The 115,048-nt window shown below is 64.2% G+C and carries 96 protein-coding genes and 2 pseudogenes (1 of these 98 cut by a window edge); 47 read left to right on the top strand and 51 right to left on the bottom strand.

Features of this window, described 5'->3' with window-relative positions; all coding sequences use genetic code 11:
- Together CK224_RS27535 and CK224_RS27540 are read right to left on the bottom strand one after the other, a co-directional pair.
- A pseudogene (locus CK224_RS27535) lies at positions 1–2,147 on the bottom strand (translocation/assembly module TamB); the annotation flags it as partial.
- The gene (locus CK224_RS27540; RefSeq protein ID WP_095783970.1) at positions 2,147–4,075 is read right to left on the bottom strand and encodes an autotransporter assembly complex family protein; all 1,929 of its coding nucleotides are present in this window, start codon (positions 4,073–4,075) and stop codon (positions 2,147–2,149) included. The gene CK224_RS27540 and the pseudogene CK224_RS27535, both read right to left, overlap by 1 nt.
- A 278-nt stretch (positions 4,076–4,353) precedes the next feature.
- Here CK224_RS27540 and CK224_RS27545 point away from each other — a divergent pair, with 278 nt between their 5' ends.
- The 10 genes from CK224_RS27545 to CK224_RS27590 all read left to right on the top strand — a co-directional run bounded on the left by CK224_RS27545 (position 4,354) and on the right by CK224_RS27590 (position 20,155).
- Entirely contained in the window at positions 4,354–9,834 is a 5,481-nt protein-coding gene (locus tag CK224_RS27545; protein ID WP_095783971.1) for an alpha-2-macroglobulin family protein, read from the top strand.
- 163 nt (positions 9,835–9,997) lie between these two features.
- On the top strand, positions 9,998–12,088 hold the full coding sequence (gene pbpC, locus CK224_RS27550) for a penicillin-binding protein 1C (protein ID WP_095783972.1): 2,091 nt from the start codon (positions 9,998–10,000) through the stop codon (positions 12,086–12,088).
- Positions 12,089–12,743: 655 nt separating this feature from the next.
- Entirely contained in the window at positions 12,744–12,887 is a 144-nt protein-coding gene (locus tag CK224_RS32145; RefSeq protein WP_245426276.1) for a M15 family metallopeptidase, read from the top strand.
- Between the two features lie 165 nt (positions 12,888–13,052).
- On the top strand, positions 13,053–14,081 hold the full coding sequence (locus CK224_RS27560) for a sulfate ABC transporter substrate-binding protein (RefSeq protein WP_095783973.1): 1,029 nt from the start codon (positions 13,053–13,055) through the stop codon (positions 14,079–14,081).
- Between the two features lie 109 nt (positions 14,082–14,190).
- Positions 14,191–15,042, top strand: coding sequence for a sulfate ABC transporter permease subunit CysT (cysT, locus tag CK224_RS27565; RefSeq protein WP_066990552.1), 852 nt, complete (start codon positions 14,191–14,193; stop codon positions 15,040–15,042).
- Positions 15,035–15,919 carry a sulfate ABC transporter permease subunit CysW gene (gene cysW / locus CK224_RS27570; RefSeq protein ID WP_067328919.1) on the top strand — a complete coding sequence of 295 codons (885 nt, stop codon included), beginning with the start codon at positions 15,035–15,037 and terminating at the stop codon, positions 15,917–15,919. Before cysT ends, cysW begins: the two co-directional genes overlap by 8 nt.
- A 52-nt stretch (positions 15,920–15,971) precedes the next feature.
- Positions 15,972–17,012, top strand: a complete 1,041-nt coding sequence (locus CK224_RS27575; RefSeq protein WP_066990546.1) for a sulfate/molybdate ABC transporter ATP-binding protein — start codon at positions 15,972–15,974, stop codon at positions 17,010–17,012.
- Between the two features lie 199 nt (positions 17,013–17,211).
- Positions 17,212–18,201, top strand: a complete 990-nt coding sequence (locus CK224_RS27580; RefSeq protein WP_066990543.1) for a sulfate ABC transporter substrate-binding protein — start codon at positions 17,212–17,214, stop codon at positions 18,199–18,201.
- Positions 18,202–18,458: 257 nt separating this feature from the next.
- Positions 18,459–18,908 (top strand): Rrf2 family transcriptional regulator, encoded by a 450-nt coding sequence (locus tag CK224_RS27585; protein ID WP_013530871.1) that lies wholly within the window; start codon positions 18,459–18,461, stop codon positions 18,906–18,908.
- A gap of 95 nt (positions 18,909–19,003) precedes the next feature.
- Positions 19,004–20,155, top strand: a complete 1,152-nt coding sequence (locus CK224_RS27590) for a hypothetical protein (protein WP_095783974.1) — start codon at positions 19,004–19,006, stop codon at positions 20,153–20,155.
- A gap of 83 nt (positions 20,156–20,238) precedes the next feature.
- On the opposite strand, the gene CK224_RS27595 is transcribed toward CK224_RS27590, so the two are convergent.
- The 10 genes from CK224_RS27595 to CK224_RS27640 form a co-directional block, all read right to left on the bottom strand.
- Complete coding sequence (locus tag CK224_RS27595; protein WP_095784039.1) at positions 20,239–20,721, bottom strand: gluconokinase; 483 nt, start codon at positions 20,719–20,721, stop codon at positions 20,239–20,241.
- An 80-nt stretch (positions 20,722–20,801) separates the two neighbouring features.
- Complete coding sequence (locus CK224_RS27600) at positions 20,802–21,788, bottom strand: ABC transporter permease (protein WP_095779398.1); 987 nt, start codon at positions 21,786–21,788, stop codon at positions 20,802–20,804.
- Positions 21,785–22,765 (bottom strand): ABC transporter permease, encoded by a 981-nt coding sequence (locus tag CK224_RS27605; protein WP_066990536.1) that lies wholly within the window; start codon positions 22,763–22,765, stop codon positions 21,785–21,787. Before CK224_RS27605 ends, CK224_RS27600 begins: the two co-directional genes overlap by 4 nt.
- A complete protein-coding gene (locus tag CK224_RS27610; RefSeq protein ID WP_095783975.1) occupies positions 22,762–24,309 on the bottom strand; it encodes a sugar ABC transporter ATP-binding protein in 1,548 nt (515 codons plus the stop codon). The genes CK224_RS27605 and CK224_RS27610 overlap by 4 nt, the downstream gene beginning before the upstream one ends.
- 75 nt (positions 24,310–24,384) lie before the next feature.
- The gene (locus CK224_RS27615) at positions 24,385–25,509 is read right to left on the bottom strand and encodes a sugar ABC transporter substrate-binding protein (protein WP_066990529.1); all 1,125 of its coding nucleotides are present in this window, start codon (positions 25,507–25,509) and stop codon (positions 24,385–24,387) included.
- Positions 25,510–25,805: 296 nt separating this feature from the next.
- Positions 25,806–26,834: a LacI family DNA-binding transcriptional regulator gene (locus CK224_RS27620; RefSeq protein ID WP_067328901.1), complete on the bottom strand. Its 1,029-nt coding sequence runs from the start codon at positions 26,832–26,834 to the stop codon at positions 25,806–25,808.
- Between the two features lie 192 nt (positions 26,835–27,026).
- Positions 27,027–27,809 (bottom strand): ATP-binding cassette domain-containing protein, encoded by a 783-nt coding sequence (locus CK224_RS27625; RefSeq protein WP_066990523.1) that lies wholly within the window; start codon positions 27,807–27,809, stop codon positions 27,027–27,029.
- A complete protein-coding gene (locus CK224_RS27630; RefSeq protein WP_095784040.1) occupies positions 27,802–30,051 on the bottom strand; it encodes an ABC transporter permease in 2,250 nt (749 codons plus the stop codon). The genes CK224_RS27625 and CK224_RS27630 overlap by 8 nt, the downstream gene beginning before the upstream one ends.
- 80 nt (positions 30,052–30,131) lie before the next feature.
- Entirely contained in the window at positions 30,132–31,214 is a 1,083-nt protein-coding gene (locus CK224_RS27635; protein ID WP_066990516.1) for a substrate-binding domain-containing protein, read from the bottom strand.
- Positions 31,215–31,450: 236 nt separating this feature from the next.
- Positions 31,451–32,623, bottom strand: a complete 1,173-nt coding sequence (locus CK224_RS27640) for an MFS transporter (protein ID WP_095784041.1) — start codon at positions 32,621–32,623, stop codon at positions 31,451–31,453.
- A gap of 253 nt (positions 32,624–32,876) precedes the next feature.
- On the opposite strand from CK224_RS27640, the gene CK224_RS27645 reads away from it, so the two are divergent.
- A complete protein-coding gene (locus CK224_RS27645) occupies positions 32,877–33,164 on the top strand; it encodes a DUF3175 domain-containing protein (RefSeq protein WP_066992279.1) in 288 nt (95 codons plus the stop codon).
- Positions 33,165–33,211: 47 nt separating this feature from the next.
- Here the strand turns inward: CK224_RS27645 and CK224_RS27650 are convergent, their stop codons facing one another.
- Positions 33,212–33,988 carry a FadR/GntR family transcriptional regulator gene (locus CK224_RS27650; RefSeq protein ID WP_095779401.1) on the bottom strand — a complete coding sequence of 259 codons (777 nt, stop codon included), beginning with the start codon at positions 33,986–33,988 and terminating at the stop codon, positions 33,212–33,214.
- Between the two features lie 101 nt (positions 33,989–34,089).
- Positions 34,090–34,986 carry an NAD(P)-dependent oxidoreductase gene (locus CK224_RS27655; protein ID WP_095783976.1) on the bottom strand — a complete coding sequence of 299 codons (897 nt, stop codon included), beginning with the start codon at positions 34,984–34,986 and terminating at the stop codon, positions 34,090–34,092.
- 156 nt (positions 34,987–35,142) lie between these two features.
- Here CK224_RS27655 and CK224_RS27660 point away from each other — a divergent pair, with 156 nt between their 5' ends.
- On the top strand, positions 35,143–36,081 hold the full coding sequence (locus tag CK224_RS27660) for an NAD(P)-dependent oxidoreductase (protein WP_095784042.1): 939 nt from the start codon (positions 35,143–35,145) through the stop codon (positions 36,079–36,081).
- Between the two features lie 18 nt (positions 36,082–36,099).
- Here the strand turns inward: CK224_RS27660 and CK224_RS27665 are convergent, their stop codons facing one another.
- On the bottom strand, positions 36,100–36,867 hold the full coding sequence (locus CK224_RS27665; protein WP_095783977.1) for a FadR/GntR family transcriptional regulator: 768 nt from the start codon (positions 36,865–36,867) through the stop codon (positions 36,100–36,102).
- 169 nt (positions 36,868–37,036) lie between these two features.
- On the bottom strand, positions 37,037–38,026 hold the full coding sequence (locus tag CK224_RS27670; protein WP_066992270.1) for a sugar-binding protein: 990 nt from the start codon (positions 38,024–38,026) through the stop codon (positions 37,037–37,039).
- 451 nt (positions 38,027–38,477) lie between these two features.
- On the opposite strand from CK224_RS27670, the gene CK224_RS27675 reads away from it, so the two are divergent.
- Both CK224_RS27675 and CK224_RS27680 read left to right on the top strand, forming a co-directional pair.
- On the top strand, positions 38,478–39,221 hold the full coding sequence (locus CK224_RS27675; RefSeq protein WP_066992363.1) for an ATP-binding cassette domain-containing protein: 744 nt from the start codon (positions 38,478–38,480) through the stop codon (positions 39,219–39,221).
- Between the two features lie 41 nt (positions 39,222–39,262).
- Positions 39,263–40,261 carry an ABC transporter permease gene (locus CK224_RS27680; protein WP_066992267.1) on the top strand — a complete coding sequence of 333 codons (999 nt, stop codon included), beginning with the start codon at positions 39,263–39,265 and terminating at the stop codon, positions 40,259–40,261.
- A gap of 217 nt (positions 40,262–40,478) precedes the next feature.
- Here CK224_RS27680 and CK224_RS27685 read toward each other — a convergent pair whose 3' ends face one another.
- Entirely contained in the window at positions 40,479–41,924 is a 1,446-nt protein-coding gene (locus tag CK224_RS27685; RefSeq protein ID WP_095784043.1) for an MFS transporter, read from the bottom strand.
- Positions 41,925–42,035: 111 nt separating this feature from the next.
- Between CK224_RS27685 and CK224_RS27690 the strand changes: the two genes are divergently transcribed.
- The 3 genes from CK224_RS27690 (at position 42,036) to CK224_RS27700 (ending at position 45,734) form a co-directional block, all read left to right on the top strand.
- Entirely contained in the window at positions 42,036–43,037 is a 1,002-nt protein-coding gene (locus CK224_RS27690; RefSeq protein ID WP_095783978.1) for an ornithine cyclodeaminase family protein, read from the top strand.
- A complete protein-coding gene (gene hutH / locus CK224_RS27695; protein ID WP_095783979.1) occupies positions 43,034–44,539 on the top strand; it encodes a histidine ammonia-lyase in 1,506 nt (501 codons plus the stop codon). The genes CK224_RS27690 and hutH overlap by 4 nt, the downstream gene beginning before the upstream one ends.
- A gap of 214 nt (positions 44,540–44,753) precedes the next feature.
- Entirely contained in the window at positions 44,754–45,734 is a 981-nt protein-coding gene (locus tag CK224_RS27700) for a glycosyltransferase (RefSeq protein ID WP_095783980.1), read from the top strand.
- 239 nt (positions 45,735–45,973) lie between these two features.
- Here CK224_RS27700 and CK224_RS27710 read toward each other — a convergent pair whose 3' ends face one another.
- The 11 genes from CK224_RS27710 to CK224_RS27760 all read right to left on the bottom strand — a co-directional run bounded on the left by CK224_RS27710 (position 45,974) and on the right by CK224_RS27760 (position 56,167).
- Entirely contained in the window at positions 45,974–46,288 is a 315-nt protein-coding gene (locus tag CK224_RS27710; protein ID WP_095783981.1) for a MocE family 2Fe-2S type ferredoxin, read from the bottom strand.
- 47 nt (positions 46,289–46,335) lie between these two features.
- Entirely contained in the window at positions 46,336–47,430 is a 1,095-nt protein-coding gene (locus CK224_RS27715; RefSeq protein ID WP_176478040.1) for a fatty acid desaturase family protein, read from the bottom strand.
- Positions 47,431–47,435: 5 nt separating this feature from the next.
- A complete protein-coding gene (locus CK224_RS27720) occupies positions 47,436–48,350 on the bottom strand; it encodes a sugar phosphate isomerase/epimerase (RefSeq protein WP_095783982.1) in 915 nt (304 codons plus the stop codon).
- A gap of 26 nt (positions 48,351–48,376) precedes the next feature.
- On the bottom strand, positions 48,377–49,489 hold the full coding sequence (locus CK224_RS27725; RefSeq protein WP_095783983.1) for a Gfo/Idh/MocA family oxidoreductase: 1,113 nt from the start codon (positions 49,487–49,489) through the stop codon (positions 48,377–48,379).
- A 94-nt stretch (positions 49,490–49,583) separates the two neighbouring features.
- On the bottom strand, positions 49,584–50,648 hold the full coding sequence (locus tag CK224_RS27730) for an ABC transporter ATP-binding protein (protein WP_095783984.1): 1,065 nt from the start codon (positions 50,646–50,648) through the stop codon (positions 49,584–49,586).
- Positions 50,648–51,436: an ABC transporter permease gene (locus CK224_RS27735; RefSeq protein WP_095783985.1), complete on the bottom strand. Its 789-nt coding sequence runs from the start codon at positions 51,434–51,436 to the stop codon at positions 50,648–50,650. Before CK224_RS27735 ends, CK224_RS27730 begins: the two co-directional genes overlap by 1 nt.
- Positions 51,436–52,305 carry an ABC transporter permease gene (locus CK224_RS27740; RefSeq protein ID WP_095783986.1) on the bottom strand — a complete coding sequence of 290 codons (870 nt, stop codon included), beginning with the start codon at positions 52,303–52,305 and terminating at the stop codon, positions 51,436–51,438. The genes CK224_RS27735 and CK224_RS27740 overlap by 1 nt, the downstream gene beginning before the upstream one ends.
- Positions 52,306–52,333: 28 nt before the next feature.
- Positions 52,334–53,398: an ABC transporter substrate-binding protein gene (locus CK224_RS27745; RefSeq protein ID WP_066992230.1), complete on the bottom strand. Its 1,065-nt coding sequence runs from the start codon at positions 53,396–53,398 to the stop codon at positions 52,334–52,336.
- Positions 53,399–53,436: 38 nt separating this feature from the next.
- The gene (locus tag CK224_RS27750) at positions 53,437–54,411 is read right to left on the bottom strand and encodes a PfkB family carbohydrate kinase (protein ID WP_095783987.1); all 975 of its coding nucleotides are present in this window, start codon (positions 54,409–54,411) and stop codon (positions 53,437–53,439) included.
- Positions 54,408–55,439, bottom strand: coding sequence for an ADP-ribosylglycohydrolase family protein (locus CK224_RS27755; protein ID WP_095783988.1), 1,032 nt, complete (start codon positions 55,437–55,439; stop codon positions 54,408–54,410). The genes CK224_RS27750 and CK224_RS27755 overlap by 4 nt, the downstream gene beginning before the upstream one ends.
- 2 nt (positions 55,440–55,441) lie before the next feature.
- Positions 55,442–56,167 (bottom strand): GntR family transcriptional regulator, encoded by a 726-nt coding sequence (locus CK224_RS27760; protein WP_095783989.1) that lies wholly within the window; start codon positions 56,165–56,167, stop codon positions 55,442–55,444.
- Positions 56,168–56,358: 191 nt separating this feature from the next.
- Between CK224_RS27760 and CK224_RS27765 the strand changes: the two genes are divergently transcribed.
- The 3 genes from CK224_RS27765 to pcaF are packed head-to-tail and all read left to right on the top strand — an operon-like array spanning position 56,359 to position 59,236.
- A complete protein-coding gene (locus CK224_RS27765) occupies positions 56,359–57,216 on the top strand; it encodes a CoA transferase subunit A (protein ID WP_066992218.1) in 858 nt (285 codons plus the stop codon).
- A complete protein-coding gene (locus CK224_RS27770; RefSeq protein WP_095783990.1) occupies positions 57,213–58,013 on the top strand; it encodes a CoA-transferase subunit beta in 801 nt (266 codons plus the stop codon). The genes CK224_RS27765 and CK224_RS27770 overlap by 4 nt, the downstream gene beginning before the upstream one ends.
- Positions 58,013–59,236 carry a 3-oxoadipyl-CoA thiolase gene (gene pcaF, locus CK224_RS27775; RefSeq protein ID WP_095783991.1) on the top strand — a complete coding sequence of 408 codons (1,224 nt, stop codon included), beginning with the start codon at positions 58,013–58,015 and terminating at the stop codon, positions 59,234–59,236. Before CK224_RS27770 ends, pcaF begins: the two co-directional genes overlap by 1 nt.
- Here pcaF and CK224_RS27780 read toward each other — a convergent pair.
- The 5 genes and pseudogenes from CK224_RS27780 to CK224_RS27800 all read right to left on the bottom strand — a co-directional run.
- Positions 59,230–59,391 (bottom strand): annotated as a pseudogene (locus CK224_RS27780) (4-hydroxybenzoate 3-monooxygenase); the annotation flags it as partial. The gene pcaF and the pseudogene CK224_RS27780 sit on opposite strands and share 7 nt — an antisense overlap.
- A gap of 59 nt (positions 59,392–59,450) precedes the next feature.
- Positions 59,451–60,266, bottom strand: coding sequence for a 3-oxoadipate enol-lactonase (pcaD, locus tag CK224_RS27785; RefSeq protein ID WP_095784044.1), 816 nt, complete (start codon positions 60,264–60,266; stop codon positions 59,451–59,453).
- A 56-nt stretch (positions 60,267–60,322) separates the two neighbouring features.
- Entirely contained in the window at positions 60,323–61,258 is a 936-nt protein-coding gene (locus CK224_RS27790) for a PfkB family carbohydrate kinase (protein ID WP_095783992.1), read from the bottom strand.
- A 13-nt stretch (positions 61,259–61,271) separates the two neighbouring features.
- Entirely contained in the window at positions 61,272–62,141 is an 870-nt protein-coding gene (locus CK224_RS27795) for a MurR/RpiR family transcriptional regulator (protein WP_095783993.1), read from the bottom strand.
- Positions 62,138–63,130 (bottom strand): sugar phosphate isomerase/epimerase family protein, encoded by a 993-nt coding sequence (locus tag CK224_RS27800; protein ID WP_095783994.1) that lies wholly within the window; start codon positions 63,128–63,130, stop codon positions 62,138–62,140. The genes CK224_RS27795 and CK224_RS27800 overlap by 4 nt, the downstream gene beginning before the upstream one ends.
- Before the next feature lie 145 nt (positions 63,131–63,275).
- Between CK224_RS27800 and CK224_RS27805 the strand changes: the two genes are divergently transcribed.
- Complete coding sequence (locus CK224_RS27805) at positions 63,276–64,934, top strand: sulfatase-like hydrolase/transferase (RefSeq protein ID WP_095783995.1); 1,659 nt, start codon at positions 63,276–63,278, stop codon at positions 64,932–64,934.
- A gap of 5 nt (positions 64,935–64,939) precedes the next feature.
- Here CK224_RS27805 and CK224_RS27810 read toward each other — a convergent pair whose 3' ends face one another.
- From CK224_RS27810 to CK224_RS27830, 5 genes are all read right to left on the bottom strand, one after another.
- Positions 64,940–65,794, bottom strand: a complete 855-nt coding sequence (locus CK224_RS27810) for a sugar phosphate isomerase/epimerase family protein (protein ID WP_095783996.1) — start codon at positions 65,792–65,794, stop codon at positions 64,940–64,942.
- Position 65,795: 1 nt separating this feature from the next.
- Positions 65,796–66,572 carry an ATP-binding cassette domain-containing protein gene (locus CK224_RS27815; RefSeq protein WP_095783997.1) on the bottom strand — a complete coding sequence of 259 codons (777 nt, stop codon included), beginning with the start codon at positions 66,570–66,572 and terminating at the stop codon, positions 65,796–65,798.
- Entirely contained in the window at positions 66,569–67,561 is a 993-nt protein-coding gene (locus CK224_RS27820) for an ABC transporter permease (protein WP_095783998.1), read from the bottom strand. The genes CK224_RS27815 and CK224_RS27820 overlap by 4 nt, the downstream gene beginning before the upstream one ends.
- Before the next feature lie 140 nt (positions 67,562–67,701).
- Positions 67,702–68,691: a substrate-binding domain-containing protein gene (locus tag CK224_RS27825; RefSeq protein WP_245426266.1), complete on the bottom strand. Its 990-nt coding sequence runs from the start codon at positions 68,689–68,691 to the stop codon at positions 67,702–67,704.
- 76 nt (positions 68,692–68,767) lie between these two features.
- Complete coding sequence (locus CK224_RS27830) at positions 68,768–69,841, bottom strand: LacI family DNA-binding transcriptional regulator (RefSeq protein WP_095784000.1); 1,074 nt, start codon at positions 69,839–69,841, stop codon at positions 68,768–68,770.
- A 138-nt stretch (positions 69,842–69,979) separates the two neighbouring features.
- Here CK224_RS27830 and CK224_RS27835 point away from each other — a divergent pair, with 138 nt between their 5' ends.
- Together CK224_RS27835 and CK224_RS27840 are read left to right on the top strand one after the other, a co-directional pair.
- The gene (locus CK224_RS27835) at positions 69,980–71,011 is read left to right on the top strand and encodes a hydroxyacid dehydrogenase (protein WP_095784001.1); all 1,032 of its coding nucleotides are present in this window, start codon (positions 69,980–69,982) and stop codon (positions 71,009–71,011) included.
- 226 nt (positions 71,012–71,237) lie between these two features.
- Positions 71,238–71,543, top strand: a complete 306-nt coding sequence (locus CK224_RS27840; RefSeq protein WP_095779425.1) for a hypothetical protein — start codon at positions 71,238–71,240, stop codon at positions 71,541–71,543.
- A gap of 92 nt (positions 71,544–71,635) precedes the next feature.
- Here CK224_RS27840 and otsB read toward each other — a convergent pair whose 3' ends face one another.
- From otsB to CK224_RS27895, 11 genes are all read right to left on the bottom strand, one after another.
- Entirely contained in the window at positions 71,636–72,418 is a 783-nt protein-coding gene (gene otsB, locus CK224_RS27845) for a trehalose-phosphatase (protein ID WP_095784002.1), read from the bottom strand.
- Positions 72,415–74,208, bottom strand: a complete 1,794-nt coding sequence (locus CK224_RS27850; protein WP_095784003.1) for a trehalose-6-phosphate synthase — start codon at positions 74,206–74,208, stop codon at positions 72,415–72,417. The genes otsB and CK224_RS27850 overlap by 4 nt, the downstream gene beginning before the upstream one ends.
- A gap of 188 nt (positions 74,209–74,396) precedes the next feature.
- Complete coding sequence (locus CK224_RS27855) at positions 74,397–76,559, bottom strand: amylo-alpha-1,6-glucosidase (RefSeq protein WP_095784004.1); 2,163 nt, start codon at positions 76,557–76,559, stop codon at positions 74,397–74,399.
- A gap of 41 nt (positions 76,560–76,600) precedes the next feature.
- Positions 76,601–77,659 (bottom strand): glycosyltransferase family 4 protein, encoded by a 1,059-nt coding sequence (locus CK224_RS27860; protein WP_095784005.1) that lies wholly within the window; start codon positions 77,657–77,659, stop codon positions 76,601–76,603.
- Positions 77,660–77,751: 92 nt separating this feature from the next.
- Positions 77,752–78,522, bottom strand: coding sequence for an L-iditol 2-dehydrogenase (locus CK224_RS27865; RefSeq protein WP_066992171.1), 771 nt, complete (start codon positions 78,520–78,522; stop codon positions 77,752–77,754).
- A gap of 39 nt (positions 78,523–78,561) precedes the next feature.
- Entirely contained in the window at positions 78,562–79,320 is a 759-nt protein-coding gene (locus CK224_RS27870; protein ID WP_095784006.1) for a glucose 1-dehydrogenase, read from the bottom strand.
- A gap of 40 nt (positions 79,321–79,360) precedes the next feature.
- On the bottom strand, positions 79,361–80,089 hold the full coding sequence (locus tag CK224_RS27875; protein WP_095784007.1) for an SDR family oxidoreductase: 729 nt from the start codon (positions 80,087–80,089) through the stop codon (positions 79,361–79,363).
- A 22-nt stretch (positions 80,090–80,111) separates the two neighbouring features.
- Complete coding sequence (locus CK224_RS27880; protein ID WP_095784008.1) at positions 80,112–81,365, bottom strand: ABC transporter permease; 1,254 nt, start codon at positions 81,363–81,365, stop codon at positions 80,112–80,114.
- A complete protein-coding gene (locus CK224_RS27885; protein ID WP_066992159.1) occupies positions 81,362–82,174 on the bottom strand; it encodes an ATP-binding cassette domain-containing protein in 813 nt (270 codons plus the stop codon). The genes CK224_RS27880 and CK224_RS27885 overlap by 4 nt, the downstream gene beginning before the upstream one ends.
- Positions 82,175–82,371: 197 nt before the next feature.
- Positions 82,372–83,439, bottom strand: a complete 1,068-nt coding sequence (locus CK224_RS27890; RefSeq protein ID WP_095784009.1) for a sugar ABC transporter substrate-binding protein — start codon at positions 83,437–83,439, stop codon at positions 82,372–82,374.
- A gap of 227 nt (positions 83,440–83,666) precedes the next feature.
- The gene (locus CK224_RS27895; RefSeq protein WP_095784045.1) at positions 83,667–84,551 is read right to left on the bottom strand and encodes an AraC family transcriptional regulator; all 885 of its coding nucleotides are present in this window, start codon (positions 84,549–84,551) and stop codon (positions 83,667–83,669) included.
- A gap of 273 nt (positions 84,552–84,824) precedes the next feature.
- On the opposite strand from CK224_RS27895, the gene CK224_RS27900 reads away from it, so the two are divergent.
- The 7 genes from CK224_RS27900 to CK224_RS27930 all read left to right on the top strand — a co-directional run bounded on the left by CK224_RS27900 (position 84,825) and on the right by CK224_RS27930 (position 94,088).
- Positions 84,825–85,427 (top strand): ANTAR domain-containing response regulator, encoded by a 603-nt coding sequence (locus CK224_RS27900; RefSeq protein WP_066992153.1) that lies wholly within the window; start codon positions 84,825–84,827, stop codon positions 85,425–85,427.
- Complete coding sequence (locus CK224_RS27905; RefSeq protein WP_095784010.1) at positions 85,424–86,656, top strand: CmpA/NrtA family ABC transporter substrate-binding protein; 1,233 nt, start codon at positions 85,424–85,426, stop codon at positions 86,654–86,656. Before CK224_RS27900 ends, CK224_RS27905 begins: the two co-directional genes overlap by 4 nt.
- Positions 86,657–87,014: 358 nt before the next feature.
- Positions 87,015–87,194 carry a hypothetical protein gene (locus tag CK224_RS27910; RefSeq protein ID WP_095784011.1) on the top strand — a complete coding sequence of 60 codons (180 nt, stop codon included), beginning with the start codon at positions 87,015–87,017 and terminating at the stop codon, positions 87,192–87,194.
- A 63-nt stretch (positions 87,195–87,257) separates the two neighbouring features.
- Positions 87,258–88,559: a nitrate/nitrite transporter gene (locus CK224_RS27915; protein WP_095784012.1), complete on the top strand. Its 1,302-nt coding sequence runs from the start codon at positions 87,258–87,260 to the stop codon at positions 88,557–88,559.
- A gap of 17 nt (positions 88,560–88,576) precedes the next feature.
- Complete coding sequence (gene nirB / locus CK224_RS27920) at positions 88,577–91,027, top strand: nitrite reductase large subunit NirB (RefSeq protein WP_095784013.1); 2,451 nt, start codon at positions 88,577–88,579, stop codon at positions 91,025–91,027.
- 58 nt (positions 91,028–91,085) lie between these two features.
- Entirely contained in the window at positions 91,086–91,415 is a 330-nt protein-coding gene (gene nirD, locus CK224_RS27925; RefSeq protein WP_066992140.1) for a nitrite reductase small subunit NirD, read from the top strand.
- A 3-nt stretch (positions 91,416–91,418) separates the two neighbouring features.
- A complete protein-coding gene (locus CK224_RS27930) occupies positions 91,419–94,088 on the top strand; it encodes a nitrate reductase (RefSeq protein ID WP_095784014.1) in 2,670 nt (889 codons plus the stop codon).
- 16 nt (positions 94,089–94,104) lie between these two features.
- Here the strand turns inward: CK224_RS27930 and CK224_RS27935 are convergent, their stop codons facing one another.
- Both CK224_RS27935 and CK224_RS27940 read right to left on the bottom strand, forming a co-directional pair.
- Positions 94,105–95,322, bottom strand: a complete 1,218-nt coding sequence (locus tag CK224_RS27935) for an FAD-dependent oxidoreductase (RefSeq protein ID WP_095784015.1) — start codon at positions 95,320–95,322, stop codon at positions 94,105–94,107.
- Between the two features lie 15 nt (positions 95,323–95,337).
- The gene (locus CK224_RS27940) at positions 95,338–96,102 is read right to left on the bottom strand and encodes an HpcH/HpaI aldolase/citrate lyase family protein (protein ID WP_095784016.1); all 765 of its coding nucleotides are present in this window, start codon (positions 96,100–96,102) and stop codon (positions 95,338–95,340) included.
- 104 nt (positions 96,103–96,206) lie between these two features.
- Between CK224_RS27940 and CK224_RS27945 the strand changes: the two genes are divergently transcribed.
- From CK224_RS27945 to CK224_RS28025, 17 genes are all read left to right on the top strand, one after another.
- A complete protein-coding gene (locus CK224_RS27945; RefSeq protein ID WP_067328800.1) occupies positions 96,207–97,097 on the top strand; it encodes a 2-hydroxy-3-oxopropionate reductase in 891 nt (296 codons plus the stop codon).
- Between the two features lie 3 nt (positions 97,098–97,100).
- The gene (locus CK224_RS27950) at positions 97,101–97,913 is read left to right on the top strand and encodes a shikimate dehydrogenase (RefSeq protein ID WP_066992125.1); all 813 of its coding nucleotides are present in this window, start codon (positions 97,101–97,103) and stop codon (positions 97,911–97,913) included.
- Positions 97,906–98,712 (top strand): SDR family oxidoreductase, encoded by an 807-nt coding sequence (locus tag CK224_RS27955; RefSeq protein ID WP_095779437.1) that lies wholly within the window; start codon positions 97,906–97,908, stop codon positions 98,710–98,712. Before CK224_RS27950 ends, CK224_RS27955 begins: the two co-directional genes overlap by 8 nt.
- Before the next feature lie 13 nt (positions 98,713–98,725).
- Complete coding sequence (locus CK224_RS27960) at positions 98,726–99,073, top strand: RidA family protein (protein WP_095784017.1); 348 nt, start codon at positions 98,726–98,728, stop codon at positions 99,071–99,073.
- Between the two features lie 76 nt (positions 99,074–99,149).
- Positions 99,150–99,938: a FadR/GntR family transcriptional regulator gene (locus tag CK224_RS27965; protein WP_176478037.1), complete on the top strand. Its 789-nt coding sequence runs from the start codon at positions 99,150–99,152 to the stop codon at positions 99,936–99,938.
- Positions 99,939–100,216: 278 nt separating this feature from the next.
- The gene (locus tag CK224_RS27970) at positions 100,217–100,927 is read left to right on the top strand and encodes an SDR family oxidoreductase (protein WP_095784018.1); all 711 of its coding nucleotides are present in this window, start codon (positions 100,217–100,219) and stop codon (positions 100,925–100,927) included.
- A gap of 11 nt (positions 100,928–100,938) precedes the next feature.
- Positions 100,939–101,688 carry an SDR family oxidoreductase gene (locus tag CK224_RS27975; protein ID WP_095784019.1) on the top strand — a complete coding sequence of 250 codons (750 nt, stop codon included), beginning with the start codon at positions 100,939–100,941 and terminating at the stop codon, positions 101,686–101,688.
- An 82-nt stretch (positions 101,689–101,770) separates the two neighbouring features.
- Entirely contained in the window at positions 101,771–102,718 is a 948-nt protein-coding gene (locus tag CK224_RS27980; RefSeq protein WP_066992107.1) for a LysR substrate-binding domain-containing protein, read from the top strand.
- 84 nt (positions 102,719–102,802) lie between these two features.
- Positions 102,803–103,837 carry an amino acid ABC transporter substrate-binding protein gene (locus tag CK224_RS27985; protein ID WP_095784020.1) on the top strand — a complete coding sequence of 345 codons (1,035 nt, stop codon included), beginning with the start codon at positions 102,803–102,805 and terminating at the stop codon, positions 103,835–103,837.
- 77 nt (positions 103,838–103,914) lie between these two features.
- A complete protein-coding gene (locus CK224_RS27990) occupies positions 103,915–105,081 on the top strand; it encodes an ABC transporter permease subunit (protein WP_245426267.1) in 1,167 nt (388 codons plus the stop codon).
- 3 nt (positions 105,082–105,084) lie between these two features.
- Complete coding sequence (locus CK224_RS27995) at positions 105,085–106,164, top strand: amino acid ABC transporter permease (protein WP_095784022.1); 1,080 nt, start codon at positions 105,085–105,087, stop codon at positions 106,162–106,164.
- Positions 106,165–106,177: 13 nt separating this feature from the next.
- Positions 106,178–106,933 (top strand): amino acid ABC transporter ATP-binding protein, encoded by a 756-nt coding sequence (locus CK224_RS28000; RefSeq protein WP_095784023.1) that lies wholly within the window; start codon positions 106,178–106,180, stop codon positions 106,931–106,933.
- A 53-nt stretch (positions 106,934–106,986) separates the two neighbouring features.
- Positions 106,987–108,393: an FAD-binding oxidoreductase gene (locus tag CK224_RS28005; RefSeq protein WP_095784024.1), complete on the top strand. Its 1,407-nt coding sequence runs from the start codon at positions 106,987–106,989 to the stop codon at positions 108,391–108,393.
- A 117-nt stretch (positions 108,394–108,510) separates the two neighbouring features.
- Positions 108,511–110,181, top strand: a complete 1,671-nt coding sequence (locus tag CK224_RS28010; RefSeq protein ID WP_095784025.1) for a thiamine pyrophosphate-binding protein — start codon at positions 108,511–108,513, stop codon at positions 110,179–110,181.
- Complete coding sequence (locus tag CK224_RS28015; protein WP_095784026.1) at positions 110,178–112,274, top strand: hydantoinase/oxoprolinase family protein; 2,097 nt, start codon at positions 110,178–110,180, stop codon at positions 112,272–112,274. Before CK224_RS28010 ends, CK224_RS28015 begins: the two co-directional genes overlap by 4 nt.
- Positions 112,271–113,890 (top strand): hydantoinase B/oxoprolinase family protein, encoded by a 1,620-nt coding sequence (locus CK224_RS28020; protein WP_095784027.1) that lies wholly within the window; start codon positions 112,271–112,273, stop codon positions 113,888–113,890. Before CK224_RS28015 ends, CK224_RS28020 begins: the two co-directional genes overlap by 4 nt.
- A protein-coding gene (locus CK224_RS28025; protein WP_095784028.1) for a pyridoxal phosphate-dependent aminotransferase crosses the window boundary here: on the top strand, positions 113,887–115,048 show its 5' portion. Its footprint extends 41 nt past the window's final position; the window shows 1,162 of its 1,203 coding nt (coding positions 1–1,162); it begins with the start codon at positions 113,887–113,889; its stop codon lies beyond the right edge, outside the window. The genes CK224_RS28020 and CK224_RS28025 overlap by 4 nt, the downstream gene beginning before the upstream one ends.

Here is a 115,048-nt window from a genome sequence, read left to right on the forward strand (position 1 = left end):
TTGATGGTGAGGTTCGGAGCCGCGCCATCCTTGGCGAAGGCGATCGTGCCGTTGATATCGCCGGTCGCCGTCTGGCCGCCTAGCGCCGCCAGCGGGCCGACATCGGGAACGGCCAGCGTTAGCGTGCCGAGCGGCAGGAAAGCTTCGTCAAGCGCAAGGTCGCCCGAAACCTTGTTGTCGCCGAGTGCAAGGCTGAGCCCCCTGATCGCGCGCTTGCCGGCGGCAGTCACCAACGACGCCTCGATGTCGAGCGGCTGCTCCTCGACGCTGCCCGTCAGCGAGATATCGGCCGAGGGGTTGGCGATGTCCGCTTTGCCCTTCGCCGAGAGCTTGATGTCCTTCACCGTGCGGCCGGCCGCCGTCAGGCTCGCGCTGTCGGCCGACACCGAGAAATCCGGCGCCCAGCGCGGACCGCTGGCGGTCAGCGCGAAATTGACCCCGCCGGCAAGCGGCGTGCCCGCCAGCGACGACAGCGCCGATACATCGCCCAGCGTTCCCTTTACGTTTGCCTGGATGTCCGAGCCTTGCGCGCTGGCCGTGCCGCTGGCGCTGAGCGAGCCCGAGGTGAGCTCCAGCTCGTTGGCCGCGAAAGCGCCTTCCGGATCCCGGGTCGCGGTAGCCGAGAATTTCACCCGGTCGCCAAGCAGCGAGCTGATCTGCGGCGGCAGCGCCTTCGATACGGCGTCGGCGTTCATTTTCAGCGTCATCGACAGATCGGCGAGCGAGACGCCGGCGGTCAGCGCGGCATTGAGCGCATCGCTGCGCAACGTGCCCTGGTCGACGGTTACGGTGTCTCGGCTGATCGAACCGGCGAGATCGGCGGCTAGCTTGCCCGTCACCAGCGGCGCCAGGGTCGCCACGTCGGTCTTCAGACCGGCGGCCGCGAGCTTGACATTGACCGGCCCGGTGCGGGTCGCGACGTCGAAGCCGTCGGAATGGACCTGTCCCGTCACATTGTTGAGCTGCGTGCCGCCGACGGCGATCGAGGCCAAGGAGGTGCCGATGTCGACTATCGGCGCCTTGCCGTCGCCAAAGGCGCGTGCGGTCGCCTTCTCGACCGCGACCAGGATCGGCACCGCGCTGGTGCCGACGTCGATGGTGACGGGCTTGTCCTTGGCGGAGAGCTCGACGGCAAGATCGCTGGCGCCCGTCGGGTCGACATTGCCGGTGGCCGTGCCATGCACGGCGCCGCTCTCTACAATTGCGCGCTCGATATCGATCCCGCCTGTCGTGGTCGCCGTCCCGGCCACGTCGAAGTTCGTCTTGCCGGCAAACAGCGACTTGAACTTCTCGGGCAGGAAGCGCTCGAATTCGCCGTCGCCTTTGGCCTCGATATAGTGGCCCTTGTCGCTCAACTGATGGCGGCCGGTGAGCTGGGCGACGATCTGACGGTCGACGACGAAGGTGCCGATGCCGTTCCAATTGGCGAGCGGCCCCGTGCCGGAGACGACGATATCGACGGGCGGCGCATCGGGGAGCTTGAGCAAATTGGCAATGATGCCGCCGGCCGGCTCTGATGCCTTGAGATCGAGGTCGAGCTTGTTGTCGGCCGGCGCGAAACGGACCTTGGCGTCGACATTGCCCTGCTTGCCGTCGCGGCGGGCGACTTTGAGCACCGTGTCGATCGCCAGCGGCGATGGATCGGCCTTGAGCGAACCCTTGGCGGCAAGTTCGGCAATGCCGCTGCCGGCGAGCTCTTGCCCGAGCGCGATCTCCGGCAGCTCGATCTCTTTGACGTCGATCGAGACCGGCAGACTGTTCGATGCGCCTTGCGACGGCTGTTGGCCGGCTTGTGGCAGCCGCGCCAACTCGATCCGCTCGGCTTCGATGCGATCGGCGTTGAAGTTGCGCGACAAAAGCGCCGTCGGTGACCAGTCGAGCGCCACCTTGCGCGCCACCAGCCAGGGCCCCGTGCGATCCTCCAGCACGACATGATCGAGCCTGAGCTGACCGGACCAGATGCCTTCGATACCGCTGACGGTGATCTTGCGGTCCTCGGTCGAGGCCAGCTTCGAGATCAGACCGGCGAGATTCTGACGGCCGCCTTCGGTGCCGGTCAGCACGCCGAGCGCGCCGATCGCCACCACCAGCAGCAGGAGCAGCGTGTAAAGGCAGATACGAAGGATGCGCCAGAATATCCTCATCATCAGAACGCCTGACCGATGCCGGCATAGAGGCCAAAATGCGGATCGCCCGGATCGCGGTTGAGCGGCACGGCGGCGTCGATGCGCAGCGGCCCGAATGGCGTAAGATAGCGCAGACCGACGCCGGCGCCGACCTTGACGTCGGGGAAATCGGGGAAGGATTTGGTCGAGACCGTGCCGGCATCGACGAACGGAACGATGCCGATCGTGTCGGTGACGGCCATGCGCATCTCGACCGAGGTCTCGAACAGGGACAGGCCGCCGATCGGCTGGCCGTCGATGTCCTTCGGGCCGATACCTTGATAGGCATAGCCGCGCACCGAGCCGCCGCCGCCGGAATAGAAGCGCCTGTCGGCCGGAACATTCTGCAGCCCGGTGCCAACGATCGAGCCGAGCGTAGCGCGTTCGGCGAGGACGAATCTGCTCGCCGTATCGAGCGACTGGTAAGCCGAGCCTTCGCCCTTCAACTTGAGGAAGGTCGCGCCGTTCAGAATGTCGTAGCTCGGCTCGGCATAGGCGAGCGCCCGGAAACCCCTGGTCGGGTTGAGCTTGTTGTCGCGGCTGTCATAGACGTATTGCAGCGGAATGCTGGCGATCAGATAGGTGTGCTTGCCGAAGGCGTCGGTGATCCTCGAGTAGTCGAGGTCGAATTCGGCCGAGACCCGCTGCCTCTTGTCGAGATCGTAGGAGACTCCAACGTCGCCCTTGACCGAGAAATGGTCATATGCGTCGGGGTGCTCCAACACGGTCTTGACGCCGGTGAAGAACTTCGATGTCGGCCCGAGCACCCCCGGCTTCTCGAACATGATGCCGGCATTGTAGTTGAGCGCGGAAATGCTGTTGCTGCCGATGCCGCTGATGGAGCCGTCGATGCGCAGCTTCTCTGCCTGGCCGAACAGGTTGCGGTGGCCCCAATAGCCTTCGAGCCCCAGTCCTTCCGTGTTCGAAAACGTGCCGCCGACGCCGAAAAAGCGCGGCTTGCGCTCGCTCACCTGGACGTCGATCGGAATGTTACCTTGGGCGTCGAGGCTCTCGCCCTCCTTGATGGTCACGCTGTTGAAGACTTCGAGCCCGAGCAGCCGATCGCGGGCATCGTCAATCTCTTGCGGCGAATATTGCTGGCCCCGCTTTAGGTCGGTCATGTATTCGGTGAAGTCGCGATCGACCTTTTCGGTGCCCTCGACGGTGGTGTCGCCATAGCCGGCGACCGGGCCGGCCGCGACCGTGAGTGTCACGTCGAGCGTCGAGGTGTCATGGTCTGCGACGATCTCGCGATCCGTCACCTTGGCTAGCGGCCTGCCCTCCTCCTTGAGCGCTCGCACGATCGCCGCTTCGGCCTTGAGCACGGCACCCGAACTGGCGTCGCCGCCCGCGATCAGGCCGAAATCGGCGCTCGCCAGGCCGGCCGCGTCGCCTTTCAGTCTGATGTCGCCGAGGGTGAATTTCGGCCCGGCGGCAATGCTGACGACCACCGGAATGGGCTGCGGCCCCTTGAATTCGGCGTCCGGCGGCAGTTCGTTGATGGACTTGCCGTCTATGGTGATGGTGACCACGCCCTCGTAGCGGGCGTCGGCATAAAGGGTGGCAACGAGTTGCTCGCGGTCGCTGCGCGCCTTGGCCATCAAGCCGAGCGACCCCGATACCGGATGCTCCTCGTCATTTTTGAGCGCCGAGGCATCTTCCAGCTTCTTGACCAGATCCTTGTCGGCATCGGGAGCGTCAATGGTCACCGAATAGCGCAGCGGATCGACGATGTCGGCATCCTCGTCCTTAGACGAGCCCCAAAGCTTGATGCCGAAAATCTCGAAAGCAGCCGCCGGCCGCGCTTCGCCGGCGAGCATGGCCGCGCAGACGAGCGCCAAAAGCAGGGCGCGCGGAAGCCCGCGCCCTGGCGCGATCCCTCCTGACATCTGCGTTTCATACGCCGGCATTACGCTAACCTAGACGACAAAACTAAAATTGGAATGAAGTTCTGAAACGCTCGTAAAGGGGCCACAATCCAATTGTCTGAAATAGACCGGGCTTGGAATTCACACCTTTTGCGCCTTCGCAAGAAAGCGTGAACCCTTGTCCCATGGAGGTTCTGTCGAAATACCGGCCTGTGGCCGGCATGGAAACCGTTGGCGGGTTGAAAACCTGCCGCGTTCGGCGTTGACAAGCCTGTTTGATGCTTGATCATGCCCGGACGCTGCAATGTCGGGAGGGTGATATGGCAATGCGCGCGGCTCGTGGTTTCTCGTTCCTCATTCTTCTGTTCTTTGCCTTGAGCGGGGCCGCGCAAGCGGCCGAAGCCCGGCGAATCGTGACGACTGACAATTCCGACTATTTCGGTTTCGACCTCAGGTCCGACCAGAATGTCAGCCTCGACCAATGCAAGACCACGTGCCTCGGCGATCCCGCCTGCCGCGCCTTCACCTACAACACCAAGGCCAAATGGTGCTTTCTCAAATCCGACTACAATCAGCTGAAACCCTTCAGCGGCGCAGTCGCCGGCAAAGTCGCAAACGTCGATGGCGACCCCGATATCGGCGCGCCGCCTCCACTTGCCTTCTTCCCCAACTGGATGGCCGATCAGGCCCAGCAGTTCCGCAACAAGCTGACCGATCCGGCCTATGACAAGCCGACCGAAGGGCTGGCCGCACTTCAAGCCGCGGCCGAGCAGGCAGCGCTGACCGGCGACCATCGCCTGGCCATGCAGAAATACCAGGCGGCGCTGTCTGTCCTGCCCGACGACGGCGCGCTCTGGCTGGCGCTGGCGCGCGAGACGCTCGGCGTGCAGCCGGCTTCCAACACCTCCGAACCCTCTACCCTGCCGGCAAACGTCACCTCGGCGGCCTTCAACGCCTATAAGCTGGTGCGCACGGCAAAGACCCGCGCCGAGGCGCTGGCGCTGCTTGCCGCCGGCCTCGACAAGCGCGACCTTTTCCGGCCGGCCATTCAGGCCTATGAGGCGAGCCTTGCGCTGGTGAACTCGCCAGCCGTGCAGGCCGACTACGCCGACCTCAAGGCACGCAAGGGTTTCCGCGTCATCGACCATTCCGTCGATGCCGATTCCTCTTCGCCGCGCATCTGCGCCCAGTTCTCCGAGGACTTGGTGAAGACCGGCGTCGACTATTCGCAGTTCGTCACCGTCGACAATGCCGCTCCCAAGGCTGTCGAAGCCAAGGACAAGCAGATCTGCGTCGAAGGGCTTGAACATGGCCAGCACTATGACGTGACCTTCCGCGCCGGTCTGCCGGCCGCGATCGGCGAGACGATTGCCGCTCCGGTCGTGCTGTCGATCTATGTCCAGGACCGCGCCCCGTCCGCTCGCTTCACCGGCGACAGCTTCGTGCTGCCGGCCGGCGCCCGCCGCGGCATTCCGGTCGTCACCGTCAACATGAGCGCCGCCAAGATGAAGCTCTACCGCATCGGCGACCGATCGCTGGCGCAGCTTCTGTCCGGCTACCAGTTCCTGCATCAGCTCGACGGCTACGACATTTCCACCATTTCCGACCAGATGGGCGAGCCGGTCTGGGAAGGCACGCTCGACATCGCCAACGACCTCAACAAGGAGGTCACCACCTCCTTCCCGGTCGACGAAGCGATCCCGCAGCGCAAGCCCGGCGTCTATGTGCTGACCGCCCAGCCGGTCGACGACAAGAGCGACGATTATGGTTCGCGCGCCACCCAGTGGTTCGTCGTTTCCGACATCGGTCTGTCCACTTATACCGGCCAGGACGGTCTCAACGTCTTTGCCCGCTCGCTGGGCTCTGCCAAGCCGATTGCCGGCGCCGAACTGACGCTGCTTGCCAAGAACAATGAAATCCTCGGCACGGCGACGTCCGACGCCGAGGGCCATGCCGTTTTCAACCCCGGCCTGACGCGCGGCGAAGGCGGCATGGTGCCGGCGGTGCTGATGGCCAAGCAGGGCGACAACGACTTCGTCTTCCTCGACATGGGCCGCGCCGGTTTCGATCTGTCGGACCGCGGCGTTGCCGGGCGTGCCGCGCCCGGCGCGCTCGACGTCTATGCCTGGACCGAGCGCGGCATCTACCGCGCCGGCGAAGACGTCCATGTCGCCGCCCTTGCGCGCGACGGCGCCGCCAAGGCGGTCGAGAACCTGCCGCTGACCTTCATCTTCACCCGACCCGATGGCGTCGAGAACCGCCGTATCGTCAGCGACGGCGCTTCCGCCGGCGCCCATGCCGTCGATCTGTCGCTCGAGCCTAACGCCATGCGCGGCACCTGGTCGGTGTCGATCTACACCGATCCCAAGCAGGCACCGGTCGCCAGCCATATGTTCCTGGTCGAAGACTTCGTGCCGGATCGCATCGAGTTCGACTTGACGGCCGACAAGAAGGAAATCGCGCAGGGCGAGACAGCCAATGTCAGCGTCGACGGCCGCTTCCTCTATGGCGCGCCGGCCGCCGGCCTCGCGCTCGAAGGCGAGATGACGCTGTCGACCACGGACAGCTGGGATCGGTTCAAGGACTTCACCTTCGGTCTCGCCGACGAGCAGTCGGCCGAACCTTCGGTGACGCCTTTGGCCAACCTTCCCCTCATCGGCGACGACGGCAAGGCGACTTTCCCGGTCTCGATCGACCAACTGCCCTCCACGACCAAGCTGATCAACGCCAAGGTCACAGTCCGCATGCGCGAAGCCGGCGGCCGTGCCGTCGAGCGCTCGCTCGACATCGCCGTCCATCCGGAAAAGGAGATGATCGGCATCCGCCCGGATTTCGAAGGCGGCGAGGTGCCGCAAGGCGGAACGGCGAAATTCAGCATCATCGCCGTCGATCCGAACGGCAAACGCGAGGAGCTGAAGGGCGCGCAGTGGTCGCTGGTCAAGGTCGAGCGCAATTACCAGTGGTACCGTTCGAACAATTCCTGGAACTATGAAGCGGTGAACCTCACCAAGGCCATCGCCAACGGCCAGATCGACCTGAAAGCCGACGGCGAGGCGACCGTATCGCTTCCTGTCGACTGGGGCCGCTACCGGCTCGAGGTCGAGACGGCCGACCCCGATGGCCCGGCGACCAGCTATGAGTTCGACGCCGGCTGGTACGTCGCCTCGACGACCACCGAAACACCGGACGGCCTGGAGATCGCCCTCGACAAGGATACCTACGCCGCCGGCGAGGTGGCCAAGCTCAAGGTCTCGCCGCATCTTGCCGGCGAACTCCTGGTCACCATCGGCGCCGAGAAGCTGTTGAAGACCGTCACCGCTTCGGTGCCGACCGGCGGCAGCACCGTCGACATCCCGGTCGGCAACGACTGGGGCGCCGGCGCCTATGTCACGGCGACTTTGTTCCGGCCCGGCGATGCGCAGGAATCGCGCATGCCGGCCCGCGCAATCGGCGTCAAATGGCTGACCGTCGATCCGGGTTCGAAAAAGCTCACTGTTGCGCTTACGCCGCCTGAAAAGACGGCCCCGCGCCAGCAGCTGTCGATCCCGGTCGCCGTCAGCGGCGCGCAAGCCGGCAGCAAGGCCTATGTGATGGTCGCGGCCGTCGATGTCGGCATCCTCAATCTCACCAACTACAAGGCGCCCGATCCGGAGGACTGGTTCTTCGGCCAGCGCATGCTGGGTCTGGAAATCCGCGACCTTTATGGCCGCCTGATCGACGGTTCGCTCGGCACCACCGGCAAATTGCGGACCGGCGGCGACGGCGCCAACATGCAGTCGCAGGGCAGCCCGCCGACCGAGAAGCTGGTCGCCTTCTTCTCCGGCCCGGTCGAGCTCGATGCCAACGGCAAGGCGCGGATCGATTTCGACATCCCGCAGTTCAACGGCACCGTGCGCGTCATGGCCGTCGCCTGGACCAAAGAGGCCGTCGGACATGCTCAAACCGACGTCATCGTGCGCGATCCGGTGGTGATCACCGCCGGCCTGCCGCGCTTCCTGGCGCCTGGCGATGCCGCGACCATGCGTCTCGACATCGCCGACACCGACGGCCCTGCCGGCGACTACAAGCTGTCGGTCACCACGACCGGCGATCTCTCGACCGGCGACAAGCCCCTGCCCGAGAAGCTGACGCTTAGCCAGGGCAAGCGGCAAGCGCTCTCATTTCCGCTGATCGCGCAGACGGCGGGCGACGCTTCGATCACCGTCAAGCTCGCGCATGACGGCGGAACGGAGGTCGAGCAGACGCTCTACCTGCCGGTGCGCCCGGCGCAGCTCCCGGTCACCAACCGCATGGTGGTCGACCTGAAGCCCAATGGCGGAGCCTTGCGCGTCGACAAGGAACTGCTCGCCGCAAGCGTGCTCGACGGTGCTTCGGTCAGCATCGGCGTCTCGCAGGCAGCCGCCTTCGACGTCCCTTCGCTTTTGATGACGCTCGATCGCTACCCCTATGGCTGCGCCGAACAGACAACCAGCCGCGCCTTGCCGCTGCTCTATGTCAACGACATGGCCAAAAGCATCGGCATGGAGAGCGATCCGGACCTGCATGGGCGCATCCAAGATGCCGTCTACAAGGTGCTGAGCTACCAGGCATCAAGCGGCAGCTTCGGCCTCTGGGGCCCGGGGTCCGGCGATCTCTGGCTCGATGCTTATGTCACGGAGTTCCTGACCCGGGCACGCGAGCAGAAATACGACGTGCCGGCTCAGGCGGTGACCCAGGCGCTGAACAACCTGCAGAACTCGCTTGGTTATGACCAGGACGTCCAGGATCGCGGCAGCGAGATCGCTTACGCGCTCTATGTGCTCGCCCGCAACAAGAAGGCCTCGATCGGCGATCTGCGCTACTATTCGGACACGCAGCTCGAGTCCTTCTCGAGCCCGATGGCTGTCGCCCAACTGGCCGCGAGCCTGGCGCTCTATGGCGACACCCAGCGTTCGGAGGCGACTTTCCAGACGGCCTTGCGGCTGGCACAGGCAAGCACCGAATACGACTATTATCGCTCCGACTACGGTTCGCCGCTCCGTGACGGCGCGGCGATGCTTGCGCTGGCCGCGGAATCGAAGCCGGTCCCGAGCATCGTGCCGCAGCTGATCAGGCTGGTGGCGCGTGAACGCGCCGACGCTCGCTGGACGAGCACGCAGGACGAATCCTGGATGCTCCTTGCGGCAAGGGCGCTGAAGGAAGGCAACAATTCGATCACGCTTTCCGTCAACGGCGCGCCGCATACCGGCGGCTATTCCGATCGGGTTGCCGGCAACGACCTTGTCGACAGCCCGCTCGCCATCGCCAATACCGGCACGACGGCGCTGCAGGCGGTGGTCACCGCGGTGGCCGCACCCGTCGAGCCGCTGCCGGCCGGCGGCGACGGCTTCACCATCGATCGTACCTACTACAGGCTCGATGGCACCGAGGCCAACATCACCGAGGCCAGGCAGAACGAACGCTATGTGGTCGTGCTCAAGGTCTATGAGCAGAACAAATGGCCCTCGCGCCTGCTGATCACCGATCTGTTGCCGGCCGGCTTCGAGATCGACAATCCGAGCCTGGTGTCCAGCGCTCAGTTGTCGAACTTCTCCTGGCTGGCGCAGACCGACGCCGCGCATCTGGAGTTCCGCGACGACCGCTTCGTCGCCGCCTTCAATCCCAACGAAGGCGACGGCGACCGCAACATCACGCTGGCCTATGTCGTGCGCGCCGTGACGCCCGGCACCTATGCCCATCCCGCGGCGACGGTGGAGGACATGTACCGGCCGCAATATTCGGCCCGCACCGCCTCCGGCATGATGGAGGTCAAGGCGGAGTAAGTATTCCGACGCTGGCGATCACAAACATGGCGATAGCGCTGCCCCTCATCCGCCTGCCGGCACCCTCTTCCCGTGAAAGACGGGGAGAAGGGACAAGCTCCAGCGCTGACGCCCCCCTCTCCCCGTCTTTCACGGGAAGAGGGTCAGGGTGAGGGGCAGCACCATGCTCTCCAAAAGATTTTTGCGCCGCGCTGCCATAACGGCAGCTTCCTCCGCCGCCTGTCTTGCCCTTTCCGTCGCCGCTCTCTGGCAGCTCGACCGCGCCTTCCCGCCGCCGCTCCCGGCGCCGCTGACGGTCTCCACCGAAGTGCAGGACCGCGACGGCGAACTCTTGCGCGCCTTCGCGACGCCGGACGGCTACTGGCGGCTTGGGACCCGGCTCGACCAGGTCGACAAGCAGTTCGTCGACATGCTGGTCGCGTATGAAGACAAGCGCTTCTGGGACCACCGCGGCGTCGACATGCTGGCGCTTTGTCGCGCCGCCGGGCAGTTCGCCACCAGCGGCCACATCGTTTCCGGCGGCTCGACGCTGTCGATGCAGCTTGCCCGTCTGATCGAGCCGCGCGACAGCCGCAGCCTCGCCTCCAAGGCTAGGCAAATCCTGCGCGCCATCCAGATCGAGCGGCGTTTGTCCAAGCGCGAAATCCTCGAGCGCTACCTGACGCTGGCGCCCTATGGCGGCAACCTGGAAGGCGTGCGCGCCGCCTCGCTCGCCTATTTCGGCAAGGAACCGAAGCGGCTGACCGTATCGGAAGCAGCACTTTTGGTCGCGCTGCCCCAGTTGCCGGAAAAGCGCCGGCCCGACCGCAACCTCGACATCGCGCATGCCGCGCGCGACCGCGTGCTCACCCGCATGGTCTCGGCCGGTCTGCTCAACGAACGAGAGGCAGCGCGCGCCGCGCTCGACGACGTCTCCGGCCTGCGCCGCAAGCTGCCGGCATTGGCCGCGCATGCGTCCTACGCCATGCTACCCAAGGCTCAACCCGGCAAGCCACTGCAACTCACCATCCGCCGCAGTGTTCAGCAAGGGCTGGAGCAGGTGGCGAAAGAGGCCGCCAGGAAGCTCGGCCCAAAGCTTTCCGTCGCCATGGTGATGGCTGATGCCCGCACCGGCGACATTCTTGGCGAAGTTGGCTCAGCCGATTTCTTCGACGCCAGCCGATCCGGCTGGATCGACATGACCAAAGTAGTGCGCTCGCCCGGCTCGACGCTGAAGCCGTTCATCTATGGGCTTGCCTTCGAGCAAGGCCTAGTGGCGCAGGAGACGATCATCGAGGACAGCCCCGCCGACTTTGGCGGCTATCGGCCGAAGAATTTCGACATGGGCTACCAAGGCGACGTCAGCATCAGGCAGGCGCTGCAGCTGTCGCTCAACGTGCCGGCGATCCGGCTGCTGGACGCGGTTGGTCCCGCACGGCTCACGGCGCGCTTCCGCCAGGCCGGCGTCAACCTGGTCCTGCCGCTCAACGAGGCGCCCGGGCTGGCGATCGGCCTCGGCGGCGCCGGCGTGACTTTGCGCGACCTGGTGCAGCTGTATACCGGCCTCGCCAATGGCGGCAAGATGCACACGCTGCATGACGGCACCGAGCCGGCCAATGCCGGGCGCATCACCGCCACCATCCTCGACGACCAGGCCGCCTGGCAGATCGACGACATCCTGTCCGGCGTGAAGCCGCCCGAAGGTGCGGCCCCGCGCGGCATCGCCTACAAGACCGGCACATCTTACGGCTATCGCGATGCCTGGTCGGTTGGCTTCGACGGCCGCTATGTGCTTGGCGTCTGGGTCGGCCGTGCCGACGCCGGCCCGGTACCTGGCCTCTCCGGCTATGTCTCGGCCGCGCCCATCCTGTTCGAAGGCTTTGTCCGCTCGGGTTTGGGGAGCGTGCCGCTGCCCGGCCGGCCGCCGGGCGTCTTCAATCTTAAACGCGAAGAGTTGCCGGTGACGCTCGCCCGCTTCGGCGCCGGCTCCGACGGGCTGGTGCAGGCAACGCCGACCGAACCGGCGCCCACCATCGTCTTCCCGCCGGACGGGGCTCGCGTCGACCTCGGCACCAACTCTGCGGACGCTTCGCCGCTTGTGCTGAAGCTGCAGGGCGGCCGCGCGCCGTTCCGCTGGCTTGCCAACGGCAAGCCGCTCGCCGGCATCGACCGCCGCCGCACCGCGACCTGGCAGCCCGACGGCACCGGCTATTCGACTCTCACCGTTATCGACGCCGCCGGGCGCGCGGCCAGCGTGAAGGTTTTCGTTGAATAGAATCCGGCAAGCGATTCGGCGCGTTGCGCCTTTCATGGGTCGAAGGCACTTCTCTCGAGGCTTATCGCGAAGCACACCCGTCCTTCAGCGGGAGCAGCTATAATCCTCCTGGCACTGGCCCTGCTGGCTGCCTTCTCCGCCCACGCCGACCCCCTGCCCGCCGGATTCGTCCGGCTCGCCGATGTCGAGCCGACCATTCGTCAGGACATCCGCTATGCCGGGCTGGGAAACTTCCTGCAGCGCAAGGTCGACGGCTACGAAGCGCCGGTCTGCATCCTGACCGCGCCGGCGGCGAAGGCGCTGTCCGGCGTTCAGAAAGCAATGACGGCCAAGGGCCTCACGTGATCGCCTTCGACTGTTACCGCCCGGCACGCGCCGTCGCCGACATGGTTAGATGGACAAGGCAAGGCGGCCCGCCCGACCCGCAGTGGTATCCGAAGGTCGAGCGCGGCGACCTCATCGCGCGGCTCGACCGTTGACCTCGCCGTCGCTGGGCTTGACGAGACAAGCGCGGCTCCTCCCGCTTGCGGCGTGACTGACGCCCGCACCCTCGACTTCGGCACCGGATTCGACTGTTTCGATCCGGCGAGCGAGACGGCCCACCGCCACCTGCCCGTCCAAGCAGCGGCAAACCGCACGATGCTGCTTTTTGGCCATGCGCGCCGCCGGCTTCCGCAACTATGGGCGCGAATGGTGGCATTTCACCCTTGCCGACGAGCCGTTCCCAAAGCAGCGCCTCGATTTTCCGGTGACCGCCGACTGGGGCCACACGGCTTGCCGTGACCGCGACCGGTTATAATTAGGCCCGCTGACGAGGATCCATGTTGCCGCCACGTGAGGAAGATATTTCCTCGACTGGCCGCCCCTCGCCGAAAAATTGCTGCAAGGAGATGAAAAAGGCAACATTCAGTGCATCTAATTTCTATAAATTCGCTAGAGTTCGGGCCGTTCAACGGAGGCGGAAATGACCAACCCTCATTTCGGGAAACTGCTCGGCGCGCTGGTCGCCACATCTGTCCAGTTCGGCTCGCTCGGTTTCGCTTTTGCCGATACGACCATTCTCAATGTGTCCTACGACCCGACACGTGAGCTCTACAAAGCCTATGACGAGGCCTTCACCGCGCACTGGAAGGCGGAGACCGGAGAAACCGTTACCATCCAACAGTCGCATGGCGGATCCGGCGCCCAAGCGCGAGCCGTCATCGACGGTCTCGACGCCGATGTCGTGACGCTGGCGCTCGAAGGCGACATCAACGCCATTGCCGCGAAGACGAAAAAGATCAATCCGGACTGGCGCACGAAGTTCGAGAACAACTCGGCCCCCTACACCTCGACCATCATCTTCCTGGTGCGCAAGGGCAATCCCAAGGACATCCATGACTGGAACGATCTGGTGAAGGACGGCGTCCAGGTAATCACGCCGAACCCGAAGACCTCGGGCGGCGCGCGCTGGAACTACCTCGCCGCCTGGGCCTATGCCAATGCCAATGACGGCAATGACGAAGCCAAGACCAAGGAGTTCGTCGGCAAGCTCTATGCGAATGTCCCGGTCCTCGATACCGGTGCCCGCGGCTCGACGGTGACCTTTGCGCAGAAGGGGCTGGGCGACGTGCTGATCGCCTGGGAGAACGAAGCCTATCTCGCGCTTGATGAATTCGGCGCCGACAATTTCGACATCGTCTACCCGCCGACCTCGATCCTGGCCGAGCCGCCGGTCGCCGTCGTCGACAGCAATGTCGACGCCAAGGGCACCCGCAAGGTCGCCGAGGCTTATCTGAGCTGGCTCTATTCGAAGGAAGCCCAGACCATCATCGCCAAGAACCACTATCGTCCGGCCAAGCCCGACCTGGTGCCTGCCGAGGATCTCGCCAAGCTACCGGCAATCAAGCTCGTCACCATCGACGATCCGCAATTCGGCGGTTGGAAGAAGGCGCAGCCTTATCATTTCGGCGACGGTGGTATATTCGACCAGATTTACAAGCCCGCCCAATGAAGCATGGCGGCCATCGGCCGGATGAAACCTGATTGGGTCTATTGTACGAGTGCCCCAGCCGAGGCGAAGGGCACTCTGGTCTGAGTAAGAAGGGACGATCCAGAACAGCATGAACACAGCACCCGCCAAGGCGGGGTGGCGGTTCAGACAGCCGAGTGTCATTCCGGGCTTCGGATTGACGCTCGGCTTCTCGCTTGCCTACCTCACGCTCATCATCCTCATCCCGCTTTCGGGGCTGGTCTGGCGTTCGGCCGCGCTGGGCTGGACCGACTTCTGGGCGATCGCCGTCGACCGGCGCACCCTCAATGCGCTGAAGATCAGCTTCGGCACCGCCTTCCTGGCCGCCGCGGTCAACGTCGTCTTCGGCACCATCGTCGCCTGGGTGCTGGTCCGCTACCGGTTCCCCGGCCGCCGCATCGCCGATGCGATGGTCGACCTGCCCTTCGCCTTGCCCACCGCGGTCGCCGGTATCGCGCTCACCACGCTCTATGCGCCGAATGGCTGGATCGGCCAGCTTCTGATGCCGCTCGGCATCAAGGTCGCCTACACCCCGCTCGGCATCGTCATCGCCTTGGTGTTCATCGGCCTGCCCTTCGTGGTGCGCACCGTCCAGCCGATCATGGAGGAGCTCGACAGGGAGGTCGAGGAAGCTGCCGCCACGCTTGGCGCCAACCGCTTCCAGACCATCACTCGTGTGCTCTTCCCGGGACTGGCGCCGGCCATCGTCACCGGCTTCTCGCTCGCCTTCGCGCGCGGGGTCGGCGAATACGGCTCGGTCATCTTCATCGCCGGCAACCTGCCCTTCAAGTCGGAGATCGCGCCGCTCCTCATCGTCATCAGGCTCGAGGAATACAATTACGAGGCGGCGACCGCGATCGCCGCGATCATGCTGGCGCTGTCCTTCGTGATGCTTTTGGTCGTCAACCTCGTCCAGACATGGAGCCGCAAGCGCTATGGCTGATCCCGAGATCAAATCCTACGAACCGCATCACGAAAGCCAGTCGGCCGCGGTGACCGAAAGTCGGCCGGTGCGCTGGGTGGCGATGGGAATAGCCTTCGCCTTCCTCGCCGTCTTCCTGCTTCTGCCGCTGATCGTTGTCTTCCACGAGGCGCTTAGCAAAGGCATCGGCGCCTACACGGAGGCGCTTGCCAGCCCCGACACGCGCTCGGCGATCCGCCTGACGCTGCTGGTGGCGGCGATCTCGGTGCCGCTCAACCTCATTTTCGGCATCTCGGCTGCCTGGGCGATCGCCAAGTTCGAGTTCAAGGGCAAGGCCTTTCTGACCACCCTCATCGACCTGCCGTTCTCGGTGTCGCCCGTCATTTCCGGCCTGGTTTATGTGCTCCTCTTCGGGGCGCAAGGCCTGCTCGGCGCGTGGCTGAAGGCGCATGGCATCGTCATCCTGTTCGCCGTGCCGGGCATTGTGCTCGCAACCATCTTCGTCACCTTCCCCTTCGTCGCCCGCGAGCTGATCCCGCTGATGCAGGAACAGGGCAATGGCGACGAGGAGGCGGCCCTGTCACTCGGCGCCAATGGCTGGCAGGCCTTCTGGTATGTGACGCTGCCCAACGTCAAATGGGGCCTGCTCTACGGCGTGCTTCTCTGCAACGCGCGCGCCATGGGCGAGTTCGGCGCCGTGTCGGTGGTCTCGGGTCATATTCGCGGCCTCACCAACACCATGCCGCTGCATGTGGAAATTCTCTACAATGAGTATAACGCCGTCGGCGCCTTCGCAGTCGCTTCGCTGCTTGCCGGCCTGGCGTTGGTGACGCTGGTCTTGAAAACACTTCTGGAGATGCGCTACGGCGCCGAGATTGCCGCGACGCGCGGACATTAGATGCATGCCGCCCGAAACCGCGTAGCATGCATCAGCTGATTGAGGGATCTGTATGGAAGTTCGCGTTGTCAACGTGCGCAAGGAGTTCGAGCGGTTTCCGGCGCTCCACGACGTTTCGCTCGACATCAGGTCGGGCGAGCTTATCGCGCTGCTCGGGCCATCCGGTTCCGGCAAGACGACGCTCCTCCGCCTGATCGCCGGCCTGGAGCGGCCCACCAAGGGCGCCATCTTCTTCGGCGAAGAGGATGCATCGCAGAAGTCGATCCAGGAGCGCAATGTCGGCTTCGTGTTCCAGCATTACGCTCTGTTCCGCCACATGACGGTTGCCGACAATATCGGCTTCGGCCTCAAGGTCCGGCATGGCGCCGCGCGTCCCTCGGCGCAGGAGATCCGCCGCCGTGCCTCGGAACTCCTCGACCTCGTCCAGCTGTCGGGGCTGGAAAAGCGCTATCCGGCGCAGCTTTCCGGCGGCCAGCGCCAGCGCGTGGCGCTCGCTCGCGCCATGGCCATCGAGCCCAAGGTGCTTTTGCTCGACGAGCCGTTCGGCGCGCTTGACGCGCAGGTGCGCCGCGAGCTGCGCCGCTGGCTGCGCGAAATCCACGACGCCACCGGCCACACCACCGTCTTCGTTACCCACGACCAGGAGGAGGCGCTCGAACTCGCCGACCGCGTTGTCGTCATGAGCCAAGGTCGCATCGAGCAGGTCGGCTCGGCCGACGAGATCTACGACACGCCGAACTCGCCTTTCGTCTACAGCTTCATCGGCGAATCGAGCTCGCTGCCGGTCAAGGTCGACAATGGCGAGATCTGGCTCGCCGACCGACCGGTCGGCCTGCAGGCGCCGCATGCGCCGTCCGGGGAGGCCCTGCTCTACTTTCGTCCGCACGATGTCGAGCTGCTCGACGGCTGCAGCGGCTGCATTGCCGGGACGGTCGCCGCAAGCCGCCGCGTCGCCGGCACAAGGCGGGTCGAGCTCGAGATCGGCGGCGAGCGTCAGCGCGTCGAGATCGAGCTGCCGGTCGATCATCCGGCGGCACAGAAGAGCCGGGTGGCTTTCAGGCCGAGGCGCTGGAAGCTTTTCCCGGCCTCCTGACCTGTTTGCCGCCTGCCGCTTCCGGGCGCGCGGCAGTGGCCCCGATGAATCAGGTTGGAAGAAAATCCTACCAAGCGGCTGTTCGGGCGGGAGATTTTCCCGCTGCTCGTGCGTCCCCCGGACCGCGTGCCTCGCGCAGCCAGGCTTTCCTTTTTATGGTCACACCATAGTTCTGATTGTCTGGAGGAGGACCGTTTTCATGAAGCGCTTATTGCTGGGTATTGCCACGCTTGCCGGCTTCGTCGTCCTCGCGTCCTCCCAAGCCTGGTCGGCCGACAAGCTGCTCAATGCCTCCTACGACGTCGGCCGCGAATTGTTTGCCGACATCAACAAGGCTTTCATCGCTCAGCATCCCGGCGTGACCGTCGATCAGTCCCACGCCGGAACCTCGGCGCAGGCTCGTGCCATCGCGGAAGGTTTGGCAGCTGACGTCGTCACCTTCAACCAGGTCACCGACGTCGATTTCCTGGTCAAGAGGGGTCTGATCTCCGCGGACTGGCAGAAGGATTTCCCAGACAACGCATCGCCTTTCTATTCGCTGCCGTCCTTCCTTGTTCGTGCTGGCAATCCCAAGCACATCAAGGACTGGAACGATCTGGTGCGTGACGACGTGCAGGTGATCTTCCCCAACCCGAAGACATCAGGCAATGCGCGCTATACCTATCTCGCTGCCACCGCTTACGCCAAGGAGGCCTTCAAGGGCGACGACGCCAAGGTGAAGGAGTTCATCGCCAAGCTGTTTGCCAACGTGCCGATCTTCGACACCGGCGGCCGCGCCGCCACCACCACCTTCGTGCAGCGCGAGATCGGCGACGTGCTGATCACCTTCGAATCCGAAACGCGCGGCATCCGCAGGGAATATGGCGACGACAAGTTCGAGCAGGTCACGCCTTCAGTCAGCCTGCTGGCCGAATTCCCGGTGGCGATCGTCGATAAGATCGCCGACGAGCACGGCAGCCGCGATCTCGCCAAGACCTATCTCGAATTCCTCTATTCGCCCGAGGGCCAGGACATTGCCGCCCGCAACGGCCTGCGGGCCCGCGACGCAGCAGTGGCTGCCAAATACAAGGCCGAGTTTCCCGACGTGCGCCTGTTGACGGTAGACGAGGTCTTCGGCGGCTGGGACAGGGTGCAGAAAGAGCATTTCGCGGCAGGCGGCTTGCTCGATCAGGCCTATGGCAGCCGGTAGCGCTTACAATCAAAAGAAGTGGAACGCCGTCATCGCCGTCGCCATCGCCGGCTTTTTTCAATCTGGAGCCGGCATCACTTTGCCGACGAAATCAACGCGGCCAATGTGAAAAACGTTACGAAGAATCAAGGCGTTTGTTCCTAAACCTGTGTCGACGAATTGTTGTGCCAAACCGCGTAGCGCAGCCAAACTGTCATGATTTGCACACAAACAACCGCCAGATGCAGGCGCTTGGGGTTTGATAAACTGAATCGGGCATGCTGACCAAAAAAGGCAAATACGGCCTCAAGGCTCTCGTGCATCTTTCCGGCCTGCCGGCTGGCCAGCTTGCATTCGTCAACGACATAGCGGTCGCCAACAACATCCCGAAGAAGTTCCTGGACGCCATCCTGGGCGAATTGCGCAATGCCGGCTTCGTCCAGAGCCGCAAGGGCAAGGAAGGCGGCTATCGCCTCGCCAGGCCCGCTTCCGAGATCAAGATCGGCCATGTGGTGCGCGTGCTCGACGGGCCGTTGGCGCCGATCCCTTGCGCCAGCCGCACGCAATATCAGCGCTGCGAGGACTGCGACGAGGCGACGTGCCAGGTCCGTCACATGATGCTGGAAGTGCGCCAGGCGATCGCCGAGGTGCTCGACAACCGCAGCCTCGCCGCCATGCGCGACGCCGACAACGACGATTTCCCGGTCGAACTCACGTCGCAGATCTGACCGCTCAGCCGCGCCGCCTCGCCGTTGGTTGTCTGTCCGCGACAGACGCTGTAAATCGGCTGACGGATGTATGAAGGTTTGGGGGTATCTGACGCATGAGGCTGCCTCGGCTTGGCAAGTCCCGCAGGGCCAACCGGCAACCGTCATCCGCCAGCATCTATCATACCGAGATCATCGCCGACGTTGCAGTGCCGGAGCGCGGCGAGACCGTCCGCTTCTTCAGCCGCAAGCTCCTCCGCCCCGGCAAGTTGCGCAGCGTCTCCAACAGGGATCTGCGCGAAAGCCTGCTTTCCTTATTCTATCTCGGCGTGGCGGCGGTGTTGCCGGTGGCCTGGTGGGCGCCGATCTGCGATTGGGTTTCGACGCTTCGACGCAAGCGTCATTTTCGCAAGGATTTCGCGCGCTATGACGTGGCGATCAAAGCGGTGCTTGGCGATGACGCCGACACGCGAAGCCTTTTCAGGGGACATCTCGCCGCCGCGCATCGCCGCCGCCTGATGCTTGCCGCTCATCTGGCGCCTGGCAGGCGCTGGTCGCCGGCCATCCGGCTGGAAGGCATTGACGGCTTGCGCGAGGCCTTGCAGCGCGGCCGCGGCGCCATCGTCTGGTGCGATCAGTTCATCGCCCAGACCATCATGGGCAAGCGCGCCCTCTTCGAAGCCGGCATCGAAGCGCACCAGGTGAGCGTCAACTTTCACGGCTTTTCGGAAAGCAAATTCGGCCTGCATGTGATCAACAGGCCGCTGGTCGAGGTCGAAAACCGGTTTCTGAAGAGCCGCATCGTCTTCGAGCGCGCCGAAGCCTACCAGGTTACGGCGCGCATCCAGAAGACACTGAAGGAGAACGGAGTCGTGCTGATGACCAACACCATCCACGCGGGATCTACCTTCACCGAGAGCGCCATGGGCGAGCGTGGCTGGACCCACCTCGCCTCTGCGCCGGCGAATTTTGCGGCGCGCGCCGGCGCTGCGCTGTTTGGCATGTCGACCCTTGAGACTGTGCCCTTTCGCGAATACCGGGCGATCGTCAGTCCCGAACTGAAGCCCAACGCTGCCCAGCCTGCATCCCGGCCGGCAAAGGACGTGGCGGCAAAGAACTTCGTTCTGCAAGCGGCTTATATCCTGCTCAAGCGCGACCGGCTGCTGGAAGCGGTCAAATTGTATCCCGAGCAGATGATGGCCTGGTCCAGCGCCAACCGGCTCACCGGACAACAGGATCAAGCCGCGATCGGCGGCGACGCAGCATAATGCATGTCGCCCAAATGCGCAGCGGTTTTGGATCAACGACATGCATCAGAACGAAGCCTGAAAATCGCGTCGCCTGAACCTGTTCAGCTCGAGGGGCTTGAGCTCAGTGCTTGTTTAAGGATGGCGGCGACGCTCCGCGCGCCATTCGCCGTCACCGCCGGTTCGTCCGGCTCCGGTTCTTCCAAGGTCGCGAACTGGCTGTCGACCAGGCTCGCCGGCATGAAATGGCCTTTGCGCCCCGACACCCGTCGCCAGGCAGTCTCGCGATCGATCTTCAGATAGAGGAAGACGATGCCCGGGCAAAAGCTGAGCAGCCGGTTCCGGTAGCTGCGCTTCAGCGCCGAGCAGGCCGCCACCGGCTTGTGTCCCTCGCCGACGGAAGCTGCGATGCGCTCGCCGATGGCATCGAGCCAACCCTCGCGCAACGCATCCGTCAGCGGCTCGCCGCGCGCCATGCGCGCCACGTTTTTCGGCGGATGCAACCGGTCGCCCTCGATGAAGACCGCGCCCAGCGCCTCGGCCAGCGCTTCGCCGATCACCGTCTTACCGCAGCCGGCTACCCCCATCACGACTATGGCCGGCGCTGACCGGATGTCGTTCAATGGAAACCTCCGACGGCTGTGGCCTTGCGATCCTTCATCCACAATCAGCGGCTTGCCGGCGCACGGCCATAGAGCAAAAGCATGGCCACGATCACGACGCCGTAAATGATCTGCCGCCCCGCCTCCGGCATCTGCATGACCGAGAGGATCGATTGCAGCAGCGTGATCAGGATCACGCCGGCGACGGTGCCGAGATATGAGCCGCGGCCGCCGAGGATCGAAGTGCCGCCCAGCACCACGGCGGCGATCGACGGCAACAGATAGGCGTCGCCCATCGACTGCGCCGCCTTCGATGCGTAGCCCGCGAGCAGGACGCCCCCGAAGGCCGAGAGCCCGCCGGAGACGGCAAAGGCAATCAGCACGACGCGGCGCGTGTCGATGCCGGAAAGATAGGCGGCGCGCTCGCGGTTGCCTATGCCGTAAACGACGCGGCCGAAGGAGGTGCGGGTCAGCACGAAAACCATTGCCGCCCCTATCAGCGCCCAGATGATCACCGCGTTCGGCACCCCCGGAATGGTAAAGCCGGTCGCAAGGTAGCGCATCGCCGCTGTCGCCGAATCCTGCGGCGAGAACCCGCCTGTGTAGACCACCATCAATCCTTGCGCGACGGCGTTGGTGGCTAGAGTGATGATCATCGACGGAATGCGCAGATAAGCCACGCCGACGCCGTTGACGATGCCGATCGCGACCCCGCACAGAACGCCGAACGGGATGGCGATCACGACGCCGACTGGACCGTAGGCTGCAGCGGCACAGGCCATCATCGCGCCGGTCGCTACCGACCACGGCACCGAAAGGTCGATCTGGCCGAGCAGGATTACCAGCATCATGCCGGTGGCGATCACGCCGAGGAATGACGCGACCTTCAGCTGCTGCAGGAGATATTCCGGCGAGAGAAAACTGCGCGAATAGAGGCTACCTAGCAGAAGCAGGATAACGATGCAGGCAAAGGCGGTCGCCACCGCCGGATCGGCGCGGCGGATGAATTTCGGCATGCGGCTGGCGATGCCGCCAAGCGTCGTTTCGCTCACAGGAACCACTCCAGCCGGTTGCGCACCCGAAACAGCGCGAAGGCGCCGAGGCTGACCGCGATCAACAGGATGATGCCCTGGAACAGCGGCTGCCAGAGCGGGTCGAAATCGAAGACGAACAGCAGGTCGCCGATGGTGCGGAAGGCGAGCGCTCCGAAGATCGCGCCAATAGCGCTGCCTTTGCCCCCGAACAGCGAGACGCCGCCGAGCACAACTGCCGCGATCGAGAACAACGTATAGGCATTGCCGCTCGCATAGGCAGCCTCGCCCGTATAGGTAAAGAAGGTGAGGAACAGGCCGCCGATCGCGGCAAGCAGTCCGGCCAGCGTGTAGGCAAGGAACTTGCCCCTGCGGATCGGCACACCTGACATATAGGCGGCCGTCTCGGACGAGCCCGCAGCGTAAGCGGCGCGGCCGAGCTCGGAGCGGCGGAACGGCACCCACACGACAAGCACGACGACGAACAGCGCCATCAGGCTTGCCGGCACGACGCCGAAGAAGCGCCCTGTCAGGAAATCGGCGACGTCCTCGTTGACCGATCCGCCGGGAACCGGTCGCAAAAGCAGCGCGAGACCGAAATAGACGGCGCCCGTGGCTATCGTAGCGACGATCGGCTGCAGGCGCCCGTAGATCACGATGGCGCCGTTGATTGCCCCGCAGACGAGCCCGGTGCCAAGCACAGCCACCAATCCGAACGCCGTCTCGAGACCCGTGCCGATGACGAGCCAGGAAGCCATGCAATTGGTCAGCGTGAAGATCATGCCGACCGAGAGATCGATGCCGGCGGTGATCACAACCAGCGTTTGCGCCATCGCCACGAAGGCAAGCAGAACGCCCTTGTTCGCCGCCGTCTGCACGACATTGGCCGTGAAGCCGGCTGGATGATTGCCGCTGTAGATCGCGAACATGACGATGAAGATGGCGAACGCCAGCAGCGTTCCGCGCTGTTCGGCCAGCCAATAGCGCCAATCCTTCACGCGCCCTCTCCTTGTTCTGCCCGCCCGCTGCCGCCGTGGATATTCAGCGCGCTGGCGATCAGCGCGTGCTCGGTGATATCGGCGCCAACCAGCTCGCGCTTGATGGCGCCGTCATAAAGCACGAGCACGCGGTCGCAGCAGCCGATCAGCTCGTCATAGTCGGTCGAATAAAACAATATCGCGGCGCCGGCGTCGGCGAGCTTACGCATCAGCTGATAGAGCTCCTGCTTGGTGCCGACATCGATGCCGCGCGTCGGATCGTTGAGCAGAATGATGCGCGGCTGCCGCATCAGCCATTTGGCGATCACCACCTTCTGCTGGTTGCCGCCGGACAGCGCGCCGACCGGGATATCGAGCCCCGCCGTCTTGATGGCCAGCAATTCAACCATGTCATCGATCAGCCGCTGCTCGGCGGCACGGTCGATGACGCCGGCCTTTGACAGCCTGTCGAGTGCTGCGAAGGAAAGGTTCTCGCGCACCGTCATGGGCAGCATCAGCCCTTCCGTCTTGCGGTCTTCCGGGATCAGCGCCATGGTGATACGGTCATCGCTGGCGGCTGCCGGGCTGGCAATCGAAACCGGCTTGCCGTCGACCAGGATCTGCCCGGAAAGACCTCGCAGAACGCCGAAGAACGCCAGCAGCAGCTCACGCTGACCCTGGCCGTCGAGCCCGCCCAATCCTACGACCTCGCCTGCCGCAACCGAGAGCGAGATATTGTCCAGCCTATCGCTCCAGGACAGGTTGCGCGCCTCCAGCACAGGAGCCGCAACCGTCTGGGGCCTGGTCGGCTTCGGCGGAAAGATGTGGCTGTATTCCCGGCCGATCATCAGCTCGACGACTTCGTTGTCGCTCTTCGATCCAGCCCGATAGCTGGCGACATTGCGGCCGTTGCGAAACACCGTGCACTGGTCGGCAAGCTCGGAGATCTCGTTCATTCGGTGGGAGATATAGAGCAGCGCCAGCCCTTCCTGGCGCAACCGCTTCAGCACCTCGAAGACCTTCGCGACATCGGCGGCCGTCAGCGCCGACGTCGCTTCGTCGAGGATCAGGATGCGCGGCTTCCTGGCCAACGCCTTGGCGATCTCGACCATCTGTCGTCGCGAGAGCGGCAGGTCCTTGATCAGCGCCAGGGGGTGAATATCGGCGGCACCCGCGCGGGCAAGCGCCTGTTCCGCGAGGCGCCGTTGCGCCTTGCGGTCGATCATGCCGAAGCGTTTCGGCGGATCGGATATGACGATGTTGTCGGCGACGCTCAGCTCCGGAATGAGCGACAGCTCCTGAAAGATGCAGACGATGCCGGCCTGGTTTGCCGCGGCGGGCGAAGCAAATGTCACCTCGCGGCCGTCCAGGGTCATGGTACCTTCATCCGGCGCAACGACACCGGCCATGACCTTGATCAAAGTCGATTTGCCGGCGCCGTTCTCACCAAGAATGGCGTGGATGCTGCCGGCCGTGACGGTGAGATCGGCCTTTTCCAGGGCGCGCACGCCGCCATAGCGCTTGGATATGCCTTCCATGCGGAAGAGCGGAGCCGCGCCGTTCATCAGCCCTCCCCAGGCCAGTTCGTGATTGGCATCAAGCGGCCGGCGTCGCGGCTTCCGCGACGCCGGTCCGTCAGACTATTTGTTTTCCTTGGTCTGGCCCATGATTTCCTGCGCGGTGAAATTGATGCCGCAGGTCGGGAAGGAATTGCCGACGAAGAAATTGTCGGACTGATCGGGGAAGTAGTCCTGCCCTGCCTTGAAGTTCGGATCCTCGACGATGGCCAAAGGCAGCTTGACCGACTGCGGCACGACATTGCCTTCGAGCGCGGCAATCGCCGTCTTGATGGCAACGGCAACCTGCGCCGGGCCGGTACCGGCCGACGAACATTTCAGCCCGTCCGCCGCATGCGCCGCGCAGAATTTGCGGAAGCCGTTTTCCGTCTCGCCGCCGAACGGCACGAACGGATGCTTGGCGTCGATCATCGCCTGCACGATGCCGGTATCGCCGCCTTGCCCTGTGATGCCGTCGAACGGTCCGCTGGTGGCGATCGCGTCGGCCGTGGCTTTCTGCGCCACGCCGTCGTCCCACTTGCCGACGACCTCGGTGACATCCCATTTCTTGCCCGACGCGTTGAGAACCTCGTGAATGCCATTGTGCCGGTCGGTATCGACGGAGGTACCCGCGACACCGCGCACCTCAAGCACTTTGCCGCCGTTCGGAACGTGCGAGACCAGCCACTTGCCCCACAATTCGCCGAGCCCCTTCTGGTCGACATTGACGTTGATGGCGTCCTTGGTGTCGAGGATGTTGTCGAAGGCAACCAGGATGACACCGGCTTCCTTGGCGCGCTTGATCACGGGCCCGAACGCGGTCGGGTTCTGGGCGTTGACGACGATTGCGTCGAAGCCGGAGTCGATGAAGTTATTGATCGCCGAGATCTGCGCCGGCACATCCTCGCCGGTCGACACCACCTTGAATTCCTTCAGCTTCTTGGCGACGTCCGGCTGCGCGGCATAGGCTTTGGCCGTCTGGATCATCTGGATGCGCCAGGTATTGGCGATATAGCCGTTCGCGAGCGCGATGCGATAGGGCCCTTCCTTCTTCGGATATTTGAAGAATTGTGTGTCGGCCGCCCAGGGCGCGAAGCAGTCGGGCTCGGCCGAGGGCCCTTTGACGATTTCCGGATCGGCGATCGCCGACGAGCTCAGCATGACAAATGCAGTGGCGGCCACGACACCGCCAACAAGTGACTTGATCATCAGTATTCCTCCCAGTTGCAGTTCTGCTTGTTGATTAAGTCCTGGCGTCTTGGCCGGCACCTCCTACCGCATCCAATCGCCTGCCGGCCGGCCTTTGCTGCCCGCTGCCTCCTCTTGCCTCGCCTGCGGGCAATTCAGCAGACTATCATATTATACATAATAAACAAGTAAGGACTGTTTTCTTATGTATAATAAACAGCGCCTTCCCCCCACCCACCGTACTACTCGATGCGAAAGATGGTAGCGCTACCATGCAAGGTAGTAAACCGGCATTTGCACAGTCGTCTTTGCGTGTTTCAACGTGCGGTGCTCTCGCGGCGAATGAGCTCGAAACCGAGATCGACAACCCTCTGCTGGGGCCTCCGGCCCGCAATCGCCGCCAGCGCCATCGCCACTGCCTGCCGTCCGATTTCATAACGATGCGTGCGAACGCTGGTGACCGACGGGAACGCCGCCTGCATCATGTCGAGGTCGTTGAAGCCGACGATGCCGATGGCCTTCGGTACCGCGATGGCGGCGCGGCGACATTCGAACAAGACCCCCAGCGCGATATCGTCATTGTTGCAGAAGACGCCGTCGAGCGACGGCATCTTGGCCAGAGCATCGCGCAAAAGCTCGCGGCCGAGCGTCACGCTGGACAGTAGCGGCGTGGTGGTGACCAGGCGGGGATCGAACAAGCCGGCCGACTCCATGGCCGCGCGATAGCCGGCAAGGCGCCGCTGCGAGCGCGGGTCCATGCGCGCGCCGATGAAACCGATGCGCCGATAACCTGCCTCGATCAGGTGCTCGGTGGCAGCGCGGCCACCGTCGAAATGCGAGAAGCCGACCAGCATATCGACCGGATCGTGTCCGGTTTCCATCACTTGCACCACCGGGCAGCCGGCCGTCTCCAGCAGCTTTCGCGACTGCGGCGTCTGGTCGATGCCGGCGACGATAAGTGCCGCCGGGCGCTGCGAGGCGAACAGCTGCAGCAGCCGCTCCTCTTCCAGGCCCGAATAGTGGGTATTGCCCATCTGGATGCGGAAAGGGCTGTCCGAAAGACTGTCATAGATGCCGCGCACCACTTCGGCAAAGACATTGTTGGTGAGCGACGGCACCAGCACGCCGAAGACCTCCGCGCGCGCCGAAGCCAATGCGCGCGCATTGGGGTCCGGGATGTAACCGAGCTCGTCGACGGCGACCTGTATCTGCCGGCGCAGATCTTCCGAGACCCGCCCAGGCTCGCGCAGCGCACGCGACACGGTGATCGCGCCCACGCCCGCCTTGCGCGCCACGTCGGCGATGGTCGGGCGGCCGCCGCCGCGCCGCGAGCGCGGCCTTGTCACCGCCTTGTCCTTTTTGCACGAAAGGAGCGCAGCGGCGAGTTGACGATCAACAGTTTAGCCACAGCAACCATGTTTCGCAGCCCGTCCCATTCCGGTTGGGTCGCGCAGGCCATGGCCGTTGTCAAGCCGACGAATATTGGTTCAACCCACCCCTCGGCAGAGGCGATAAACCCCAGGTCAATGCCTCGGCGGTCAGACCGCCCTCGCCTGATCGGCCGTAAGCGCCTGCTCCCGCGTGCCGGAGACGATGATCTCAAGGACCTCGTGCTCGTCGGTGTTCCTGACATGACGGTCGCCGACATTCTCGCCGCGCTTGAGCACCATGACACGGTCGCCTACGGCGAAAATGTCGACCAGCCGATGCGAGATGATGATCTGGGCAACACCCTGCCTTTTCAGTTCCAGCATGGTCTCGAGGAGCCTCGCGGTCGCCATCACCGAGAGATTGGCGGTCGGTTCGTCGAGGATCACGACGCGTGGCTCGAACGAAATCGCGCGGGCGATCGCCACGGATTGCTGGCGACCGCCCGACAGGCTCTCGACCTTCTGGAAAACGGAGTTCACGTCCACCTTGAGCCGCTTCAGCACGCTATCGGCTTCCGCGTACATCTTGCGGCGATTGACGAAAGGGCCTTTGCGCGGCCAGCGGCCGAGAAAGATGTTCTGGCCGACATCCATGTTTCCGCAAAGGGCGAAATCCTGGTAGATCATCTCGATGCCCGCATCGCGGCTCTCATGCGGACTCTTGAAGTGCACCGGTTGACCGGCGACGAGGATTTCGCCGGCGTCGCGCTGATAGGCGCCGGTCAGGATCTTCATGAGCGTCGACTTGCCGGCCGAGTTGTCGCCGACCAGTCCAAGGATCTCTCCGGGATAGAGCACCAGATCGACTTTCCGAAGCGCCTGAACGGCACCGAAGGCTTTTTCGATGCTTCGCATTTCCACGATCGGTTGAGGCAACGCAGCATCAGGCATGAATGGTTTCCCGGGTTCGTGCGCCTCGCGCGAGGCGGGCTCGCAGGCGACCGAAGACATTGGCCTGGCGCACCCAGATGTCGATCAGCACCGCGACAATGAGGATGACGCCGATGAAGACATTGATCCAATGCTGCGGCATGCTGAAGCCCTGGACATTGAGCTGCAGGAGCGCCCGAACCAGGGTGATCACGGCTGCACCGGCCAGAGAACCCAGCATGGTGCCGTAGCCGCCGAAGATCGACCCGCCGCCGATGATCACCGACGCGATGGCGTCGAGTTCGCGGAACTGGCCTGCAACGGGGTTGAAGCTTCGGAAATAGGCGACGTTGATGATCCCGGCCATCGTCGCGCAGAACGCCGCCAGCATGAGCGAGATGAAGCGCGCCCGGTTGGTGTTGATGCCGGCATAGGCGGCGGCGCGGATGTTGCCGCCGGTTGCATAGACCTTTTGCCCGAACGGCGTGTAGGCGAGCACGACGCCGGCAATCACGGCGACGAAGATCATCCAGATGGTCTGCACGCTGACCACCTCGGCCAGTGTTCTGAGGATGCCATCCGGAAGCACGATGCTGAAGTGAAGGAGGATGTCATTCACCTTGCGGCCGAGCAAATTGTAGCCCTCCGGCCAGCCGGTAAGCTGCTGCCCGGCGACGAACCAGGCCGCGAGGCCGCGGGCGATGTAGAACATGCCAAGCGTTGCGATGAAGGCCGGCAGTTTCAAGCCAACGGCGACGACGGCGTTGACGAGGCCGGCAAGCATTCCCGCAAGCAGCCCCATCGCGATAGCGGTGACGGGGTCGGCACCCAGGACCTTCAGGAAATAGGCCGCCGCGCTGCCGGCGAGCGCCAGGACGGCTCCGACGGAGAGGTCGATATCGCCGGCCGCAATGACGTAGGTAAGCCCGACCGTGATCAGCGCCAGTTCCGTATAGTTGAGCAGGATCGCGAAAGTGTTGGACAGGTTCCACCAGTAATCCGGCCTGAGAAAAAGACCCGTGAGCCACAGCACCACTGTCAGGATGACGGCGAGGGCATCGCGCCGGGCGAGGAACTTGCCGAACCCGGTCGCCGACAATGCGATGTCGGTCGCCATCGCGCCCTTGGTCACCACGCCCTCGAGTGCGACGCCGCCGATCTCGAAGGCCGGCGGCGGCGGCCTGCCGCGCAGCCATGCCCAGAGGCGCGCCGCGACCTGGCGGCGGATGAGATAGGGTTCGATCAGCACGGCGATGACAAGCAGCAGTCCGAGGAAGACCGGAACCGCGCCCACTGGCAGGGAGTAGACGGCGTTGACCGTCACCTCCTCCTCGCCGATCTTGATGGTGCGCGTGATCGGCAAACCCTCGCGCAGCACCTTGTCGAGCAGAACGACCAGCATGGCGCCGAGGCAGGATCCGGCGACGCGGCCGCGACCGCCTAGAATGGAAGCGCCGCCGATGATCACCGCGGCGATGACGGTCAGTTCGCCGCTGACGCCGTAAAGCGGGGTCACCCCCTTGTCCTGAGCGGCCGACAGGAGGCCGGCAACGGCGGCGCAGAGCGACGAGAGCAGATAGGCACGGATGCGCACCCAGTTCGTCGGTATGCCAGCATAGACTGCTGCCTGCTCGTTGCCGCCCGTCGCAAAGGTTTCGTAGCCCCAGCGAGTGTTGGCGAGCACGTAGGCGCCGATCACGGCAACGACCGCGAAGATTGCGATCTGGTTGTTGAAGCCGAAGACGTTCGTCTCGCCGAGATGGAAGAAGAGTGGGGCCTCCTTCGCTTTGCCTGGATAGTAGATCGCCTGACCGTGCGTCAGGGCGAGGACGAAGCCGCGGCCGATCAGAAGCGTGGTCAAGGTGGCGATGAACGCCGGCACTTTTAGGATGGTAACGAGCACGCCGTTGACGAGGCCGATCACCATCCCAAGAAGGACGCAGACGGTCACCGACATGACGATGCCGAGATCGGCGAAGCTTGGCGCGAACAGCCTCGCAAAAACGACGGCCACAAGGCCGTAGATGGAACCGACCGAAAGGTCGAGGTCCTTGTTGATGATGACGAAGGTCATTCCGACGGCGATGATGGCGACCCGCGAGGTATCGCGAAGCAGTGCATGGAACGCCTCCGGCGAGCCGAAAAACGTCGGATTGACGGCAGCGCCGCCGAGATAGATCAGCGCCAGCAGGGCAAGCAATCCCATTTCCCAGCCGCCGATGAGCTGGGGTGGAAGGCGACGAGCGAGAGCTTCAGCGGGCATTCTTTGATAAAAGGTCCCGAAGGCCAAAATGCGCGGGAGGACACCAGCCCTCCCGCGCCGGTTCAGTGTCGCTTTGACATTCAGTTCTCGAAACGCTTGCCGACCTTTCCAACGGTCTCCTGCGTCACGAGTTGGGCGCGCGTGTCGAGATTGGCGGCCGCGATGCCGCGATCGATCTGCAGATAGAGTTGCATGACCGGATAGAAGCCCTGCAGGAAGGGCTGCTGCCCGAGCGCGCCGGTCAGGTCGCCGCTCTTCAACGCATCCTGCTGCGCCGGACCGAGGTCGAACCCATAGGCGCAGATCTTGCCGGTCTTGCCGGTTTGGGCGACGGCCTTGGCCAGCGCAGGCGTGAACACGTTGTTGCCGGCGAAGGCGCCGACAACGTCACCACGCGACTCGAACAGCGTCACGATACCGTTCACCGGATCGTTCGGATTGGTGTCGATGCCGGTGTTCTCGGGACCTGCGTCGACCTTGAAGGCCTCGAGCTTGCCGGCATCCTTCAGGCCTTTGACGATCGCGTTGAAGGCCGCGGTGACGCGATTGTTCACCTCGATGTTGCCCATCGCGGTCGATGACGGCAGAACGATCGAGCCCTTCTCGATACCCTTGTCCGCCAGGCACTTGACGAGTGCCTCGCCGGCGATCGCCGCGGCGGAGGCGTCCTGACCGGTGTGGCTGATGCCGCTGCGGTCGAGGATCGTGCCGTCGAAGGAATTGGTCGTTGCTACCGGTATGCCCTTGGCTCCGGCGGCCTTGACGATGTCGTTATAGGCGCCGACCTGGGGCGTTGTCATGATCAGCCCGTCGATCGTCGGATCCTGCACGATCTGATTCAGGATTTCGATCTCGCGGGCCGGGTCGTCGGTCGGAGATTCCGAGCCGAGCAGCAGTATCTTGGCGCCGATCAGGTTGCCGGCGGCGGTTGCGCCGACATAGACCGGATCGAAGAAGCCGTTGCCGGCCGTATGTGTGACGATGGCGAAGGTGAGATGGCCATCGGCCGAATGGAAATCCTTGGTGGTGGGGGCTTCCTTTGCGGCTTCCTCGAAGCTGTAGCCGCCGACTGCTTTCTCGACGCCGCCGGACTGCGCGAAGGCGGAGGGCACGCCGAGCAACAACGCCGCGGCGGATGCCGCGAGCGGGAAAGTACGTCTCATGATTATCCTCCCTTGCATTCAACGGGCGGAAGCCGTTCGAGCGCATTATTCAGGAGATTTTCCGAGTGCTTCCTCCCACTTTCGCGATATTCCGCCGAAAGCCTTTCCAAGTAAATAGCCTGCTGCACCCAGTATTCGGGCGCGACGTCATGCGAAAGAGCACGGACGACTATCCACCTGACCCCTCCCTTTGCGCCGGTAGACAAGCTTGCAATGGCCAAGGTTGCCGGCGGAAATCAGGCTGGCGCTTCCGCGCCTCGCCTCGCCTTCCACACAAGCAGCAAAATCGCCGCGAGATTGACCAGGTTCCAGGCGATGCCGTTGAGGAAGGCGGCGGCATAGGAGCCGGTTAGATCGTAGATCCAGCCCGACATCCAGCCGCCGACGGCCATGCCGAAGATCGTCGCCATCAGGACGATGCCGACGCGCTGGCCGGCTTCCTTGGCCGGCATGTAGTCGCGCACGATGATCGCATAGCAGGGAACGATGCCGCCTTGCGAGAGGCCGAACACCAGCGAGACCACATAGAGCGAAGCCAGCCCGTCGAAGGGAATATAGAACAGCAGTGACAGGCATTGCAGCGCCGAGCCGATGATCAAAGTTTTCACCGCGCCGATGCGATCGGCGAGGAAACCTGAGCCAATGCGGCTGACAACGCCCGCCGCCAGCATGATCGACAGCATGTCGGCGCCGCGCGCGACGCCGTAGCCGAGATCCATGCAATAGGCGACGATATGCACCTGCGGCATCGACATCGCCATGCAGCAGCCGAAGCCGGCAATCACCAGCAGCATCTGCAACGCCGCCGGCGACAGCGAGATTGGCTGCGTCGGCCGGCTTCCCGGCGAGCCATGGGTAGCTTCGCGCGGCGCGCCGCGGCGCAGCATCAGCACCAGCGGCACCATGGTGGCGAGGCAGAAGATGCCGATCGCGGCATAGGTGAACCGCCAGCCTTCGACTTGCATGACATAGGGCATCACCGTCGGCCAGACTGCTCCGGCAAGATAGCTGCCGGATGCGGCCGCGGTCACCGCGACGCCGCGGCGCCGGTTGAACCAGTGCGAGATGTCGGCGATCAACGGGCCGAAGATCGCCGATGTGCCGAGTCCGATCAGAAGCCCCTGGACAAGGGTGAACGCAAGGATCGAGCTGGTCAGCGAGGCGAGCAGGAAGCCCGCGCCGAGCGCAATCGCAGAGACGAGCGCCGGGATCCAGTAACCCATGCGGTCGATGGCGCGTCCGACCAGCATATTGCCGGCGGCGAAGCCGACCATGGTCGCGGTATAAGGCATCGAAGCCGCGGCCCTGTCGACGCCGAATTCGGCCTGCACGGCGGGCAGAACGACGACCACCGCCCACATGCCGGCGCCGCCGATCGTCGACAAAAGCATCGAGACGCCGAGCCGCATCCATGCATAGGCGCTGTCGATGCCGGGGCCATCTGCCCGGCTGGATACGGTTGTCGTCACACCTTTCCTGTCCGCGCTTGTTGGTGATCGGGCGGTTTCCACCCCAAGTATCGCCGCATTCCCGGTGCCGAGCAGCGCCACAAGGGACAAATCCGTGGCTCCAGAAATCGGGAACCGGCCATGCCGCCCAGAGTTTTTGCCCCAAGAGAGCGTTGTGCCCAAGGGGAGTTGTGCCCCAGGAAGGAGGTTCGCCATGACCGCCAGGAAAAAATGGTCGGCCGAAGTGACCGCGCACAGCGATGCGCTGGATCTCGAGGAGCACATTTTCGAATCCGACGATGCCAAGAGGATCGCCACCTCGCTGAAGCGCTCGGCTGAGCACAGCCATCGCCGCAAGGCTGAGCCGTTCCGATCGGCGATGTCGATGCTGAATTTCTACATCAACCGCGCCGGCAGGAACCTGCCGGAGAAGCGCAAGCGAGTTCTGGAAAAGGCCAAGGACGAGTTGCGCGTCGCTTTCGGGCGCGAGAAGGAAGACTAAGGACTTGTCGAGGTCGGACCGGGGCCTCACCCGGGTATCGGTAGGCCTTAGCGCGAGCGGATGACGTCGTCGGTATTCGCGAGCAGCTTGCGCACGGCGTTGCGCGCAGCATCCGGCCGCTGCAGCCGGATGTTCCTCTCGATCGCTTCGTGCAGTTTCTGGGCGTGCTGCAGGTCGTCCAGCTCGCGTGTCGTATAGGCGAAGAGATGATTGAAGGCGGATTCGATCAGGACGCCCAGGGGCACCAGGAGATCGTTGCCGGAGGCCCGGAGAATGGCCAGGTGGAAGCGGGTGTCGGCGCGCGTCCGCTCCTGCAGATTGGTCGCCTCGCCCATCTCGCGGCAGGCCTGGCTGATCTCGGCCATCTGCTCATCGGTGCGCCGCATTGCGGCAAAAGCCGTCGCCTCAGGCTCGATGATGTGGCGGAATTCCTGCACCGTCTTCAGGAACACCTCACGATCCGGCGACGTCGCGTACCAGGATAGCACGTCGCGGTCGAGCAGATTCCAGCGCTCCTTCGGCTCAACCCAGCTGCCGATCTTCGGACGTGATGCCAGAAGGCTCTTGGCCATCAGCATCTTGATCGCCTCGCGCACCGCCGAGCGGCTGACGTCGAAAGTCTCCGACCATTTGGCTTCGTTGGGCAGGATGGTGCCCGGCGGATAGTCGCCGCGCACGATCCGAAGGCCGATTTCGCTGGCCAGCGAGGTGTGCACGCTGGCACCAGGGATGCGCGGCGCGTCCGGCCGGCGAACGCCAGCCATACGCTCGGCGGATGCCGCTTTCGTCGGCCTCTTTTCGTTGTTCGGCTTTGCGTCCCGCATATGCCCAGAAAGTCCGGTTTTCAGAAGCTGTCAAGCGCGGCAAGGCCGGCTTTGCCGCCAGACGCCGCGCTGTGCACAGCTCAACCTATGTTTGTCGGCCCTCACGCTGTTTTGACGTATTTGCGCCAGCTGTGTTCGGGGCGGAAGCCGAGCACGTCCCGCGCCTTGCGGTTGGACAGCAGCGTCTCGAATTCACCGAGCTCGGCTTTCACCGGCACGCCTGGATAGAAACGCTTCAGGAGCTCGGCCGTCGGCAGATCGGACGAGGTCTCGTCATTGGCGGCGTTGAACACCTGGTAGCCCAGCCCATCCTTCTCGATGGCGCGCAAGGCGATCTGGCCGAGATCGCGGGCGTCGATATAGCTCCAGGCAATGCGCTTGCGGAAACCGGGATCGGCAAACCATTTCGGGAACAGCGCATATTCATGCGGCTCGATGACGTTGCCGATGCGCAGCGCATAGATGTCGAAACCGCTGCGCAGCGCGAAGGCGCGCGCTGTCTTTTCGTTGACGATCTTGGACAGGGCGTAGCTGTCCATCGGATCGACGTCATAGTCCTCGTCGAGCGGGAAATGCGTCGGGTTGCGCGGCTCGTTGGCGAAGACCAGGCCGTAGGTCGTCTCGCTGGAGGCGATGATCACCTTGCGGATGCCGAGTTTCACCGCCGCTTCGATGACGTTGTAGGTGCCCATCGCGTTGATGCGGAACACCTCGTTGTCCGGGGTGATCATGATCCGCGGGATGGCGGCAAAATGCACCACGGCGTCGACCGGCTGTGCGCGCAGCGATGGATCGAATTCATGCAGCCCGGCATAGCTCGACAGCGCGTTGAACACCTGGCCGCTGTCGGTAATGTCGGTGATCAGCGTGCGCACCTTCGGGTTGTCGAGCGGCTTGGTGTCGATGTTGAGCACCTGGCAGCCATGCTCGACCAGATACTGCACGACATGGCGGCCGGCCTTGCCGCTGCCGCCGGTGAACATGATCCGCTTCGTCATTTTGCTCTCCACATTTCTCAAGGATTGTGTGTATTGTCAGACAATATGGCATTCAGCAACGGCCTGCCAACCGCGATCCGCGAAAACCTTCTCCAGCAAAGCTCGCCGGCCGGTCGCGCCGGCGCCGACCATCAGGAAAGACAGGGACGAAACGACATGACCACCACCGCTGCCCGCGAAAACATCGGTTTCATCGGCCTCGGCCTGATGGGGCATGGCATCGCCAAGAACATCGTCGACAAAGGTTATCCGCTCACCTTCCTCGGCCGCAAGAACCGCAAGCCGGCGGATGACCTGCTCGGCCGCGGCGCAAAGGAAGTGGCCACGTCCAAAGAAGTGGCAGCGGCCTCCGACATCGTCTTCATCTGCGTCACCGGCTCGCGTGAGGTCGAGGCGATCATCCGCGGCCCCGGCGGGCTGAAGGAAGGTCTGAAGCAAGGCTGCGTGGTCGTGGATTGCTCGACATCCGACCCCGTCTCTACCGTCGCGCTGGCCGCCGAACTCAGGGCGCTCGGCGTCGACTATGTCGACGCGCCGCTCAGCCGCACGCCGAAGGAGGCCTGGGAAGGCACGCTCGACGCCATGGTCGGCGCGCCCGACGCGGTGTTCGCACGGTTGAAGCCGGTGATCGAAACCTGGGCCGGCCGCATCGTCCATATCGGTGACACCGGCGACGGCCACCGCATGAAGCTGCTCAACAACTTCATCTCGCTCGGCTACGCGGCGATCTATTCGGAAGCCTTGGCGCTGGCGCAGAAGGTCGGCATCTCGCCGCCCCGCTTCGACAGCGTGATCCGCAACGGCCGCATGGATTGCGGCTTCTACCAGACCTTCATGCGCTGGACGCTGGAAGGCGACCGCGACGCCCACAAATTCTCCATCGCCAATGCCTTCAAGGATTTGACCTATCTGGAATCGATGGCCGGCGCTGCCGGCATCGCCAATCCGCTTGGCAACGCCACCAAGAATTCGTTCGCGACCGCCTTCGCGGCGGGGCCGGCCGAGCAGTATGTGCCGATGCTGGCCACCCATATCGGCAAGCTCAACGGCGTCGACCTGATGCCGTCGAAGGACGGCAAAAAGCAGACGATCTGAAAGCCGCGGCCAAGCCTGTCAGGGTCTCGAGAGCTCGATCACCTCGTCGGTATTGGCGAGAAGCCTGTGCACCGCGCTTCTCGCCGCTGCTGGGCGCTGCAGGCGGATGTTCCGCTCGATCGCCTCGTGCAGGGACTGGGCCCGCCGCTGGTCGCTGTGCTCGCGCGTGACGAAGACGAAGAGATGATCGAGCGCCGATTCGATCAGCACGCCAAGCGGCACCAGCAGCTCATTGCCCGAGGCGCGCAGGATAGCGAGATGGAACCGGGTATCGGCTCGCGTGCGCTCCTGGATATGCGCCGCCTCTCCCATTTCGCGGCACGCCTGGCTGATTTCGACCATCTGCTCGTCGGAGCGCCGCAGCGCCGCGAAGGCGGCCGCCTCAGGCTCGATGATATGGCGGAACTCCTGCACCGTTCTGAGAAACACCTCGCGGTCAGGCGAGGTCGCGTACCAGGCGAGCACGTCCCGGTCGAGCAGGTTCCAGCGCTCCCTCGGCTCGACCCAACTGCCGATCTTGGGGCGGGACGCGAGCAGGCTCTTGGCCATCAGCATCTTGATGGCCTCGCGCACCGCCGAGCGGCTGACATTGAAGGTTTCCGACCATTTGGCTTCGTTGGGCAGGACAGTTCCGGGCGGATAGTCGCCGCGCACGATCCTGAGGCCGATCTCGCCGGCGAGCGATGCGTGCACGCTGAGGCCGGCGATCCGCGTCGCGTCGGGTCGTCGTATCGTGGCCGGCTGTGCAGGCTCGGCTAAGCGCTTCCCAGACTTTTCCCGTGGCATCCGCGTTCCGGTGCCTCCTGTAGCGGGCTCCAAGACGCCCGCAAAAACTCTGCCGGATAAGAACATTCTGGGCGCAAAACTCTTGGCTCCGCCGCCCCGGCAAGGCCGCGTCCATAGTCCTGGCGAAAGGTGGAGGGGCGCCCTTCAAAGGGCGCCCCGGGATCGAAGCCTACTTCTGGATGCAGGTGTCGACCGTATCCTTGGTGCATTCGTCGAGGCCGGTGAAGACCGGATCGTCGACCTTCTTGCCCTGGATGAGGTCGAGCATCACCGATGGCGCCTTGTAGCCCATTTCGAACGGCCGCTGGCCGACCAGTGCGGTCACAAGGCCTTCCCTGGCGATCGCCACCTCGTCGCCGATCGTGTCGGCGGCGCCGATGACGAACTCGTTCTTGGCGATCTTGTCGGCCATCGGCTTGAACAGGTCGCGATAGGGCTGCGGAGCCCCGAACAGCGGCCAGCCACCCATGATGCCGAAAGCGTCGAGCTTCGGATTGGCGGCCAGGATGTCTGTCATCGCCTGCACGCCCTTGGCGCCGTCGTCATTGGTGAACACCGGGCAACCCGCCACTTCCGTCCAGCCGCCTTCGCCGGCGAGCGCCGGCAGGCCTTCCTTGCCCGACAGCGCATCGCGCATGCCCTGCGCGCGGCGCAGGATGTTGTCGGCGGCCGGATTGCCCTCGATCGTGCAGATCGTGCCGCCATTCGGCTTGGCCTTCTTGATGTATTCGCCGATCCGCTTGCCCATCAGATAATTGTCGGTGCCGAGATAGGTCTTGCGAAGCGCGGCGTCTTCCTTGGCGAGATCGGCATCGACCGTCATGATCGGGATCGACGGATTGGCGCTCTTGATCGTCTGCGCGATCAGCGGCGCGTTGGACGGCGAGATCGCCATTGCGGCCGTGTCCGGCTTGCTCAGCATGTCCTGCACGATCTGGGCTTCGCCGGCCTCGTCCGAGGTCGATGCCGGGCCGGTGTAGAAGCATTCATATTCGGAGCTTGCGTTCTCCTTGTTCCACTTCTCGCAGCCCTGATGGATGGCTTCGAAGAACGGGTTGTCGAGGCCCTTTACGACAATGACGAGCTGTTTCTTGGCCAAAGCCGGCCCGGCGCCCAGCGCCATGGCGGCGACGGCGGCGAGCAAAAGTGATTTCCTCATATCAGTCCTCCCTTGAAAACAGACGGACACGACGTGCCCGCCACACCGATCGGCCCGGATGCAAGCAACACGCGGAATAGGCTCGAAAGTTCGTGTCTCAAGCCAGGCCGACAAGCATATTCCGATCCGTTCCAGCTCGAATGGGCGCCGGCCGGATCCTGAATCTTGCCCATCGCGTCACGCCGAGCAGCGATTTCGCGACGGAAAAATTCTTCCTCCAATGCTAGCTAATAACGGCTCGCCGCCAACGTCAATTGCTATTTGTCCTACAAAACCGATTTTTCGACGGGACTCGAAATTAATCGCCCGACAATTGATTGACGCCCATGGCCGCATTTGCCTAAATGAGTCTATCGCACCTGCTCGGGAGGAGTTGGAGGCGCGAGGCCCCTGCGGCGCCGGCAATTATGGCAAGGCAGTCGAGGGACGAAAACGGGGAGGCTTAAGGCTGGTGTCGGTTCTCGAACTCGCCAACATCTCGAAGCATTTCGGCGCCATCCAGGCGGTGAACGACGTCTCGTTCACGCTCGAGGCCGGCGAGGTCGTCGGCCTGATGGGCGACAACGGCGCCGGCAAGTCGACGCTGGTCAAGATGATCGCCGGCAATTTCCGCCCCAGCCACGGCACGATGCACATGGACGGCAAGGAGTTGATCCTGCACAAGCCGGCCGAGGCCCGCCAGCACGGCATCGAGATCGTCCATCAGGACCTGGCGCTTTGCAACAATCTGACGGCCGCCGCCAATGTCTATCTCGGCCGGGAACTGCGCCGCGGCATCGGCCCCTTCCGCATTCTCGATTATGCCGCGATGTACAAGCGCGCCGGCCAGCTCTTTGCCGAACTGAAATCCGAGACGCGGCCGCGCGACCTCGTCAAGCAGATGTCGGGCGGCCAGCGCCAGGCGGTGGCGATCGCCCGTACCATGCTGTCGCAAGCCAAGATCGTGCTGATGGATGAGCCGACGGCGGCGATCTCGGTGAGACAGGTCGCGGAGGTGCTGAACCTGATCCGCCATCTGCGTGACCAGGGCATCGCCGTGGTGCTGATCAGCCACCGCATGCCCGACGTCTTCGATGTCGCCGACCGCGTCATCGTCATGCGGCGCGGCAGGAAAGTCGCCGACAAGAAGATCGCCTCGAGCTCGCCCGAGGAAGTCACCGGGCTGATCACCGGCGCCATCGAACAGGTTGCGTAATCGCCTGGATCAGGCGTCCAACGTCTCAGGAAAGGTCGATAATGGCAGTCACCCTTGACCAGACGATAGCGCAGAAGCAGCACACATTCTTCTCACGGCTCTTTGCCAACCAGACCTTCTGGGTGGTGATCGCGGTTATCCTCGCCTGCCTGTTCCTGTCCTTCGCGACCGACGCTTTCGCCACGCAGAAGAACCTCTTCAACATCACCCGCAACATCACCTTCGTCGCCATCGTGGCGCTCGGCATGACCTTCGTCATCATCACCGGCGGCATCGACCTGTCGGTCGGCTCGGTGCTGTGCCTGTGCTCGATGGTGCTGGCCGTCACCATGCATGCCGGTTATTCGATCGAAATCGGCATCCTGGCCTCGATCGTCACCGCTTTAGCCATCGGCGCCTTCAACGGGGTGCTCATCGCCTATCTCGGTTTCCCACCCTTCGTGGTGACGCTCGGCATGCTGTCGGTGGCGCGCAGCCTCGCCATGGTCGCCTCCAACAACACCGTCGTCTTCCAGTTCGGGCCGGACCACGACAAGCTGCTGGCGCTGGGCGGCGGCGCCTGGGTGTTCGGCATCGCCAATCCGGTGCTTTACATGATCCTTTTGGCGTTGATCACCGGCTTCATCCTGCGCTGGACCAAGTTCGGCCGGCATATCTTCGCCATCGGCGGCAATGAGCATGCGGCCACGCTGACCGGTGTTCCGGTGCGCCAGATCAAGGTCGCAGTCTACATGATCTCGGCGCTCTCGGCCGGTCTCGCCGGCATCATCCAGACCGGCTGGCTCGGCGCCGTCACCACCAATCTCGGCAACGGCATGGAGTTGCAGGTGATTGCCGCGACCGTCATCGGCGGCGCCGACCTCGCCGGCGGCGTCGGCACCGCGTTCGGCGCCATCGTCGGCGCCGCCCTGATCGAGGTCATCCGCAACAGCCTCGGCCTGCTTGGCATCAATGCCTTTTGGCAAGGCACTTTCATCGGGGGCGCGATCATCCTGGCGGTGCTGTTCGACCGCATCCGTAATTTTAGGCGCAGCGATTAGAGAGCAAACCTTCCCTTCTCCCTTCTTATGGAGAAGGGGAGACCCCTGCTCAGTCTGAAAATCCGCCCAGCTGGTCGGTTCGGAGCGGCCGTCATTCCTCCACGCCTTGACGGGGCCAGAGGCGATGAGCTCCGGTCATTGCGATGCACAAAAGTGCCGAGCCCCGACAGTTTCGGTGCCGCCGCGGGCGTGCGCAGGCCGGCCTTCCAAGCCCATTTCAGTCCCGCCCGGTATGGCCTGAGACCTCTGCACCCGCACTGGCCGGCAGGGTCAGGAAACGCATCGCTGCCACCAGCCCGAGCAGGCCGATCGCGAAAAAGGCGATCCTGAAGTCTATTAAGTTGGGCGCCGCGCCGCTGCGCACGATCTGCGACAGGTTGAGGATCGCCGCGGCCACGGCCACGCCAAACAGCATCGCCACCTGCTGCAGCATGCTGGACAAAGTCGCGGCCGAGCTGCGCTGCGGCGCGCCGATATCCGCGAAGGCAAGCGTGCTGAGCGCCGTGAACTGCATCGAGCGCGTCAGACCGGCGACCAGCATCAACGCCACGACAAGTGCCAGCGGTGTCTGCGGCGAAATCACGCCGCACGCCGCGATTGCAAGCGAGGCAATCACCCCGTTGACCACCAGCACCCGGCGGAAGCCAAAGAGTCTGAGCGTCGGCGTGGTCACCGCTTTCATCCCGAGGTTGCCGAGGAAGTAGGCCAGGATCAGCAGGCCGGCGTCCACCGGCCGCATGCCGAAGCCCACCTGGAAGAGCAGCGGCAGCAGGAACGGCGTGGCATTGATGGCGACGCGGAAGATCGTGCCCGCCGAGAGCGTCGAGATGGCGAAGGTCGGCACTTTGAAGGGGGACAGGTCGAGCAGCGGATGCGTCACCCGCCGCAAGTGCCGCACGGCGAACCAGCCGACCGCGACGCCGGCGGCAACCAGGCCCGCTGTCGGCAGCATGCCATCCTCGGGATGCGCAAGCCGTTCCAGCCCATAGAGCATCGCGGCGAGGCCGAGCGCGGTGAGGAAGAATCCCGGCCAGTCGAGCGGCTTGGTCTCGGATTCGCGATCGCCCGGAACGAAGCGCGCGACAAGCAGCAGCCCGGCGAGGCCGAGCGGAACGTTGATGAAGAAGTTCCAGTGCCAGGACAGATAGGTGGTGATGAAGCCGCCGAGCATCGGCCCGATCACCGGCGCGAACAAGGCCGGCCAGGTGATCAGCGCCGTGGCGGCAAGCAATTCGGACTTGGCGGCGTTGCGCAGCACCAGGATGCGGCCGACCGGCGTCATCAAGGCGCTGCCGAGGCCCTGAACGATGCGGGCGGCAACGAATTGCGTCAGGCTCTGTGAGTAGCCGCAGGCGATCGACGCCAGCGTGAACAGCCCGATCGCGACGAGGAAAATGTTGCGCGCGCCAAACCGGTCGGCAAGCCAGGCCGACAACGGCACGAACACCGCCATGGTCAACATGTAAGCGGTGATCCCGATGCTCATCGCCACTGCCGGCACGCCGAAAGACTGCCCCATCTGCGGCAGCGACGTCGAGATGATCGTCGAATCCAGCAACTGCATGAAAAAGGCGACGGCAACGATCAGCGCGACGCGCCGCGCCCGGCGCGCCGCCGTCGGCACGAGCTGGGATACGGCCTCATTGTCGGGGATGCTGGTCATGACGCGCCGGTTGAACAGCATAAGGCTGAACCAGTCCAGAGCTTATCCAACAAACTTTCGTGTCGCCCCGCCGCCTGTTATGGATGAGCGCGGGCCGGACGAGGGAAATGCATGAAGCCGATCTATATCGACTACCTCAATGCTCTCGACATTGAAGCCCTTACCCTGAGCGATGCCGAGATCATCGGCGCCGTCGAAGCCGGGCTCGTCGCCCAGGGCAAGGGCCAGACGGTGATCGAGCCGCGCGTCCATCTTGAGCCGGATCCGTCCTTCCGCGGTCATTTCAACGTGCTGCGCGGCTATGTGGCGCCGCTCGATGCGGCCGGCGTCAAGATCGTCGGCGACTATGTCGACAACTACCTGCACGCCCTGCCGTCCGAATTCGGCATACTCAACCTGTTCGACCCGCGCACCGGCGCGCCACGCGCCATCCTCGACGCCACCGTCATCACCGATATGCGCACCGGCGCGGTCACCGCCATCGGCGCCAAGCATCTGGCGAAGAAATCATCCAGGGTGCTCGGTCACATCGGCGCGCGCGGCACCGCCTACTGGAACGTGCGACTGCTCGATCACCTGTTCGACTTCGACGAGATCCGCGTCCATTCGCGCCGCCCCGAAAGCCGCGACGCTTTCGCCGCGAAGCTTGCCGGCGACCTCGGCAAGCCGGTTGTCGCCGTTGCCGACTGGAAGAGCTGCGTGGAAGGCGCCGACATCGTTGTCGAAGCCTCGCGGCTACCGGAACCGCAACCCCTGCTCAAGACCGCCTGGATCAAGCGCGGCGCGCTGGTCGTGCCCTACGGCACAATGAGCGCGGTGGAGCTTTCGCTTACCGACATCATGCAAAAGATCGTCGTCGACGACTGGGGTCAGTGCAAGGGCGGCAAGTTCGGCTCGCTACGCGCCCATGTCGAGACGGGACGGCTGAGCGAGGCGACGCTGCATGCCGAGCTCGGCCAGATCGCTGCCGGGCACAAAGCGGGCCGGCAAAGCGACGGCGAGACGATCCTGTTCTGGCATCGGGGTCTGTCGCTCTCCGACATCGCGCTCGGCAAGGCGTTGCTAGCCAAAGCCGCGGAACAAGGCATCGGCCAGAGGCTGCGTTTCGCATGACCCCGCTCGTTCTCACCGGCGCCGGCGTCAGCATCGAAGACGTGGCCGCCGTGGCGCGCAGTGCAGGCAAGGTCGAGATCACGCCGGCGGTCATCGAGAAACTCGGCAAGGCCCGCCAGGTCCTCGATGACGCCGCCGCCGGCGGCCAGCAGATCTATGGGCTGAACACCGGGCTGGGCGCCAATCTCGGCACGGCTGTCGAAGGCGATGCCGGTGCCTTCCAGCGCCAGCTTCTCGACGGACGCGGAGCTGCGGTGGGAAACCCATTGCCCGCCCAGCTCGTGCGCGCCGCAATGTTTGCCCGCATCGCCATGCTTTCCGCCGGCGGCTCCGGCCTGTCGCCGCATGTCCTCACCGCGCTTGTCGATCTGCTCAACGCCGGCATCCATCCGGTGATGCCGTCGCTGGGTTCGATCGGCGCCGGCGACCTGGTGCTGATGACCGCGATAGCCCACACGCTGATCGGCGAAGGCGATGCAGACTATCAGGGCAGGCGCATGCCTTCGGCAAAGGCGCTGATGATGGCGCGGCTTGCGCCGGTCAGCCTGGCACCGAAGGATGGTCTGTCGCTGATCAACGCTTCCGCGGTTTCCACCGGCGCCGGCGCGCTGGCGCTCCTCGACGCGCTGTCGGCACTCGAACAGCAGGAGCAGGCCGGCGCGCTCACCATGGAAGCGTTCGGGGCCAACCGCACCATCCTTGACCCGCGCCTGCATCTGGCGCGTCCAGCCGCCTGCCAGCAGGTGGCGGCAAAGGCGTTGCGCGACCTGCTCACCCGCGACGGGACGCCCGCGCCGACCACCCTTCAGGATCCGCTGTCGATCCGCTGCATGCCCTCGATCCACGGCGCGCTCATCCAGGCGATCGACCATGCCCGGCTCGCGGTCGAGATCGAGCTCAACGCGCCCGCCGACAACCCGCTGGTGCTCGCCAACGACTCACTCGTGCTGTCGACCGGCAATTTCCACACCGCCTCGCTGTCGCTGGCCTTCGAGACGCTAGGTCTGGCGATTGCGCAATGCGCGGCGGCGTCGGCCGCGCGCTTCATCCAGCTCACCGGCTCAACTCGCCACGGCTTGCCGAAATATCTGTCGCCAATCGGCGGCGCGTCCGCCGGCTTCGTGCCGCTGCAGAAGACGGTGACGGCGATCCTGGCCGCCATCCGCCACAAGGCCAATCCGGTGATGCTCGACTTCCTGCCCGTGTCCGAGGGTGTCGAGGATCATGCGACGCAGACTCCCCTCGCCGTCGCCAAATGCGTCGAGATGATCGTACTGTGGCGGCGGCTGATCGCCCTGGAGCTTATGGCCGCCGCACAGGCCGTCGATCTTCGCGAAGGGCTCATTCTTGCACCGGCCACCAGCGCGATCCACGCGGCCGTCCGCGCCCATGTGCCGACGCTCAAGGAAGACCGGCCGCTCGGATCCCATGCCGATGCGCTCCACGCGGTGCTCGCCGACGGGTATTGGCTCCCTGCGGTGCACCAGATACTGCTCGATTAGACGAGATCAGGGCACCGCATCGTTGCGGACCACCAACGACAGATCGAGATCACCACCCGCCCAAGCCAACCCTCAAGCCAACTGGCCGCTCGCCCCGAATCGGATGGCCGGGCTCCGCCGCTTATGGGCCCGCCGGCCGCACCCCTCGGCACCCTCTTGGGTTGCACGATGAGTTCGGATATGAAGAGCCAAGGGCATATAAGGGGTGGCTCAATTGCATCGTTCCTGCTTCGTCTTGGCGGCAGACGCGAAAAATTTCCCATACGCCGTTCTGGGCGCGCGGCGCATACTGGACGTATCTGCGCCTATCGACGGTTTCATCCTTCATATGGCCGCCGGAACTGAGGATTTGCCGGTCGCGGACCGATTGCTCGGCGCTGCCGTCAAGATCGTCGACGTGTCCGATCTCATGAAGGAATTCGATTTCGATCCCGGTCACCTCAGCGTAGCAACCTACATTCGCCTGCTTGCCGACAAGCTGGCGGTATTCGAGCCTTACGACAGGCTCGTCTATGTGGACACTGACGTTATCTTCAACCGGTCGATCACCGACTTGGCCGATGTTGAACTGAATGCCCCACTCTTGGCGGCCCATGACGAACAGACCTATTTCGATCCGAGCTGCCGTGAGTCTCTTGAGATGGAGCCCGGCTCATCGCATTTCAACGCCGGCATACTGGTGCTGAACATGCCAATGATCCGCGCCGAGGGGCTCTTGGAGCGGGCGCGCGAACTGGCGCTGCGGCGCGTACCGAAGCTCGATCAGGGAGCGCTCAACATAGCGTTTGCCGGACGCTGGCAAACGATGCATCCGCTCTGGAATCTGCAGACCAACTATTCCAGCCAGATACCCTTCAGCAGAGCCTTCGCGCGTCATTTCACCTTTGGAAAGCCGTGGTGGCCAAGCCCTGAAGGAGTGGAACTCGCCGCGATGGCGATCTATCGCAACCTTGCGAAAGATACGCCCTGGCTCGATCGGTTCAAGCGTCCGCTCTGGACGAGAGGTCTGCGCAAGCGATTGCTCCGCAAATTTGACGGCCTCTCCGGGATCATTCTCAATAAGGAAAAATACCGACGCCGTTTCCGCTTCAACGCCGAACGGTGCACCGCCATCTTTGCCGCGCAGGCCGACCAGGGGATGATGGCCGCAACCTATCCGGAGGTCCTGATGGGCGTGGTCAAGGCACGAAATTAGGCGCCGATCTCGACGACAGCTTACCGGCTTGGGCCGCGAGGCCGGCCCAATACCTGCCGCACTTGGCGGCGAACCAGGCAGACCCATCGCAGTGCCCGTTCAGGCTCTTGCGTCCACTTTCTTCATGAAAAGCGTGAGCTCGTCTGGATCCATATGCACGATGTGCCGGTCTTCCGGATAGGCGCCGCTGTTTGACGTCGCCGACATATTCCGAGAACGCCGCGATGCGCCGCTTGCCTTCAACCGATATCGATCATCACCTTGCCGGCCTCGACCTTGACCGGATAGGTTTTGAGGTTGACGCAGACCGGCGCGCCCTTGGCCTGACCGGTCTTATAGTTGAAGCGGCCATTGTGCTTCGGGCATTCGATGATGTCGTCCATCACCAGCCCGTCGGCCAGATGTGCCTTTTCATGCGTGCAGAACCCGTCGGTGGCGAAGAACTCGTCGTCAGGCGAGCGGTAGATCGCGAAGGTGCGGCCGCCATGGTCGAAGCGGATCACGTCCTCCTCATCCACGTCGTCGACCGCGCACGCTTCGACCCACTCCTGCATCTTGTGTTCTCCTGATTGGGTTCGCGCAACTGCCGCGCGCACCGACCTTATTCGGCAGCCGCAGCCGTTATGTCGAGATCGTGGAATTCGCCGCGATAGGGCTTGGCCGTCGGCGGCAATTCGCGCTTGAGGAAGTAGTCCTCGTATTTCAGCTGCCTGAGCAGCACCGGCCAGACCTCGCGATAGGCATGCCACATCGACGGGTTCGGCTCCGGCAAATCGTGCTTGACCAGCTCATGCAGCCTGGGCAGCGCGTGGTAGGGCACCATCGGAAACATGTGATGCTCCACATGGTAGTTCATGTTCCAGTAGATGAACCGGCTTATCGGGTTCATGTAGACGGTGCGCGTGTTGAGCCGATGGTCGGTGACGTTGTCGGCCAGCCCGATATGCTGCAGCAGGCCGGTCGTTACCATGTGCCAGGTGCCGTAGAGCCGCGGCAGGCCGATCAGCATCAGCGGTATCCATGACCCAAGCGCGATCGCGACAGCGATCGTCGCGACGTATACCGCGATGTGCCAGCGCGCCGCGATCACCGCCTTGTGCTGCTCCATCTCCGGAATGTAGCTCTTCTCGTCGTCCGACAGCTTGCCGAAGGCCTGGCGCACCAGCGTGGGCAGCGAATAGCGGAAGTCGAGAATGCCCGTGAAGGCGAGCGCAGCTTTGATGAGGTCCGGGGGCCGCATAACGGCGATCTCGGCATCGCGGCCGACAATGATGGTGTCGGTGTGGTGACGGGCATGGCTCCAGCGCCACTGCACCGGATTGCGCATCAGCATGAACGAGGCGATGTGATAAACGACATCGTTCATCCAGCGCGTGCGAAACGCGGTGCCGTGCCCGCATTCGTGCCAGCGCGAGTCGCTCGACGAGCCATAGAGCACGCCATAGACGAACATGAATGGCACGACCCACCACGTGCCCCAGAACCAGATAATGCCGGCGGCTGAGCCCAGGATCGCCGAGATCCAGATGACGCTATCGCGGATCGCCGGCCCGTCGCAACGCTGCATCAGCTCCTTCATCACCTTGCGCGGCACGTCGGTGTGGTACCACTCGGCCGATGCAAGTCCGGTCTCTATCGCAAGCCGCGTGCTCTCGCCGACAAGGCTGTAGTCGCGCTTCGTACCGGTGGTCGTCATCGTCATTAAAGCCCGTTGGCGCGGAATTTCCCGTCGAGGAATTTCTTGGCGCGCGGCACGTCCTCCTCGTCGAGATGCTCGATGATCACCGGGATGTTCGGGTGCTTTTCGCTGAGACGTTTGAGATAGAGATCGTAATTCAGCACGCCGAGCCCCGGCGCCGGCAGTTCGATCTCGCCGACGCCGCGGAAGGTCAGCCCCTCATGCGCCTCCGCGTCGCCGATGTCGGCATGCTTCTCCGTCCTGTCGCCGCCCGAACGCTTCACGTCCTTGGCATGCGCGATTTTGATCTTGTCCGTCAGCGTGTCGAACACCTGGTTCAGCACTTGATCCATGCGGTCGATGTTGTGCGCCTCGAAATAGTTCGTCGGGTCCATCAACAGGCCGAGGCCGGGATGATCGACCTGAGCGAACATCCTGACCGTCTCCTCGACCGAGCCGACAACGTTGTTGACGTAGGTTTCGAGCAGGAACACCGCGCCGTGGTCGTAGGCGGTCTGGGCAAGATCCGAGATCACCTTGCGGCACTCCTCAAAACCCTCCTCGGTCTTGTTCTTCGGATGATGCACCCAGTCGGATTCGGTGTTGTAGGTGCCGGTTTCCGAGATCACGTAAGGCGAGCCGAAATCGCGCGCGTTCCGGATGATCTCCTTCAGGTAGGCAAGCCGCCGCTCGCGCTCGGCCCTGTCCGGGTGGATGATGTTCGTGTAGCCGGACACGCAGCAAACCGGCAGGTTGTGGTCGCGGAACGTATCGCGCACCGGCCTCGCCTTGTCCCTGGTGATCTGTCCGGCCGAGAGGTCGATATCCTTGAAATGCAGGTCGAGCTGCACGGTGTTGAAATCGAGCGCCCGGATGCGCCTGGCGACCTCCTCGAGCTCATACGGAAAATAGCCTGTGAAGATACCTGCCTGCATCATGAGGTGAAGTCCTCCCGATAAGCGATTCAATTGCCCTGTTTCTTAGTCGCCTGGTCGACAGGGATTTCGGACAGCCTGATGGTGCGGCCCTCCGCCATCGACCGGTAACCGGCCTCCACCAGCGCCATGGTGTTGACGTTGTCGGCAACGGAAAGCGCCGGCGGCGTGCCGGTCTTGAGCGCATATTGCAGCTGCTCCATGACGCCGATGAAGGCATGCGGAAACCACATCGTCTCCCAGCTCGGGCTGATCCATTTGCCGCCGGTCGTCTCGGTCGAGGCGTAGGTCAGCGTCGAGGCGACGCCCTTCGGCCAACCGATCGTGCCCTTGGCGACACCCTTGGTACCATCGACGCGCCAGTCGATGTGCTGGTCGTCGGAATAGCCTTCCTGACGCGGGCCGGACCAGACGTCCTCCAGCGACACCGCGAGCACGCCGGAGGGAAAGCGCAGCGTCGAAACGGTGATGCCGTCGGAATGTTCGAACTTGGTGCGCGGATCCCTGCGCGTCAGCGTCGTGATTTCGTCAGGGTCGCCGAACAGGAAGCGCAGCACGTCGAGGTGGTGCACACTCATATTGGCGAGCGTCAGCCGGTCATATCCGGCGAGGAAAGTTTGCCAGTGCGGGATGGCATGCATGTCGATCTCGGCGAAGACGATCTCGCCCAGCGCGCCGCTATCGATGATCTGCTTCAAGACGCGCATCGACTGGTCGTAGCGCATGTTCTGGTTGACCGAGAGGATCTTGCCGGAGGCCGCCGCCTCGTCGCGCAGCTTCACCGCTTCCTCGACCGAGAGCGCCAGTGGCTTCTGCGCCAGAATCGCCTTGATGTGCGGCTGGTTCAGTGCATGGCGGATCAGCGCGGGCTGCTGGTCCGGCGGGAAGGCAAGGTCGACGATCTCGACGCGGCTGTCTTCGATCAGCCGCTCCGGCGTATCGCAGACGGTCGGAATGCCCCAGCGGCCGGCGACCTTTTCGGCATTCGCCCTGGTTCGTGAGGCGATCGCCACCACCGGAAAGCCGGCTTGTGCGTAGGCGGCGAGATGGCACTCGGCCATGATCATGCCGGCGCCGATGCAGCCGATCCGGTACTCCTTGACCCGGACTTTCACGTCCGGCTCGAACTCCATGCTCGCCATCCATTCCTCCCGTCGAGGACTGGATATAACGCCAGGATCAGGCGGGCAGCCAAGGGCCGCGCCATCATTTCCCATCAGGGACCGGGGATCCGGCTTACGCGGCGATAAGCACAGTACTTTCCGGCGACCAGCTGAGCACCACCGGCTGGCCCTCGGCAAGACGCTCGGCACCGGTGTTTTGGACGATCACCTTCACCGTCTGCCCGTCTCGGTCGACGAAGTAGGTGCTGTTGTTGCCGGCAAAGATGCGTTTTGAAACTTGACCCTCGAGCATGTTCGCGTTGCCCATATCGAGCTTGGCGTTGCCGGTCGAGATCTGGATGCGCTCCGGGCGAACGGCGCAGCTCGCCTTGGTGCCGGCCGCCAGCGAAGGCCCGGAACCGGCGGCAATCGTCATGCCATCCGGTAGCCTGATGCCGTGGCCGGTCGCATCGCCGCGAAAGATGTTGGCGTCGCCGAGGAAGGTCGCGGCGAACTCGCTTTGCGGCCGGTCGTAGATCTCCTCCGGCGGCCCTTCCTGCACCAGCCTGCCGTCGCGCAATATGCCGATGCGGTCGCTCATCGTCAGCGCCTCTTCCTGGTCGTGGGTGACGAAGATGGTGGTGATGCCGATCTCGCGCTGGATGCGCTTCAGCTCGATCTGCATGTCGACGCGCAGCGCCTTGTCGAGCGCGCCGAGCGGCTCGTCGAGCAAAAGCACGCGCGGCTTGGTGACGATGGCGCGCGCCAGCGCCACACGCTGCCGCTGGCCGCCCGAGAGCTGGTGCGGCCGGCGGCCGCCGAGCTTGCCGAGTTGCACAAGATCCAGCGCCCGCTGCACTTCCGTTGCGATCGTCGCCTTAGCTTCGCCGCGCACCGAAAGGCCGAAGGCGACGTTGTCGGCGACGCTCATATTGGGAAACAGCGCATAGTTCTGGAACACCATGCCGATGCGGCGCTTTTCTACCGGCACGCGCTCGACGCTTTCGCCGCCGATGGCGATGCGGCCGCTATCGGGAAAGTCGAAGCCGGCGATCTGCCTGAGCAGCGTGGTCTTGCCGCTGCCGGAAGGGCCGAGCAAGGCATAGAAGCCGCCATCCGGAAAGTCGATCGAGACGTGGTCCAGCGCCTTGTGCGCGCCGAAACTACGGGAGACGTTCGATACCTGGACGCCGGCCATTATTTCTCTCCGCCGAATTTGAAGAAGCGCGCCGTCAGCAGCATGAGCGCCATCGACACCACGATGATGATGGTCGACACCGCGTTGATCTCGGGCGTGAATCCCTTGCGGATCGCGGCGTAGATTTCGACCGGCAGCGTCGTCTGGCCTGGCGTCGACAGGAAGTACGAGACCACGAACTGGTCGAAGGAGACAGCGAATGCGAACAGTCCGCCGGCGATCACGCCAGGCATGATCCAGGGCAAAGTTACACGCACGGTAACCTGCCACTGATTGGCGCCGAGCGAACGCGCCGCTTCTTCCAGCTCCGGCGCGAAGGTTTGCAGGCGGGCGGACACGACCACGATGACGTAGGGCAGCGCCAGCGCGACATGGCCGAGCAGGATGGCGATGAGCCCGCGACCGATGCCGATGCCGAAGAAGAAGATCAGCATCGCGGTGCCGGTGATCAGCCACGGAATGGCGATCGGCGGGAAGAGCAGCGCCTGCAGGAATTTCTTGCCGCGGAACTCGTAGCGGTAGAGCGCCAGCGAGGCGGCTGACCCGAGCACCGTCGAGATGACGGTGGTGATGATCGCGATCTCGATGCTGTTCCAGGTCGCCGCGATCAGCTGGTCGTTTTGCCAGAGCGAAGCATACCAGTCCGTCGTCCACTCGAACGGCAGCTGGTAAAAAGGCGAGGCGTTGAACGACATCAGCGCCATGATGATGATCGGCAGATAGAGGAAGCCGAGCAACAGGAAGATGTAAAAGCGCCCGACCCACTCCAGAATGCGCGTCGTCGCCATCAGCCGGCCCTCCGCAAGACCGGTGCCGCGAGCGCCAGGATGACCAGCACTACGGCAAGCAGGATGAAGGAGAGCGCCGCGCCCAGCGGCCAGTTGAAGACGGCAACAAACTGGTCCTCTATGACGGTGCCGTAGAAGGTGCCGGTGCGGCCGCCGAGGATGCGCGGCTCCATGAAGGAGCCCACCACCGGCACGAAGATCAACGCCGCACCAGCGATCAGGCCGGGCATCGACAGCGGGATGATCACCCGCTTGAGCATCTGCAGCCGCGAAGCCCCGAGCGAGCGGCCCGCCTCGATCAGCGAGTCGTCGATCGCCTGCAGCGTGAGGTAACAGGTGAGCACCATATAGGGCACGTAGGAGTGCACCAGGCCGATGATGACCGCCGGGTAGGAATACATGAGATCGATATTGATCTTGAACGGCAAGACGGCATTGAGCGTGATGTCGAGAATGCCGCCCTCACGCAGCACCATGGCCCAGGAGAAGATGCGCACCAGCCCGTTCGACCAGAAAGGCAGGATGACCAGCAGGAAGATCGCCTCGCGGCTGCGGCCTTTAAGAACCTTCGCCAGCACGTAAGCCGCCGGATAGCCGATGACGACGCACCAAAGCGTGACCTCGAGCCCGAGCCGCAGCGAGGCCAGAAGAAGCGTCAGATAAAGGCTTTGCGAGAAGAAGGCGGCGTAGTTGCCAAGCGTGAACGACCATTCCTTCCCGGCCAGCGGCAGGTCGGTCATGAAGGAGAAGAACACCATGGCCGACAGCGGCAGAAAGATCGCTACCGTCAGCCACAGATAAGCGGGAAGCAGAAGCGGCAGGGCTGGCCGCAGTCCGCGGCGCGAACCGGTCGCGAGCTGCTCAGCCATGATGCCTCTCCTCCCCGTAAGACGCCAACTATTTCACGTTGACCTTCAGCTCCTGCCAAAGTGCCAGGTATTTCTCGCGCTGCTCATCGGTGACCGGCGCCTGGAACTGGATACGTTTGGCGACCTCTGGGCTGCCCATGACCTTTCGGTTGAAGGCGTCCTCGGGCAGCGCCTCGACCGCCTTGGTGTTGGCCGAAACCGGCGCGCCGACCTTTGTGACCCATTCGACATAGAATTTCGGGTCGATCATGTAGTTTATGAAGGCCTCGGCGCCGGCGACATTCTTGGAACCGGCCGGGATGGAGAAGGCGTCCAGCCAGGCGACGGCGCCTTCCTGCGGGATGACCAGCGAGACCGGCAGCTTGAAATGCGTCTTGGCACGGTCGGCGGAGCCGCTCCAGTAGGTACCGATATCGATCTGGTTGGAGGCAACCATCTGGTTCCAGTCGTTCTCCGAACTCCAGAAGGTCTTGATCTGCGGCATCAGCGAGGTGAGCTTCGCCTTGACCGCGCCCATATCCTTGATGTCGTTGATGTTCTGCCCCGATGCGATGGCGCCGAACTGTACAGCCTCGACGGCGTCGTCGCGGATGATGACGCGGCCCTTATGGGCCGGATCCCACATCTCGGCGATGCTCGTCGGCGGCTTGTCGAACGACTTCTCGTTGATGGCTAGAGCGGTCAGGCCCCATACCCACGGCACGCCATAGACCTTGCCGTCATGGTTCAGCATCGGCGAGCCGGCCTTGTCCTTGGCGATATCGGCATAGTTGGAGAGCTTCGATGTATCGATCGGCTGGATCAGCTTGCCGGCCATCGCCTGGTCGTTGAAGGCGGCGTTGATCATGACGACGTCGTAGAGGCCGGGATTGGTCCTCAGCTTGGTCAGCATCTCCTGTTCGGAGTTGAAGAAGTCATTGACGACCTTGTAGCCGGTCGCCTTCTCGAAGTTGGCGACCGCCCATGGCTCGTCGGCGCCGTAGCCCTTCCAGTTGAGCACATGCACTTCTTCGGCGGCCTGGGCGGCAAACGTGAATGCTGAGACGAAGACGGCGGTCGCCGTCAGAAAAGCGGTCAGTCTGGGCATGCGCATGTTTTTTCCTCTCATTGTTGGCCCGGTTGATGGGCTTGTTAAGTTGCAGTCGCGTCCTCCCGGCCATGCGCTATCGTTCCTTGATCGCGATGACTTAGGAATTCCTGGATCTCACTGTCGGTCGGCGCGGACGAGCCGCCATGACGGGTGACGGAAACGGCCGCCGCGGCGTTCGCGTAGCGCGCCGCTTCGCAGGGCGACAGGCCGCGCGACAATGCGCTGACGAAGGCGCCGATATGCGTATCGCCGGCACCATTGGTGTCGACGGCGCTGACCGCGAAGCCGGGGATCGCGTGCGTGCCGCCTTCTGCCAGCCGCACAAGGCAGCCATGCGCGCCGGCGCGGATCACGACGCCCGCAGCTTTTGGGCAGTGTTCGGCCAGAAGCCGGATCGCGACGGTCTGCGCGTCGCCACGGCCGGCTATTGCGGCGGCCTCGTCGGCGTTGCAGCTCAGCCAGGCGGTGCGGGCAAGCACCCTGTCCAGGATCGGGCGCGGAATGTCCGCGATCACAGGCGTCGGATCGAAGACTACGGGAACTTCCTCCGGCAGCGCCTCGATCCAGTCGGCGAGCGCTTCGCGGCTGCCAGGGTAGCTCAACGTATAGCCGGAGGTGAAAACCCAATCGCCCGGAATGACTTGGACGGGCACCATCATGTCCGGTGTCAGCACGCTCTCTGCGCCCGGCCACGAGACGAAGGTACGTTCCGCATCGCTGCTGATCATGGCGACGCAATTGCCGCTGTCCATCAAGGGTGACGGCGGCGTCAGCGTCTCGATGCCTTCAGCGGCGAAAGCCGCGCGCAGGAAGTCGCCGTCTGCCCCGATGCCAAGCTGTCCGCCGAACACCACCTTCATGCCGGTGCGGCTCGCCGCGACCATCATGTTGAAGCCGCCGCCGGCGACGCGCGAATAGCTCGTCGCGGTCTTTTCGCTGCCCGCCGCCGGAAGAGCGTCGATGCGATAGACATAGTCGACCACCGCGCTGCCGACATGAACGAGGCGCCCGCTCATGCGGCGTCCTCCTTGCCGCCACGGGCCTTCGCCATGCGCGCCGCGACGAGATCATTGGCCAACGCCTCGACCTCCGCGAGATCGACGCCCTTCAGCCCCGCGATTTGATCTTGCGGCAGGCCCGACAGGCCCGAACAGGCGCCCGCCATGCCGGCGGCGATGGCGCCTATGGTGTCGGTGTCGCCACCGAGATTGGCGCTGATCACTGCCGCTCGCCACGCATCCCCGTTGGCAACCTCCAGCACGGCGAATGCTGCAGGAATCGACTCCTGGCTGGCGACCCCCGTGCCGATCAGATCAACGATCAACCGGATCGCCTCTTTGTCGCCCTTCCCGCGCACAAGTTCCTGCGCCCGGAGAATGCGTTCGGCGATGTCGCCGCCGGTGGCCCAGTGACCGAGCGCGGCACCAAGCTTTGCCGCCGCGACGGCATGGCCGGAAGCAACGCGCCAGTCGGCGCCCGAAACACCGAGACTGACCGCGGCAGCAACCGCGGCTGCGGAGGCAATCGCAATCGACGTATTGTGCGTAGCCCGGCAGGTTTCCGCGACTTTCGCAACCAGGGCATCGAGCGGCTCCGGGCGGATCATAATGCCGACCGGCGCAATCCGCATCGCGGCGCCGTTGGTGTCGCCAGTTCGCCCCGCTTCTTCCGCCGGCACGCCGTTATTGATGGCGTCGATGGCCCGCTTGGTCGACGGTCCAAGCAGGTCGTAACTGCCACGCGCCTTGACGTCGCGCTCCCAGTCGAGCAGCGCGTTGACCCATCGCGCATGGTCGAAGCGATTGCCGGAGCTGACCAGGATGCGGCCGAGCAGCAGGGCCTGCTCGGTGTCGTCGGTGATGGCACCTGCCGGCAGCCCCTTCGACACCGGATGGTCGACGGCGGGCGCGACGAAACCCTCGACATGGCCATAGAGCTCGGCGATGCGGGCGGGCGACAGAAGCTGTGTCGGCATGCCCAGCGCATCGCCAAGCGCGCCGCCGATCAGCGCGCCCATCGCCCGGTCGATCGCGTCGGCCGCCATGCTCAGAACTCCAGATGCAGCGCGAAATGCGCCGGGTTGAGCAGGCTGGTGACGAATTCGATGGCGCGGCCGTCGGCGGCGCGCGTCAGCCGCCGCGTCCTGAGGAACGGCGTGCCCGGAGCGCAATCGAGGATGGCGGCATCAGCAGCGCTGAGCATCTCGATGTCGACCCACTCCTCGCCATGGTCGGACACCAGCCCTGCCCCGCGCAGCGTCTGGTGCAGCGAGCCTTCGCGAAGCCCGCGCAGCGGCACGTCTTCCAGCTCGGGCGACAGCGGCAGGCGGCTGCGTTCGATCGAGATCGCATGGCCGTCATCGGCATTGGTACGGACGCGATCGACGGCGATGAAAGACGAGCTCTCGACACCGAGCTTTGCCGCGAGCTGGGCATCCTCGATGATCTCGAGCCTAAGCGTCCGGGTTTCGGCATTGGCGCCCGCATTGGCGAGCGCGCGCGACCAGCCGATCGCGTCATCGACCGGCATGCCGTCGAAAGTGACGAAGGACCCGATGCCGACCTTGGTGGTGATGAGGCCGCGGCTTGAAAGCTCTTCCAGCCCTTTGCGAACCGTGTTGCGGCTGACCGAGAAGCGCTGGACGAGCTCGTTCTCGCTCTGCAGGCGATCGCCGAAGCCGAGCACGCCTGAGCGGATCTCGTGCTCCAGAACCGTCGCGATCTGCTCGGGCTTGCCCGTGCCGGGAGTGAGTTGCGTCGCGCGACGGGCCATATAGATACCTGTTCAATGAACCTGTATAATCCTGTTCATTAGCGTATCTGAGACGAAGCGTCAACGGCCACGTCGTGCATGTCCGGATGTTTTGCGCTGCACCTCATCTGACTGCAGGCATCCTCATAGTGACGCGAGAGGGGCGCTCTCATATGCTCCGATATGAACCTTGATCTCCGGAGCAATGGACGATGGTCAACTTCCTGCCGCTGAAAAAGGCCGTTGCGGAGACTCTGCACGATGGCGATACGGTCGCCTTCGAGGGCTTCACCCATTTGATCCCGACCGCCGCGGCCCATGAGGCAATCCGCCAGGGCTTTCGCGACCTGACGCTGATCCGCATGACGCCCGACCTGATCTACGATCAGATGATCGGCATGGGCATGGCCAAGAAGATCGTCTTCTCCTATCTCGGCAATCCCGGCGTCGGCCTGCTCAGGCGCGTTCGCGACGCCATCGAGAACGGCTTTCCGCGGCCGATCGAGGTCGAGGAGCACAGCCACGCCGGCATGGCCAACGCCTATGAGGCGGGGGCCGCCGGCCTGCCCTGCGCGGTGTTCCGCGGCTATCGCGGCGCAGGCCTTGCCGCCGTCAATGCAAACATCAAGTCCATAACCTGCCCGTTTACCGGCGAGGTGCTGGCCGCCGTTCCGGCGATCCGGCCCGACGTCACCTTCATCCACGCGCAGAAGGCCGACCGCAAAGGCAATGTGCTGGTCGAAGGCATCATCGGCATCCAGAAAGAGGCCGTGCTCGCCGCCAAACGCGCGGTGGTGACCGTCGAGGAAGTGGTCGACAGTTTCGACGATCTCCACCCTAATCTCACCGTGCTGCCGAATTGGACGATCGCGGCAATCTCGATCGTGCCGGGCGGCTCGCATCCCTCCTACACGCATGGCTATTACGAGCGCGACAACTCCGCCTATCTCGAATGGGACGAGATCGCCGCCGACCGCGACCGCTTTCAGGCATGGATGCAGAAGAACGTCATCGAGAGCAGCGCAGACGACTTCGCTGCTCGCGTCGAGCATCTGAGGAAAGCCGCATGAGCGAGATCGATTTGGGCTTCACTCCCAACGAGATGATGACGATTGCCGCGAGCCGCGCGCTGAAGAACGACGATGTCTGCTTTGTCGGCATCGGGGCGCCGTCGGCCGCCTGCAATGTCGCGCGGCTGACCCATGCGCCGGACATCACGCTGATCTACGAGAGCGGCACCATCGGCACCGCGCCCCACATTTTGCCGCTGTCGATCGGCGACGGCGAATTGTGCGAGACTGCGGTCACCACCGTCGCGGTGCCGGAGATGTTCCGCTACTGGCTGCAGGGCGGCCGCATCACCATCGGCTTCCTTGGCGCCGCCCAGCTCGACAAATTCGGCAACATCAACACTACAGTCATCGGCGACTATGCGCATCCCAAGACGCGGCTGCCCGGCGGCGGCGGCGCGCCGGAGATCGCCACCTCCTCGCGAGAGGTCTACATCACCATGGCGCAGTCGAAGCGCGGCATGGTCGAAAAGATCGACTTCTTCACCTCCTTCGGCCATGGCGAGGGTGGCGACCATCGCAAGCGGCTCGGCATCGACACCGCCGGTCCGAGCTTGCTGATCACCGACCTCGCCGTCTGGAAGCCGGACCGTGTCACCAAGGAATTCACCGTCGTGTCGCTGCATCCCGGCGTCACCCGCGAAGAGGTGCAGGCGACCTGTGGCTGGGAAGCAAAGTTTGCCGAGGCGCTTGACGAGACGCCGGCGCCGACGGAACTCGAGCTGAAGACATTGCGCGATTTGCAGGCGCGCACCAAGGCCGCCCATGCGGGTACCGCCAAAGGGAAAGCTGCATAATGACTGATGCCTTCATCTGCGACTACATCCGCACGCCGATCGGCCGTTTTGGCGGCGCGCTATCCTCGGTGCGAGCCGACGATCTCGCCGCCATTCCGCTGAAGGCGTTGGTCGAGCGCAACCTGGGCGTCGACTGGGCCGCCGTCGACGACGTCGTCTTTGGCTGCGCCAACCAGGCCGGCGAGGACAACCGCAACGTCGCCCGCATGGCGCTGCTGCTGGCCGGCCTTCCCCAGGACATTCCGGGTTCGACGGTCAATCGGCTGTGCGGCTCGGGCATGGATGCCGTCACCATCGCCGCCCGGGCCATCAGGGCCGGCGAGGCCGAGCTGATGATTGCCGGCGGGGTGGAATCGATGAGCCGCGCGCCCTTCGTCATGCCGAAGGCCGACACCGCCTTCTCGCGCAATGCCGAGATCTACGACACCACCATCGGCTGGCGCTTCGTCAACCCGCTGATGAGGAAGCAGTACGGCGTCGATTCCATGCCGGAGACCGGCGAGAACGTCGCCGAGGAGTTTTCGGTCAGCAGAGCCGACCAGGACGCCTTTGCCGCGCGCAGCCAGGACAAGGCTGTTGCGGCGCAGGCCGATGGCCGGCTGGCGAAGGAGATCACGCCGGTGGCGATCCCGCAAAGAAAAGGCGAGCCAATCGTCGTCTCGAAGGACGAGCATCCCCGCGCCGGCACGACCATCGAGGCGCTGGCCAAGCTGCCGACGCCGTTCCGCCAGGGCGGCACCGTGACCGCCGGCAACGCCTCCGGCGTCAATGACGGTGCTGCCGCGCTGATCATCGCCTCCGAAGCGGCGGCCAGGAAACATGGCCTGACGCCGATCGCCCGCATTCTCGGCGGTGCTGTTGCCGGCGTCGCGCCGCGCATCATGGGTATCGGTCCCGCGCCGGCAACCAAAAAGCTCTGCGCCCGTCTCGGCTTGAGGCCTGACCAATTCGACGTCGTCGAGTTGAACGAAGCCTTCGCCTCGCAAGGCATTGCCGTGCTGCGCGAACTCGGAATTTCCGAGCAGGCGAAGCATGTGAATCCCAACGGCGGCGCCATCGCGCTCGGTCATCCGCTTGGCATGTCGGGCGCGCGCATCACCGGAACCGCGGCGCTGGAGCTGCGCGAGCGCGGCGGACGCTACGCTTTGGCCACCATGTGCATCGGCGTCGGCCAGGGCATTGCGATTGCACTGGAACGGGTCACGGCTCGGCCCGCTCAGTAAGGCAGGCCGACATAGTTCTCCGCCAGCGCGGTCGAGGCGGCCTTGAAGTGTACGAGATAATTGAGCTCGGCTTCCTGGATGCGCTGACCGAACTCACCCGTCTCGGGGAAGCGGTGGAGGATCGTCGTCATCCACCAGGAGAAGCGCACCGCCTCGCAATCGATGCGATGCGTCGCCCTCGAGCCCGGTCCGGTATCGGTTGGTATTGTTTGCGTCATCGCCCATGGAGATGCTTTCCCTCAGGCAACGATGCGACGAAGGCGCGGATCAGGGCGACGACCGCGTCGGGCTGCTCGATGCAGGGAATGTGCCCGGCGCCGCGGATCACCTCGAAGCGCGCGCCGGGGATCAGGTCGGCAAGCGAGCGCACGAGATCGGGCGGCGTCGAGCCGTCCTGGTCGCCGACGATGCAGAGCGTCGGCACCGCGATGCGGCGCGCGCTGTCGGTGAAATCCGCATCGCGAACCGCCATACACGTGCCGATGTAACCCGGCAGCGCCTGCCTGGTCAGCATGTTGCGGCAACCGGCAAGCTCGGCGGCGCGGTTGGCATGAAAATCCGGCGTGAACCACACCTTCATGATGCCATCGGCAATCGCCTCGATGCCGTCACGCTCGACCGTCGCGATGCGGCTGTTCCAGCTCTCGGGGGTGCCTATTTTGTGCGCGGTGTCGCTGAGGATCAGCGCTTCGACGAGTTCGGGCCGCCGTGCATAGAACCCCTGCGCGACCATACCGCCGACCGACAGGCCAAAAAGCACGACCTTCTGGAAGCCGAAGCAATCGATGAGCGCGCTCAGATCGTCGACATGGTCGTCGATCGAGCGCACGCCGCTGCCGATGTCGGAAAGTCCGTGGCCGCGCTTGTCATAGACGAGCATCGGCATCTCACCGGCAAGCCGTGCGACGACATCGTCCCAGATCCGCAAGTCGGTGCCGAGCGAATTGATGAAGATGATCGGGCGCGCAGCAGCCGTCCCGGCGATAAGGCGATGGTGCAACGCAATGCCGCCGATACTGACGAATGGCACGATCTCGATCCTCCAAACCAACATTGCACCAGTTGTCTAGATCGGTAAACCGAAGGCTACTCTGGACGGTGCACGCCGCCTTGGATCTTTTGAGGGGGCGTTTGGCGATCCGCCTCCGGGGTCGAGACCAGCAGGGCGGCGGCGGCATTCGCGGCGGCGATGGCGGCATCGGTGGGCTCGCCGCGAGCAAGCGCAGCCGCAAAGGCACCGACGAATTCGTCACCAGCGCCATGAGTGCTGACCATCTTCACCGGAATGGCACCGAGCGCAAAGGCGCGGCCGTCGCGATCGTGATAGGCGACGCCATCCTCGCCGGCGGTGACGATTGCCGCCGGATAAACGATTGCCAATTGCCGCGCTGCCTCAGCTGCGCCTTCAAGCGTGTCGACGACCGGAATGCCGGCCAGGAACTCCGCCTCTATGGCGTTGGTGATCACGATATCGACGAGCCCGGTGAGTTCGGCGGGCAGCGGCCGGGCCGGCGCCGCGTTGAGCACGACGTAGCGGCCGGCAGCCTTCGCCGTGCGCGCGGCAGCGATGTTGGCGATTTCCGGCACTTCGTTCTGCAGCAACAGCACCTCAGCCTGCGCCAGCACACCGGCCGCCCCCGCGACATCCTTTTCGCCGAGTGTCAGATTGCTGCCGGAAACGATTACCGCGCCGTAGTCGCCATCGTCGTCGAAGATGGCTACGCTCATGCCTGATCGGGTCCCCGGTTCTACTCGCACGAAGCGGTGATCGACATTGCTGCGGCTGAGATTGGCGAGCAGCGCACGGCCGAAATCGTCGTCGCCGACAGCACCGATCATCGCCGACCTCGCCCCCGCGCGCGCCGCCGACAGGGCCTGATTGCCGCCCTTGCCGCCGCATTTCGGCTGCCATCCGAAACCGGTCACCGTCTCGCCCTTGCGCGGACGATCCGGTGCGTCGACCAGGATGTCGTAATGCAGGCTGCCGAACACGGCCACCAGCCCCGCTGAAGCAACGCTCATCCGCGACGATCTTTCATCTGTTCTTGTCCCGGCGTTTCGACGTCACTGCCGACATGGTGCGGCCGAGATTGTGCTCCGCCGCCTGATAGTCGCGCTGCGCCACCGCGACGAACAGCGCATCCAGGATGTTGAGCTGGGCGATACGGGCGGCCGCATTCTCGCCCATCAGCGGCGACCCCCGCGCGGTCGAGCAGAGCACGACATCCGCCTCGGCTGCCAGCGGCGAGTTGGCGTAGTTGGTTACGGCAAGCGTGCGGGCGCCGTTCTTTCTGGCGAGCTGAACGGCATCAATCACCGCGCTGCTGTTGCCGGAATGGGAAAAGCCGACGGCAATGTCTTCGGCGCCGAGGAGCGAGGCCGACATAAGCATCATGTGGGAATCGTCGTAAACCGCCGCACGGATGCCGATGCGCAGGAACTTGTGCGAGACGTCCCGGGCAATCTGAGCTGAGCCGCCGACGCCGTAGAAGTCGCGATTTCTGGATCGGTAAATGAGGTTGGCGGCCCGGTCGAAATCGCCGATGTCAAGAATCGCCAGCGTTTCCTCCAGCGCCTGTATGGAAGTGCGGAAGACCTTTTGCACGATCTCGGCCGAACTGTCGTCAGCGGACAGTTCCCGGTGCATCTCGGCGGTCGGCGAGCGGCTGTATTCGCAGACTGCCGTCCGGAAGTCGCGATAGCCGGAGAAGCCCAGCTTCTTGGCGATCTTCACCACCATCGCCTCGGAGACGCCGGCCTCGTCAGCGATCTCCTTCAAAGGGATCGTCTCGTCGAAACCGCGGCGGCCGAACACGGTTTCCACCACCTTTGCCTCCAGCGGTGTGAGATGCGGCATCATCATGCGGATGCGCGGCCCCACGGCCCGAAGATCCGCGGACGTCATCCTGCATTTGCTCCGAGCAGGATTTCTTGGACGACAGCCTGAGAGGCAACCGCGTCCTGTCCGTCGAGGGCAGCCGCCAGCCGATTGTCCTGCCCCAGCCGCTCGACGACCCGCAACATGCGCTTGACGGTCGCGATGTTGACCTCGCATTCGCGCACCGGGTCGAGACCGGTCATGTCCGGAAAGGTGTCGAAATAGATGGCACCGGCGTAGCCGTCCCTGCGTATTTGACGCAGCAGCTCGATCGTCTGCAGCGTGTGCACGGCGCCGACCATCAGGCCGTCGTCGCGCTTGGCGTAGCCATCGTTGAGATGAACGCCGAGCAACCTGCTGTGACGGGCGACAAGAGCGGCGGCAAAGGCCGGTTGCTCGTCGGCATAAAGAACATGCGCGAAGTCGAGAGTGACGCCCAGATTGGGCAGGCCGGCCTCGCGGATCGCCAGCAACGTGGTCGCGGCATCCGGCATCAGCGAATAGGAGCGCGGCTCGTTCGGCTTATATTCGAGACTGATGGCGCAATCGGGGTCATGCGCCGCAACTTCACGAATACCGTCGATTTCGTGTTGCCAAAGTGTCGCGTAGTCGGCCTGGAAAGCGTAGTCGAAACCATCCTGCCCCAGCCACAATGTCATGAGACCGGCGCCCGCCTCTCGCGCCGCATCGATGCCAGCCTTGGTAAGGTCGATGGCTTCACGCCGCACTGCCGGATCGGGATTGGTGAACGCGCCGAGCTTGAAGGCGGGATTGGAGTAGTAGCGCATCGCGAAGCCATTGATGGAAAGCCCAAGATCGCCAAGCCTCCGTGCGATTTCCCTGGGGTTTTCACCGATATGGTCGGGATAGTTGAGGTCGAGATCGGTGAGCCCCTCGACCTTGGCCGCCCGCGCCGCCATCTGCAGCACCGAGGGCTTCCCGGTAAGCCCGGCCCACTCCGCCTCGGGCCGCGAGGCGAAGGAATTGAGACGGGTGGCAAAACGGTGGGATGTCATTTGGGATCCTTGGGATGCCTGAGACTTCACATGGAAAAATGATTTTGTAAAGTTCTCTGGTGAGCTGTACAGGCTGGTTGCCCTGGTTGGCATGCGCTGATTGTTCTGGCATTACCGGGTTCGAGAACCATTCCGACGGGCAGCAATGACCTCGAAACGCAACGTCCTTTTCATCATGTGCGACCAGCTGCGGTTCGATTATCTGAGCTGCGCCGGGCACAAGAGCCTGAAGACGCCGAACATCGACCGGCTCGCCAGCCGCGGCGTGCGTTTCACCAATGCCTATGTGCAATCGACGGTCTGCGGCCCCTCGCGCATGAGCGCCTATACCGGCCGCTACGTCCGCTCGCACGGCTCGACGCATAATGGCGTGCCGCTCAGGGTCGGCGAGCCGACGCTGGGCGACCATCTGCGCGAGGTCGGCGTGCGTTGTGCACTCATCGGCAAGACACATATGAAGGCCGACGAGGAAGGCATGGAGCGCCTCGGCATCGACAGGGACTCGATCATCGGCGTGCGTGTCGCGGAATGCGGCTTCGAGCCGTTCGAGCGCGATGACGGCCTGCACCCTTCCACCAGCTACGACCCCGACCCGGCCTACGACACCTATCTGCGCCAGCATGGCTTCGAGGCCGAAAATCCTTGGGAGCATTGGGCGAATTCCGGCGAAGGCGAGAATGGCGAGAATTTCAACGGCTGGCTGCTCGTCCATGCCGACAAGGCGGCGCGCATTCCGGAGGAGCATTCCGAGACGCCTTACATGACGCGCCGCGCCATGCGCTTCATCGAGGACGCCGAGGCCAAGGGCGAAGCCTGGTGCGCGCATCTTTCCTACATCAAGCCGCACTGGCCCTATATCGTGCCAGCGCCCTACCACACCATGTACGGCAAGGCGGAGATCCAGCCGGCCGTTCGCAGCGAGGCCGAGCGCGTCTCGCCAAACCCGATCTTCGAAGCCTTCCAGCAGGAACGCTACTCAAAAAACTTCTCGCGCGATGAGGTCCGCGAAACGGTCGTTCCCTGCTACATGGGCCTGATCAAGCAGATCGACGATCAGCTCGGGCATTTGTTCGACTTCATGGAGAAGCGCGGCGTGTTCAAGAACACGCTTGTCGTCTTCACTTCTGACCATGGCGACTATCTCGGCGACCATTGGCTCGGCGAGAAATACCTGTTCCACGACGTCGCGGTGAAGGTGCCGATGATCGTCTACGATCCTCGTCCGGAAGCCGACGTCACAAGAGGAACCACGTCGGACGCGCTGGTCGAGATGATCGATCTCGCACCCACCTTCCTCGATTATTTCGGCGGCAGGCCCAAGCCGCATGTCCTCGAAGGCCGCTCGCTGCTGTCGCTGACTTCGGGTGAGCGGAAGAGCCTGCGCAACTATGCCGTCAGCGAATATGACTACAGCGGCGATGCGGCGCGGCTGAAGCTCGCCATGCCGGTTTCGGGCTGCAAGCTCTACATGATCACCGACGGCCGCTTCAAACTCGTCCATGGTGAAGGTGTCGAGCCGATGTTCTTCGATCTCCAGAACGACCCCGGCGAATTGCGCGACCTCGGCCGCGAGCCGTCGGCCGCCGGCGATATCGAGCGGCTGCGCAAAATGCTGATGCGCTGGCTGGCGCTGCCCAACAACCGCATTACCGTCCCCGACGAGTGGCTGACGGAGATCGACGGCAAGGTCGGGCATTTCGACCCGATCATCGGCTCCGGCGTGCTCATCGGCTACTGGGACGAGGCCGAACTCGCCGAACAGCAGGAGGCGCGTCGCCGCTGGCTGACGCGCCGGGGCAAGTAGATTCGTTACCCGAGTGTCAGCCCTGCCTTCTTCGCTTCGTCGCGCAGGAAGGGCAGCCCCACCTCGATGACGTCGCGCGGGTCTTCCGCCACGGGGCGCCATACCGCGAGCCCGCCGGCGATGTCGACGTCGACATGGTTCATGCTTTCGAGCGTGATCGGGCCCTCATAGCCGATGTCGGCGATCGCCTTCATGCAGGCTGCCCAGTTCAGCATGCCGCGCCCCGGCACGCCGCGGTTGGCCTCCGACACATGCACATAGCCGAGGAAGGGCGCCGCCGCCGCGAAGCCGGCCGCGAAGCTCTCTTCCTCGATATGCATGTGGTAGGTGTCGAGATGGATGAAGATGTTGTCGGCGCCGATGCGCTCGATGACGCGCGCCGCATCGATGCCGCGGTTGATCAGATGCGTCTCGTAGCGGTTGCAGGGTTCGATGCCAAGCTTCAGGCTGCGTGCCTTCGCCGACTTTGCCGCCCGTTCGAGGAAGCGGCACATGCCGTCGATCTCCCGCGGCATCGGCGCCCGGCCGGTGGTCTTGCCGATCGTGCCATAGGTGACGCCGCCGAGCGCCTCGGCGCCCACCTCGTTGCAGACGTTGAAGGCCGGCTGCAGGAAATCGAGCGCCTCTTCCGGCCGCTCCACCACGTCGAGCGCGCGCGGCAAGCCGAGCGACGGGATGAGCTGCACGCCATAATGGTTTGCAAAACCGCGCGTGCGCTTGGTGTCGATCTCCTCGGGTCTGAGCAGCGGGATCTCCATCAGGCCGATGCCGAGCTCCTTCAGCCGGTCCATCTGCGGCTCGATGCGGGCCAGATCCCAGACCGGGGCGATGGCGAAAGTGTGCAGTCCGAAAACATTCATATCAGCCTCGTTGCTCGTGCGCCGCCGCGGCGGCCGTGTCGCCGCCGCCGACGATGCGGCTGACGACTTCGTTCATGTTGGTTTTGGCGGTGACGAGATCGGCATCCGCCCTGCCGTGGCGCAGCACGACGATGCGGTCGGTGACCGACAGCACGTCATTCAGCCGGTGCGAAATCAAAATGACGGCGATGCCTTCAGACTTCAGCCGCCGGATGAGATCGAGCACGCTCTGCACCTCGCGCACGGCGAGCGCCGCCGTCGGCTCGTCCATGATGACGAGCTTCGGGTTGAAGGTGAGCGCCCGCGCGATCGCCACCGTCTGCTGCTGGCCGCCGGAGAAGGAGCCGACGGAACGACTGATCGACGGCAGGTGCGCCCCAAGCCGCTCGATCATCCGCGCCGCCTGCCGATCCATCTCGGTCTTGTCGACAACGCCGGGGAAGAGGCCGAGCAGCCTTTTCGTCGGCTCGCGGCCAAGGAAGATGTTGGAGGCCACGTCCTGCTGCTTGGCCAAGGACAAATCCTGGTAGATCATCTCGATGCCGAGCCGGCGCCGCTGGCCGGGATCGAGGCCGAGGATGTCCTTGCCGTCGAACTCGATCGAGCCGGTGTCGGCGCGGTAGATGCCGGTGATGGTCTTCATCAGCGTCGACTTGCCGGCGCCGTTGTCGCCGACCAGCCCGACCACCTCGCCGGCCGCGACCGACAGGTCGACGCCATGCAGCACGTCGACCGCCCCGAAGCTTTTGCGGATCTTATGGAGCGAAAGCAGTGTCATACGCGCGACTCCTTCCGCACCTGATACTGGTCGATGAAGACCGCGAGGATCAGCACCGCGCCGATCGCCATCTGCTGGTAGTAGGACTGCACCGCAAGCAGCGTCAGCCCGTTCTGCAGCACGCCCATGATCAGCGCGCCGATCATTGTGCCGAGGATCGAGGCGCGGCCGCCGAACAGATTGGTGCCGCCGATGATCGCCGCGGTGATCGCGGTGAGTTCGTAGTTGATGCCGGCGGTCGGGTCGCCCGCATTGACGCGGGCGGTGAACAAGAGACCCGCAAGCCCGGCGAGCGCGCCGGAGAGCGTGTAGATGATGCGGCGATGCTGCTCGACGCGGATGCCGGCGGCGCGCGCCGCGCCCTCGCTGTCGCCGAGCGCCAAAGTGTGGCGGCCGAAGCGCGTATAGGCAAGCACCGTATGCGCGACGATCGCCGTCAGCACGAAGATGATGACGGGCATCGGAATGCCGAGCGGCCTCCCTTGCCCGATATAGACGATCTCCGGCGGCAGGCCGTAGATCGCCCTGCCCTGCGAGATGACGAGCGCCAGCCCGCGCGCAAGGCCCAGCATGCCGAGCGTTACGATGAAGGCGGGCACGAAGGCGCGGGTGACCAGTTGGCCGTTGATGTAGCCGGCGATACTTCCGGCCAGAATGCAGGCGATCACCGCGAAAACCGACGGCCAGCCGAGGTTGACGGCGACGAAGGCCCCCGCCACGCCGGCAAGGCCCATGACCGATCCCAGCGACAGATCGAGCCCACCTGAACCGATGACGAAGGTCGCGGCGATCGCCAGCACGCCGATCGTCGACGTCGCGAGCAGGATGTTGAGGAAATTGCTGAGCGACAGGAAGAAAGGCGACAAAAGCGCCATCGCCGCGCTCAGCAGCACAAGCACCAGCAGCGACTCCAGCCTGATGTGGAGCCTCTCGACGGATGTGCGCTGCACCCGAGCCCAAAACCCGGGCTGCGCCGTTTCGGAAGCCATGTTTTGACCCTTCTGGGTAGGGGATTAGGGGAATAGGGAAGTCAGCGGGAGAGAGCCGGGTCTGGGAAGTGCAAACCTTCCTCCTCCTACTCCCCTACTGACCTACTCCCCTACTGACCTGCTCCCTACTCCTTCTCTTGCTACTTCACATATTGCAGCATCGGCTCCTTGCCGGCGTCGAGCACGTCCTTGGTCAGCACCAGGGTGGGCACCGCGATGCTTTCCTCCACCTTCTCGCCGGCCAGCGCCTTCTTAACGTTCTCGACCGCCTGCTTGCCGACGAGATAAGGAAGCTGCGCGACGGAAGCGTTCAGACGGCCTTCCTTGATCGACTTCACCGCGTCGACATTGCCGTCCACGCCGATGATCGTCACCTGCTCGCCTTTGCCGGCGGCGTAGACCGATTCCACGGCGCCCAACGCCATGCCGTCGTTGGCGCAGAAGATGGCAACCAGATCGGGATGCGCCGTCAGTGTGTCGGTGGCGATCGAGGCGGCCTTGCCGCGATCCCAATCGCCCGGCAGCGAGGCGACCACCTCGAGCCCCGGCGCCAGTTCCTTGAGCTTGTCGGCAAAGCCCTTGGCGCGCTTCTCGCCGGTGATGTTGCCTGAGAGACCCTCGATCACCAGCACCGGACCCTTGGCGTCCTTGCCAAGCTTGGAGACGAGATATTCGGCCCCTTGCGCACCCGCGGCGACGTTGTCGGAACCGATATGGAAGGTGACCTTGACGCCTTCCTTGTCGAGAACCGCCTGGTCGAGATTGTTGTCGAGATCGACGATCTTGATGCCGGCATCCTGCGCCGATTTCAGGCAGGGCAAGAGGTTGGTCGAGTTGATGGCGGCGGTGATCATCGCCACCGGCTTGCGCTCGAGCATCGTGTTGCACAGGTTAAGCTGCGGCTCGGCCGCCTGGTCGCTTTCGGCCGCCTGCTGGAAGTATTTCACGCCGGCTTCCTTGGCGCCGTCGGCGACGCCCTGCGCCATCGCGCCCCAGAACGGATTGGCCAAGGTCTTCATCAGCACGCCATATTCGCCGTCCTCGGCCTTAGCAGTGCCCACCGCGGCAAGGGTAAGCGCCACGCCCAATGCGAGAGTAAATCGATTTATCTTTGTGGAAAGCGATGTCATTCCATCCTCCGTTTGTTGTTTTGCGCCGGATGCCTCGGCCAGGGCCGGCACTCCTCTTCGTTTTCGACAATGGGGGTTATTGTCGGTCTCCTCCCCCGGAATGCGGGACGCTGCCTGGCGAGCCAACGGATTCCCGCATGAACACCTTGCAAGGTTCGAGCCGCGCCCTCGGCGGACCGCGCTCGCCTCCGATCCTGCGAAACAAAACCTCCATTGCGTTGGCGGCGATCTCGCGCACCGGCTGCACCACCGCGGCGATCGCTGGCCACGTCACCTGCATCCATTCGGCGTCGTCGAAGCCGACCAGCGAGATGTCGTTTGGGCAATGCCAGCCGCGCCGCCGAAATTCCGAAAGCGCCACCAGCGTGCCCTTCAGAAAGAGCGAATAGACCGCCGTCGGCCTGTCGCCGCCGTCTTCCCGCTGGCTGAAATAATCGCGAAGCAGCGTCCGCAAGGGCCCGACATCGCTTTCGCAGAGTACGACGTCGACCCTGATGTCGGGCGCAAGCTCAACTGCCGTCTTGCGAAACCCTTCGAGCCGGGCGCGCACGGTCGCCGCCTGCTGGCCGAGACCGACCACAAGAACATGGCGATGGCCCTGGCTGACCAGCGCGCGCGCCACTTCGGCGCTTGCCGCCGCGCTGTCGGCCGAAACCGTGTCGAAGGCGTCATCGGCAAGCACGCGGTCAATCAGCACCCCTGTCATGCCGTTCGCTTTCATGAAACCGGCCGCCGGTCCGTGCTCGTTTCGCACCGGCGCCAGTACGACGCCGGCAACGCGCCAGTCATGCATGCGGGCGAGGATCTCCTTCTCACGTTGCTCCGATTCCCGGCTGGAGGCGGCGACCAGCGTATAGCCGCGCTGCTCGGCGAGGCCTTCGAGCTCGCTCACCATCTGGCCGAAGAACTCGCTTTCGAACTCGGGCATGATGGCGCCGATGATGCGACGCTTGGCCCTGCGCATATCCGAGGCGAGCGGATCGACGCGGTAGCCCAGAAGCTCGACGGCATCGAGGACGCGCTGCGCGTTTTCCGGTTTTACCGTGGTGACGCCGGAAAGAACCTTGGAAACAGTGGCCGCCGACACGCCCGCCTGGCTTGCCACATCGTGGATCGACGCGCGCCGCTGCTGGGCCTGCTGTTGCGCCATTAATCTTCTCCCGGAGGCGAGTGGTCGCCCTCTCGTTAACATAATCGATAAATCGATTTTTCGCTGTTGTAAATCGTTTCATCGGGAGTAAAAACGCTGATATGATTGGTGCGATCCAATCGCGCCGGGAGGAAAATCATGTCCAACAAAGCCTCGCCGCTGGTAATCAGCGCACCCGAACCGCGCACGCTCGACCTGATCTTCACGCCGCCGCAGTTGGCGCGCTTCCGCAAAAGATATCGCATCGTCGAGACAACGCCGGAAGGCGTCTCGGAGTTGCCGACAGATGTGCTGGCCGAAGCCCGCTACATCGTCGGCCAGCCGCCGATCACCCCTCAGACGCTGGAGAGGTTGAAAGCGCTGCGCTGCATCTTCAACGTCGAGACCAATCTCATCAACAACATTCCCTATGAGACGCTGTTTGCCCGCGGCATTCACGTCGTCACCACCGGCCTGGTGTTCGCGGAGCCGGTGGCGGAACTGGGCCTTGCCATGGCGCTAAACCTGGCGCGCGGCATCGTCGATGCCGACCTCGCCTTCCGGCAAGGCAAGGAACTATGGGGCGGTGACGGCAACCAGACGGCGCGACTCCTCTCAGGTTCGGATGTCGGCATCATCGGCTTCGGCGATCTTGGCCGCGCTCTCAATCGGCTGCTGACCGGCTTCCGAACGCGCACTAGGGTCTTCGATCCCTGGCTACCGCCTTCCGTGCTGGTGGAGCATGGCGTCGAGCCGGCCTCGCTCGAAAGGGTGCTGTCGGAAAGCGATTTCGTTTTCGTCGTCGCCTCGGTGACCAGCGAGAACCAGGGTTTTCTCGGCGCCGACGCTTTCGCCAAGATGCGCCAGGGCGCCGCTTTCATCCTGCTCAGCCGCGCCGGCGTCGTCGATTTCCCGGCGCTGATGGAAGCGGTCAAAAGCGGCCATGTCGTTGCGGCCAGCGACGTGTTTCCCGAGGAGCCGCTGGCGAAGGACCATCCGGTGCGCTCGCTTTCCGGCTTTCTGCGCTCAGCCCACCGCGCCGGCGCGCTCGACGTTGCCTTCAAGCGCATGGGCGACATGGTGCTGGAGGACATGGACCTCGTCGACCGCGGTCTGCCGCCGCTGCGCTCCAAGCGCGCCGAGCGCGAGACCGTTTCACGGATGCGCTCCAAGCCGGTCGACAGGAACTGATCGCCCCTCGTCGCCTGGAACGTAACATTCCTGCTAATGATTGCCGCCCGTGGTGTAGTGCAACCAAACTTAACGGCCGGATCACGGAGAGTTTTCGGCCCTCTCGGTACCATTTTTCTTCAGAATTTTTTTCTGCATTTCACGGGAATAGAGGAACTTTGATCCGGACCTTCCGTTGATGACACGATCGTTTCTCGAACGATCCGGAGAAACAGGAGGTTATGTCATGAACATCAAGATGATCTGCCTTGGCGCAATGACCCTTTCGATGGTTGCCGGCTCGGCTCTCGCCGCTGGCGAAACCGGCACGTCGGCGCTGGATGACCCGGCCAAGATGCAGCCCTTCTACACCGACTCCAGCATGAAGACGATGGTCAGCAAGGACGCGTTCGTGAAGGCGTGGAAGGCAATGTCGCCGGAGGACCAGACCGCGATGATGACGGCTTGTGAGGACGAGGCCAAGAACGCCAATGCAGCCAACAGCCATCCGGAGTTCTGCAGCAGCGTCAAGGAGAACGGCGGCAGCAAGTAACCAATCAGTGCAGCTACCGGCAAAACGGCCCCGTTGTGGGGCCGTTTTTGCGATCCCAGACGAAGGACCGCGACGCACTTTTCCCGAGATGATCAGGCAACCAGATCGCTGCGGTCCGTCTGTTCGAAGCCGTCATTGAAATTCGCCGCGAGCCAGGCGATCGCGCTGGCGACATCGGCGATGGCGAAACGCGCCGCGGTCTCGCCCTGCGGTCTCACGCGGATCGAGATCCCGCCCGCGGCATTGACGGTCTCAAAACCGTTTTCGTCGGACGTGTCGTCGCCGAGGAATACCGGACGCCGTCCGGTGAAAGGTTCAAGCTGCATGAAGCGCCGGATTGCGGCGCCCTTGGCCGCCTCTAGCGGCATCAGTTCGACACCGGCATTGCCGGCAATTACGCGGTAGCCTTTCGGCAGCCGGGCAAGTGCTGTCTCGACCAGCTCCGTCGCGCGGGCCAGCAATTGCGGCGCTGCCCGCGTGTGGATGGCGAGCACCGGCCCCTTGCGCTCGACATAGACGGCCTTGCTTGCCAGCTCCAGCTCGATTTCGTCGGCAAGTGCGGCCATATCCGCCGGCTCGTCGGCGGCCTCGATTTGTCCGTCCGGTGTCAGCCTGTGCTCCAGCCCGTAGAGGCCGGCGATCCGCAGCTTCAAAGGCTCGAACAGCCGGTCGACGGCCGCGATAGAGCGGCCGGTGATGAAAGCCAGCGCTCCATCCAGCCGGTGCTCGACCGCTTGCAGCAGCAAACGCAACTCCGCGCTGACCGCGACGCTATCTGGATGGGCGGCGTGCTCGAGCAATGTGCCATCGATATCGAGGAAGAGCGCCCACCGGCCTTCGGGGAGCGGTGGGGTCAAATCTGCCTGGATGTTCATCGGAATCCGACTGCCTGTTTGCGTTCGAAGATAGAGACGACATTGTCGCCGTTGGTGTTTGCCGAGCGGTCGGACAAGGCCGTGACGCGGTCGAGCTCGCCGCGCTTCCTCAATCGCGCCGCGTCGAGCAGCATGCTGCCGGCCCAGCGATAGACATTGTTGTCGCGTACGATCTCGCGCATGCGGCGCATGCGCTCGCGCTGCTCGTCGGGCCCCATGACCAGCGCCTGCCGCATGGCTTCGCTCATCATCGCCGCGTCGTAAGGATTGACGATCAGCGCCTCGAGCAGTTCGCGCGAGGCGCCGGCAAACGTGCTGAGCAGGAGCACGCCCTCTTCGTCATCGCGCGCGGCAACGAACTCCTTGGCCACGAGGTTCATGCCATCATGCAGGCTGGTGACGAGGCAGATGTCGGCCGCGCGGTAGATCTTGTAGACGTCCTTCTGCGAGTGATGCTCGGCCACGAGCACGACCGGACGATAGCTGCCGTTGCCGTAGCGCTCGTTGAGTCCCTCGGCGAGCCGCTGGCATTCCTCATGCAGGTGCTTGTAGGCCGGCAATGTGCCCCGGCTCGGTGCGGCGACCTGCAGGAACACCGCCTTGCCGATCATTTCAGGGTAGCGGATGAACAGTTCCTCCAGCGCATGGAAGCGGTCGAGAATGCCCTTGGTGTAGTCGAGGCGCTCGACACCGACGCACAGCTTGGCGTCGGCTGGAATCCCGAACCGCTCGCGGATTTGCGCGCGGCATTCCTCGACCGGCGGCAGGCTCTTCAGGAGCTGCACAGGCCATTCGATAGAGATCGGGTAGGCGTGGACCAAAGTCGTCTGGCCGCCATAGGACACCGCGGCATCCGCCCGTTCGATCCGGCTCTCCATGAAACGGTCGACGCTCTCGGTGAAGTTGTTGGCATGGAACTGGGTGTGGAAGCCGATGATCGAGCTGCCCAGCAGCCCATCCAGGATGCGCTCGCGCCACGGACAGATGCTGAACACTTCCGAATTCGGCCACGGGATGTGCCAGAAGGTGATGACAATCGCCTCGGGCAGGCGCTCGCGGATCATGCGCGGCAGCAGCGCGAAATGATAATCCTGGACCAGCACGATCGGCCTCTCGTTGCGCGCCTCGGCAACCACCGTTTCGGCGAATTTGCGGTTGACGGCCTCATAGGCCGCCCAGTCCGACTCGCGGAAGATCGGCCGGGTAAAGGCTATATGGCAGAGCGGCCACAGCCCTTCATTGGCGAAGCCGAGATAATAGCCCTGATATTCCTCATCGGTCAGCCAGACCCGGCGCAGGGCATAAGATGGATTTTCGGGCGGCACCTGTACCCGGTCATGACGGTCGACGACCTGGCGATCCGCGCTTCCGCCGCCATAGGCGATCCAGGTGCCGGCGCAGGCGCGCGTGATCGGCTCCAGCGCCGAGACCAGTCCGCTCGCCGGTACGACGAGCTCGACATCGCCGTTCTCGTCCTCATTGTGGATGTAGGGCTCGCGGTTGGAGACGACGATGACCTGCGCGTCCGGCAGATCCTCGTCGAGGATCTTGCGCAGCGTCTCCGGTGACCAGGTGACGAGGGCGGCGTCGACCGACTGCCCGTTCTTCTCGAATTCGCGCAACACCTTTCGCGCGGCTTCCGATGCGACGTCCTCGCCCGCACCGGGCGTGTTCACAGCCGTTGCATGCTGGTGACGGTGCCTGGTTATTGAGACGAAGATCGCGAGAGCGCTGAGTCCGAGACTAGCTAGGATAAGGACCCACAAGAGGTCGACGCCATACTGTGCCATTGATGCCAGGTTGCCTCCGGCTGTCCGCTATTTTGTTTTCGTTCTTGCCGGCTGCGGAGAGGTGTGCCGGTTCCGGTTTGCAAACGCATAGGGCGCTCGTCGGTTCCGACATTTTTCGACTGCCGGATGCATTTGCGGAACTCCGCTCTCGTAACGGTTTTCCGCCCGGAATTGCGCAAACGACCCGCCTAAGTCCGCACAATCAGCGGCACCAGGCCCTCATGCCGATCGGCGAGGAAGGCAACGACGCGGTCCCCGACACGCTGGAAGGTGAGGTCGATAGTCTTATCGCCGACGGACAGATGCCTGAGCGTGAGCGTGTCGATACCGATGGGCATCCTTGGGCGAGTGACGCGCAGCTCGCCTTTCCAGCCGTCGATTTCCAGACCGAGGCAGGCCTGCATCAGCATGAAGGTGGAGCCTGCCGACCAGGCCTGCGGCAGACAGGCGACAGGATAGGCGATCGGCGCCTCGCCTGGCGCCCGGGTGAAGCCGCAGAACAATTCCGGCAGCCGCATGTTGAAGTGCACGGCCGACTCGAAAGTGCCGCTCATCAGCCGCACGACACTTTCGCGCTCGCCATAGCGCGACAGGCCGACACCGCAGAGCGCCGTGTCGTGCGGCCAGATCGAGCCGTTATGGTAGGACATTGGATTGAAGAAGATCGCGTCGTCTGCAAGCGTCCTCAGTCCCCAGCCGGAATGGAAGGAAGCCGACAGCAATTGATCGGCGACAATCTTGGCACGCTCCGGCTGCGGCAGCCCGGCATAGAGCAGATGCCCCGCATTTGACGTTCGCACCTTGCAGGGCTGGCCTTCGCCGTCGATCGCGATGGCGTAGAAGTTTAGATCCTCGATCCAGAAGTCACGCTCGACGGCGATCCGCATTTCCTCGGCGCGGTTCTCCCAATGTTCGGCATCGGCAAACTCGCCGCGGCGGCGTGCGAGCGCAGCAAGGCCGCGATAAGCGGCAAAGACATAGCCTTGCACCTCGACCAGCGCGATCGGTCCTTTGGGCATGCGGCCATCGGCATGGAAGACCGAGTCGACGCTGTCTTTCCAGCCCTGGTTGGCGAGGCCGGACTCCGCCGCGCGTTGGTAGGCGACGAAACCCGTTGCCCGGCTTGCCTCTTCCGTCCACTCGGCGGCCGCCTTGAGCGATGGCCAGAGCGTGTCGATGAAGGCCATGTCGCCGGTGCGGTCGGCATAGGCGCAGGCGAGATGAATGTAGAGCGGGGTCGTGTCGACGCCGCCATAATAGCGGCCGAAGGGAAGCTCGCGCAGCGCCGCCATTTCGCCCTTGCGCGTCTCGTGCATGATTTTGCCTGGCTGGGAATCGATGAAGGGCGACGTCTCCGTCGCCTGATGTTCGGCAAGGAACGCCAGCACGCCGCGCGCGAGACCCGGATTGAGCCACAGCATCTGCAAGCCGGAGATCACGCCGTCGCGGCCGAAGGCCGTGGAGAACCACGGGATGCCGGCATAAGGATAAGGCCCGGTAGGAAGCTCGGTGGTAAGCAACGCGACATCCGCGCGGGCGCGCTCGACCCAATCGTTGAAGACGCGACCGGAGCTGTGGACCGTGGCGCCATGCCGGCGCTTGGCGCGCATGGCAAAACGCGCGCGTGCGGCAGCGGCCCGGAACCGGTCGCGATTCGGCGTTTCGGCAACTTCCGGGCCCACCTCGACATAAAGCACCTTGCTGCTGCGCTTGGTCACCGCGATCAGGAAGTCGGCACGACTGTCGCTCAGTTGGTCGGGAGCTTGCGAGAAGGAGATTGCCGACTGGCGCGGCAGGCCGTCGAGACCGTCATAGCCGAGCATAACGGACGCCTTGTCGGTCTTCGCCAGATGGACCGTTCCACGTTTCGGCCGTGTCGAGCCACGCACCTCGAACATGTCGCGGAAGTCGGCGGCGAAATGCAAGGAGATGGCGATGGTCGAATGCTCGCGGCTGTAGTTGGAAAGCGTGATGCGATCGAACAACCTGTCGTGCCAGATCAGCCTGACGCGCTCGATATGGATCGCGCCTTGCGGAATGTCGCGGCCGGCGGCGCTCTGAATCGGCAAGTTGGTCAGGTTGCTGGTGAAGAGAACATTGTCCTGGCTGAGCGAGGCGCCGAGCAGCGACATCGGCCTGCCGCCGATCGTCAGGCGGAACTCGGAAAGAACGCGGGTGTCGTCGCGAAAGAAACCGTCGCCGGCGCCCCTGATGTCACCATAGGCGTCGGTGACCGCGAAACAATCGCCCTGTTTGAGCGCGAACAGCCGGTGCGGCTCCCGCGGCGCCGTTTCGTCGAGCGAGGCAAGGGCTACGGCGGGATCGAGCTTGCGCTCGTCGAGCTGCGTCATTCGTCACCTCTTCGCTTGCCCCGCCCAAAAGAGAATGCCGATCAGGAGGCTCTCGCTTCCTGGATGCCGATCAGGCGCATATAGGCGGCAAGATAGTCGCGCGCCATCCTGGTGGCTGAAAACCGCTTTTCGAAGACCGCCCTAACCTGCCGTCGGTTAAGTTCGAGCAGGGCCGGCGTCACAGCGACCGCATCATCGACAGAGTCCACGACAAAGCCGGTCACGCCCTGGTCGATGAGCTCCGGCAGGGCGCCGCAGTTCCAGGCGATTACCGGCGTGCCGCAAGCCATCGCCTCGATCGGCGCCAGGCCGAACGGCTCCGGCCAGTCGATGGGAAACAGCAGGCCCGCGGCATTGCCCAGAAACTCGGCCTTCTCGTGTTCCGCGATCTCGCCGACATAGTCGACCCGGTCGCCGTCGATGAGGGCCTCGATCTCGTCGTGAAAATAGGCGCGATCGTCATCGCCGATCTTGGCCGCCAGCTTAAGCTTCAAACCGGAACGCCGCGCGATCTCGATCGCTCGATCCGGGCGCTTGTCGCGAGACAGCCGGCCCAGGAAAGCCAAATAGGGTTCCTCGGCCGAGGGATTGTAGGTGGGCTGATACGCATCGACCGGAATCCCGTGATGGATCGTTGCCAGCCAGTTGGCGTCGGGCAATCCGCACTTCTGGCTGTGCGAGATGGAGATCATCGGAAAGCGCGGGAAGCGCTTGTAGGCCGGCGCCAGGTCGACATAGTCGAGCCGGCCATGCGGGGTCGTCACCGTTCGCCCCGCCATGTGTTCGAAGAATGGAAAATGCACGAAATGGCTGAGATGGAAGTGTATGACGTCGAACTCGTCCGCACGCTCGCGCACCTGGCAAAGCATCGCCATATGCGCCGCAATCTCGGACTTTTTCGGCCGCGGATCGAGACGAATCGCCTGGTCGCGGCCGGGCACCAGCCGCGCAGAGGTCTCACTGTCGCCGCTGGCGAACAGGGTCACGTCGTGCCCGACTTCCACCAGCGCTTCAGTGAGATAGGACACGATCCGCTCGGTGCCGCCATATAGTTTCGGCGGCACGGATTCATAGAGCGGCGCGACATGAGCGATGCGCATGGTTCCCTCAAACGTTGATGGGAACCAAAATGCGTCAGCCGCCAGATCGTTCCTGCCCGATTGTCGCAGGCGAGGCCTCGAGCTTCGGCCAATCAACTCATCCAGTTGCCGCCGTCCACATTGAGCGTCTGCGCCACGACGTAGTCGGCCTCGCTCGATGCCAGGAAGACGGCCGCACCCCGGTAATCGTCGGGATCACCCATGCGCCCCGCCGGCACCGCCAGCCCGACCTGCCGCTTCTTCTCGCCGATCGGCAGGTTCTCGTAGCGCGCGAACAGCGCGTCGACCTGGTCCCACATCGGCGTGTCGACCACACCCGGCGCGATGCCGTTGACGTTGATGCCGTGCTTGATCAGCGCAAGGCCGGCCGACTGCGTGATGCTGATTACGGCGGCCTTGGTGGCGCAGTAGACGGCGACCAGCGCCTCGCCGCGCCGACCCGCCTGCGAGGCCATGTTGATGATCTTCCCCTTGCGCCCCTGGGCGACCATACGCTTGGCCACCGCCTGCAGAGTGAACAACAGCCCTTTCACATTGACCGAGAATTGCAGGTCGAAGCTTTTCTCCGAAATCTCGAGAAGCGGCCCCATGTCGAAGACGGCGGCATTGTTGACCAGGATGTCGATCCCGCCATGCGTCCTCGTCACCGAAGCGACCATCGCCTCGATCGAGGCGAGGTCGCGCACGTCGAGTTGCAGAGCGGTAGCTTTGCCTTCGAGCTCGCGCGCAAGCGCTTCCGCCTTGCCTAGTGCCATATCGGCGATCACGACATGGGCGCCTTCGGCGGCGAAACCGCGCACGATGGCTGCGCCGATGCCTTGCGCGCCGCCGGTGACGACGGCGACCTTGTCCTTGAGTTTCATGGCAATTCTCCTGTCTCAGCGCCCTGGCTCAGCGCCATCTCAGCGTGTGGTATAGCCGCCGTCGATGACCAGCACCTCGCCGGTGACGTAGCTCGAGGCGGGAGAGCACAGGAAAAGTGCGGCCGCCGCAACTTCTTCCGGCTGGCCGACGCGGCCCATCGGCGTCATGCCGCGCCAGATCGGGAACCATTCCGGATTCTCGATGCCGCCGCGCGAAAGGTCCGTTTCGATATAGCCGGGCGCGACGGCGTTGACGCGAATGTTATCGACCGCCAACTCGCTGGCGAGGCTCTTGGTCATCATATGCACCGCCGCCTTGGAACTGTTGTAGGCAACCTGGTTCTGGGGAATGTTGGAGACGATGCCGGAAATCGAGCCGACATTGAGGATCGCGCCGCCTCCCCGGCGCCGCATCGGCGCCAGCGCCGCCCGGCAGCAGCGGAAGACGGCATCGACATTGATCGCCATCGTCTGCCGCCAGATGCCCTCCGGATAGTCGCCGCTGTCGCCATGGATGGCGATGCCGGCGCTGTTGACCAGGATGTCGAGGCGGCCGGCCTTGGCGAGCGTGTCGGCGACCAGCCTGTCCGGCGCTTTCTCGTCCAGCATCTCGGCGGCGTGAAAGTCGAAGGCGAGGCCCGCGAGTTCCTGCCGCGCTTCATCCTTCATCGTCCGGCCCGCAACGACGACGCGTGCGCCGGCTTCGCCGAGCGCCTTCGCGATGGCGAGGCCGATGCCGCGCGTGCCGCCGGTCACCAGCGCGACCTTGTCGTCCAGTCGGAAGCGGTCGAAGATCATGGCGGCGGTTCCGTTCTGCGAGGGCCGGTCGGCGAGCCGCTCAGATGTCCACGCTCTGCGGCAGGATGACGAGGTCGCGAATGGTGATGTTGCGCGGTCGCGTCAGCATGAACAGCACGGCGTCCGCCACTTCCTTCGCCTCCATCAGGCTGCCGGCGGCGAGCGCTTCTTCCATCTTGGCCTTTGGCCAGTCGCTGAGCAACGCCGTCACCACCGGACCGGGAGCGACCGCACCGACGCGAATGCCGTGCTTCAGCACCTGGCGCCGGACCGTATGGACGAACGCCTGCACGGCGAATTTCGAAGCGGTGTAGATCGGCTCCCAGACCACCGGAACGAAGCCGGCCACCGAACTGGTGACGATGATGTCGCCGCTCTGCTTTTCGATCATGTGCGGCAGCACGGCGTGCACCGTGCGGAACACGGCGTTGACGTTGAGGTTGAGCATCCTATCCCACTGATCGGGGTCGCCCGATGCCACCTCCCCGCCGACATAGGCGCCGGCATTGGCATGGAAGATGTCGAGCTGGCCCGCTCTTTCGAGGATCTCGGGCATCATGCGGTTGACGCTCGCCGGATCGAGCAGGTCGGTGACCACCGCATAAGCATTGTCGCCGAGCTCCGCGACAAGTTCCTGAAGCCGGTCCTCGGCCCGGTCAACTAGGAAGACCTTTGCGCCGGCGGCGAGCATGGTGCGGGCGCATTCCAGCCCGATGCCCGAGGCAGCGCCAGTGATTGCGGCAACCTTGCCGGAAAGACTTTCAGACATTGCGATCCTCTTCGATAGGCCGTCAGGCGCGGCCGTGTGAGACACGCGAGCGGCGGGCGAGAGAATCGACGATGACCGCGATCGCCAGCACGCAGCCGGTAATCATGTACCGGAGCGAGGATGACAGATCGAGCAGCGTCAGGCCGCTTGCGATGGATTGGATGACGATGATGCCGAGCAGCGCCGAATAGGCGCTGCCCCGGCCGCCGAACAGACTGGTGCCGCCGATGACGGCCGCCGCGATGGCGTTGAGATTGACGTCGCCGGTGCCGGCCTGCTGGCTGGCGGTTGCCAGGCGTGCTGCCGAGAGCAGGCCGCCCGTCGCCGCCAGCGTGGCGCAGAGCGCGAAGGCGCTGGCGTAGATCAGCCGGACGTTGATGCCGGCGCGACGCGCCGCTTCGCGGTTGCCGCCGACAGCGGTCATCGAGCGGCCCCATTGGGTGCGCTTTAGCGCATAGTTCATCGCCACGACCAGGCCGACGAACAACGCGAACATCCAGGGCACGCCGCGCGACAGACTGAGGTAGTAAGCCACCAGTTCGAGCGCGACCGTGATCGCGACGGCCTGGAGCAGCAGCCCGCCGAGCGAACGCGATGACAGGCCGGCGGCCTGGCGGCGTTGCGCCTTGCGATAGCCGAGAGCCAGGGCAAGCACGCCGGGCACGACGGCCAAAGTGTGCGACACCCAGTGCGGCATCACGAGGAGCTGTCCGAAATTCACCAGCGGCGAATCGTAAGGCAGGTTGATCGAGCCCGTCGGGCCGAGGATGTAGAGCTGCAATCCCAGGAAGGCGAGCAGGCCCGACAGCGTCGAGACGAAGCTTGGCATGCCGAGCCTGTTGAGCAGTAGCGCGTAGACGCAGCCGGTCACGAACCCGACCGCCATCGCCGCCAGCATGGCAAGCGCGACCGGCCAGCCCCACTGCACCCACAGCACGCCGAGCAGCGCGGAGGCCAGGCCGCTGACGGACCCGACGGACAGGTCGATCTCGCCCACCATCAGCACGCAGACGATGCCGAGCGAGATGATGCCGACCGTCGAGCAGTCGAACAAAAGATTGACCAGATTGTTCGGCGACAGGAATACCGGGTTGAGCGTCTGGAAGATGGTGCAGATCAAAACCAGCCCGACAACCACGGGCAGCGAGCCGAGATCGCCGGAGCGGACGCGGTCGAGGAAGCCCCTGATGGCGCCCTTGGCGCCGCTGCGATCCTTCAGCCGTTCGTCGCTGCGATCGAGCAGCGCGCCGGGATTGCGGTCGGACGCCGTGGTCATGGCTGTTCTCCTTGCGCTTTCTCGGCCGTGCGCCTGCCGCGCCGCGAGACCGCATTGTCGTCGGCGCCGGTGATCGCCGTGACCAGCTCCTGATTGGAGGCGCCGGGCAGGAAGATGCCGTTGTTGCGGCCGAGCCTCAGCACCACGATGCGGTCGGCCACGGCGCGCACGTCCTCCATGTTGTGGCTGATCATGACGACGCCCAGCCCGCGATCCCGCACGCGCTCAATGAGATTCAGCACTTCAGCGGTCTGCGCGACGCCCAGTGCGGCGGTGGGCTCGTCGAGGAGGATCACGCGCGGCTCCATCAGCAGCGAGCGGGCGATCGCCACCGTCTGCCGCTGCCCGCCCGACAGCGACGCCACCGGCTCGCGCACGCTGGGAATCCGTGCCGAGAGCTCGTTGAGCAGTGTCCAGGCGCGGACCTCCATCGAGACCTCGTCGAGGCGAAGCGGATGAAGCTCGCGGCCGAGAAAGATGTTGGCCACGACGTCGAGGTTTTCGCAGAGCGCGAGATCCTGGAAGACGGTGGCGATGCCGAGCTTCAGCGCCGCGGCGGGATTGGCAAGCGTCACCGGCTGGCCGTCGAAAGTGATCGAGCCCGAGCTCGGCATATGCGCGCCGGCCAGGATTTTCACCAGCGTCGACTTGCCGGCGCCGTTGTCGCCGACCAGGGCTACGATTTCCCCGGCATTGATGTCGAGATCGACGTCGGTGAGAGCCGACACCGCGCCGAAATTCTTCGAGATGCCGCGCAGGCTAAGCACCGGCGGACGGCTCGTCGTGGGCGGTGCGTCGGGTATTGCCATTGCGTGTCTCTCTTCCCGCGTTTTGGTCGATCTGTCCGGCCGCCAGGAGGGAGCGGCCGGACACACCCGGCTTCTCAGCCCTGACGGGCAGCCGAGCATATCGCAGGCGACGCGGCTGCGCCGCATCGCTGTTGGAGACGATACGGCTCCGCCGCCTCGCTCCTCGAAGACGATGCACCCTTGGGCCGCATCGCTCCTTATTGAATGCCGAGCTTCTTGCAGCCTTCGGCGTAGCGGTCGGTGCAGAGCTGGGCTGCGGTCTGGATCTTCTTGTCGATGATTTCGGCCTTCAAATTCTCCTGCGTCACCACCGCCGGCACGAAGAGTTGCGAGGGCGTATCGTACAGCGTTGTCTCGGCTTTCGGAGTCTCGCCCTTGAGAAGCTGCACAGCAACGTTTGCCGCCGCCGCGGCGACGATTTCGCTCGGCTTGGAGATAGTGTTGTACTGGTCGCCGGCAATGATGAGCTGCAAGGCGGCGATCGTCGCGTCGTTGCCCGTCACCGGCGGCACCGGATCGACGCCGGCTGCCTTGAAGGCGGCAATAGCGCCGCCGCCCGTGCCGTCATTGGCGGCGACCACGCCGACGATCTTGTTGCCGAAGCGCGAGATCTGTCCGGCCGCCCATTGCTGGGCATTCGAAGGCGCCCAGTTCGGCGTGTCAAACTCGGCGAGCGTCTTGTAGCTGCCGGTCTTGAGACCCTCATGGATGCCGTCCTTGATCAGGCCCGCCGCGGCGTCGGTCGGCGAGCCGTTGATCTGCAGCACGCCGAAGTCGCCATCGCTCGACACCCCCTTGGCCTTGAGATGCTCGACCAGCGAGGCGGCAATCGCCTTGCCGATGGCCTTGTTGTCGAACGACACATAGAAATCGGCCTTCGCCGTGGGGATCGGACGGTCATAGGCGATCACCTTGACGCCCTGAGCCTGCGCATTGTGCACCAGCGAGGCCGCCGCCGCCGAATCGACCGGGTCGAGCACGACAACCTTCGCGCCCTGGGTGATGACGGAGTTGAACTGCTGCTGCTGCTTGGTGACGTCGGCGTCGGCATTGAGATAGAGCACCTTGCAGCTGTCGCAAAGCTTCTTCATTTCAGCGACGAAGCCCGGATGATCATGCTCTTCGTAACGCGTCGAGCCCTGGTCGGGCATCAGGAACGCGACCGTGGAGCCGGCGATATCCTGCGCATTGGCAAAAGTCGCCCCAAGAGCGAGGCTCGAGACGGCCATCGCGGCTGCTGTCAATCTGGACACGTATCTGGACATAAGGTCTTCTCCAATTCCCATTGTGTGATCTAAACGGACTTCGACATCGAGCCGCGGATGCTGCTCGCGCGCCCGATTGGAAGTCCAGTGAACTCGTGCAGCAGCCTCACGGCTTCCTCCCGCTGGCATGACACGAGGAAATACTCGTCCATCGCTGGTTCGCTTGCGCGACCCACCGCTTCGTCCTGGTTCTTGTCTAAGGCTTGTTTCTCCTCCCGAACTCCTTTCTATGCGGCGCGCGCGGCCGCGAAATTATCCGCAACCAATCTCCTGAACTGCGAAGGCGGCATGCCCTTCTCGGCCAGGAATTGGCGATTGAAGTTCGACAGATTGTTGAAGCCGACCTCGAAGCAGATGTCCGAGATCTGAGCCTCTTCGTCGCTCATCAGGATCTGGCAGGCGAGGTTGATGCGCAGCCGCTTGATGTACTGCAGCAGCGACATGCCGGTATGCTTGCGAAACGAGCGCGAGAAGGCGCTCGGCGTCTGTCCCGCGATTGCCGCCAGATCGCCTTCGTTGAATTGCTGGGTCAGGTTCTCGCGGATATAGGCGAGCGCCTGGTTCATGCCGGCAGACATGTATCCGGACGGGTCCGGCAGATAGTTCTCGCTGGCGAGCACGCGCGGCGCAGTTTCGCGGCTCAGCGCTTCCATGATCGACATGAACAGGCTGATCCGGTGAACGCCGTAAGCATGCGTGATCTCTGCCAGCAACGGCATGACCGCCCTGCTCACGCTGGCGCTGAACAGGACGCCGCGCCGCGCGAGCTCGAGCAGTGGCGAGACCGCGCCAAGCTCGGGAAAAGTGGCGATCGCGCCGCCGATGAATTCCTCGCTGAACTGGACCAGCCTGCAGCGCAGCGGAACTGACTGACCTTCCGGAACCTCGCTGATCCAGTTGTGCGGCAGGTTCGGACCGGTGAGAACGAGGTTGCCGACCTCGAACTCGCCGATGAAGTCGCCGACGAAATAGCGGCCCTTGGTCGCCACGATCTGGTGCAGTTCGTATTCCGGATGAAAATGCCAGCGCACCGTATGGTAGGGATAGCCATGCCACCTCACCGCGAACGACTCGCCAGGCCTTATCTGTATGACTTCCAGATCGGGTCCCATCGATTCCTCCCGCAGGCTGTGCCAGCCTTCGAACCGCGGCCGTTTGTTCCGGCTCATCTAGGGTCAGGATAGCGGCGGCCAAGGATGTCCGCCACCTCGCCACGCCGCGCCTACTGATACGTTTTTGACCTTTTTGGCCCAGCGAAAAACCTCCCTTCGAAAATTAGAAGCTTCGAATATCGGCGACTGGCCCGCGGCCTTTGGGCGTGGGAAAGTCGCCGCGGACCACGCTATCGCATTGCACAATTCCGGCCGGGCTGCACAATAGGAAGCATGTCCGCTGGTTCGTTGACCATCCTTGTTATCGACGAGAACCGCATCCGCGCCTCGATCATCGAGGCCGGATTGCGGGACGCCGGCCATCGCCATGTCACCGTTGTTCATGACGTGGCCGGCATTGCCAAGCGCATCGCCGAGATCGAGCCGGATGTCATCGTCATCGATCTCGAAAACCCCAACCGCGACATGCTTGAGAACATGTTCCAGCTTTCGCGAGCAGTGAAACGGCCGATCGCTATGTTCGTCGACCGCTCCGACCGGGCCTCGATCGAGGCGGCGGTCGAAGCCGGCGTGTCCGCCTATGTGGTCGACGGGCTGAAGAAGGAGCGCATCAAGCCGATTCTCGACATGACGATCAGCCGCTTCAACGCCTTCTCGCGCATGGCGCGCGAACTGGAGGAGGCGCGCAGCGAGCTCGAGAACCGCAAGGTCGTCGATCGCGCCAAAGGCATATTGATGAAATCGCGCGGCTTGAGCGAGGAGGCCGCCTACGCGCTTCTGCGCAAGACCGCCATGAACCAGAACCGCAAGATCGCCGACATCGCCCAGAGCCTGGTGACGGCGGCGGGATTGCTGGGACCGCTGGAGGGCGAATGAGCAAGACTGCGGCGCACGAGATCACCGCCGGCTTCATGCCGCTCTTCGACAGCGCCGTCCTTGTAGCGGCCGGCGAGATGGGCTTTGCCGCCCGCGAAGGCATCGAGCTCAAGCTGCATCGCGAGACCTCGTGGGCCAACATCCGAGACCGCATCGCCATCGGCCATTTCGATGTGGCACATATGCTCGGGCCGATGCCGCTCGCCTGCAGCCTCGGCCTCACGCCGCTTGCCTCGGAGACCATAGTGCCCTTCTCGCTCGGGCTTGGCGGCAACTGCGTCACCGTCTCCAATGTGGTGTGGCAAGGCATGGCGGCGCACGGGGCTGCGCCCGATCTCGATCCGGCGCGCGCCGGGACGGCGCTTGGCGCTCTGATCCGCGAGCGGGCGGCCGCCGGCCGCGAGCCTTTGCGTTTCGCCGTCGTCCATCCGCATTCCGGGCATAATTACGAGCTGCGCTACTGGCTCGCCGCCTGCAGCATCGATCCCGACCGCGATGTCGAGATCGTCATCGTGCCGCCGCCCTTCATGGCCGATGCGCTCTCCGCCGGCCGCATCGACGGCTATTGCGTCGGAGAGCCCTGGAACAGTGCCGCCGTCGCCGCCGGCACCGGCCGCATCGTCACCGTCAAGGCGCTGCTGTGGCGCAACAGCCCGGAAAAGGTGATCGGCGCGCGCAGAAGCTGGGCCGAGGAAAACCCCGACGCGCTGGCGGCGCTGCTGAGAGCGCTGCATCACTCCGCGCGCTGGTGCCAGGATCCGGTGAACCGCGGCGCGCTGGCCGCGCTGATGGCCAAGCCTGCGTTCCTCGGGCAGCCGGAGGCGATCCAGATGCCGGCACTCACCGGGCGACTTCAGCTCGGCGGCGGCCCGGAGCGCAGCGTTGAGGCTTTCTTCCTGCCCTTCGACAAGGCGGCGAACTTTCCCTGGAAGAGCCATGCGCTCTGGTTCTACACGCAGATGGTGCGCTGGGGACAATTGCCGCATACGCCGCAAAACCTGGCGATCGCCCGCGACTGCTACCGGCCCGATCTCTACCGCTCGGCGCTGAAGCCGCTCGGCGTGGCCCTGCCCGGCGCCAACGCCAAAGTGGAAGGCGCGCTGAAGACCGCGACGCCGGTCGGCTCGGCCGGGGCGAGCCTTGTGCTCGGCCCGGACGGATTCTTCGACGGCCAGATCTTCGATCCCGATCGGATCGATGCTTACATCGCGGCCCAGAATCGCGACTGATCTTTTGCGCGCCATTCTTGTGCATTGCACAAAATTTGTGCGCCCTGCCCACTCCGTTGATCAACGTTTGACCGTGTCTCGGCCCGGCCGGGCCGGTGCCTGAAGCGCCTACCGCTTTGATTTTTCTGGAAATCCGTCTTCCACGCAAAACTGGCACGCTTCGTGCTTTAAGATAATCGCGCCCCTCGCGGGCAATAGAACAGGCGTCCAATGGCGGGCGCCACAGGCAAAGCTGCCGCTCAGGTCGACGCGCGATCCCGGATGTACGGACGCGACAGGCCTGGTCGGCAGCTTTTTTGTTTTGGACCGAAACGCAATCGAAGGCGCCGATCCCAGGCGGCGCCGAACGGAGACGACGATGACGAAACGGATCGGAATTGGCGCTTCCCTGAAGGATTTCACCCGCCGCGATTTCCTGGCGAGCAGCATCCTGACGGCGGTGCTGTTCGCCGCCGCGCTTCTGCTGTTTCCCACCAATCACGACAGAGAGGCCAAGGGTCCGCAAGTGACCGCGCAGGTCCCAGCCTCGGCGCACTGACCGATGCCGAGCCTTTGATCAACACAACACGCGGTGCCTCCCACGCCGCAAACGGAGCCGACCATGACCGCAAACCTCCAAGCCGCGCCCAGTCAGGACAGTAGCTCCCGGCAGGCGCTCCTCATCTCCACCATCGCCTTCACCGTCTGCTTCGCGGTGTGGACGATCTTCTCCATCATCGGCGTGCGTATAAAGCAGGAGCTCGGGCTGAACGAGACCGAGTTCGGATTGCTGGTCGGCACGCCGATCCTCACCGGCTCGCTCGTGCGCATGGTGCTCGGCGTCTGGACCGACCGCTACGGCGGCAGGCTGGTTTACACCATGACCATGCTCGCGGCCGCGGTCGCGACCTTCCTGCTCGCCTTTGCACATACCTATGAGCAGATGCTGGTGGCGGCGCTCGGCGTCGGGCTTGCCGGCGGCTCCTTCGCGGTCGGCGTCGCCTATGTCTCGCGCTTTTTCCCCGCGCGCAAACAAGGCACGGCTCTCGGCATCTTCGGCGTTGGCAATGTCGGCGCCGCGGTCACCAAGTTCCTGGCGCCGCTCGTGCTGATTGCCTGGGGCTGGCAGTCGGTCGCGCTGATCTGGGCCGCGGCGCTGGTTGTCATGGCCGGCGTGTTCTGGTTCACGACCAGCGACGATCCGGTCATCCGCGAGCGCCGCGCCGGTAAGGCAGTACCGGCGAGAAGCTTCTGGCAGGAATTCGCGCCGCTGAAGAACCTGCAGGTCTGGCGCTTCGCCTTCTACTACTTTTTTTCCTTCGGTGCGTTCGTGGCGCTGTCGCTCTGGCTGCCGCGCTATCTGATCGGCGTCTATGGCTTCGGCATCGCCACCGCCGGCATGATCGGGGCCGCCTACTCGATCCCCGCAAGCATTTTCCGCGCTTATGGCGGCGTGCTTTCCGACCGCATCGGCGCCCGTACCGTGCTCTATTGGACCTTCACCGTCTGTGCCGTCGCGACCCTCGTTCTGTCTCTCCCCTCGGCAGATTACGTCGTGCGCGGCATCAGCGGGCCGATCCCGTTCCATGTCGAGATCGGCCCGCTCGCCTTCATCGCCGTCGCCTGCGTGCTCGGCTTCTTCATGAGCCTCGGCAAGGCCGCCGTCTACAAGCACATCCCCGTCTACTACCCGCAGAGCGTCGGCGCGGTCGGCGGGGTGGTGGGCATGATCGGCGGCCTCGGCGGCTTCATCCTGCCGATCGCTTTCGGCGCGCTCAACGACCTCACCGGCGTCTGGTCGAGCTGCTTCATGCTGCTCTTCGTCATCGTGGTCTCGTGCCTTCTCTGGATGCACGCCACCATCCGCCGGATGGAGCGCGCGGCCGCCGTAAAGCCCGCGCCCCTCACCTACGCCGCCGAATAGATCGAGGCTGACCGGACATGAGCGAGAAACTCGTCATCATCGGCAACGGCATGGCCCCCGGCAGGATGCTCGAGCACCTGCTGGAAGCCGCACCCGACCGCTACGCCGTCACCATCTTCAATGCCGAGCCACGCGTGAACTACGACCGCATCATGCTGTCGCCGGTGCTTTCGGGCGAGAAGGAGTTCGAGGAAATCGTCATCCATGGCGACGGCTGGTATATCAAGCACGGCATCACCCTCTACAAGGGCCACAGGATCGTCGCCATCGACCGCGAAGCGAGGACCGTCACCTCGGACCACGGCGTGGCCGAAGGCTACGACAGGCTGATCATCGCCACCGGCTCGGTGCCGTTCATCATCCCGGTGCCGGGCAAGGACTTGCCGGGCGTGCTCAGCTACCGCGATCTCGACGATGTCAACGCCATGCTGCCTGCCGCGCAGTCGCGCGCCAAGGCGATCGTCATCGGCGGCGGCTTGCTCGGCCTGGAAGCGGCGGCCGGGCTTAAAGAGCGCGGCATGGACGTGACCGTCCTCCACGTCATGCCGACACTGATGGAGCGCCAGCTCGATCCGGCTGCCGGCTACCTGCTGCAGAAGGCCGTCGAGGCGCGCGGCATCAAGGTCATGACCAAGGCCAACACCAAGGCCATTGTCGGCAATGGCAAGGTCGAGGGCGTCGAGCTCATGGACGGCACGATCATTCCGGCGACGCTGGTCGTGATGGCGGTCGGCATCCGCCCGAATATCGCGCTGGCCAAGGACGCAGGGCTGGAGGTCAATCGCGGGATCGTCGTCGACGACCGCATGCAGACATCCGATCCGGCGATCATGGCGCTCGGCGAATGCGCCGAGGTCGGCGGCCATGTCTACGGGTTGGTTGCGCCACTCTACGAGATGGCCCGCGTGGCGGCAGCCGGGCTGGCGAACGGCGAGGACAGGCGCTTCGTCCATTCCGACACGCCGACCAAGCTCAAGGTCACCGGCATCGACCTTTATTCGCTCGGCGACTTTGCCGACGGCGACGACCGCGAGGAGATCATCCTGCGCGACGCATCCGCCGGCATCTACAAGCGGGTCGTGCTGCAGGACAACCGCATCATCGGCACGGTGCTGTTCGGCGAGACCGGCGACGGCGCCTGGTTCAACGATTTGAAGAAGAAGGCGACCGACATCTCGGAGATGCGCGACACGCTGATCTTCGGCCAGGCATTCCAGGGAGGCGCTTCCTCGGACCCTTTGGCGGCCGTTGCGGCACTGGCGGATGATGCGGAAATCTGCGGCTGCAACGGCGTCTGCAAGGGAAAGATCACCGGCGCGATCACCGGCAAAGGGCTGACCGGGCTCGACGACGTGCGCGCCCACACCAAGGCCTCGGCTTCGTGCGGCTCGTGCACGGGTCTCGTCGAACAACTCCTGAAACTCACGCTGGGCGAGGCCTACAATCCGGCGGCCGTGCAGCCCATGTGCGGCTGCACGAGCCTCGGTCATGACGACGTGCGGCGCCTGATCAAGGCGAAGGGGTTGAAAACGATACCGGCCATCATGCAGGAGCTCGAATGGAAGACCTCCTGCGGCTGCGCGAAGTGCCGGCCCGCGCTCAACTACTATCTGGTCTGCGATTGGCCGGACCAATATGCCGACGACTATCAGTCGCGCTTCATCAACGAGCGCGTCCATGCCAACATCCAGAAGGACGGCACCTATTCGGTCGTGCCGCGCATGTGGGGCGGCGTCACCAGCGCCGGTGAATTGCGCGCCATCGCCGACGTGGTCGACAAGTTCGGCATCCCGACGGTGAAGGTGACCGGCGGCCAGCGCATCGACATGCTTGGCATCCGCAAGGAGGACTTGCCGGCGGTGTGGGCCGATCTCGGCAAGGCCGGCTTCGTCTCGGGTCATGCCTATGCCAAGGGCCTGCGCACGGTGAAGACCTGCGTCGGCTCCGACTGGTGCCGTTTCGGCACCCAGGATTCGACGGGGCTGGGCATCCGCATCGAGAAGTTCATGTGGGGTTCCTGGACCCCGGCCAAGGTGAAGATGGCGGTCTCGGGATGCCCGCGCAATTGCGCCGAAGCGACCTGCAAGGATGTCGGCGTGGTCTGCGTCGATTCTGGCTACGAGATCCACTTCGCTGGCGCCGCCGGCCTCGACATCAAGGGCACCGAAGTGCTCGGCCTGGTGAAGACCGAGGACGAAGCGCTGGAGGTGATCGTGGCGCTTGTCCAGATGTATCGCGAGCAGGCCCGCTACCTCGAGCGCATCTACAAATGGGCCAAGCGCGTCGGTACCGCCGAGATCAAAAAGCAGATCCTGGATGACGTGGAGAAGCGCCGCGCTTATTTCGAGCGCTTCGTCTTTTCGCAGAAATTCGCGCAGGTCGACCCGTGGTCCGAACGCGTCTCCGGCAAGGACAAGCACGAGTTCCGGCCGCTGGCCTCGGTCGGGTTCGCCGAGGCGGCCGAGTGATGGAGAAGTTCGCGCCATCCTGGACGCTCGCCTATCAAGCAAACACGGGAGTGTCCCAATGAACTGGATCGCAATCGGCTCCGTTTCCGACGTCCCTCGCCGCGGCGCGCGTTGCGTGGCCACCCCGCAAGGCAAGATCGCTGTTTTCCGCACCGCGGATGACAAGGTCTTCGCCATCGAAGACCATTGCCCGCACAAAGGCGGGCCGCTCAGCCAGGGCATCGTCCATGGCGCGGCGGTGACCTGCCCGCTGCACAATTGGGTGATCTCGCTGGAGACCGGCAAGGCGCTCGGCGCCGACGAAGGCTCGGTTAGGACGATCCCGGTCAGGATCGAAGGCGAACGGCTGTTCATTGCGCTCGAACCGTTGGCCTCGAAAGCGGCCTGAGCCATGGAAGAAGCACGCGAGGTGAGGACCACCTGCCCCTATTGTGGGGTGGGGTGCGGCGTGGTGGCCGAGATCGCTGCGGGTGGCAAGGCAACCGTCCGCGGCGATCCCGAGCACCCGGCCAATTTTGGCCGCCTTTGCTCTAAGGGTGCCGCGCTTGCCGAGACGCTCGGCCTCGATGGCCGCTTGCTTCAGCCGGAAATCCAAGGCAGGCAGACGAGTTGGGACGAAGCGCTCGACCTCGTCGCCGCGAAATTCTCGGACGCGATTGCCGAGCATGGGCCGGACTCGGTCGCCTTCTATGTCTCCGGCCAGTTGCTTACCGAAGATTACTACGTCGCCAACAAGCTGATGAAAGGCTTCATCGGCTCGGGCAATATCGATACCAATTCGCGGCTGTGCATGGCGTCGTCGGTCGCCGGCCACCGCCGCGCTTTCGGCGAGGACATCGTTCCCGGTGTCTATGAGGATTTCGAGCACGCCGATCTGATCGTGCTCACCGGCTCCAACACCGCATGGTGCCACCCCGTGCTCTACCAGCGCATGCTCGCGGCGCAGCGCGAACGCGGAACCAGGATCGTCGTCATCGATCCGCGCCGCACCGCCACGGCCGACGAATGCGACCTGCACCTGGCGCTTGATCCGGGCACGGACGTGCTCTTGTTCAACGGCCTTCTGGCGCATCTCGTCCAGAGCGGAAAGATCGACGCGGATTTCATCCGCACCAGCACATCGGGCTTCGAAGCCGCTGCCGCGCTGGCCGGTGCCGATGCGCCGTCGGTCGCGCGCGTCGCAAAAGGCTGCGGGCTGGTGGCCACGGATGTCCAGGCCTTTTATGAGATCTTCGCCGGCACCGAACGGACGGTCACCGTCTACAGCCAGGGCGTCAACCAGTCGGCACATGGAACCGACAAGGTCAGCGCCATCCTCAACTGCCACCTCGCCACCGGCCGCATTGGCAAGCCAGGCATGGGGCCGTTCTCGGTCACGGGCCAGCCGAACGCCATGGGCGGCCGCGAGGTGGGGGGCCTCGCCAACCAACTTGCCGCGCACATGGACTTCGCGGATCAGGCCGCTGTCGAGCGGGTCTCCCGCTTCTGGAAGGCGCCCGGAATCGCGCGACGCGGCGGGCTGAAGGCCGTGGACATGTTCCAGGCGGTTGCCGACGGCCGCATCAAGGCGCTGTGGATCATGGGCACTAATCCCGCGGTGAGCATGCCGGACGCGTCGCGCGTGCGCGCCGCCCTGTCCAAATGCGATTTCGTCGCGGTTTCGGATGTGACCCGCACCGACACCACGCGCTATGCCGACGTGCTGCTGCCCGCCGCTGCCTGGGGCGAGAAGGACGGCACGGTCACAAATTCGGAACGGCGCCTCTCGCGTCAGCGGCCGTTCGTGCCGTCGCCGGGCGAAGTGAAAGCCGATTGGCGCATCATCTGCGAGGTCGCCGCGCGCATGGGCTTCGGCGATGCTTTTGCCTACCAGACGCCGGCGGAAATCTTCCGCGAGCATGCCGCGCTCTCGGCTTTCGAGAACAATGGGGGGCGCTTGTTCGATCTGGGCGGCCTGACGGACCTCAGCGATGCGGGCTATGCCGGCTTCGCGCCGCGCCACTGGCCGGCACCAGAATCGCGCGAGTACCAGACGAGATTGTTTGCGGACGGTCGCTTCCCGACACCGGACGGCCGTGCGCGTTTCGTCCCGGTGCGGCAGGAGGCGACGGCGTTCACCGTCGATGCGGAGTATCCGCTTGCGCTGAACACGGGCCGGTTGCGCGACCAATGGCACACCATGACGCGTACCGGCACCGTGCCGCGCCTGATGGCCAACGCTCCGGAACCGGCGGTCGACCTCAATCCGGCGGATGCGGCCGCTCACCAGCTCAAGGATGGTGACCTTGCCCATCTGTCGACGCGCTTCGGTTTCGTGCGCGCGAGAGTACGTGTGACCAACGCGCAGCTGCGCGGCCATGCCTTCATGCCCATGCATTGGAGCGGCCAGTTCGCGGCCAGGGCCGCCACCGGCCTGCTGTCCTCGCCTGTCACCGACCCGCATTCCGGCCAGCCGGAACTGAAGCATGTCCCAGTCAGAATCGTGCGCGAAAACACTGGGTGGGCCGGTGTGCTCATCACGCGGCGCGACCTCAGGCCGACCGGTTTCGTCCACTGGAGCCGCTACGCGGTCGAAGGCGGCTGGGTCTACGAACTGACCGGGACCGAGCCGCCGGACCAGGGCATTCTTCTGGCGCGCAAGCTGCTCGGCGTTCAACGGCAGGATCAACTGCTCGAATACACCGATCGCCGCGGGCTCGCCTATCGCGCCGCTGCGATCGACGAAGGCGGCGCCATGGCTGAGGCCGTGCTGGTCGCCGCTCCAGACCAGTTGCCGACGCGGGACTGGCTGGTCTCGCTGCTGGCCACCCGCCAGCCGCTGTCGCCAGCCGATCGCCATGCGCTTCTTTCCGGGCGTTCGCCAGCGCCGATGCCCGCCATCGGGCGGGTCGTGTGCTCATGCTTCCACATCGGCGTCAACCAGCTCGCTTCGGCGGTCGCTGCGGGTTGCGACAGTCTGGAGGCGATCGGCTCGACGCTGCGCGCCGGCACCAACTGCGGTTCGTGCCGCTCGGAGATAAGGGCGATCATCGACGCCCGGCACGTTCAGGCCGCCGAGTGAAATTCTCCCGAACCGTTCAGATCACCGCTTCTTCCAGGAATGGTTCATTGCGCGGGATGCGCTCGTAGCAGAACGGTGACAGGTCCAGCGTCTGGAAGGCGCCGTGCACGATGAGCTCCGATACCGCCCGGCCGACCGCCGGCGACTGCTGCAGGCCGTGCCCTGAGAAGCCGTTGGCGAACATGAAGTTCTTCACCTCCGGGTGAAAGCCGACGATGCCGTTGTGGTCGAGCATGTTGTATTCGTAGTGGCCGGTCCAACTGGTCTGGACCTTGAGCGCGTCGAAGGCCGGAATGCGGTGCCACAGCGCCGGCCAGATATAGTCGTCGAACTCCTCGAAATGCATTTCGAAATCGTCGTAATCGGCCGGCCCGTCGCCCTGCGGCGTGTTGCCGGTGAGGAAGAGCTCGCCTTCCGGGCGCACGAAAGTGCCGGAAAGGTCGATGACGTTGGGCATTCGCCCAGGGATCGGGTTGGCGCTGGCGAAGACGAAGCTGTAGCGCTTGTACGGGGCTACCGGGATGGAAAGGCCGGCCATGGCAGCGACCTGCTGCGCTCGCGGGCCGGCGGCGTTGACCAGGGTTCCGCAAGCGACTGTCTCGCCGGTCGCCAGCCGAGCGGAGACAACCCGCCCATCGACGACATCCAGTCCGGTCACGGCATTGTCGATGTACTCGACCCCGCTGGCGCGGGCGGCGCGGCGGAAGCCGTTCAACATGCCCATGGAATCGAACCAGCCCTCTTCGCGCGCACCCCACGAACCGCCGCCGAGGTCGTCGACATTCAGCCAGGGGAAGCGTTCCTTCAGCGGACCCGGCTCGAGGAAGACGGTGTGGGCGCCGAGGCTGCGCTGCAGCTCGACCCGCTCCTTGGCCGCCTCCACGCCTTCCGGCGAGCAGCAATAGAGATATCCGTGCTCCTTGAAGCCGAGATCGGGCGCCGGCTCGTTCGTGTAGAAGGGCGCCATCCGCTCCTGGAAACCGCGGATGATCTCGATGCCGAACTGGCTGATCTTCACATTGATGGGATTGGAGTATTGCTGGCGGATGGCGCTGGTGGAGAGCGCCGTCGAGGAGAATTCGTAGCTGGAGTCGCGCTCGACCACGAGGATCGAGGCGCCACTGCCCAGCGCCTGGCTCAGCCAGTAAGCCGTCGAAGAGCCGATGACGGCACCGCCGACGATGACGATGTCGTAGGTGTAGCGCGAGGGTGCTTTGTAAGGGGGGACCGCCACGGCCGTCTCCCGAGTCTAGCGGTTGAAGGACGCAATCAGGGCGTCCGAGCCCCGCGCCAACAGGCCGAGGTCGGAACCGACGGCAACCATGGTGAAGCCTTCGGCGAAATAGCGGTCAGCGTCGGCCTTCACGGGAGCCAAAATCCCGCTCGCCTTGCCTGCCGCGGCCGTGGCCTTGCGCACGGAAGCGATCGCTTCCTGCACATGCGCAGCGCCGGGATTGCCCATCGCGCCCATATTCGTGGAAAGATCGCCGGGCCCGACAAACAGAACGTCCACGCCATCCACCGCTGCGATCTCAGCCGCATTGGCGACGCCAGCCGCGTCCTCGATCTGCACCGCCAACAACTGCTGCTCGCGCGCTTTCGCATGATACCCGGCGATACGGCCGAAGGCGTTGGCGCGATGGCCGACCGAGAAGCCGCGGAAGCCGCCCGGAGCATAGGTCATCGCCGCGACGATTTTGCGCGCCTGGTCCGGCGTGCGCACATTCGGAATCATCAGGCTGCGGGCACCGACATCCAGGGCCTGCTTCATCAGGTTGGGATCGTCGGACGGCAGGCGCACCACCGCCTCGCACGGAAATGCCGCCGCGACCTGAAGCTGCGCCATGATGCTGCGCAGATCGTTGGGGCTGTGCTCGCCGTCGATCAGCAGCCAGCCCGCTCCGGAACCAGCCACCACTTCTGTGGTCAGCGCTGAAGCCAGCGAGCACCAGATGCCGATATGAGGCCGGCCGGCCTTAACGGCCGCCTTCAGCGAATTGACGCGCTCTTGCATTTGCGATCGGTCTCCAGTGGAAGAGGCATTGAAATTTGTATGATGTCCTATATCATACGCCTCCATTGAGCTGCAAGACGCTCTGGCGAGCACGGGAGTTGCGCATGAAAATCGGTTTCATCGGACTCGGCGTCATGGGCGCGCCCATGGCGCGGCATCTTGCCGATGCCGGGCACGAGATCGTCACGGTGCTCAATCGCTCTCCTCTGCCTGCCGATCTGAAAGCGTCGGTGCTGGCTTCCCCGGCGGAAGTGGCGCGGGTTTGCGAAATCATCATCACCATGCTGCCCGATACGCCCGACGTGGAGCGCGTCCTGCTCGGGCCGGGTGGCGTGCTCGAAGGGATTTCAGCCGGCAAGCTGGTCATCGACATGAGCTCGATCAGCCCGATCGCCACCGCGCAATTCGCGGCGAAGTTCAGGGAAGCGGGAGGCGGCTTCCTCGACGCACCCGTCTCCGGCGGCGAGGTCGGCGCAAAAGCGGCGAGTCTCACCATCATGGTCGGCGGGCCGGCTGCCGAATTCGAGCGCGCGCTGCCCATCTTCGAAAAGCTCGGCAAGAATATCACCCTGATCGGCGAGAAGAACGGCGCCGGCCAGACCTGCAAGATAGCCAACCAGATCATCGTCGCGCTCAACATAGAAGCCGTTGCCGAAGCGCTTGTTTTTGCCAGCAAAGCGGGCTGCGATCCGGCGAAGGTCCGAAGCGCGCTGATGGGCGGCTTCGCCTCGTCCCGCGTGCTCGAAGTGCATGGCGAGCGCATGATCGCCCGCACCTTCGCGCCGGGCTTCCGCATCCGCTTGCACCAGAAGGATCTCAACCTCGCGCTCGAAAGCGCCCGCGCGCTTGGAGCCGCCCTGCCGAGCACGGCGCTGGCGCAGCAACTGATGAATGCCTGTGCGGCCCGCCCGGGCGGCGCGGAAGCAGACCACTCGTCGCTCGTCCGGGCTCTCGAGGTCCTGAGCGATCATGAACTGTCAAACGGAAAGGAATAACCGATGCGCGGAACCGGCAAGGCCGATGTCTTCGTCATGCTGGCCCATCCCGTGGGCCACGCGAAAAGCCCTGGCATCTTCAACGAGATCTTCGAGCAGAAGGGGCTCGACAGTCTGATGGTGCCGCTGAGCTGCCGTCCGGAAGATTTCGATACTTTCTGGGCCGGCATCACGGCGGCGGAGAACATCCGCGGCGTCATCATCTCGGTGCCCTATAAGGTCCCGGTCTACCACAAATGCGCCGCCGCCCACGATCGCGCCGCGCGCGTGCAGAGCGCGAATTCCGTGCGCCGGCAGGCGGACGGCACCTGGTATGCCGACAATTTCGACGGCGTCGGCTTCATCGACGGCTTGAAGGCCGGCGGACACCGGATCGCCGGCCGGCGCATCCTCCAGGTCGGCGCAGGCGGTGCGGGCGCATCGCTGACCTACTGCCTCGCCGAGGAAGGCGCGACGGAGATCCGCCTCGCCGACATCGACAGGGAACGCGCGCAAAAGCTCGCTTCGCTGGTCAGCAGGTCGTTCCCCGATTGCCGCATCGAGGTCGGCGAACCCGATCCGTCCGGAATGGACATGGCGATCAACGCGACGCCCTCCGGGCTGAAGGGCGGCGATCCGCTGCCGATGGATGTGAACAAGCTGACGCCGGAGATGACCGTGGTCGACATCATCATGGAGCCGGCCGAAACGGCCCTGCTCAAGGCGGCGAAAGAGATCGGCTGCCGCATCCAGCCCGGACGCCCGATGATGGACTTCCAGGTCGAGGCCATGGCCGCATTCTTCGACATCGAGCGAAAGGAGCGCCACAATGGCTGAGGCTTCGACCGCGGTCGTCATCGGCGGCACGTCCGGGATCGGCCGCGCTATTGCGGAGCGCTTCGCCGAGGAAGGCTACCAGGTGGTCGTCGCAGGCCGGGACGCGAGCCGCGGCAAGGAAGCCGCCGAGGCCTGCGAGAGCGCCGGCGCCCCACGCGCCGTGTTTGTCCAGACCGATGTCGGCGATCCCGCTTCCGTCGAGGCGCTGGCGCAAGACGTCAGCAATGCGTTCGGCACCCCTCATGTCGTGGTCAACTGCGCCGGCATCCTGCAGAGCGGCAAGCATGTGCTCGACCAGGACCTCACCGAAGACGAGCAGATGTGGCGGATCAACTATCGCGGCACGCTGCTTGGCTGCCAGTTGTTCGGCCGGCTGATGTCGGCCGCCGGACGCGGCGCGATCCTCAATGTCGGCTCGCTCGCCTCCTTCGCGCCGCTGTCGCTTCCGGCCTACACGCCCGGAAAGCATGCGGTCCTGGCGCTCACCCAGATCCTGGCTGCCGAACTCGGCCCGCATGGAGTCCGTGTGAACGCCGTAGCGCCGGGCTATACCCTCTCCGACGGGCTGAAGGCCAGGATCGCCAAGGGCGAACGCAACCCGGAAGCGATCCAGGCCACCACCGCGCTGCGCCGCTTCGTCGAGCCGCGCGATGTCGCCGAGGCGGCGCTGTTCCTCTGCTCCGACCGTGCCGCGTCGATCACCGGCGTTACGCTGCCCGTCGATGCCGGCTGGCTCGTCCAAGCGCCGTACGCGCAGTACCTGCAGGGCAACCCCATCCGGCAGACGCCGGCAATCTGACGAGGAAGATCCAGTGGGCGATATCCAACGCTTCGACTTCGACACCCGCATCCATCATGGCGTCATCCACAACGGCACGCTCTACCTGACCGGCCAGGTTGCCAAGCCGGGCCAACCGGCGGCCGACCAGATGCGCGAGGTGCTCGCCAAGATCGATGCGCTACTCGCCACGGCAGGCACCGACAAGACCCGCATCCTCCACGTCCAGATGTGGCTGGACGACGTGCGGGATTTCGACGAGGTCAATGCGGTCTGGGACGCCCGGATGCCGAAAGAGCATGCGCCGGCACGCTCTTCCGGCGAGGGGAGGATGGCCAAGCCCGGCATGCTGGTCGAACTGATCGTCACCGCGGCGGTTTGAATGGTCTCGCCGGTTCGGGCATCATCCCGAATCTGAACTTGAACGGCCCTAGTCTGGACTTGAACGGAAGGCCTGAATGACGAAGCGCAAGCCGCTTTCCACCGTCGTGGCGGAGAGCCTGGCCGAAAAAATCCGCTCCGGTGAGTTGCAGCCCGGCGCGCAACTGCCGACCGAGGCGGAGCTTTGCGCCGAATACGATGTCAGCCGCACCGTCGTGCGCGAAGCCGTGGCGCGGCTGCGCTCCGAGGGCATGGTGGTGCCGCAGCAGGGTCGCGGCATGTTCGTCAGCGAAACACCCGTGCCGCGCAATTTCTCGATCCCGGACGAGGCGCTGAGAACCTTGCCGGAAACCATCGCCTTGCTCGAACTCAGGTTGAGCGTCGAAGTCGAATCCGCCGGGCTCTGCGCCGAACGCCGCACCGACAAGGAGGCGAGCGACATCCGTGCCATGATGGATGACATCGACGCGCAGCAGGCGGACCCGGCAGCCGTCCAGATCCACTACGACTACGATTTCCACCTCGCGATCGCCAAAGCCGCGCGCAACGAATTCATCCATGGCTTCCTGGCCTATCTCGGACCGATGATCGTGCCGCGCTTCCAGCTCGGCTATGTCGTCGAGCCGGCCCTGAAGGACAGCTATTACGCTCGCATCCACAGCGAGCACAAAGCCATCGTCGATGCCATCGAAAGACAGGACGGCGGCAAGGCCCGCCAGGCCATGCGCAAGCATCTGCACAACAGCCTCGGGCGCGTTCGCGCATTGGCGCGGGCTTCCGGAGTCGAGGCGACCGACGCGGAGCAAAAGGCCGCCGCAGCCTCGCTCTTCACCGAAATGAAAAGGCCTGCGCCAACGGCCGGGTAAGGCCGGGACGGGTTCGATCCCTCGCGTGGGCCGAATGCGATTGGCGCGCGTCGCGAAAGCCGTGTTTTTGTTCCACCGACGACCGGGAACCTTCTCCCCGCGCGCCGACGGGATTGTTTTCCTTTGGTTCGCAGCGTTGGAGGCCGCGCAGGCAGCGTGGAACGTTTGAGCTGCCGGAAAGGCTCTCGAAAGTTTATCTTTCCTTTTTGCTGCTTTTCTTGGTTTCGCGGCACCGGTCGAGGCCGCAGACTAAAGATCAGGCAATAGGGGAAGCCCACGTGACGACAGCCTTCATCACAGGTGCGACGAGCGGCATTGGGCGAGCCATCGCCATCGCGTTGAGCGACGCCGGTTACGACGTCTATGCGGTCGGTCGCAGCCAGGCGGCGCTGAAAGAACTGCAGTCCGAGCGTCCTGGCATCCTGCCGATCGCCGTTGACGTTACCGACCGCGAGGCTTTGGAATCGGTCCTGGCCGATCTCACCATCGATGTGCTGATCAACAACGCCGGCATCATGCCGCCGCTCGGCAATTTCGCCGACATGACGATCGCAGACATCGACACCACGTTAGAGGTGAACCTCAGCGCGGCGATCCTGCTCACCCGCCTCGTCGCGCCGCAGATGCGCGAGCGCCAGTCAGGCCACATCTTGTTCACCGGCTCCACCGCCGGCCACGCGGCCTATTCCAACATCGCCGTCTATTCGGCCACCAAGGCGGCGATCTCCGGCTTTGCCGCTGCCTTGCGCGCCGACCTCTCGCCGTCCGGCATACGCGTCACCGAGATCGTCGCCGGTCGGGTCGAGACGCAGCTCTACAAAGACATCCTCGACGCCGACGCCCGGGCGGCGATGTACGCCGGAAAAGTGGTGCAGCCGGACGACGTGGGCAGGATGGTCGTCGCTGTGCTGGCGCTCCCCGCATGGGCCGACGTTACTCGTTTCGACATTATGCCGACCTGGCCGACCTCGCCCAGCGGCACCAAGTAAGGAAAACTGCAATGAAGGATCTTTCCGTTCTGATCGTCGGCGGCGGCGCCGGCCTTGGCGCCCTTCTCGCTCGCATGGCTGTGGAGGCCGGGGCAGCAAAGATCGGCATCATCGACATCAACCAGGAAGCTGCCGAGAGCGCTCTCGAAGCGGCGAAGGCCAAGGGCCTGCCTACGGCTGCCGCAGCTTGCGACATCCAGATCGGACCGCAGTGTCACGCCGCCTTCGACGCCATTGTCGCGAAGCTCGGGCGCGTCGACACGCTGATCAATTGCGCCGCGATCTATCCTCGGCGTCCGCTCCTCGAGATCACCGACGCCGAGTGGGACGCCTCCAACGGCATCAACATCAAGGGCACGTACCACATGATGGTGGCGGCCGTTCGCCACATGCAGTCGCAAGAGCCGAAAGCCCATGTGCGCGGAAGGATCGTAAACCTCACTTCCGTCGACGCCTTCAAGGCGCATCCGCAGAACGCCCATTATGCGGCGACCAAGGCCGCCGTCGTCAGCCTCACGCGCTCCTTTGCCCATCACGTCGCCAAGGACGGGATTTTGGTGAATTCCGTCGCGCCCGCCGGCATGGCCACCGAGAAGGCCAAGGCGCTCGGTTTTCTCGAGGAATTGGCCAAGGCAAGCCCGCTCGGCCGCGGCGCCGAGCCGACCGAGATCGCCGAGTGGGTGCTCATGACCGGCGGCCCGAAGAACACCTATATGACCGGTGAAAACGTAATCGTCTCAGGCGGTTACATCTACGCCTGAATCGGTTTCATAAGCCGGCGGCGTCTGAAATCCAGCAGTGCATGATCAACGGAGTCTCGAACGAAAGGAGGCGGACCTCACGATGACCGGCAAGCTTCGCCTTCCTTCGCTCAATGCGCTTCGCGTCTTCCACGCCGTCGCACAGCACAAGAGCTTCCGGCAGGCCGCCGACGAGCTCCTGGTGACGCCGCAAGCCGTCGGTCAGCAGATCAAGCTTTTGGAAGACACGCTGCAGGTGACGCTGTTCGAGCGCAAGGGGCGCTCGATCGAGCTGACTGAGTCGGCGATCCTGCTCTCGCACTATGTCAAAGCCGGCTTCGACGAATTTTCCGAAGGCGTTCGCCGCGTCACCAAATCGAACTACCGGGACCGCATCAATCTCAATGCGAGCCCCTACTTCGCGACGCACTATCTGCTGCCCAGGCTTTCATTGTTCCGCGAGATCCTGCCGGGCGCTGATCTGCGCCTGACGACGATGGTCGACCTGCCCGATTTCGGGCGTGACGACATCGATATGACGGTGCAGTGGGGCTATGGCAACTGGCCGGACTACGAGACCACGCTGCTGGTGCCGGACCCGAAGATCATATGCTGCACCCCGGCGATTGGCGAGAAGATCAAGTCGGCGCAGGACCTGACGCGGTTCACGCTGCTCGACACCGTCAAGTCGAAGCGGCTGTGGCCCGACATATTGCGGCACCTCGGAGTGGAACTGGCTGAAGGCGACCGCAGCATCGGCTTCGATGACGCCGCCACCATGCGCCGTGCGACGCTCCAAGGCATCGGTGTCGGCTTGGTTTCCGTCATCGATGCCGAGGAGGACTTCAGGTCGGGCGCGCTGGTCGCGCCACTTGGCCGTGACGCCCTCTCCGACATGAAGCCGGAAGAAGTCCCCGGCTTTTACCTCGTCATGCCGCGCGGGCATCTGCGCGTGAAGGCGGTGGCCGCCCTGCATCGCTGGCTCGTCCAGCAGGATTGGGGCAGCGACCTCAAGCTTTCTCTGCCGAAACCGACACCGCTCTCCGATTAGGAGCGGCTTCGCGACCGAGGGCCGAGCGTGTTTCGGGCCTCCAACAACAAGAACAAGTGAACCTCAACAGTGGAGACAACAAACATGAAAATGATGAAATGGGGGGCCGCAGCCATGGCCCTTGGCCTGGTTCATTTTGCGGCGCCGGCCGAGGCGGCGGGCGGCAAGACGCTGGAAACCGTGAAGGCGCGCGGCGTGCTCAACTGCACGGGCCATGACGGCTCCTATCTCGGCTTCGCCGAGGTAGACGACAAGGGCAACTGGAAGGGCATGGACATCGACCTCTGCAAGGCGGTGGCGACCGCCGTGTTCGGCGACCCGGCCAAGCTGAAGATCGTCCCTATCAGCTGGGCGCAGCGCTGGCCGTCGCTGCAGTCGGGGGACGTCGACATCATCATCAAGGCGTCGGGCGGCACGCTCAGCCGAGATACCGAGCTCGGCCTGCAATTCTCGATGTCCTATTACCTCGGAACGACCAAGGTGATGGCGCATAAGGAGCTCAATCTGAAGTCGCTCAAGGACGCCGATGGCGGCTCGATCTGCATCCCCGCGGGGACGACCATCGAGCAGCAGGTCGCGGCCTATGCGCAGAAGGTCGGGATAAAGCTGGAGCCTGTCGTCATCGAAAAGACGGAAGAGCTCGAGCAAGCATACTTCTCGGGGCGCTGCGACATGTATGCCCAGTGGGGGCCAGTTCTCGCAATCGCGCGTGTCGCCAAGGGCAAGGTCGACGACCACGTGATCCTGCCCGACGTGCTCGCCGTCGAACCCGAGGTCATGATCGTGCGGCAAGGCGACGACAACTGGGTCGACGTCGCCAACTGGACGCTCTCCGCCCTGCTCTTCGCCGAGCAGGAAGGCATCACGTCCAAAAATGTCGATGAGATCAAAGCCAAGCCCACGTCGCCGGCAGTCGCCAAGTTCCTCGGTGCCGCGCCAGGCATGGGCAAGGGTCTCGGACTTCCTGACGACTGGGCCTACAACGTGATCAAGAAGGTCGGCAATTATGGCGAGATCTTCGATCGCGATCTCGGCAAGGAGTCGCCCTACAAGATGGATCGCGAGCTGACCAACCTCTGGAACAATGGCGGCGTCCTGTTCCCGCTGGTGATCGACTGACTCCACCTCTCAACGCAGCTCGCTCTGAGCTCCGCCTGGCACCGCCAGGCGGAGCCGGCGACAATTCGGGGAAGACCATGATGGTCAGCCTGCTAAGAAATCAGAGGGTCCGCAATACGCTTTTACAGGTTCTTTATGTCGGCTCGCTTGCCGCGATGATCCTTGCCTGCGTGATGATCGCCCGGCGGAACCTGGCGCAGCAAGGCATCACCTCCGGCTTTGACTTCCTGTTCAAGTCGACGGGCTGGGATGTCAACTTCTCGCTGCTGCCCGCCACCGCCAACGACCCCTACTGGTGGTTCGTCCTCATCGGCGTGATCAACACGCTATTCCTGGGATGCACCGGGCTGATCCTGGCGACGATCGTCGGCACCATCGTCGGCCTGGCGCGGACCTCCTCGAACGAGCTGGCGCGGCTGCTTGGCCGCACTTATGTCGACATTTTCCGCAACATCCCGCTGATCCTCCAGGTCTTCTTCTGGTACGCCGTCATCACGCATCTGCCGACGCCACGCGCCGCGCACGAGGCCTTCGGCATTCTGCTGACCAGCCGCGGCCTCTATGTGCCGGTCCCCAATGTCGGCGGCGTCGCGTTTGCGGCAGCTTTCCTTGCCGTAATCGCGGCGATCGCGCTGCCGGTTTGGCTGGGCCGGACCACGCGCCTCAGCCAACCGCCCGGCGAGCGGCTCGGCATTCAACTGACCGCGGCCGCGACGGCACTGGCCAGCGCAGTCATTATCCTTGCGCTGGGCCGCCTGCCGGACCTGCCGCTGCTCGACTTCCCTGCCCTGCAAGGCCTCAACCTCAAGGGCGGCCTGCGCATTCCTCCCGAATTTTCCGCTTTAGCCATCGCCATCGCCATCTATGGCGGCTCCTACATCGCCGAGATCGTGCGCGGCGGCTTCAAGGCAGTCGGCAAGGGCCAGATGGAGGCCGCACTTTCGCTGGGGCTGAGCCCCTGGCGCGTGTTCACGCTGGTGCGGCTGCCGCTGGCGCTGCGTGCCATGCTGCCGATCCTCGCGAACCAGTATGTCTGGCTGATGAAGGCGACGACCATGGGCATTGCGGTGGGCTTCACCGACTTCTTCATGATCGTGGCGCTGACCATCAACCACTCCGGCCAGACGCTGGAAGCGATCGGTATCCTGATGGCAGGGTTCCTGGCGATCAATCTCAGCCTGGCCGCCGCGTTCAACCGCATCAACAAAACCATTGCCCTCAAGGGCAATCAGTTGAGGGGGTGAGTGATGGAGATGGTAATTGTCGCTCCCCCTGCCCCTGGCAAGCTCGAAGACCTGAGGCGCCGTTTCTTCGCCACGCCGCTGCAGGCGCTGCTGTCGCTGATATCGCTGGCGATCATGGCTTTCGTTCTCTGGAAGCTGTTGAACTGGGCGGTGTTCTCAGCGGTGTTCACCACCAGCGGCGGGCCCGAGGCCTGCCAGGCGGCGGCAGGAGCCTGCTGGTCGGTCATTGCCGCCAGGTGGCGCATCATCCTCTTCGGCCTCTATCCCTTCGAGGAGCAATGGCGCTCGGCCTTGGCCTGTGTGGCCGTCGTGGTCATGACCGTGCTGAGCTGCATTCCGGCCTTTTGGACCGGCCGCCGCATCGCGCTCGTCTGGGGCGCCGGAACGGCGCTCTACTATGTGCTGATGAAAGGCGGCGTGCTCGGCCTTCCCTATGTCGGCGAGGAAGCCTGGGGCGGATTGGCGCTCACCCTTTTCATCTTCGTCACCACCTGCCTGATCGGCTTCCCGCTGGCGATCTGCCTGGCTCTCTTGCGCCGCTCGGAGCTGCCCTGGATATCCAGGACCACGGGCCTGATCATCGACGGCGTGCGCTCGCTGCCGCTGATCTCTATTCTCTTCACCTTCGCCGTCGTGCTGCCTTTCGCGCTGCCGCAATGGATGGCAGGCGACAAGCTGTACAGAGTCATTCTCGGCTCGGCCCTGTTCTTCTCGGCCTATCAGGCCGAGATCGTGCGCGGCGGCATGCAGGGCGTTCCGAAGGGCCAGGAAGAAGCCGCCATGGCGCTCGGCATGAGCTACTGGCAGCGCATCGGCCGCATCCTCCTGCCGCAGGCCATGCGCAACGCGCTGCCGGCGACGATCAACCAGTTCGTCATCTCGTTCAAGGAAACCTCGCTGGTGGTTATCGTCGGTTTCTTCGAGATCCTCGCTTCCGGCAATGCCGCCTACGGCACCGGCGAATGGCGCTTCGCCTATGTCGAGGTCTATGCCTTCATTGCGCTGATCTATTTCGTCTTCGTCTTCAGCCTGTCCCGCTACGGTGCTTACCTCGAGCGCCGCATGTCGGTCGGCGAACGGTAGGGAGGCGCGCAAAGTGATTTCGACGCAGTCATCCGGCGCCGCGGTTCATATCGAGAACCTGGACAAATACTACGGCTCCTTCCACGCGCTGCGGAACATAAACCTTTCCGTGAAGCGCGGAGAAAAGATCGTCGTCTGCGGCCCCTCGGGCTCCGGCAAGTCGACCATGATCCGCTGCATCAATCGGCTCGAGCAGCACAATGGCGGGCGCATCACCGTGCTCGGCACCGAGCTCAACGACGATGTCGGCAACATTGACGGGATCAGGCGCGAAGTCGGCATGGTGTTCCAGCACTTCAACCTGTTCCCGCACATGACCGTGCTGGAGAACTGCATGATCGCACCGATGATCGTGCGCAAGCGACCGCGCGCCGAGGCCGAGGCGACCGCCCGGCGCTATCTGGAGAAGGTCCGCATTCCCGAGCAGGCGACGAAGTTTCCCGGACAGCTCTCCGGGGGCCAGCAGCAGCGGGTGGCGATTGCGCGCGCCCTTTGCATGCAGCCGCAGCTCATGCTGTTCGACGAGCCGACCTCGGCGCTCGACCCGGAAATGATCGCCGAAGTGCTGGACGTCATGGTGACCCTTGCTTCGGAAGGCATGACGATGATCTGTGTCACGCACGAGATGGGCTTCGCGCGCCGCGTCGCCGACCGCGTCATTTTCATGGACCACGGCGAGATCGTCGAGGAGGCGCCGCCGGAGCAGTTCTTCACCTCTTGCCGGAACGAGCGCACCCGGCAATTCCTGTCGCAGGTGCTGGGTCATTGAGCCAGGCGCCGCTGCTGTCTATACGCGGCGTGCCACATATCGCAGGTATCGCAATGACCGATCCCGTCACCGCTTTGCGCGAGATTCTCGGACCGAAAGGCTGGCTTTCGGGCACCGACGCCGAGCCTTATCAGCGCGACTGGCTGAACCGCTATGGCGTCGCGCCTTTGGGCGTTGCCAGACCCGCGAACACGGCCGAAGTTGCGGCAGTCGTCAAGGCATGCCGGGTGGGCGGCGTGGCCGTGATTCCGCAAGGCGGAAACACCGGCCTGTGCGGCGGCGCCGTCGCCGATCGGGCGAACGCGGTGATCGTCTCGCTTTCGCGCATGACGGCAATAGGCGAACCGGATCCGGAGAGCGGGTCGATTGCGGTTGACGCGGGCGTTGTGCTCGCCGCGTTGCACGACGCGCTGGAGCCGCATGGCCTGATGTTCCCGATGCATCTCGGCGCCGAAGGCAGCGCCAGGATCGGCGGCCTGATCGGCACCAATGCCGGCGGCAGCCAGGCGTTTCGCTATGGCATGATGCAGGACCTTGTGCTCGGCCTCGAAGTCGTGACCCCGGACGGCGCGGTATGGGACGGCCTTCGCGCGGTGCAGAAGGACAATGCCGGCTATCAGCTGCGCAAGCTGTTCTGCGGTGCCGAAGGCACGCTCGGCATCGTCACGCGCGCTGTCCTCAGGCTCTATCCCACCCCAAAACAACAGGCGAGCGCGCTTCTGGTGATGTCCGACTTCGCCGCGGCCGTTTCCTTCGGCACCTATCTGCGCGGCGAGGCCGGCGAGTTCCTTGCCGGGCTCGAATTCTTCTCCGATGTCGGCCTGACGCTGGCGCTCAAGCATCTGCCTGATCTCGCCTACCAGCTGGAAACACGAGGCGACGTCTACCTGCTCGTCGAACTGGCGTCAGGTTCGGCGCGCGTTCCGCTGGAGGAGATCCTCGCTTCGGCACTGGAATGGGGTATGGAGGAAGGTCTGGTCGTGGATGGCGCGCTGGCCAATTCGGGCGCGCAGCGGGCGCAATTCTGGCGGCTGCGCGAGGAACAACCCGAGGGGCAGCGGCTGGAAGGCGAACAGTTGAAGCACGACATCTCGGTGCCGCCGGGCGCCATCGCCCGCTTCATCGAGACCGGCGCCGGGATTTGCGACGACATCCTGCCCGGCGTGCGGATCAACCCATTCGGGCATCTCGGCGACGGCAACATCCACTACAATCTGTCGCCGCCGGAAGGCCGCGCCGATTTCGACGGCAAGGCGGGACAATTTGCCGAGGCGCTGGCTGCGCTCGCTACCGAGATGGGGGGCAGCTTCGCGGCGGAACATGGGCTTGGGCGCGCCAAGATCGCCATGGCCGAGCGGAATCGCAGTTCTGTGGAGCGGGAACTCATGGCGCGGCTGAAGGGCGCGTTCGACCCGCAGGGCACGATGAATCCCGGCGTCCTGGTTCGAATTGCAGAATAAAGAAAAACTTTCGAATGGATCGCATTTCTTGATTTCGCGTCGGCCCGCCAGAGTGCAGGTATAAGTTCGAAAGGCAGGCTCCGTCTGCTTGCCACCAGCGTAAGAGGATGCCGAAGCATGGTCCGCAATGGCGGTCGCCTTCTTGTCGAGTGCCTGATCTCGCTTGGCGCGACCAAGAGCTTCGGCGTTCCCGGCGAAAGCTATCTCGCCGTTCTCGACGCGCTGCACGACACGCGTGGAAAGCTGGACTACGTGCTCTGCCGCAATGAGGGCGGTGCGGCTTTCATGGCTTCCGCCTACGGCAAGCTGACGGGCACGCCGGGCATCTGCTTTGTGACGCGCGGCCCGGGCGTGACCAATGCCAGCATCGGCGTGCACACCGCCATGCAGGACAGTTCGCCGATGATCCTCTTCGTCGGCCAGGTCGGCACCGACATCAAAGGCCGCGAAGCCTTCCAGGAAATAGACTACCGGGCGGTGTATGGAACCGTCGCAAAATGGGCGGTCGAGATCGATGACGTCGATCGCCTTCCCGAAATCGTGGCGCGGGCCTGGACCACCGCTTTGACCGGACGCCCCGGCCCCGTGGTGGTCGCGCTGCCGGAAGACATGCTGACGGCCATGACCGAAGCCGCGCCGCTCGGCGGGCCGGCGCCTATCTTCGAAGCGGCGCCGGCGCAGGAGGCAATTGCGTCGGTATTGAAGATGCTTGCCGCCGCCGAAAATCCGGTGCTGCTGATGGGCGGCGCCAACTGGACGGCTGACGGACGCGCGGCGCTTCAGGCTTTCGCCGAAGCCTCCGATATCCCGGTCGTGACAGCCTTCCGGTATCAGGACCAGTTCGACAACCATTCGCCGGTGTTCGTCGGCGAGGCCGGCGTCGGGATGGTGCCGCATGTGAAAAACTTGATCCGCGACGCGGACGTGATCCTCGCCGTCAATGTCCGCTTCGGCGAGATGACGACCGACGGCTACACCCTGCTCGAAGTTCCCGTACCGCGCCAGAAGCTGATCCACGTGCACGGCTCCGATCGCGAGATCGGCAAGATCTATGTGCCCACGATCGGTATCCATTCCGGTCCGAACGCCTTCGCCAAGGCGCTCACCCCGATCAAGGGTTCTTGGGCCGACTGGCGCACGACGGCACGCAAGGCCTATGAAGGCACGTTCGCTGCGCCCGTGCAGCCCGGCCCGGTCGACATGGTCGCGGTCAGCACCTGGCTGCGCGAGACGCTGCCGCCCGACGTCATCCTCACCAACGGCGCCGGCAATTTCACCGTGTGGCCGAACAAGTTCTTCAAGTTTGGACCGCAAGCGCGCCTGCTTGCGCCGCAATCCGGCGCCATGGGCTATGGCCTGCCGGCCGCGATCGCGGCCAAGGTCGCATACCCGCAACGCACCGTGGTCTGCTTTGCCGGTGACGGCGACTTCCAGATGAACTGCCAGGAACTCGGAACCGCCATGCAGGCCGGCGCGCAGCCGATCGTGCTGATCGTCAACAATGGCATATACGGCACCATCCGTGCCCATCAGGAGCGCAACTATCCGGCTCGCGTCTCCGGAACCTCGCTCGAGAATCCCGACTTCGTGGCGCTGGCGAAGGCCTATGGCTTTCACGCCGAGCGGGTCGAATCCACGGGGGATTTCGCGGCGGCGTTCGAGCGGGCGCTTAGCTCGACGACCGGCGCCGTCCTCGACATCGCCATCTCGCCCGAAGCGATAACGCCCCGGCAGACCCTCTCTCAGATGCGCGACGCCGCGCTCGCTTCCCAGAAGGCCAAGTCATGACCTCCAGAACTGACGACATCCGTCTCGGCGCGGACATCGGCGGCACCTTCACCGACATCGCCCTTGATGTCCGAGGGACGATGTTTTCGACCAAGGTGCTGACCAACTATGCGGCTCCCGAGCAGGCGATCCTCGACGGCATCGCCATCGTCATTCGCGACGCCGGAATTTCTCCGTCCGAGATCGGCATCATCATCCACGGCACGACACTCGCCACCAACGCGCTGATTGAGCGCCGTGGCGCGAAGACCGCGCTGGTCACGACGGAAGGGTTCCGCGACGTGATCGAGATGCGAACGGAAAACCGCTTCGAGCAGTATGATCTGAACCTGCAACTGCCGACGCCGCTGATCCCGCGCGAGGATCGCTTCACCGTCAAGGGCCGCATCGGCGCGGAAGGCCAGGAGCTGCAGCCGCTCGACGAAGCCGCTCTGGAAGAGATCGCCGACCGCATCGCGGCGGGCGGTTTCGGCTCGGTGGCGATCGGCTTCATCCATGCCTATGCCAACCCCGACCACGAGCGCCGGGCGCGCGAGATCCTTGCCAGAAAACTCGGCATCCCGATCTCGATCAGCGCCGAAGTCTCGCCGCAGATGCGCGAGTTCGAACGCTTCAACACGGTCTGCGCCAACGCCTATGTGCGGTCGCAGATGGCCGACTATCTCGCCCGCCTGCAGACGCGCCTGAAGGACATGGGCGCCGATTGCCCCGTCTTCATGATCCATTCCGGCGGCGGCCTGATCTCGGTGGAGACCGCTTCGGAATTTCCGGTCCGGCTGGTCGAATCCGGCCCGGCGGGCGGCGCGATCTTCGCCGCAGACATCGCCAGGCGCTTTGGTCTTGAGAAGGTCGTCTCCTACGACATGGGCGGAACCACCGCCAAAATCTGCCTGATCGAGGACTATGCGCCGCGCACGGCGAGAACCTTCGAAGTGGCGCGCACCTACCGCTTCTCGAAGGGCTCGGGCATGCCGATCTCCATCCCGGTTATCGAGATGATCGAGATCGGCGCCGGCGGCGGTTCCATCGCCTGGGTCGACGCCATGGGCCGTATCCAGACCGGGCCGGAGAGTGCCGGCTCGGAGCCGGGGCCGGCCTGCTACGGGCGCGGCGGCAAGCGTCCGGCGATCACGGATGCCGATCTCGTGCTCGGCAAGCTCGACCCCGACAATTTCGCCGGCGGAGCGATCAAGCTGGACAGCACTGCGTCCGAGCAGGTGATTCTGCGCGATGTCGGCGAGCGGCTGTCGCTCGATGCCATGTCGACGGCCTTCGGCATCTGCGAGGTAGTGGACGAGAACATGGCCAATGCCGCCCGCGTCCATGCGGTCGAGAACGGCAAGAACATATCCGACAATCTGATGATTGCCTTCGGCGGCGCCGCCCCGCTTCACGCGGCGAGACTGTGCGAAAAGCTCGGCATCGACCAGTGCATCGTTCCGCGCGGCGCCGGCGTCGGCTCGGCGATCGGCTTCCTCAAGGCGCCGTTCGGCTACGAGGCGCTGGCCTCGAAGCTGACGCGCCTGTCGCGGTTCCAGCCTGCCGAAGTGAATGCCCTGCTCGCCGATCTCAAGGCCTCCGCCGAGGGTTTTGTGCGCGGCGGCGCCAGCGGCAGGATCGTCTGCGAAATCACCGCCTTCATGCGCTATGCCGGCCAGGGCTGGGAAATCCCCGTGCCGGTGGCAGACGAGCCGTTCGGCGACGATGCCGTTTCAGAACTCAAGGCGTTGTTCGAGGAGAATTACCAGCGCTTCTTCGGCCGCGCCATCGAGGGGCTCGACGGACTGGAAATCGAGATCGTCACCTGGTCGGTCAAGGCGACGGATGTCCGTCCCGCCGTCGCCAGGCACGAGCTCACAACTGGCAAGAAGACGAGCGAACTCAAAACGACCCGCGAGGTGTTCGATCCGGTCAGCGGCGCGCCGCGCAGCTACGGCATCGTCGAGCGCGACACGCTCCGCCCCGGCGATCGGATCGCGGGCCCCGCGGTCATCGTCGAGCGCGAAACTTCCACCGTCGTCACCACCAGCTTCGACGCCGTCATCCAGAGCGACGGCGCTATCCTCCTGATCCGCAAAGGCAGCCAGGCATGAGCGATATTGGCGAAATCCGCATGCAGGTCATGTGGAACCGGTTGATCTCGGTCGTCGAGGAGCAGGCGCTCACCCTCCTGCGCACCGCCTTCTCGACTTCGGTGCGCGAATCCGGCGACCTGTCGGCTGGCGTGTTCGACCCGCGCGGCCAGATGCTTGCGCAGGCAGTCACCGGCACACCGGGCCACGTCAACACCATGGCCGAGGCGGTGCTGCATTTCATGCACGAAATCCCGCGCGACCAGATGTTCGAGGGCGACACCTACGTCACCAACGATCCTTGGCAGGGCACCGGGCACCTGCACGACATCACCATGGTGTCCCCGTCCTTCTTCAACGGCGAGCTCGTCGCCTTCTTTGCCTGCACGGCGCATGTCGTCGATGTCGGCGGGCGCGGCTTCGGCGCCGACGGGAAGTCGGTCTACGAGGAAGGCATCCAGATCCCGATCATGAAGTTCGCGGAAAAGGGCAAGGTCAATCTCGATCTGGTCAGGATCCTCCGCGCCAATGTCCGCGAGCCCAACCAGGTGGTCGGCGATTTCTATTCGCTCGCTGCCTGCAACGAGGTCGGGCACCGGCGCCTCGTCGACATGATGAAGGAGATCGGCCTGACCTCGCTGGATGGGTTAGGCGATTTCATCTTCTCGCGCACCCGCGACGCCATGCTGGAACGCATCGAGGCGCTGCCCAAGGGAAGCTGGTCGAACGAGTTGGTGACCGACGGCTACGACGAGCCGGTCAAACTCGCGGCCACGGTGTCGGTCCGCGAGGACCATGTCGAGGTCGACTTCACCGGCACCGACCCGATGAGCCGCTGGGGCATCAACTGCCCGATCATCTACAGCAAGGCCTATGCCTGCTATGCGCTGAAATGCATGGTGGCGCCCGACATCCCGAACAATGCCGCCTCGCTCGCCTTCTTCACCGTGTCGTCGCCGGTCAACATCCTGAATGCCGTGCGGCCGGCCCCGGTGGCGTTGAGGCACATCTTCGGCCACATGGTGCCCGATCTGGTACTTGGCGCGTTCTCCAAGGCGTTGCCCGGAAAGATCCTCGCCGAAGGCGCCGGCGCGCTGTGGAACATCCACATTTCGGCGCGGCCCGTCGCCGGCCCGTCCGGCCGCCGCGCCGAAGTGCTGATGTTCAACTCCGGCGGCATGGGCGCGCGGCCTGAGCTCGACGGCTTGTCGGCGACGGCCTTCCCGTCCGGTGTCCATACGATGCCGATCGAGGCGACGGAGCATACCGGTCCGATCGTGATCTGGCGCAAGGAGCTGCGGCCGAATTCCGGCGGCGACGGCGAGTTCCGCGGCGGCCTGGGTCAGATCATCGAGATCGCCGCGACCGACGGCCACGAGTTCGACTTCTCCGCCATGTTCGACCGCGTGAACCATCCCCCGCGCGGACGCAATGGCGGCGAGCCCGGCGTCGCCGGCGTGGTCAAGCTCGACGACGGCACAAAGATGCGCCCCAAGGGCTGGCAGCACGTGCCCGCCGGGCGGCGGCTGATCCTCGAACTGCCGGGCGGCGGCGGCTATGGCGATCCGGCCAAGCGCAGCGCCGCCGCGCGGGCCAACGACCGATCCAAGGGTTACATCTCGGAGAACGACCAATGAGTTACGTTGCCTCGCGCCTCTCGGCGGTGAAGCCTTCGGCTTCCATGGCGGCTTCGCAGGCCGCCAAGGCGCTGCGCGCCAAGGGTGTGGACGTGATCGACCTCGGGTTGGGCGAACCCGATTTCCCGACCCCGCTTCACATCATCGATGCCGCGCATTTTGCCGCCAAGGCCGGACAGACGCTCTACACCGCCGCCGCGGGCACCATCGAAGTGCGCGAAGCCGTCGCCGGCAAATTCCGCCGCGAGAACAGCCTGGACTACACGGCCGACGACATCGTGGTCGCCAACGGCGCCAAGCAGATCATCTTCAACGCGCTGATGGCGACGCTGGAGCCAGGCGACGAGGCGATCCTGCCGGCGCCCTATTTCGTCTCCTATCCGGAAATGGTGAAGCTGCTCGGCGGCACGCCCGTCGTCGTCGAATGCCCGGAGACCACAGGCTTCCGGCTGACGCCGGCGCTGCTGGAAAAGGCAATCACGTCAAGGACAAAGTGGCTTTTCCTCAACATGCCCGGCAACCCGTCCGGTGCGGTCTATTCCGCGTCCGATCTCAAGGCGCTGGGCGCGGTGCTGGCAAAACACCCGCAGGTGCTGGTCCTTTCCGACGAGATCTACGAGCACATTCTCTTCGACGGACGCGAATTCGTCTCCTTCGGCAAGGCCTGCCCCGAGCTCAAGGACCGCACCCTGATCGTCAACGGCGTCTCGAAGTCCTATGCGATGACCGGCTGGCGCGTCGGCTACGCAGCCGGCCCCGCGCCACTCATCAAGGCGATGTCGACGATCCAGAGCCAGTCCTGCACCTCGGTGTGCTCGATCGCACAAGCCGCGACCGTCGCCGCCCTCAACGGTCCGCAGGATGAAGTCGCGCGCTTCCGGCAGGCCTTCGAGGCGCGCCGCAACCTGGTAGTGGACGGCATCAAGAAGATAAACGGACTGACGTTGTCGCCGCCGGAAGGCGCCTTCTACGCCTATATCGGCTGCGCCAGCCTGATCGGCCGCAAGACGCCCAAGGGCCTAGTCCTGGAGAATGACGCGGCCGTGGCCAACTATCTTCTCAACGAAGGACGCGTGGCGTCGGTGCCGGGTGTCGCCTATGGACTGTCACCCTATTTCCGCATCTCGACGGCGACCGGCGAAGGGGTGCTGGCCGAGG

The organism is Mesorhizobium sp. WSM3862 (assembly GCF_002294985.1).
GTDB lineage: Bacteria > Pseudomonadota > Alphaproteobacteria > Rhizobiales > Rhizobiaceae > Mesorhizobium.

What these genes read in the sequence shown, in the direction of transcription:
- CK224_RS27820 (WP_095783998.1), bottom strand. Translation starts at nt 67,561, where the DNA reads ATGGCTTCCGAAACGGCGCAGCCCGGGTTTTGGGCTCGGGTGCAGCGC.
- CK224_RS27660 (WP_095784042.1), top strand. Translation starts at nt 35,143, where the DNA reads ATGACCACCACCGCTGCCCGCGAAAACATCGGTTTCATCGGCCTCGGC.
- CK224_RS27980 (WP_066992107.1), top strand. Translation starts at nt 101,771, where the DNA reads ATGACCGGCAAGCTTCGCCTTCCTTCGCTCAATGCGCTTCGCGTCTTC.
- CK224_RS27680 (WP_066992267.1), top strand. Translation starts at nt 39,263, where the DNA reads ATGGCAGTCACCCTTGACCAGACGATAGCGCAGAAGCAGCACACATTC.
- CK224_RS27630 (WP_095784040.1), bottom strand. Translation starts at nt 30,051, where the DNA reads ATGCCCGCTGAAGCTCTCGCTCGTCGCCTTCCACCCCAGCTCATCGGC.
- CK224_RS27745 (WP_066992230.1), bottom strand. Translation starts at nt 53,398, where the DNA reads ATGCGCATGCCCAGACTGACCGCTTTTCTGACGGCGACCGCCGTCTTC.
- CK224_RS27580 (WP_066990543.1), top strand. Translation starts at nt 17,212, where the DNA reads ATGAAGCGCTTATTGCTGGGTATTGCCACGCTTGCCGGCTTCGTCGTC.
- CK224_RS27945 (WP_067328800.1), top strand. Translation starts at nt 96,207, where the DNA reads ATGAAAATCGGTTTCATCGGACTCGGCGTCATGGGCGCGCCCATGGCG.
- CK224_RS27540 (WP_095783970.1), bottom strand. Translation starts at nt 4,075, where the DNA reads ATGCCGGCGTATGAAACGCAGATGTCAGGAGGGATCGCGCCAGGGCGC.
- CK224_RS27720 (WP_095783982.1), bottom strand. Translation starts at nt 48,350, where the DNA reads ATGATGCAGGCAGGTATCTTCACAGGCTATTTTCCGTATGAGCTCGAG.
- CK224_RS27955 (WP_095779437.1), top strand. Translation starts at nt 97,906, where the DNA reads ATGGCTGAGGCTTCGACCGCGGTCGTCATCGGCGGCACGTCCGGGATC.
- CK224_RS27590 (WP_095783974.1), top strand. Translation starts at nt 19,004, where the DNA reads ATGAGGCTGCCTCGGCTTGGCAAGTCCCGCAGGGCCAACCGGCAACCG.
- CK224_RS27830 (WP_095784000.1), bottom strand. Translation starts at nt 69,841, where the DNA reads ATGGCGCAACAGCAGGCCCAGCAGCGGCGCGCGTCGATCCACGATGTG.
- CK224_RS27915 (WP_095784012.1), top strand. Translation starts at nt 87,258, where the DNA reads ATGACCGCAAACCTCCAAGCCGCGCCCAGTCAGGACAGTAGCTCCCGG.
- CK224_RS27545 (WP_095783971.1), top strand. Translation starts at nt 4,354, where the DNA reads ATGGCAATGCGCGCGGCTCGTGGTTTCTCGTTCCTCATTCTTCTGTTC.
- CK224_RS27790 (WP_095783992.1), bottom strand. Translation starts at nt 61,258, where the DNA reads ATGAGCGTTGCTTCAGCGGGGCTGGTGGCCGTGTTCGGCAGCCTGCAT.
- CK224_RS27870 (WP_095784006.1), bottom strand. Translation starts at nt 79,320, where the DNA reads ATGATCTTCGACCGCTTCCGACTGGACGACAAGGTCGCGCTGGTGACC.
- nirD (WP_066992140.1), top strand. Translation starts at nt 91,086, where the DNA reads ATGAACTGGATCGCAATCGGCTCCGTTTCCGACGTCCCTCGCCGCGGC.
- CK224_RS27665 (WP_095783977.1), bottom strand. Translation starts at nt 36,867, where the DNA reads ATGCCACGGGAAAAGTCTGGGAAGCGCTTAGCCGAGCCTGCACAGCCG.
- CK224_RS27865 (WP_066992171.1), bottom strand. Translation starts at nt 78,522, where the DNA reads ATGAAACTCAAGGACAAGGTCGCCGTCGTCACCGGCGGCGCGCAAGGC.
- pbpC (WP_095783972.1), top strand. Translation starts at nt 9,998, where the DNA reads ATGCTCTCCAAAAGATTTTTGCGCCGCGCTGCCATAACGGCAGCTTCC.
- CK224_RS27910 (WP_095784011.1), top strand. Translation starts at nt 87,015, where the DNA reads ATGACGAAACGGATCGGAATTGGCGCTTCCCTGAAGGATTTCACCCGC.
- CK224_RS27810 (WP_095783996.1), bottom strand. Translation starts at nt 65,794, where the DNA reads ATGAATGTTTTCGGACTGCACACTTTCGCCATCGCCCCGGTCTGGGAT.
- CK224_RS27930 (WP_095784014.1), top strand. Translation starts at nt 91,419, where the DNA reads ATGGAAGAAGCACGCGAGGTGAGGACCACCTGCCCCTATTGTGGGGTG.
- CK224_RS27645 (WP_066992279.1), top strand. Translation starts at nt 32,877, where the DNA reads ATGACCGCCAGGAAAAAATGGTCGGCCGAAGTGACCGCGCACAGCGAT.
- CK224_RS27585 (WP_013530871.1), top strand. Translation starts at nt 18,459, where the DNA reads ATGCTGACCAAAAAAGGCAAATACGGCCTCAAGGCTCTCGTGCATCTT.
- CK224_RS27690 (WP_095783978.1), top strand. Translation starts at nt 42,036, where the DNA reads ATGAAGCCGATCTATATCGACTACCTCAATGCTCTCGACATTGAAGCC.
- CK224_RS27740 (WP_095783986.1), bottom strand. Translation starts at nt 52,305, where the DNA reads ATGGCTGAGCAGCTCGCGACCGGTTCGCGCCGCGGACTGCGGCCAGCC.
- CK224_RS27595 (WP_095784039.1), bottom strand. Translation starts at nt 20,721, where the DNA reads ATGGGGGTAGCCGGCTGCGGTAAGACGGTGATCGGCGAAGCGCTGGCC.
- CK224_RS27860 (WP_095784005.1), bottom strand. Translation starts at nt 77,659, where the DNA reads ATGCGCATCGCTCATGTCGCGCCGCTCTATGAATCCGTGCCGCCGAAA.
- CK224_RS27625 (WP_066990523.1), bottom strand. Translation starts at nt 27,809, where the DNA reads ATGCCTGATGCTGCGTTGCCTCAACCGATCGTGGAAATGCGAAGCATC.
- CK224_RS27825 (WP_245426266.1), bottom strand. Translation starts at nt 68,691, where the DNA reads ATGACATCGCTTTCCACAAAGATAAATCGATTTACTCTCGCATTGGGC.
- CK224_RS28020 (WP_095784027.1), top strand. Translation starts at nt 112,271, where the DNA reads ATGAGCGATATTGGCGAAATCCGCATGCAGGTCATGTGGAACCGGTTG.
- CK224_RS27950 (WP_066992125.1), top strand. Translation starts at nt 97,101, where the DNA reads ATGCGCGGAACCGGCAAGGCCGATGTCTTCGTCATGCTGGCCCATCCC.
- CK224_RS27895 (WP_095784045.1), bottom strand. Translation starts at nt 84,551, where the DNA reads ATGGGACCCGATCTGGAAGTCATACAGATAAGGCCTGGCGAGTCGTTC.
- CK224_RS27715 (WP_176478040.1), bottom strand. Translation starts at nt 47,430, where the DNA reads ATGACGACCACCGGTACGAAGCGCGACTACAGCCTTGTCGGCGAGAGC.
- CK224_RS27900 (WP_066992153.1), top strand. Translation starts at nt 84,825, where the DNA reads ATGTCCGCTGGTTCGTTGACCATCCTTGTTATCGACGAGAACCGCATC.
- CK224_RS27770 (WP_095783990.1), top strand. Translation starts at nt 57,213, where the DNA reads ATGAGCGAGATCGATTTGGGCTTCACTCCCAACGAGATGATGACGATT.
- CK224_RS27850 (WP_095784003.1), bottom strand. Translation starts at nt 74,208, where the DNA reads ATGGCACAGTATGGCGTCGACCTCTTGTGGGTCCTTATCCTAGCTAGT.
- CK224_RS27875 (WP_095784007.1), bottom strand. Translation starts at nt 80,089, where the DNA reads ATGTCTGAAAGTCTTTCCGGCAAGGTTGCCGCAATCACTGGCGCTGCC.
- CK224_RS27730 (WP_095783984.1), bottom strand. Translation starts at nt 50,648, where the DNA reads ATGGCCGGCGTCCAGGTATCGAACGTCTCCCGTAGTTTCGGCGCGCAC.
- CK224_RS27795 (WP_095783993.1), bottom strand. Translation starts at nt 62,141, where the DNA reads ATGACGTCCGCGGATCTTCGGGCCGTGGGGCCGCGCATCCGCATGATG.
- CK224_RS27890 (WP_095784009.1), bottom strand. Translation starts at nt 83,439, where the DNA reads ATGTCCAGATACGTGTCCAGATTGACAGCAGCCGCGATGGCCGTCTCG.
- CK224_RS27805 (WP_095783995.1), top strand. Translation starts at nt 63,276, where the DNA reads ATGACCTCGAAACGCAACGTCCTTTTCATCATGTGCGACCAGCTGCGG.
- nirB (WP_095784013.1), top strand. Translation starts at nt 88,577, where the DNA reads ATGAGCGAGAAACTCGTCATCATCGGCAACGGCATGGCCCCCGGCAGG.
- otsB (WP_095784002.1), bottom strand. Translation starts at nt 72,418, where the DNA reads ATGAACATCCAGGCAGATTTGACCCCACCGCTCCCCGAAGGCCGGTGG.
- CK224_RS27670 (WP_066992270.1), bottom strand. Translation starts at nt 38,026, where the DNA reads ATGAGGAAATCACTTTTGCTCGCCGCCGTCGCCGCCATGGCGCTGGGC.
- CK224_RS27650 (WP_095779401.1), bottom strand. Translation starts at nt 33,988, where the DNA reads ATGCGGGACGCAAAGCCGAACAACGAAAAGAGGCCGACGAAAGCGGCA.
- CK224_RS27725 (WP_095783983.1), bottom strand. Translation starts at nt 49,489, where the DNA reads ATGGCGAGCATGGAGTTCGAGCCGGACGTGAAAGTCCGGGTCAAGGAG.
- CK224_RS27655 (WP_095783976.1), bottom strand. Translation starts at nt 34,986, where the DNA reads ATGACGAAGCGGATCATGTTCACCGGCGGCAGCGGCAAGGCCGGCCGC.
- CK224_RS27760 (WP_095783989.1), bottom strand. Translation starts at nt 56,167, where the DNA reads ATGGCCCGTCGCGCGACGCAACTCACTCCCGGCACGGGCAAGCCCGAG.
- CK224_RS27885 (WP_066992159.1), bottom strand. Translation starts at nt 82,174, where the DNA reads ATGGCAATACCCGACGCACCGCCCACGACGAGCCGTCCGCCGGTGCTT.
- CK224_RS28010 (WP_095784025.1), top strand. Translation starts at nt 108,511, where the DNA reads ATGGTCCGCAATGGCGGTCGCCTTCTTGTCGAGTGCCTGATCTCGCTT.
- CK224_RS28015 (WP_095784026.1), top strand. Translation starts at nt 110,178, where the DNA reads ATGACCTCCAGAACTGACGACATCCGTCTCGGCGCGGACATCGGCGGC.
- CK224_RS32145 (WP_245426276.1), top strand. Translation starts at nt 12,744, where the DNA reads ATGCGCGCCGCCGGCTTCCGCAACTATGGGCGCGAATGGTGGCATTTC.
- CK224_RS27815 (WP_095783997.1), bottom strand. Translation starts at nt 66,572, where the DNA reads ATGACACTGCTTTCGCTCCATAAGATCCGCAAAAGCTTCGGGGCGGTC.
- CK224_RS27975 (WP_095784019.1), top strand. Translation starts at nt 100,939, where the DNA reads ATGAAGGATCTTTCCGTTCTGATCGTCGGCGGCGGCGCCGGCCTTGGC.
- CK224_RS27835 (WP_095784001.1), top strand. Translation starts at nt 69,980, where the DNA reads ATGTCCAACAAAGCCTCGCCGCTGGTAATCAGCGCACCCGAACCGCGC.
- CK224_RS27940 (WP_095784016.1), bottom strand. Translation starts at nt 96,102, where the DNA reads ATGCAAGAGCGCGTCAATTCGCTGAAGGCGGCCGTTAAGGCCGGCCGG.
- CK224_RS27765 (WP_066992218.1), top strand. Translation starts at nt 56,359, where the DNA reads ATGGTCAACTTCCTGCCGCTGAAAAAGGCCGTTGCGGAGACTCTGCAC.
- CK224_RS27640 (WP_095784041.1), bottom strand. Translation starts at nt 32,623, where the DNA reads ATGCGGCTCGGCGTCTCGATGCTTTTGTCGACGATCGGCGGCGCCGGC.
- CK224_RS27855 (WP_095784004.1), bottom strand. Translation starts at nt 76,559, where the DNA reads ATGACGCAGCTCGACGAGCGCAAGCTCGATCCCGCCGTAGCCCTTGCC.
- CK224_RS27995 (WP_095784022.1), top strand. Translation starts at nt 105,085, where the DNA reads ATGGAGATGGTAATTGTCGCTCCCCCTGCCCCTGGCAAGCTCGAAGAC.
- CK224_RS27635 (WP_066990516.1), bottom strand. Translation starts at nt 31,214, where the DNA reads ATGAGACGTACTTTCCCGCTCGCGGCATCCGCCGCGGCGTTGTTGCTC.
- CK224_RS27610 (WP_095783975.1), bottom strand. Translation starts at nt 24,309, where the DNA reads ATGAACGGCGCGGCTCCGCTCTTCCGCATGGAAGGCATATCCAAGCGC.
- CK224_RS27985 (WP_095784020.1), top strand. Translation starts at nt 102,803, where the DNA reads ATGAAAATGATGAAATGGGGGGCCGCAGCCATGGCCCTTGGCCTGGTT.
- CK224_RS27905 (WP_095784010.1), top strand. Translation starts at nt 85,424, where the DNA reads ATGAGCAAGACTGCGGCGCACGAGATCACCGCCGGCTTCATGCCGCTC.
- CK224_RS27880 (WP_095784008.1), bottom strand. Translation starts at nt 81,365, where the DNA reads ATGACCACGGCGTCCGACCGCAATCCCGGCGCGCTGCTCGATCGCAGC.
- CK224_RS27575 (WP_066990546.1), top strand. Translation starts at nt 15,972, where the DNA reads ATGGAAGTTCGCGTTGTCAACGTGCGCAAGGAGTTCGAGCGGTTTCCG.
- CK224_RS27615 (WP_066990529.1), bottom strand. Translation starts at nt 25,509, where the DNA reads ATGATCAAGTCACTTGTTGGCGGTGTCGTGGCCGCCACTGCATTTGTC.
- CK224_RS27560 (WP_095783973.1), top strand. Translation starts at nt 13,053, where the DNA reads ATGACCAACCCTCATTTCGGGAAACTGCTCGGCGCGCTGGTCGCCACA.
- CK224_RS27755 (WP_095783988.1), bottom strand. Translation starts at nt 55,439, where the DNA reads ATGGCGGCCGACGCGATCGACCGGGCGATGGGCGCGCTGATCGGCGGC.
- CK224_RS27685 (WP_095784043.1), bottom strand. Translation starts at nt 41,924, where the DNA reads ATGACCAGCATCCCCGACAATGAGGCCGTATCCCAGCTCGTGCCGACG.
- pcaF (WP_095783991.1), top strand. Translation starts at nt 58,013, where the DNA reads ATGACTGATGCCTTCATCTGCGACTACATCCGCACGCCGATCGGCCGT.
- CK224_RS28005 (WP_095784024.1), top strand. Translation starts at nt 106,987, where the DNA reads ATGACCGATCCCGTCACCGCTTTGCGCGAGATTCTCGGACCGAAAGGC.
- cysW (WP_067328919.1), top strand. Translation starts at nt 15,035, where the DNA reads ATGGCTGATCCCGAGATCAAATCCTACGAACCGCATCACGAAAGCCAG.
- cysT (WP_066990552.1), top strand. Translation starts at nt 14,191, where the DNA reads ATGAACACAGCACCCGCCAAGGCGGGGTGGCGGTTCAGACAGCCGAGT.
- CK224_RS27735 (WP_095783985.1), bottom strand. Translation starts at nt 51,436, where the DNA reads ATGGCGACGACGCGCATTCTGGAGTGGGTCGGGCGCTTTTACATCTTC.
- hutH (WP_095783979.1), top strand. Translation starts at nt 43,034, where the DNA reads ATGACCCCGCTCGTTCTCACCGGCGCCGGCGTCAGCATCGAAGACGTG.
- CK224_RS27965 (WP_176478037.1), top strand. Translation starts at nt 99,150, where the DNA reads ATGACGAAGCGCAAGCCGCTTTCCACCGTCGTGGCGGAGAGCCTGGCC.
- CK224_RS27990 (WP_245426267.1), top strand. Translation starts at nt 103,915, where the DNA reads ATGATGGTCAGCCTGCTAAGAAATCAGAGGGTCCGCAATACGCTTTTA.
- CK224_RS27710 (WP_095783981.1), bottom strand. Translation starts at nt 46,288, where the DNA reads ATGCAGGAGTGGGTCGAAGCGTGCGCGGTCGACGACGTGGATGAGGAG.
- CK224_RS27840 (WP_095779425.1), top strand. Translation starts at nt 71,238, where the DNA reads ATGAACATCAAGATGATCTGCCTTGGCGCAATGACCCTTTCGATGGTT.
- CK224_RS27800 (WP_095783994.1), bottom strand. Translation starts at nt 63,130, where the DNA reads ATGACATCCCACCGTTTTGCCACCCGTCTCAATTCCTTCGCCTCGCGG.
- CK224_RS27750 (WP_095783987.1), bottom strand. Translation starts at nt 54,411, where the DNA reads ATGAGCGGGCGCCTCGTTCATGTCGGCAGCGCGGTGGTCGACTATGTC.